We start from the raw sequence: 113,115 nt of genomic DNA, 5'->3' as shown, positions 1-113,115 counted from the left end.
AACATTTAATCATATATAGCTATATTTATAAGTTATTTATTCATGTGTTAGTGTTTTTTAGTCGTGTTCTATGCCGATTCCGTGAGACTCGCGGAGGCGGCACCGCCGGCGGTGCCGGCACCGGTCAGCGCGCGCTGCATTCCGGGCAGCGCGGCCTCGTTGATGGTGGCGACGGCCGTGACCTCGGGATGGGTCACGAGCAGCTGTTCCACGCACGCCTCGCCGGAGGCCGTCTCGTCGCCGCAGCAGACCTCCACGCCGGTCAGCCCCCGGTCCGCCGCCGCCGCCCGGAAACCGGTGAGCGCTCGATGGCTGGGGCCGTAACCCGCGGCCACCAACTCGGCGGAGCGGTTGACCAGGGCCACGTGCCGGTGCCCCAGATCGGCCAGGTGGTGCACGCAGCGGGCGATCAGCCCGGAATAGTCGATGTCGATCCAGCTCATGTCGTGCGGCTCGGCGATCCGCCCGATCGTGACGAACGGCAGACCGGCCTTGGTCAGGCGGGTCACCCGGCCGTCCTCCAAGCGGATCTCCATCAGGACCACACCGTCCACCCGGCGCCCGGTGACGATCCGCCGTTCAGCTCGTTCTGCGCGTCGAGCGCACCGCACGGCCACCGCGCAACGTGACGCTCGCTCCGCGGCAGATGTGCGCAGTCGCTGGTCAGTTAACGGTCACGATGACCTTTCCGAGGGCGCGTCCCTCTCCAACGTGGGCCAACGCCTCGGGTACCTCGTCGAGGGTGAAGGCTCGGTCGATGTGGATGGCGAGGTCGCCCGTGGCGCAGAGGTCGGCCACCGGTTCGAAGTGGGTCGGCCCTTCCTTGACGGCGAGCACGCCCAGCCGGCGGTGTGTGAGTCGGCCGGCCGCGGCGCCGATCGTGAGTATGCGCAGCAGCGCCGAGACCGATCCGCCGACGCACCGGTAACGGCCGCCGGGGGCCAGTGCCCGGCGGTAGGCGAACACCGACCGGTGCGCGACCAAATCGAGGATGAGGTCGTACGGGCCGCTGCGGGTGAAGTCCCGGCTGCGGTAGTCGATCACCTTGTCCGCGCCGACCGACCGCATGAAGTCGAGCTTGCCGGCGTTGTCGACGCCGGTCACCTGGGCGCCGAGTCGCTTGGCGAGCTGAATCGCGAATGAGCCCGATCCTCCGCCGGCACCGTTGATCAGGACCCGTTTCCCGGCTGCGGCGCCTTTGGTCCCCTGCCACGCGATTACGCCCGCCTGTGGGATCGCCGAGGCCTCGGCGAAGGTAAGGGCGGCGGGCTTGCGGGCCAGAACCGACTCGGGAGTGATCGCGTACTCGGCGAAACCGCCCTTGAGCATGAGGTTGTCGCCGTACACCTCGTCACCGGGTCGGAACCGGGTGACGGCCGGGCCCACCGCCTCAACCCATCCGGCAATGTCCGAGCCGAGCGTCCGGCGTGCCGGTGAGCGCAGCCCACCGATGCGCGAATACAGTGGTGAGCCTCGCAGGGTCTCCCAATCGCTCAGGTTGACCGAGGTCGCCGCGATCCTGACGAGCACCTGCCGGGCAGCGGGAGACGGCTTGGGGACTTCCTCGATCCGCAACACATCCGGGGACCCGTACCTGTCGTACACGATCGCTCTCATCCGCGTACCCCTAGCCCTTCGTGGAAATAGTCCAGCCGCAGTTACGTCCAAGGCCAGCAGGCTACGGCTCCTTGGTAGCACAGAGAGACGAGCGACTGACCGACAGAGGCTGCCGGCGACGGCGGGGTAGGTGTCCGAGGGCTCGGGGTGGTGGCGGGTCCAGGATGGGCGTTGAGTTCCGGTGCCGGAATCGTTTCTACTCCAGAACCAGCGCTGTGTTCGGGTACACGAGGGCGGCAAGGTGCTGGCCACCGTCGGCTTTGATCGCGGAGCCTTCGCCTGCGTGCTCAGCCGCGGGCGGGACCCGCGGCTGTTCGTCGTCGGCCAGGCGTGGGGTGGACCGGAGCCGTCGCACCCTAGCGGGAGGATGGTGGCGTTCCCGGCGCCCACACCGGGAGCCGGGAGACCTTGACCCGGACGCTACGCACACTCGGTCGGCGGCAGATCCGGATGTAGTCGCCGCCGTTCAGGTTTCCTGGCGTTTTGCCGCTGCTCCGGTAGAGCGCCTTTTACACGTCGCGCCCCACGACGACGGCGACGGATCGCGTCGATCGCCCGCGAACCAACCACCCGTCGCGCTGGTGGAACTGGGCGTCAACGCTCCAGCTTGGCATCCCGGCAGGTCTGTGGGGCGGACACCGGGTTGCAGCGTACGGCGATGCCACCGGGGAGCTCCGCCACGAAGTCGCTGTCGTACCGGGCAGCCATGCCCACGGTCGGAAAATCGGTCGTCACCAACTGGGCACCGCTGGCCAGGGCGACCTCCACCCGGCTGAACTCCTCGCTCTTCACCGTCCGCAGCGGCTCGTCCGAGCGGGTACGCACCAGATAACCCCGCTGAACGAGGTCCTGGATGACTGCTCCGTTGGCGCCCCGCGGGTCGTTCACCATCGTGACCGCCGCGTCCGGCGACCCGGGCGGCCCCTGGGTGAAGACGGCGCGGCCTTCCAGGCTGGGCCGGCCCTGCGTGTACATGTTGCGGATGCCGCCGGGGCCGCCGTTGTCGAAGAAGAACAGGACCTTCCCGCGCGCCCAGTCCAGTTTCGGCCAGCCGTACCGCAGCACCGACGCTTCCAGGGTCCTACCCGGTCGGCGCAGGTCGTCGGCGGTGATCAGCTGGTCTTCCGGGAAGACGGAGCGGATCTCGTCGTCGACGGCGTCCAGCAGGGTGGGGCTCCACGCCGGGCTCACCGCTCCGCCGAGGGCCTCCCACCGCTTGTCGGTTTGCTTCAGTTCGAGCTGGAGGATGATCGGCACGTGGCTCGGGTTGGCGGCGGACCAGGTCCGCACCTGCTCCAGACAGCTGACCAGGGTGCGGCAGCTGGTTCCGTAGTCCTGGTCGGCGACGTGAAGCACCTTCATGCCGGGCTTCGCCATGGCCGGATCGTCGATCGGGCCGAGCCCCGCCCGCTTCCGCGGGAGCGGGTGCCGGTAGAGCCCGCCCTCGGGGTCGGGCAGCAGGTCCAGTTCCAGGCCACGGACGCTCTGGCGGCCGAGCAGGTCGGGAATGGACGCGTGCGAGTAGAAACCCCACGACGGGTACCCGGGGTCGATCTTGAGCGATTCCTGCAGTTCGACGTCCTGTAGCTCACGGTGGTACGCGTTGTGCGCCCCCATGTATTGGATCTGGTTCATTCGCACGCCACCGGCGCCCCCGGCGCTTGACAGGCCGGCGGCTCGCACGTCCCCGAAGGTCCGAACAGCCAACGGCACGGCAGTGACGGCGATGGTGGTGACGACGGTCGCGGCCAGCGCGGCGACGCTCCTGGTCCTGACTCTCATGCAATCCCCCTCGACGGATTGCGGCAAGGCTAGGAAGCGAGGGTGTCCGGGCCGTAGCTGAGGCTCGCCAACGGCCATCGATACGATGAACCCTGCCAGAACGAGCGGCGCCAGTGATCCGGCCGCGTCACCTGGCACTCATGGCGCGCGCGGCGCCGCCTCGGCCAACACGGCGCCGAGCAGGGGGCGGCGGTGATGAACATGCCAACGGATCGCAGGTCCGGGGGCCTGCAGGCGCAGTCGAGTGCTTCTTCGGCGCTACCGGCGGTATGGCCGCTGGGCAGGAACGAGTCCTCGTGGCCGTTCTTGCTGGCTAGCTGGCGGCAGTAGCTCGGACGCTTGCCTGATTGGCGGTCTGGTCGGAGCATGAGGGAGCCTCGATCCTCCGTAGCGTGACGCTCGTGGAGGCGTCGAATATGACGACTCGGTTTGTGGGATTCGTCAGGGTAAGTCTGGCCGTGACGGTGCGATGATCAGTGGCGTCCTCTGAACCTGCGGTCAGCATTGGTGTGTCGATCCGTGATGGGCTGTCGCGGGTTACGCAGCGATCGTCCATGCACGCCCGGATCTCAGTCGGGCCAGGAAGGTGGCGTAGGTCTTCCAGATGGAAGACCACGCCGGCAGGGGCGTAGATGAGCGGGCAGGCGGCAGGTGGGGCCGGATTACATGCGGTCACCGTGAGCAGTGATGTACTCGCGGCGACCAGGGGGCGATCTTCTGAACCTTGGACGTTGCCACGAACCCGCGGGTTGCGGCTGAGCCGCGGTTCCCGGGTTCGCACCCCCAGTCGGCACGTGCCCGTCCCGTGCCTCATCAGCACACGGGATCAACATGGTGCAGGGGAGTGGGCCTGGCGCAGGGGGAGTCGCTCGTACGGACCCGGCAGTACAGCAGCGATGTACAGCAACCGACGGAACCACACGGGGCCGCCACGACACCGACCGGGCTGTTGTGCAGCCGTGCCAACCGCACCCGACCACCTTGCCGAGGTCTGGGGGTCAAGGGGTCGTCGGTTCGAATCCGGCCGTCCCGACGCAGGTCAGAGGCCATTCGGATTCTTCCGGATGGCCATTTCTGATCTTGTATAGCAGCGAAGTACAGCAACGGCTCATTGGTCGAGGCTTTCGCCGAGCCGCGATGCTCCAGGACAAGGAGGCGCCCAGCCCGGTGCGGGCGGCACTTCGCGTCCAGCATGCCCATGCGCTCGCGACCGTCGGCGAGCACCGCAAGGCTATGCAGCTTCTGGACAGGGCGCACGACGGGGCGGCGGATCGCCGTCCGGGTAAGCCTGAAGGCGAGCACACCTCGTACTCCATGGGTGGCTACATCGAGGTTCACCGAGGCGCCTGCTTGAGGATTGGGGCGCCGGCCGGACGAGGCGATCGCGGTTCTCGATGCGTGCTGCCGTCGATGCCGTCGCTTCACCGCCAGGACTTCAACGCAGCCCTTCTGACCAAAGCCGCAGCCCATGTGGCGGCTGACCAAGCTGAGCAAGCGGCTGCCACGGCTCACACCGCGCTACCGATCGCCCGCCAAGCAGGCTCGCGCCGGATCCTGCACCAACTCGGCCAGATCGGCTCCGCTGTTGACGAGCACCGTCACCTGGCCGACGTTCGTGTGTTCCTCGACGACCTCATGGATGCCGCCTGATGGCGTCAGACCTCGAACTGTGTGCGATGCGGCAGGCCAGCACCCTCGCCGTTCTCGGGCTGGGCACGACGAGCCCGAACCCGCCCGTCGGGTGTGTGATCCTGGATCAGCGTGGAACGGTGGTGGGCGCGGGATCTCTCCGCCGTAAAGGGGAGCCGCACGCTGAAGCACACGCTCTCGACGCAGCGGGCGGTGCGGCTCGCGGCGGTACAACCGTCGTCACGCTTGAACTATGCAACCACGTCGGAGTCACGCCGGCTTGTCGTCATGAGTTGATCGACGCCGGCATCTCTCGGGTGGTCATCGCCGTCATCGACCCAACGTCTCGCGGCGACGGTCCTGCCGCAATGCTCATTGCCGCAGGCATCGAGGTCGAGACAGACGTGTTGCGCGGCGAAGCCTTGACCGTCCTTGAGCCGTGGTTGACGCGACGGTGCGCCGTAGGCCGTTCTTGACGTGGGCGTTTGCATCAGATGCCGGGCATCAAACGGCGGCGGAAGGACGACTCCTGCGCGACCTCCGCGCTAACGCGGACCTTGTCGTTGAGGGCAAGACCGTCGTTGGGGGCATTCCGGGAGGCCACGCTAGCGCGCACTTCGCGCTGCCCGGTGATGCCGACATCGGCACCGGCCTACCCAATTGGCTGTCAGCCGCCTGTGAAGCGGGCGTACGACGCGCGCTCGTCGTCGGTTACGAACACGACGCCGAGATGCGATCGCAGTTGCACGCGATCGACGAGCTCGTTGTCGCTGTGCCGCGAACCGACCCGTCTCGAGCGTTGCAAGTGGTCCACTCCGACCTCATACCGGCCGGTTTTGAACTGGTCGAGCTCGCTGCTGACGCGGACTCGTTGACGATCCGCATGCGCCGCGTGATGTAACGCCGAGCGTGGTGGCGACTCCGAATACCGGTGCCATGGGCGGCTCGCGGAGCCAGTGATCATTTTCACACCATCGTTGGATGCCGACCGCCTCCGGCTCGTGCCCCCTCGATCCGGCAGCATCACGCAGCGTGAGATGGGTCGTCGATCCGGTGAAGCCTGGAACCCGGCCGCCTCGCAGGCGGACGGCGGTGGATGCGGTGTCGGTCACGTTGCCCGTTCGACCTCCCTTCGATGCAGGGCATCCCACGGTGACGATCGCCGGTTTGGCAAATACGACTGGTCCGTCTCGCCACTTAGATCACTTATCGGTGTCAGACGTCCTCAAAAGATCAACGGTTCTACGGGCTGATGATCTCCCTGTCAAGACATTGAACGTCCACTCAGGATCTACGTAAGCTGCGCCGACTTTCTGATGGGGACACGGGGGTTTCGATGGATGAGCCGTTGGGCACGGGTGCGTTCGTTCCACTGACGCATGGAGCGTTCGCTCGTTGGGCGCGGCGGCTGGCGATGTTGTTGGCGTTGGTCCTGGCGGTGTCCATGTCGGACATACCGGCTCGGGTCGAGCAGCCGGCCGTGGCGGCACCAAAGGTGACAGCCCAGCCGACGCCGAAGCCAGCCTGTCCAGGCGACCGCCCAGACGAGGTGTCTGCGGCGGTGGCGGCTCGGTTCTGTGGCGGACGGGTGGAGGTGGCGAACCGGCGCTCGGAGACGACTCAGGTATTCGCCAACCCGGACGGCACGCTCACCGCGGAGCAGGCGCTGGCGCCGGTGCGGGTACGTCAAGGGGACAACACCTGGGTGCCGGTCGACCTCACCCTGCAGCGTCGGGCCGACGGCGTCGTCGTGCCGAAGGCGCACCCGCGTGGCCTGACCTTCGCCGGTGCCACCCCGGGCGCCGGGGAGCACGGGGTCGCCTCGCTCGGCAGCGGTGCCGAGCGTGCCGAGCTCGCGTGGCAGGGCCCACTGCCCGAGCCGGTGCTGAACGGGCGCACGATCACCTATCCGGATGTGCGGCCGGGCGTCGACCTGGTCTTTCACGCCCACGCCACCGGATATGAGCAGCACGTTGTGGTGAAGGACCGTGCCGGTCTGGCGCACGTGCGCACGCTGCAGCTGCCGCTGAGCACCGGGAAGCTCACCGCGGCTCGCGACGGCATGGGTGGCCTCGTCTTCAAGAATTCCCGCGGCGGTCAGGTCGGCCGGGCACAGACGCCGTTGATGTGGGACGCGGAGGTCTCCGCGCTCTCCGGCGAGCACGTCAACCGAGCTCCGGTGGCCCTGAGTACGACGGCTTCCGGTGGACGCACCGTCATGGAGTTGACCCCGGACAAGAACTTCCTCGCCCGGCCCGACCTGACGTTCCCGGTCACGATCGACCCGCCGACGTCGCTGTCGCCGTCGTTCGACGCGTTCGTGCAGAACGACTACGCCAGCGACCAGTCCGGTTCCAGTGACCTGAAGCTGGGTTACTCGAACGACGGTGGCACCTTCTACGCCCGGTCGTACCTGCGGTTCAACACCACCGGCTTCGCCGGCAGTCAGATCGCCAGCGCGAAGTTGCGGCTGTGGAACTACCACTCATGGTCGTGCAGTGCGGCGTCGTGGGAGGCCTGGCGCACTGACTTGGTTGACTCCTCCGTGCGGTGGACCAACCAGCCCGTCGCTCGGGAGAAGGTTGGCACCTCCACGGAGACCCGTGGCTACAACTCGTCCTGCGGCGACGGCTATGTCTACATTGAGGTCGGCGGCGCGCTACAGACTAGCGCGAACCTTGGCTGGACCACCGCAACTGTGATGCTGCGGGCCACCTCGGAGACCTCCACGGCGGGTTGGAAGCGCTTCGATTCCGCCGAGGGCACCCATCCGCCGCTGGTGAGCATCACCTACAACAGCGCCCCGTCCGCGCCGTCCGCCCTGGCGGTCGCTCCCTGTTACACCGCGTGCGGCTCCGGCGCGCAGACCTCGTCGCTGCGTCCGACGCTCTCGGCGAAGCTCGCCGACGCGAACGCCGGTCAGAGCTTGCAGGCCGAGTTCGTGGTGCGTAACAAGGTCACCCAGGCGGTGGTGAGTTCGTCTGGTCTGCGTTCTGGCAGCCCTGCCTGGTCGAACGGTTCGACTGCCTCGTGGCCCGTGCCGGTCGACCTCGCCAGCGGCTCCCAGTACGAGTGGCAGGTCCGCGCCAAGGACCCGTGGAACTACGGCGCATGGACGGCGTGGACGCCGTTGACGGTGGACACCGAGAAGCCGGGTGTGCCGTTCGTGGCCGCGACGATCTACCTCAACGATGGGCAGCCGCACGCTGGCGCTGCCCAGCCCGACACGTTCACCTTCACTCCTGCCAGCGGTAGCGCCGACCTCGCCGCGTTCGTCTACAAGTTCGATTACGACAGCGCGGCGACCACCGTGGCGGCGACCGGTGCGAAGTCGGTGACACTCGCACCCCGTGATGGCCACCGGACGCTGACCGTTCAGGCGAAGGACTCCGCCGGCAACCTGTCCAACCCCAACCTGTACGTCTTCGACGCGGGTAACGCCGCGCTCGCCGAGCCGCTGCCCGGCGCGACCGTCGTCAAGCGCACCAAGCTGCGGATCACCACCCCGGTCAGCGGCTACACCCGCACGTACTTCGAGTACCGGCGCGGGCCCGGCGGGGCGGCCCTGCCGGTGCCGTCGGCGAACCTGACCTCCGCCACCGGCGCGCCGGTCACGGCGACGGCCGCCAGTCCGGCCGCCCTGTCGGCGCTCGGCGGGTACGCGATCTGGAACGCCAGCGACACACTCGGCCTGATCGGCGGCGTCGTCGAGGTCCGGGCACACCTCTACACCGCCACCGGCACCACGCCCGCATACACCATCCCGTGGGTGCGGATTAGTGTCGACTCCAACGGAGACGGCGGCGCCGACGAGGAAGCCGGCCCCGGCTCGGTCAACCTTCTCACCGGTGACTATCTCCTTTCTGAAACTGACGTCGACGAGATGGGCCTGTCTGTCCGCCGCTCGTCCTCGTCGCGTAAGACGGCCGACGGTTACCAGCCGATGGCGCAGCGGCTCACCGCCAACCAGCAACAGGTCTCCGCCGACCTGACCGGCTTCGCGATCCCGGGCACCACTTCGGCAGCGCGCTCCACCACCCGCGGTCAAGGTGAGACCACGCCAGCCGACTCGTTGGAGATCACGCCGGTCACCGCGACCAGCAACGACACCTACGTCGCAGTCGGCGGAGACGATGGCGGCGGGCTGCGGCTCGGCATGACCGCTGGCAAGACGTACCGGATGACCGGCTGGATCAATGTGCCGTCCGCCACCGGGCTGGTTCCCGCGCACGTGGATCGGGGCTTGCGGATCGTCGGCTTCCACCGGGTGGGCACCACGTATAGCGAGGTCGCCTCGCCGATGGCCGGCTACACCGACGGCTGGCAGGAGTTGTCGGTAGATCTGACCGTCCCCGCCGGGGCGAACGAGGCGTTCTTCCGGCTCTACAACGGCATGCAGGGCGGCTCCGGCCGCAAGGTCTACTGGGACAACCTCTCCGTCACCGAGATCATTGCCCCGTTCGGCCCGTCCTGGACGGGCGGCGCCACCGGCGCCGTCGCCGAGGTGGACTACACCACACTCACTCTGCCCGAGCCCTCGCTCGTCCAGGTGCACACCGCAGACGGGGACTGGACCACCTTCGCCCGTAGCTCTGACGGGGTCACCTTCACCACTGAGCCCGGTGCCGAGGACCTGACGTTGAGCAAGGTCGGCAGCACCGCGTACCGGCTGACCGAGGTGAGCGGCACGGTCACCGAGTTCACCCAGCAAGGCGGTACGTGGGCAGCGACGTCGAGTTGGACGGCAGAGACGGGCACCACGGCACGGTATGTATACGACACCGCCGGTAGCCGCCTACTGCTGAAGAAGGTAATCAATCCGGTTGAACCCGGCGTCGGTGATTGCACTACCGCTACCCCAGCACGCGGCTGCGAGGTTCTGGAGTACGAGTACGCCACGACGACCACCTCCGGGCTGAGCCAGAGCGTCTTCGGCGACGTCGTGGACCGCATCACCGCAATGAAGCTGTGGCTGTGGGACAGCGAAGCCAGCGCGATGACGGCCGTCACGGTGGTGCGGTACGCATACGACAACCTGGGCCAACTCCGCGAGGTGTGGGATCCCAGGATCTCCCCGGTCCTGAAGACTGCCTACGAGTACTCGGCCGGCCGTGTCGTCCGGACGACACCCGCAGGCCAACTCCCGTGGAACTTCGACTACGGCAATCCGGACGTCGACTCCGCCGCACTGCGCTGGGACCTCGACGCAGGCTCCGGCACCAGCGCCGTCGACTCCTCCGGCGCAGGTCGTACCGGCACCATGGCCTCCGGGGTGTACTGGACGCAGGGCAGCCACGCGGCGGACAACCCGGGTGACCGGAGCGCCAGCTTCACCGGCGGCGCCGGTCAGCAAATCAGCGCCACTGGTACTGCTCTCTCCAATACCTCCTCCTACACCGTCTCCGCGCGGGTGCGCCTGACCGACAAGTCCGTCAACCGCACCGCCGTCTCCAAGGACGGATCGCGCACCAGCGGTCTCTTCCTTAATTACGTCGCCGCCGACGATCGGTGGGCGTTCTCGCGGGTTAGCGCCGACAGCGACAGCGCCACGCCGATACGGGCCAGCTCGAACACCGCACCGGTACTCGGGAAGTGGACCCATCTGACCGGCGTCTACGACACCGCCAGCGGCCAGATGAAGCTCTACGTGGACGGTGTGCGGCAGACCACCACTGCCGCGGTCGGTGGCTGGAACGCCGCCGGGGGGTACGTGGTTGGCCGCGCCAAGTGGGCTGGCGCCGCCTCGAACATCTGGCACGGCGGTATCGACGACGTCCGCATCTACGGCAAGGCGCTCACCGACGCTCAGGTCGCCGACCTGGCCGGCGACGAGAACGCCGGCCGCCTGCTCAAGGCACGCCGGGCTGCGCTGCAGCAGGGATCTAAGACGGCCACTGACGGAGAGACCGCCACCAGCATCGTGTACCACGTGCCGCTCACCCAAGGCACCGGTGGCCCCTACAACCTGGATGCTGCCAGCGTCGCGACCTGGGGGCAGACGGACGTGCCCACCGACGCGACGGCCGTCTTCGAGTTGCAGGACGACCCGGGTCGCCACAGCGCGACTCCTTCTGCTCCCGGGTCGGGTGGCTACCGCTACGCCAGCTTGTTCTACCTCAACGCAGGGGGCCGTGAGGTAAATGCGGCCACGCCCGGCGGGCACATCGACACACAGGAGTACGACCGATTCGGCAACGTCGTCCGCACGCTGGAGGCGACGGACCGAGAACTAGCCCTCGGCACGCTGCCCAACGCCGCCACCTACCTTGCGGAGCTGGGACTGGCTGCGTCCGACTCGGCCAGCCGGGCGCTGGCCCTTTCGACCGTGAACAAGTACAGCGCAGACGGTCTGGACCACGTCGACACCCTGGGGCCGACCTCGACGATGATGCTGGAAAGGCCGGTCGCGGACCCGGACGGTGCCGGGCCGCTCACCGCCATCTCCGCCAGATCCACGGTGATCGGCCGGGTGCACACGGTGAAGAAGTACGACGAGAACAAGCCCGACGGCGCCACGTACCACCTCTTGACGACCGAGACGGAGAGCGTTCAGGTTGTCGGCTACCCGGACAGTGACACGCGGACGAGTCGCAGCGGGTATGGCGCGGAGTTCGGTGGTGCCTCGGGCTGGACGTTGCAAAAGCCGACGAAGGTCGTAGTGGAGGGTGGCGAAGGCGAGGAACTCGCCTCGTACACCGTTTACGACGCGGCCGGACGTGTCACGCGTACGCGGGGCATCGGCTCCACTGGCTCGGACGCGTATGCGCAGGAAGAGATCTACTACACCGCGGGAGCAAATCCACAGGACAACTTGTGCGGCAACCGGCCTGAGTGGGCAGGTGAACTGTGCGTCAGTCGTCCGGTCGGTGCGGTGACGGGGCACGATCCAGCTCGGATGAGCGCGACGCTGCCCGTGCGGCGGGCCACCCGCTATAACTCCTACCGCAAAGAGGAAGTGGTTACGGAGACCGTTGGCAGCGCGATCCGGACGACCACCACTAGCTACGACGGCGCCAGCCGAGTGGTCGGTGTCGAGGTCACCAGCAACCAGGGCGTGGCGGCCGGGAGGTCGGTCACCAGCTACGACGCGACCAGCGGTGCAATCGCCAGCACCACGACGGATAGCTCCGTCATCTCCCGCGAGTACGACATGCTCGGCCGGTTGGTCCGCTACGCCGACGCCGATGGCGGCGTGACGATCAAGGAGTACGACCGGTCCGGCAACACGGTGAAGACGTCGAATCCGACGGGTCACGTCACGTTCCAGTACGACCGGACGGTGGAACCGAGGGGTTTGCTGACCAGCAGTTCGGACAGCGTCGCCGGCACGATCACCGCTCGCTACGCTCCCGATGGCCAGCTCGTCCAGATGACCTACCCCGGTGGTCTGACTCGGACGGACCGGCTGAACGCGAACCTCACGCCAGTGGAACGTACGTACACCCGCGACTCCGACGGTGAAGTGCTGTTCACCGAGTCGGTGAATGAGAACGTCGCCGGCCAATGGGTTGAGCATGCCTACACCGGTGGCAGCAAGGAACACGGCTACGATCGTGCGGGCCGGTTGGTCCGTACCCGCCACGAAAGCCCCATCACCGGTGGCTGTGTAACCCGGATCTACGCCTACGACGAGCGCAGCAACCGCACCTCCCTCAAGCGTTACGCACCGAATGCCGAAGGAGGGTGTCAGGAGGCAGCGGCGGAGTCGCAGAGTGGGCACAGTTACGACACCGCCGACCGGATGACCGACGCTGGGTACGAGTACGACGCGTTCGGTCGGACGGTACGGATGCCCAGCGGCCTCACTAACAGCTTCCACGTCAACGACCTGGTGCAGCAACAGCAGCTCGGAGATGCACGGCAGACGTGGACGCTGGACCCGGCGCAGCGGTTCCGTGCCTTCACCGCCGAGACGCTTGTCGACAGTGTCTGGGGAGCTGCCACTACCAAGGTCAACCATTACGGTGACGACTCGGACGAGGTCCATTGGGTGGTCGAGAACGCCCAGGGTGATGTCACCCGGAACGTGTCCGGTCCGGACGGCGATCTGGCGGCGACGACCACGGCCACCGGCGATGTACGGCTGCAGTTGGTGGGACTGCATGGTGACGTCATCAGCACCATCGACCCCGCCCTCACCGAGCCCGAGCTGCTGGACTATGAGGAGTTCGGAGTCCCGATAGCGGGGCAGGCCGACCAGCGGTACGGCTGGCTCGGCGGCAAGCAACGCTCCGGCGATGGGCTCGACGACGTCATCCTGATGGGTGTCCGCCTGTACAACCCGCACACCGGCCGCTTCCTGTCCGTCGACCCTGTGCAGGGTGGCTCGGCAAACGACTACGACTACGCCAATCAGGACCCCGTCAACGTCACGGACCTGGATGGACGGTGTCCAATGTGTGTACCCGTCGCCATCCTCGGCGTTCGGGTGGCAGCCCAGTACGCGGCACGACGGGCGGCGCAGCGCGCCGCAGCACGGTCGACAGCCCGGAACAAGCGGATCCGAAAGGTAGCTGGTCGGCCACCGGCCCGGCCCAACGGCTCGTCGGCCCACCGCAACAGCAACAATTACCGAGGTCGTAGCTGGGGTTATCAGATCAACCACACCGATTCGCGGGGTCGCGAGCGGGTCTACAAGTACGGGATCACCAGTGCTTGGCCGCCCATCCTTCGGGCCAGCATCAGCCGGTACCAGTGCGCCAAGAAGTATCGAAACTGCCGCATCCGGAAGATCAAATCGTTCCCCACCCGCTATCACGCCCGCGTATGGGAGTATCGCAGCTGCCTGACCTACGTGATTCGCTACGGCTCGCGCCCGCCGGGCATGTCCCGGTCCTGCCGGTAAGGTCGGCCCCTGTGAACTTCTGGTTGTCCGTTCAGCCCCGCGACGCACCGCGCGATATTGGCGTGGACGTCGCGGGGTACCAGGACCGCGTACACAATCTCGCTGCCTTGATCGAGGTGGCGTTGCAACGGACGGTCGACGGTGGAAAGTGGCTGCGGCGATCCTTCCCGGCCCGCAGCTACCTTCGGCTCGACATCACCGTTCACGGCGGGCCGGGGCCGTCGGTCCAACACGTACGGACACGGGGGCACGGTGGCGCCAAGGAAATCGGCTACCTGGTACAGGTGCCGGTGGCGTGGTTCGACGTGCCCGGGGACGGCTTGCTGGCGATCCGGATGATTCGGGCGCTGCTGGGCGCCTTGACGGCCGTCGGCGCCGAGCAGGGCCTCGGAGCGCCACCGGTGCGCTCCCCGGAATCCGACCCGGGGCGGCCGGAACTTGTGGATCTCTTCGCGCCGCCCGCCGACCGACCCGCAGGCGCCGGGGCGGCCGCCGACCAGGTCCGAGAGATCATCGACGGGATCGAGCCGGACCAGTTGGTGCTCGCTGCGACCGTGCCTGCGACGCGTGCGGTAGGGCGCGACCGGGAAACGGTCGTCCGGGCGCTGGGCAGTGTGGTGCGGGAGACCGAGGTACGAACGGCCGGAGAGGAGGGGGTACGCATATGGGTGATTCAACGGGACGGTTGAACTGGCGAATCGGGTCGGAGAGTCTGGACCTGGCGGCGGCGGGGCCACTACGGGACGCCGTGACGGCGGCCGATCACTGGTTCACGGTGCTCGGCAGCATCGTCAACGCGACGCTCTCACAGGACCTCACGCTCGAGGTGGTGACGGGTGACGATGATGGGGTGTTGACGGACGTTGTGGCACCGGGCACCACACGAATCGTTCTGCCCCGTTCGATGGTCGACACCGAGCAGCTGCGGGTGTCCCTCCTCGACAGCGTCCTGGCCGTCGTGGCCGCAGCAGCCGAGACGGCTGGTCGGACGTCGGAGATCTGGAAGCGCCCGGATGATTACGCGGACGACGATGAAGACAATCTCGCCGTGGAGCTGGACAGCCTCGAACCAGAGGACGTCCTCCTCGCCGGCCGCCTGGACGGCACTGCTGTGGACGAGCTGGCCCGGTTCCACCAGCTCGACGACTACGTGGTCGAGCGGGTCGACGCTTCGGGGGTAGCCGAGGTCACCGACACCGAGGCCGGCTGTGCCAGCGTCTCCTGGCAGATGCGTCTCACCGACTGCTGATCCTCCCGGCCCTCGCCGACGGGTTTGGTCGGCGGGACGCTCCAGTTGGTTGCCGAGCGTCGCGACGGTCGGTGGCGCCGTCGTCACAGCGGATCCTCGGCAATCTTCTACCGGGAATTTGGGTTTCTCCGGAGGGTGGCCGCGGGGTTCGATCCCCGCGGCCACTGAACTCGCCCGGGTTTCAAGCCACCAGGCGGATCACTGGGTGGTCAGCCGCGTAATCCGGCAACCTCGCCCCACGGCGATCGGAACATCACCACCGACGAGGACCGCCCCGCCGGTGCGCTGTCGTGCCCCACCGTGCAACGGGTTCGGGTGGGTCCAGCCGTTCGAGGTGGGGTCAGGTGAAGCAGTCATCTGCGGGTGGCTCCCGCGCTGATCGACCGTGTTCGCACCTACGAATGGCCCCGCCAGCCCGGCGCAGAGCGGCCCGTTCCGGGGCCGATGACCCAACGGCGCCCAACAGTGGTGGGACTGGTCGCGCGAACACCCACCCTGCTCCTGTTCGGCCCCTGCGCAGCTGCAAGGCCCCGGGTCTGGTCGTCCACGACTCGCGGATCTTCCCTGGCCAACAGCATCCAACAGGGCCGTGAGCTGGGCTGCTGGTGTCCTGCGCTCTGCCAACGCCGGCTCCGGCCTGTTTGTTGGGTGTTGGGTGGTGGTGCCTTGTGAGCAGGCGCAACAGGCGCCCGCCCCCGATCGTGTCGTCCCGGACTGTTCGGTGGCTGTGCGCGGATGGACGTCGCGCGCCGCCGTCACGGTGCGGCGCCCGAGAGCTTCGCGAGGGGTGTCTATGTCTGCTCGATCCTGGCCGTCGTCGCCGCTGGCCGCGGCCGGCCGTGCCTTCGCCCTGCTGGTCCAGCCACCCACTCATGTCGGATTCGACGCTCGAGGATTCGACGGCCTGCCGGACGAGATCCTGTCGTTGGATCGGTTGCGGGCGCTGCTGCTGGAGCCGCGTACCAGCGTCGAGGTCCGCGATGGTGTGGCGTGAACTGATTGTCCGCGCTCGTCGGGACGGCCCGGCCTGGGTGGTGGTCGCGGTCGGAGTCGCGCTGCCCGAGAGGCTTACGTCCGGATCTGTGGGAGACGGCGGGTGACATCCCCGCCGTGTACCCGGCAGTGGGTTACGAGCATTTCCGCGTTACGGGGTCACTGCCAGGTGGCTGTCTCCGGGTCGATCCCGTGAGTGCGAGCGCACTCGTCGATGCTCTGCCGAAACCAGGAGGCTAGCCCGACCCGGATTCCGTCGTAGTGGGCGGAGAAGCCGGGGTCGGACTCGAACATTCTTCCCAGACACACCTGCATCTGTCGCGTGAGCGGGAAGAAGTTCGAGAATACTTCGCGGTGGCGTTCGATGAGCGAGTTCGCTTCTGGGGTGCCCGGAATGACACCCTGATCAAGGGCGTTGCCGAGATCGAGCTGCAACGTGGACATCGCCGCGGAGAGCGACTGCCATTGCTCCCGGGTGCGAAAAGCTGCCCGCTCGGCGAACTGCGCCCATTGCACAGTATCCCCCCACACAGTGCGGGCATGTCGGGCTCGATGGGCGCCCCAGTCCGCCCCGAAGACCTCCGACTGCGCTTCATCGCTGAGGAGGATCCCCCGCTCGTGAGCCTCGGTCATCCGTTCCAGGCGCGCGTCGAGCTGCTGCAGTTCCTGGATGCGCTCGGCGAGCTGGGCACGCTGCTCACGCAAGGTAGCGCTGATCTCCGCTGTCGCGTCATCGAGAATCTCACGCACCGCGTCCAGCCCGAGGCCGGCCTCCCGGTATGCGACGATTCGATCCAGCCGTTGCAGGTCCGCGTCGGTGTACTGGCGATAGCCGGCGGTGGTGCGCATGGACGGCGACGCCAAGCCGATCTCGTCCCAATGATGAAGCGTGCGGACGGTCACCCCCGCCAGCTCAGCGGCCTCGCCGACCGTGACACAGTCAGGGATGTCTCGTTCGCGTTCACCCACGGACACCATTGTGACCCTCCTCTTCCGATCCTGGGGCGACGATTCCGACCGAGGCGAGATCACGCGCTTCTTGGCTGTCGGGATCGAACTCCAGCGCCGCGGTGAACACGACCCGCGCACCCTCGGGGGTGATCACCTCGACGTCGCGAGTACGCCACGGCGTATCCCGCGGCCCGGTAACGCTGCCCGGCACGAGATCCGAACACGCCTCGGCGAGGGCATCGACCTCGCTCAGCACGCACAAGAAGCTCACGCCCATCGCCGGCACTCCGGGCGCCTCGGCACCGGCCGCCGCAGGAACGAGCAGCACATCCTGGAACGCCCACCGGCGCAGGTGGACCACCTGCCCCGGGATGCTGAACAGCTCGACAAAGCCGAACCCCCGCACCCAGAAATCCGTCGACGCCGCCAAGTCCGACGTCGGAACCGTCACGAACACCGGCATCGCGTAGATGCCGCGGAACACCTCTGGCGCAACCGCCTTCGGTCCACGCTCGGATACGGGGCCCATCTCGAATGCGTTGAAGAAATCATTCACGCGGGCTACCGTCCCCCCTCACGCAGCGTGAGGGTCAAGCCCAATCCGAGAACAACAAGCTGTGCGTGTCCGGATCTGCCGCCGACAATGCGCGCTGCCGGCTGGCACCCCGGTGGCTGCCCGTAACCAGCCCTCACCGCCCTGGACGTCCTACCTCGCGGAGAAGGTGACTCGGGTCGCGCTGTCGGCCTCTTTCCCCAAGCGCACACCCTGCTGGACGACCGCTCATCGGCCAGTCTTGGCGCCGCCTGCCCTTCCTCGCGTGACGCTGCGTAGCGGACGGATCGCGGCAGATCAGTGCGTTGATTCGGGGGGCGCCAAGTCGGGCAGGCTCGCGACAAGAAGTGTTACGGCTTCCTCCGCTGTATTGGCGTCACCAATGAGCTGGCCATAGCCCGCCGTGAAGATCGAATACGGAGGACCGCCACAGACAATGAAGGGCAGCGGATCAGTAGGCTGGGCCGGCACGGCGGGCCGCGCTGGCGGCGGTCTCCGTGGGCCTCGCCCTCGTGCCGCACCTGACGAACTACCAGCGGGCGGATCTCGGCCGCTCGACCGCCGAGCCTGGCACCCGACCTTGCCGGTCTGTGGCGTGTCCGGGTATGGCGGTGCGGTTGAGTTTGCCCCGCCGCCGGCCCTGGGTTCGCCGGCCGCCTCCGCCAGGGACGTTGCCGACTTTCGGCCGACCCCGGTCACGGCGGCCGCGAAGGCAGCCCGCCGTGACCGGAGAGCTCAATGTCGTCGAGATCTTTGAACGATCAGACCTGTTACACCGATGATCAGTGCCGCGATGGATAGGATCAGAGCTACCCACGGCAGCGCATCTCTGCGTTCACCTGAGATCAGCTCGTACCCGGCCCAGGCAATAGCCCAGGGTGACACAGATACCAGGCACCAGTAACTGTTCTCGGTGATGCTCATCTTCTTGCGCGCTGGTAGCCCGGCAAAGCCCACTGCCATCACTCCTGTTCGTTCCGTCAGCATCGCTCGTTCCCGGCCGGGTCGGTGGTCTTGGTGACCCGCTTGTCGCTGTTGAGGTCGTAGGGGGTGTGCGGCACGGAAGCCACGGGCTGCGACAGGTCCTGGCGGGGGTCGGCCACCATCGTCTGCGACGACGTGGGGTAGGCGAACCGGGTGGTCGCGCCAAGCCTCGTCGACGTTCGTCCTGTCTCCATCGGGGCATCCTCCCACCTGCCGTAGCGAGGCGAGGACCTGAGCTCAGTGGAGGCGGACGCTCGTAATTCGGCAAATCCGTGCACCTCGAACTCATGGGACGAGCGCCGTCGGCCCGTCGTCTAGCTCACGGCGCCAAACCCGCTGCCAGCGTTCCTCGGCTGCCGAGGCACGCCAGCGTGCGGCGGGGCCGTCCGGATAGACGCCACAGGTCGGGCATGCGAGGCCCGGGCGGCGCCTTTCGATGCCGCATGCCAGGCAGTGCCTGTCGACGCTGATTCCGGCATCGTGGCGCTCGAGGACCGCTTGGACGACCGTGGCGAGGGTCCCGTCGGGTGGTGTTCAGGGTCGGGACAGTAGGCGATCCGGGACCAGCCCCACGAGTTTCAAGGCGGCGGCGTCCGTGGAAGTCGCCTGCCAGTCGCCTTCTCTCGACGCCGCAGAGCGGCGTACTCCTGCGCACGCTGCAGGACCACGTCGCGTGTCCGCTGCAGTTCGTCAGCGGCACGCACGAGCGCGTCGAGATCGTCGGCGAGACTGCGTGGGATACGGGCGGCGACGACCAAGTGGTGCCAGGTGGCGCGGAATCCGTACGGGGCACAGTGCAGAGCGCACTCCCGCAATGCGTAAAGCCTGCGCTGCGGCGAGAGCGTGCTGTCGCGGACGCGGCGCGCCTGCGCAGGGAAACTGGTCACGGAGCCATTGATGGCGCTCTCCTTGGGACGGCACGACGACGTTTCGGTGCCCGGACGAACCACAACGCAGGACGAGGCGGCTCTCACCGTGAACACACGCACATCGGCAAAGGCGCGAGCCTGGCTACGTCCCGGAGGCCATGTAGGCGGCGAGGATGTAGTTGGGATGCCGGTCGAGGTTCTTGCGGGCTCGGTCGTAGCGCATGGTGGTACGCGGGTCGGCGTGACGAGCGGCGATCTGCACGTCGCGCAGGCTGACGCCGGCGTCGAGCATGGTGGTCACGAACGTGTGGCGCAGCATGTGGGGGTGCATCCTCGGCATCCGGATCCCCGCGATGTGGGCCAGGTGCTTGAGCCGACGAGTGGCGGCGTGTCGGTCCATTCGCCGACCTTGGGTGTTGCGCAGGAGTGGCCCGCTGGTGCGCTCATCGACGGCCCGGTCGATGGCTCGGGCGACTGCGGGTGGCAGCGGGACGAGCACGACCTTGCCGCCCTTGCCGCGCACCCGTAGGACCCGGTGGCCGTGTTCCTCTCCCAGGTCGGCGATGTGCGACCCGCAGGCTTCGAAGATTCGTAAGCCGAGCAGGCCCAAGAGGGCGACCGGGGCGAAGTCGTTCGGGTTGGCCGACAGCCGGGCGGCGGTGATAAGGGCCTCGAACTGCAGGTGGCCCAGTCCGAGTGTCGGTGACTCGGCCGGCACTGTGGGCCGGCGAACGTAATCGGCTGGCGAGTGCTCCAGGATCGCGTCGATAACGCAGACCCGATAGAACCCAACCACGACCGACAGCCGACGGGACACCGTCGAGGGCTGGTACCGGCGAACGTCTTGCAGCCAGCGCACGTACCGCTCGATATCCACCCGAGCTGCGGAGAGCGGGTCAAGTTCGTGGTCGCTGCACCACCGGAGGAAGACCCGTAGGTCGGACTCGGTATGCACGCGGGTCTGCCCACGGTAGCGGCCCAAGAAGGCGGACACCGCGGCGCGCACGACAAGTTGGTTGGCAGGTACGACACTGGAAGCCGAAGCCGAAGCCGAAGCCGAAGCCGAAGCCGAAGCCGAAGCCGAAGCCGAAGCAGGAGAGGTAGCCATACATCACCGTGCGTCACCACCAACGATGAACGCCAGCCCTCCCGGAGCGGCATTTCCGGGCGTCGCGGGACAGCATGGGTAACACCGAGCGTGACGGCCCGCAGGCGCGCGAATAGCTCACCGAAGAGTTGCGGACTGCCGCGCAGCGGTCGCAGTTGTCGGCGCCGACAGTCGGCCCCAGTGGCCCGCACGGCGGGCGCAGGATCCGCCGACCGAAGCGGGGGTTACGGTGGATAATTAACAATCCGACGATGAGGCTGCAAATGATCAATGTCCAGGAGTTCGCGCGACGGCTGAGTACTCTCGGAGCTGATGCGTTCACCAGCGACGACGTCGTGGACCTGGCGACCGCGGCCGATGTTCGCATCAGCGCAGACGTCGAGATCGACGCCACCCTGGCGCAGCGCTTGCTCGACCAGATCTCGCCCACCCTGCCGGTCACCGGGGCCCAGATCGCGGCGTCGCAATGGCCGCCACCGAAGTCTTCCCGTCCCGCAGCGCCTTCGGTGTCGTTCTCCAGCCCTGGTGCCGTCGACGGACCGGCTGGTCAGCCGACCCGACCCCGCAGTTCTGGGTCTGCGGGTAGCGGTCGGCGACCCGGCTCCCGACGAACTGGCAGGTGAAACTGCAGTCCCAGCTTTTTCAGCAACCGCCAGACTGCTCGCCGCAGCCGTCGACTACGACGCGAGCTGCGAACCCAACTCTCGCCGCCATCATCGGCTGAACTTCGTCCTCCTGTCCGGCTCCGTACGCCCGGGCAGTCGACGCACGATGATCCCGGTAAAGCATGCGGATCGGCGGCAGATGAGGATGCCGAGGGTCGTACCGTTCCGCCATGCCGACCGCCTGTATCGCCGTTGCCAGGACGGAACCCTGGGGACCCGGCTGAGGTGTCGAGCTCAGTTCGGTGGGCGTCGTTCACCTGCCGTCGAGTTGCTCGCGTACCAGAGCCGCGATGCGGGAGAGCGCGACGCCGAGGTGGCGTTGCTGTGCAGCGCTGAGTGGGTCGAACACCAGTTGCCTGACCCGCTCGACGTGAGCTGGGGCACTGTCCTCGACCTTATGCAGTCCGGCGTCAGTCAGGGTCGCGAGGGTGTACCGACCGTTGTTTGGGTCAGGGAACCGGGTGACCCACCCCTGCTGCTCGAAACGGACCATCAGCTTGGACAGCCGTGGTTGCGTGCTGTCGCACTGCGCGGCCAGGTCGCTGAGCCGCATCGTGTGCGTCTCGGTCATGGACAGCCGAGCCATCACGCTGTACTCGAAGTTCGAGATGCCCTCGTCCCGCTGCAACTGGCGGTCCAGCAGCGTGGGCAGCGCGATGACCACGGTGCGCAAGTCCTGCCACAGCTTCTGCTGCTCGTCGTCGAGCCATTGGGGGGTGCCGGTCATACGCGCAGCTTACTTGACTGGGCAACCCTGGCAGCCGGATGCCTTTCGCTGCTCAGAGGCAGGCACTGACCTGGTCGGCCTCTGTGATGCCGCGCACCTTGACTTGCCTAGGCAAGTCAAGCACACTCGTTCACAGTTGCCCAGGCAAGTGTGGCGGCGGCGCGGCGTCCGGAGATTCCCCGATCGCCACGGATCCGACACCCCGAAACCATGAGGAGAGTGCAGTGAAGGCTATTCGCTACCACGAGTTCGGCAGCACCGATGTCCTGCGCCAGGAGGAGGTGGAGCGTCCGGTCCCCGGCGCCGGCCAAGTGCTGGTGAAGGTGGTGGCCACCTCGTTCAACCCCGTCGACGACCACATCCGGCTGGGTGTCCTCGCTGAGATGATCCCCACCCCGCTGCCGATCACCCCCGGCCTCGATGTCGCGGGCACCGTTGCCGAGCTCGGCGACGGAGTCAGCGGACTGCAGGTCGGCGATCCGATCATCGCCATGTTCCCGCTGCATGAGCACGGCGGAGCCGCCGAGTACGCGGTCGTGGCGGCCGACCTGGTGACCGCCGCGCCCCGCAGCATCCCTCTGACCGACGCCGCCGCACTACCCCTGACCGGGCTGGCCGCTCGCCAAGCAGCCGTCGAACTCGCCGGGATCAAGACCGGCCAGACCGTTCTCGTCAACGGGGCAGGCGGCGCGGTGGGAGGCATCGTGGTCCAGCTCGCCGTCGAAGCCGGCGCTAAGGTGACCGCCGTCGACGGCCCCCAGCATGCCGACCGCCTGAACGGCTACGGTGCGGAGAAGGTCGTCGACCCGCTGGACCTCGACGCAGGCCCGGCCCCTGTCGGTGGTCCCTTCGACGTGGTGGTGAACCACGTACGCCTGGCTCCCGAGGACCTCGCGAAGCTGACCCCCTACGTGGCCGACGGCGGCATCGTCGTCAGCTCTGCCGGCCCGGTGCCGGCCGACGACGCACGCTCGGTACGCACGGCCGGCGTGTGGGTCGGCCCCGACGCCTCCCACCTGGCCGACCTCGTCTCCCGCATCGACAGCGGCGTACTCGAGCTGCACATCGCCGACCGCCGGCCGCTGGAGGAACTGCCGACCATCCACCAGGATGCAAGCAACGGCAAGCTGCTCGGCAAAACAGTCATCGTCGTCTGACGCCACGCCGCGTCCACCATCGAAGCCCCTCTTCGGTGGTGGGCGCCGACGTATCCGGAGTAGTCCGGCCGGCTGGTCGGAGCCGCGGTCAACTCGGCGTCGTTTGTAGTCGTCAGGGGCGCGGTGCTCGCAGCCGCCCGGCGACCGACACTCCGTCTTTCCCGTTCGGAAGGCTGCCATCGGTGACTGCGCGGAAATCACGTCGCACTCAGCGCGCAGTCGACCGCGGAAGCGAATGTCGTTCGGCGCGAAGGGGAATGTGGTCTGGCCGGTCGAGGCAGGGATCGCATACGTACTCATCGACATGACCGGACGTTGCGGCACCGGGTATCCGGTCACGGTCCGTAGGGTCCGGACGCGGCAGATCCGGATGTAGGCGGAGGTGCAAGCCGGCCACGGACTTTCGAGCTCGGGGCTCGTGATCGCGTCTGAACGGAGCAGAGGCGTAGGTCGTTTCCCGCGCAACACCGGCAGCGACATATGAATGACCGTCGCGACAGCCGTAGCCATCAGCTCCCACCGAGGTCCCCGATCAGATGCCGCCAAGATGCGTTGACGCGATGGAGAGGGCCTGCCCGCTGGAGCAACATTGCGCCGCCAGCGACAGTGCCGACGACGGCAACAGTCAAGACATGGCTGACGTTGCACGGAACTTCTGTGTGTCGCGACAGGGTCAGCAACCCTCCGACCACAGTAACCACACCTAATGCGATGGCACCCAACCCCCCTGTGAGGTCGGTCCGTTTCAGGATCGCCACCGCTGCCCCGATCCAAACCCGTCGGCGCGTTGCGTTCCGTGGGTTGCGCAGGCCCACCCACGCCTGCCACCGACCCGGGCAAGCCGAGCGGGCCGCCGCCCAACCCGCCGGCGTCCGACCGTGCGTCACGGTGGGTTTGACGTGGCGGGCTGGGCGGCGGCCCGCTCCCCAGGAGGGCGGGTCGACAGACGGGATGGCAGTTCGGGGGGTGTTCTAGTCGAGGAGCAGCGCCAACAACCCGGGTCAATGCAGCGGTGAACGTCGACAGATGGCCAGGAGTTGCGTTCACGAGTAGGCCACTTCCACGGGCGGTTCGGCGAGCGTACGGTTCTACCGTGGCTCAAGACGTTGTTGCCCGCCCCGATGTGGAGCGCCTACCCGTGTCTGGTCGGGATGCGTTGTTTCGGTCGGCCACGGGTTTCGGCGTTTCCGTGGCAATAGTCTCCTTTGTTGCGCTGGTATGGCCCGACGCAGTCGAACTAGCGCTCTCCTCGATACTTATTTCCTCAGTCGGTTGGCTCCACGAGTCGAAGGACCATCGCCACAGAGTGGCTGCCGTGGTGTCCGGCGGGCTGTCGGCCGTCGTCGCGCTAGGCGCGGTCATACTGCTCGGCGGCGGGCCACCGGACTTCTCTCGTGATGTCGCTTGTGCTGCGCTGGGTGTACTGGCTGGCAGCCAGATCTATGCCGCCATTACCCGCCGTTAGTGACAAGGTGCAGGCCGTGCCCACTGCGTGTCCGACAGGGCGGTCGACAAAGGTCAGCAGCGGGTTGCCCTGCCGCCTTCCCTACCCCGTCAGCGGAGAATCATCCTTGTCACCAGCACAATTACGGTCGCCCACGTCGAGATCGACGCGCCGTCCAAACTGATCGTGCACAGCTGCGACGATCGCCTCATGACCAGTCACGATGGCGAGCCCTGTCCCGAGTGCGGACACGCGCCCCAGGTGCACCCGAGGCCGGACGGATGGGACCTCTCTATCTGTGCGACCTGCCTCTACGAGGAGGACGAGGGGCTGCGCGATGTCGAGGCCATGTGTTCGAGGATCTTTCCGGCAATGCGGATGAGTGGCTAACCGGGTGACGACGGGGCGCGGCGGCGGTGGACAACCACGGACGCTGGCGGACCGCTCGGCCAGCTCAAACGAGTCGCCAGCGCAGCTCACAAGCCGGTGGTTGTTTCTTCCGGACGAAGGGGTCAAGCTCCGCCAGGAGCCGGTCGACGGAGCTTGACATCCATAGGAGCATCGGGGTGGCAACATCGCGCAGGGTTGCTGCCGCCAGCTAGAGCAGGGTGAGTGCGGCGTCGTACCCAGGGCTGTTCTCTGGTGGGCGGCACAGCGAGCACCGCCGGTGGCGTTGCCGCAACGCTGAGGACCAGGAACGCCACCGGATCTCGGCGGACAGCGTGTTCAGAGCTTACAAGTGAGGGGTCAAGACTCGGGCGGGCAGCTGGCTTCATGCTGGTCGATGAGGACCACCTTTGCGACGCAGAGGGTAAGCCGGCTCAGCACTTCATCTGCTGTTCGGCCACCGCTGACGGCCTTACGGCGAGCAGCGGGTATCCGACCGGAACCTCATCGCCCTCGCCAACGAAAACAGCCGCAACCGTTCCGGCGGCCGTGGCCGGGATTTCTGTATCGACTTTGTCGGTCGATACCTCCGCTGCCGCGTCACCAACCTGTACCGGCTCGCCCACGTGCTTCATGATCCGAATAACTGTTGCGGTCGTGATTCCCTCGCCCAATTGAGGCATCTCGACCGCCACTGTATCCCTGGGCAGATCTGGCCAAGCCGATGCGTCCACGGCGGCTCGCGCGAGGCGACGCCTGCGAGCATCGATTGCCAGGGCGATCACCGCCGCGAGGCCGACCAGTGGCGCGACGATGTTCCACACCTCGTGCAGCAACCTCATGCCGCAGATTATGGCTGGGGCCTCGCAACCGCTGACAGTTCAGCGAGGGTGCCCCCGCCCCTGCTTGTGGCCTCCGGGGTCGGGCCGCTCGACGAGGACCAGGTCCAGGCCGTCAAACACAATCTGGCAGCATCAGCGCTGGTCTGAGCCCATCGACCCCAGACCCTGCTCGGTGTGCTCTTCCTCGTTCGTCGGGTTCCCGGTACTGGCTATTCCAGGGCATCGAGACCGGCATCTTCGTCGCCGTCGCCGCCCTGCTGCTCTACCTCGCCGTCCGCCGCATCCGCCGCGTCACACGACCGCGAAACCATCGAAGGGAGGCGCCGTGCGCACACTCACCCACATCGCCGCGGCCGCGCTGGCTGCCGGCGCGGCGGCTGCGTGGCGAACGGGACGAGGAGACGTTCCTGCGCGAGGGTGAGCGCATCGGGCCGTACCTGACGTGTCTGCGCGGCCGCCGGTTCGAGCAGGTCGCGGCGCTGCTGCGCGCCCGGCGGCGCTGTCGGACTGACCCTGCTGTCGGTGTCATCGGCGGGTCGGTCCCGGCTGGCCGACGAGAGCCGGCGGTCGGGCCGACCGGATCGGCCCGACCGCCGGCGTCAAGCAGTTTGGTCGGCCCGCTCAGCCGCCCGTCACGCAGAGACCGGTCAGCTGCAGGACGGGCTCGTCAGCCGCCAACCCGGTCCAGTGACGTCCGTCGGACGAGCCGAGGAGCCGGTCGACGCGCTGCGCCCCCGGGCGGGCGACGATCCGCTGCACGCTCACGCGGCGTCCGGTGCCAGCGGCGGCGGCCGCCACGGCGGCCTCAAGGGCGGTCGGGCAGATCGCGGCGGTCGGTGGAAACGGCATCGTCCACAGGTCGGCGGCCGTCCCGGCCGACAGGTCGGCCGAGTACCCGCCGTCGTGCCCGACCCGCCACCGCGGTCGGCTGATCGCCAGGCCGGACCAAAGCAGCCGAGGTCCACCGGAGCGGGGTGGAGCGTCAGCGGCTGGCGGGAAGGTCGCCGCCAGCGCCGAGGGCTCGGGCGGATCCTCGGCGTACCGCAGGGTGGCCGTGGCCGCCGGTTCGCCACCGTCGCCGAGCACCGCCACGGTCACCGTCCAGCCGTTCGGGGTGTCCGCGCCGACCGCGTGGTTGACGAAGCGGGTTCCCTCCTGCCGTAGCCGCAGCGCGTCGATCTGCACGGACACGTCGCTCAGTTCGACCAGGTGGCGGCGGGGCCAGCCCGGCGGGGCCACCCAGTCGGCCACCGAGCACATCTGCTCGATCAACACGCTGACCGGCAGGGCGGGGACACCGTCCACGGTGAACTCGCCGGCCAGACACGGTTGGTCCCCGGCGCGGTGGGTGACCGCGCTGCGGAGCTGGACGAACGGCTCGAACAGTTCGACCTCACCCAGGAAGTGGGCCAGCGAGTGCAGGCGTGGCAGGTCAGGGTGACCGGTGAACCGCCAGAACCCGCGCAACATCGAGGGGACCAGGGCGACCCCGATCCGACCGATGAACATCACCTCGCTGGTCGTACCCGCCCGCATCTCGTCGGTCCAGCGCCGGACGCCGTCGTCCGGCGCGATGGTGGAGACGTACCGGACGGCGTTGTCGTAGTTGGTGATCACCCCCAGCCGTTCCCAGGTCGGCCAGCACAGCGTCTGTGCCGGTAGGCCGTGGGTGCGGTGCGCCCAGAAGCCCAGCCGGGCGAGGGCTTCGTTACCCGCGGCGTAGTCGATCTGTCCGACCATGCCGCCCAGCCGCCCGGCGAGTGACCCGACGTTGCAGAACATCTTCAGCGTCGCGCGCCGGCGGTCGTCGGCGAGCACCTGGTTGACCAGGTTGGCGAAGCCGGTGACCTTGACGTCGACGGTGTCGACGACCTCTTCCGGCCGTTTCTCGGCCAGCCTTTTGGGCAGGTCGATGCCCGCGTTGTGGACGATCACCGTCGGCGCGCCGACGGTGTCGAACAGGGCCTCGACCTGGGCCTCGTCGGCGCAGTCGCACGCCTGGTAGGTGATCCGGAGACCGGCGTCCCGGGCGGCGGTGACATTGTGGTGCACCGCGCGCAGCTCCGCCTGTCGCCGCAGCACCTCGCGCACCTCGCGCAGTCGCGTCGCCGAGGTCGCCGCCGCGACCTCGGCGCGCCGGTATTCCTCGAAGGCGGCGTCGTCGAGGGCGAGCCAGGGCTCCTCGACGGACATGGCACTGCGTCCGGTGACCACCACGTGGCAACCGAACTCCCTGGCCAGATGCTCGGCGAGCGCGAAACCCACGCCCCGCGCGCCGCCGGAGATCAGGACCAGGTCGTCGACGCCGAGGTCGAGCCGGGGTTCGGGTACGTCCTGCCGGCGTGCCTCCAGCACGTAACGCTCGTCGCCGGCGTAGCCGACCTCGAACTGGTCCCACGAGCCGAGTTCGGCGTGCACCACGTCCGCGATGCGGACCGCTTCCGGCCGGTCGAGGTCCACCACCTTGATCGCCAGGTTGGGCAGCTCCCGGACCAGGCCCTTGGCGAGCCCCGCCCAGATGCCGCCCAACGGTTGTTCGATCGGAACGTCGTCGTACCCCATCTTGCCGCCCATGACGGTGACCACGAGGTACCAGCAGCCGTTGGCCAACGGCTGGGCCGCCCAGTCCGGATAGCGGTGCGCGAGCATCCGGACGCTGCGGTCCAGCGCGGAGCGCCAGTCGCCGTCACCGGGGGAGTACCGGGCGCCCGCCACGTTGAGGTCGACGATGCCGCCCCAGGCCGCCGGGGCCGGCTCGACACCGCGAGCGGCCACGTCGACTGCGAGACCTCGCGCCCGTAACCGCGCGGCGACGCCCTCCGCCAGCGCCACGTCGTCTCCGACGACCAGCAGCGGTCCCACGTCGGCTACCCGGGCGGTGACCGGCCGAGCCGCCGGGACCGGTGTCCACACGAACCGTTCGACGGGCCGGACGAACGATTCGGTGGTGAACGAGACCAGGTGCGGCCGGAGGGCGGGAGCACCCGGTGGGGACACCGTGGCAACGGTCACGACCGCTCCTCGAGGTACGCCGGCACTCCGCCGGTCGGGAACAGGGTGATGTACGTGCCCGGCCGGATGTCGTGACGCACCAGGCGGAGCCGGAACCGTTGACTGATCATCGCCACCGCGAGGACGCAGGTCGCCAGTGCCAGAGCCTTGCCGATACACATCCGTCGTCCGCCACCGAACGGGAGGTACGCGTACCGGTGTCGGCTCGTGGTGGCGGTGCGGAACCGGGCGGGGTCGAAGGCGTTCGGGTCGGTCCAGAGCTCGGCGGAGCGATGGGTGCCGTAAACGCTCATCAGGAGCGTGGTGCCGCCCGGCACGAACCGCCCCGCGACCGTGTCGTCGGCTATCGAGTCGCGGGGGAACTGCCACACCGGCGGGTAGAGCCGGAGCGCTTCGTCGACGGCGGCGGCGACGGCGGGCAGCCGGTCCACGTCGTCGATGGTCGGTGGGTTACCGGCCAGCACCCGGTCTACCTCTTCCTCGACCACCCGCCGCTCGCCGGGATGTCTGGCCAACTCGTACAGGGTCCAGATCATCGCCTGCCCGGTGGTGTCCGAGCCGGCCAGGAGCAGCGTCCGCAGACTGTCGGCGACGCCCTGGTCGGACAGGTCGGATCCGAGCAGTCGACCGGCGGGGTCGTCGCCGGTGTCACCGGTGCGTCCCCGTGACGTGACGGCGTCCCGCACGATCGCGTCGATCTTCTGATGGGCCCACCGGCGCTCCCGGTGGTATCGGGTCGGCAGCGCCTTGGGCAGCAGCTCGTTGATCCCGAAGACCGTCTTCGTGTACATCACCTTGGACGCGATCGCGGCGGCCTCGGAGTAGCCCGTCTCCGGCTTCGAGAGATCCCGACCGACCACGGCCGCGCCGATCACCCGGGCCGAGATGCTCATGACGTCGTCCGCGATGTCGACCGGTTCCCCTCGGTGGGCCAGCTCGGCCCAGCGGTCCAGCACGGCGCTGGTCGCGGTGATCGTTTCGACGGCGTCGTTGCGGGTCCGCTGCGGGGTGAACGCCGGCTGGACGACCCGTCGGTGCGTCTTCCACTCGGCGGTGTCGAGGGTGAGCAGGCCACGACCCATGTACGGGGCGAATCCCCGGTACAGCTTGCCCCGTACGTAGTTGTCGGGGTTGGTACGCAGCACCCGCTCGATGGCGTCGGGTTCGGTGACCTGGATGAACGGCACCGGCAGCTTGACGCCCACCATCGGGCCGTACCGCTGCTGGGTGTCGAGCGTGTACCCGAGCGGATCGCGGAAGTAGGGACCCGCGTCGCCGATGAGAGGCAGCCCCTTCGGGCCGTGCGGCACCGGGCACACGTTGCCCCGCTGCCCGCTGACCGGGCACGCCGCCGGCGGGCTGGTCGTATTCTCCGACTGCTGTTCGATGGACATTGACCTGCTCCTGTCCTTGTGCCCTGATCAGGGCCGAGTCGCTGGGGCGGGAAACATCTCGTCGAACGTCTTGCGGTCGACGATCTCGCCGGTGGACTGGTCGAGGTAGCCGACGATCGCGCCGATGATGTCCTTGACCTGGAGTAGCACCTCACCGTCGCGGGACACCGCGATGGCGCGATTGTCGGGGTTCGGGTCTTCGAGATCGAGATCGACCGGAGTCACGTACAACTCCACGTCTTCGCCGCGGGTAGCCAGGCTGGCGTCCGTGTGACCGCCGTACAGGTCGATGCGCCGGACGTACCGGGGGATCGCCACAGGCGTCCAACGGCCGTGCGCACGCTCCAACACGGCCACGCGGACCAGCCCGTCGAGCAGGACGGACGGCACCAGCAGGTCGGGGAACCAGCGGTGGATGCCGGCGGTGTCCAGGGCCAGCCGTCCGCGGCGACCCAGCGGGTGCACCCGGGTGTCCGTCGTGGAGCGGAACACCTCGCGCAGCAGCACCGGCGAGCCCGACGCGTGGTAGGGGTCGATCAACGCCTCGCTGCCGTGTTCGTCCCAGTGTGTCCAGCGAGGCCCGGGCGTCGGTCGGTCGCGTAGCCGCACCACGACGGAGAAGTGCAGCCGGTCGCGTACCAGGACCCGCCCGCCCGGCCCGAGCACGTCGCCGGAGATCCGCACCTGCACCACCGATTCGGTGTCGTCGCTGCTCAACAGTCGCGCGGTCAGCCGCTTCGTCCTGCTTCGGCCGTCCCGGTAGACCCGCAGGAAGGACTCCAACCGGAGATCCTCGAAGACGACCGGCACTCGGTCGGGCACCAGCATCACGGCCACCTCGGCGGCCAGTTCTGGTACGAACGTGCCGGGCAGGGTGGGGAACTCGAACACCTGGTGGTGCTCCAGGTAGCCGTCGCGATCGAGATCGAAGGTGCGTACGGCGGTCAGCGACGTCGCGTCCCGGTGCACGACATCGTCGATGAACGGTAGCCGCCGCTCGGCCCGGGGTGCCGGTCCCGCCAGCGGCACCGCGGGCTGCGGTGGTATGGCGGACCGGGGCGCTGCGGCGGGCACCTGCCGTGTCGTGGGCTCGGGTGGTGCCGCGGCGCAGAAGTCGAGCAGACCGGGGAGCACCGTGGAGAGCGCGCCCGCCTCGCGGTCACCGAACAGGACGGTCGCGGCCGGCGGCCTCGGACACGCGAGTTCGGCCAGGAAGTGCGCCACGCCCTCCTCGGTCGGGGTGGCCGTGAACCAGCCGGTCCGACTGAGGAACTCCTGCATCACGGTGCTGGCGCCCAGGCCGGTGTCGCGCCACAGCGTCCAGCCGATGGTGTGCTCGGTCGAGCCGTCGTCACGGGCGGCGGCTGCCGTGTTGAGGAAGTCGTTGGCGGAGGCGTAGTCGGTCTCGCCCCGGGTACCGCTGAAGCCCACGAACGATCCGAAGTTGCACCACCGGGCCGGTGGCCGCTCCCGCAGGGCATCGGCCAGGTTGAGGTAGGTGCGGACCTTCAGGTCACGCACCGTGCGGAAGTCGGCCAGGCTCTTGGAGCGTAGGTCGGAGGCGCGGTTGATGCCGGCGATGTTGATCAGCAGGTCGATGTCGCCCTGTTCGGCCAGGACCGCACCGACGGTCTCCCGCACCGCGGCGGTGTCGCGCAGGTCGCAGCGCAGGTACTGGACCCGGCCGGGTCCGCAGTGCAAGGCGAGTTCGGTCAGCGTACGGCGCATGTGGGCCGCGTCGCGTAGCCGGTCGAACCGCGCGTTGGCCGCCGCGACCGATACCCGGTCCGGGCCGGTGACCTGTTCCCGGATGTACCGGCTGCGCTGCTGCGGGTCGTCGAAATCCAGCACCGGATCGTCGTCTGCCGGCGGCGCGGAGCTGCCGAGGAGCACGATCCGTGGCGCGTAGCGCCGGGCCAGGGCGAGCAGGATCGGCGCGCCGATTCCTCGCGCACCACCCGCCGCCACCACCAGCGACGAACCATCCAGCGGTGGCGGCGCCGCATCGGGCTCGTCCACCTGCTCCGGACGGGCTCGCGGGGTCGTCCGACGGCCGTCGACGTGGTAGACGCACGGCAACAGCTGCTCGGCGCCGAGTTCTGCCACCGAGGTGGCGAGCGTGGCCGGTACCGGCCCGGCTGCGTGGACGGTGGCGACCACCAGCGCACCGGGACAGTCCAGCGCCAGGCTCTTCGTCAGCCCGGTGAACAGCCCGGTGAACGGCCGCGGCGTGCCGTCGGCGGTGATCCCGTCGAGTACGGTGACCAGATAGCTGCCGCCGTCGACCAGCCGGTCGGCGCTCTCCTGCGCTGCCAGGAACGCCCACTCGTGCAGCCGGAGCAGATCCCCGGACCGGGTCGACCAGCCCGCCACGTGCAGCTCCGGGTCCCGGGTGTCCACGATCACCCGTACGTGCCGGGGTGGCGCCTCCCGTGGTGCCCGCGCCTCGGGCCAGTCCGCCGGTGACAGGTGGCGCACTCCGCCGGACGTGCGTACCTCGACCGTGTCGTCCGAGACGACCAGGACGGTACCGTCGGCCGGCAGCGAAAATTCCGCGGCGGCGGCGGTCGTGTTGGTCAGCACCAGCACACCCGCCGGCAGCAGTTCCGGCACCGGCCGTGTCGCCCGGTAGGGCAGCTCGGCCAGTTCCAGGACGTGCCGGCGCAGCAGCTGTTCGGTCGGTGCGTCGGTCGCGGCCGGACCGGGCCGGCGCAGCCGCAGCGCCCGTACCGAGCCGGCGGCATCGGCGCGTACCGCCACGGTGCCGTACTCGACGCGGCCGGACAGCATCGCGGCGAGCCCGGCGGCGCCGCTCGCCCCGGCCAGTTTCGTGTCGAGCCCGCTCATCGGGTCACCTCCGCTACGGACAACTGGTCCAACTCGGCGAGGATGGGCAGCCCCTCGGCCTCGGCCACCGACCGCCGGGTCAACGCGAACAGGAACGCGCCCTCGGCCAGTTCGCCCTCCGAGGCGAACACGGCCCGCCACGATGCCAGGGTGTTGCCGTTCACCCCGGCGACCAGCGCCAGGTCGAGGTCGCCGAAGCGCAGGTAGTGGGCGGCGACCTCGAACGCGTCCGCCAGCGAGGCACCGCCGCCGTCCACGGTGATGTTGAGGCCGCGCAGATCGAAGTAGTTGCAGAGCCGGGCCGCGATGACGTTGGGCATCTCGCCCGGGAAGGAGTCCTCGGTCGGCGCGGCGATCCGCCCGGTGACGTCCTGCCGGAGCTGCTTGAGCAGCCGGGCCAGCGCCTCCGGATCGCGGGCCTCCGTACCGACGCGGTCCAGCTCGTCGAGGTAGCAGCGCAGCGCGAGCAGGACCGCGTTGCGGGTCGGACCCGCGTGCGCGACCACCACTCCGGTCCGCTCGCGGCGACGCTCGCAGGCCTGGCGTACCTGCCCGTCGAGGCGCTGCATGCACTCGACCAGCATCAGTTGGGTCCGGTCGGTGGCCCTCGCCGCCGGCGGCGGCATCTGGAGCTTCGGGAACGGCGGATGGGGATAGACCGGACCGAAGGTGTGCGGGGCACCGGCACGGCCGACGGAGCAGTCCGCGACCGCTTCGGTGTCGTCCACTCCGGGCAGGTGTCCCGACCAGCCGACCAGCACCAGCGGATCGGTGTGCGGCTCGCCGTAGCCGTAGGCGCCGTTCACGTCCGGGCGGTACTCGCTGACCAGCAGATGGGCGTTGGTGCCGCCGAATCCGAAAGCGGAGACCGCCGCGGTGCGGCACCGGTCCGGCAGGGGCGGCCAGGCGACCGGCTCGCTGGGTACGGCGAGGTTGGAGGTTTCCGCTCCGAACGACTCGGGGGTGCCGGTGAACCGGTACTGGGCGGGTATCACCCCGTGCCGCAGGGCCAGCAGCGCGTGGATGACCGACACCACGCCGGCTGCCCAGCCGGTGTGCCCGATCAGCGACTTGTTCGACGTCACCTGGATCGGCGCGTCGCCCGCGTAGGCGGCCCGCAGGGAGAGGAACTCCGCTTCGTCGCCGGCCGGGGTGCCCGTCGCGTGCGCGATGAGCATGCCCACGTCGCCGGGGCGGACCGTCGAACGGGTCAGCGCGCGGTTCACCGCCAGCTCCTGCCCGCTGCTGGACGGCGCGTAGATCGCCTTACCCTTACCGTCGGCGGAAAGCCCGGAGCCGGCCAGGATGCCGTGGATCTGGTCGCCGTCGGCGAGCGCCCGGGAGAGCCGCTTGAGCGCCACCACTCCGGCACCGTCGGAGAAGAGCACCCCGTCGGCGGCACGGTCGAGCGCGCGTACCGCGCCGGTCTTGGACAGGCCACCGAGCTTGGCGAAGAGCACCGAACCGCTCGGCATGAGCGCGAACGAGCCGCCGCAGAGCGCGATGTCCGCATCCCCCGTCAGTAGGTCGCGGATACCCAGATCGATCGAGTACAGCGAGGACGAGCAGGCGGTGTCCACCATCGTCACCCGAGCGTCGTCCGGCAGGATTCCGGCCACCGCGGCGCGCCCGACCTGGTGCGGCAGGGCCACCGGCCGGTCCGGGGACTGGTGCGGCAACACCCGGTCGAGCAGGGTGCGCAGGTCGTCGCGTACCGCGGGCTCGTCCGCCGCGGTTCCAGCCATCGCGAGAAACTCCCGGCTCGCCAGCGCCTCGAACAGGTGCTGGCTGCCGTCCGGCGTGTACCCGACCCAGACGCCGTACCGGTCGCCGGGGCGCCGTTTGACGCCGTCGAGAGCCTGGTGGACGCAGTGCCGCAGCCACCGGATCGTGAAGTCCGTGGTGTCGTCGTCGACGATCGGCTCGCCGGCCATCGCCGGGTGTGGTCGCAGGTCGGTGATGAACCCCGACCTGCGCTGGTAGGTCTTGTCCGGCGCGGTCGGGTCCGGGTGGTGGAAGCCGTCCATCCACCAGCGCTCCGGAGGCACCTCGACGAACAGTTCGGCACCCTCGTTGAGCAGCGACCAGAACCCGTCGGGGTCGGACGCGCCGGGCACCGCGATCCCCATCCCGACGACGACCACCGGGTCGTACGTGGCGTCGTGACCGGTTGGTACGGGGGTGGCATCGCTCGTCGCCTCGGGTGGTGCGACAGCCGCTTGCTCGGGAAGCGTGACAGCCGCCTCCTCGGACGGTGCGACAGCCGCTTCCTCGGGGGGCGTGACAGCGGTCGACGGGGCGGGGGCCGGAGGGGCCGCGTCGGGTGACAGCGCCCGATGATGCAGGCTCAGCCCGCCGTCGGCCAACACCGTCTGCCCGGTGATCCAGCCGGCCTCGGGCGACGCGAGCAGCAGGACCACGCCGGCCAGATCCTCTGGCGTGGCGAGTCGCCGCATCGGCGTGGCGGCCACCAGATTGTCCCGCAGCGAGGGAAAGCCGGGAAAGCGGCGGCCGACGTCGTTTTCGATCAGGCCGGCCGAGGCGGTGTTCACCCGGATGTCGTCCGCCGCGAACTCGGCGGCCAGATACCGCGTCAGGCTCTCCAGGGCCGCCTTGGACACCCCGACGGACAGATAGTTGGCCGGGGCGTGCGTGGCGCCCATGGACGAGACGTTGACGATGCACGACCCCGGGGTGGCGGCAAGTAGCGGGCGGGCGGTGCGTGAGCACCACAGCGGTCCCTTGACGTTGATGTCGAAAGCGCGGTCCAGGTGCTCGTCGGTGATGTCGTCGATCGTGGCGAAGGTCCCGGTGGCGGCATTGTTCACCAGCACGTCGAGCCGGCCGTACTCGTCGCGCACCTGGTCGAACATCTGCTCAAGTTGCGCCGGTCGGGCCACTGACGCGCGCAGCGGCTTCGCCCGTCCGCCCGCTGCGACCACCTCAGCGGCCAGTTCCTTCGCCGCTGGCCAGGAATGGAAGCAGTTGATCAGGACGGTGGCACCGGTCGCCGCGAAACCTCGGACGATCTCCCGGCCGACGCTGCCGGCCCCGCCGGTGACCAGGACCACCCGTCCGCCCGTCATCGGACCTGCCCGCTCGCGAGGTTCCCGTGCACGAGGTCGACCACGTTGCCGAAGGTGCGGTACTCGCCGATGCGCATCCCCTCGGGGCGCATACCCAGCGCGAACGTCTGGCCGATGCGGTTGAGCAGTTCGGTCTGCTTGACCGAGTCCACACCGAGGTCCGCCTCCAGTTGCGCAGCGTCCTCGAAGACCTCCTCCGGGTATTCGAGAGCCTGGGCGTACATGGCGCGCAGTTGCGCGGCGATCTCGGACCGGGGTAGCGCCGACCGACCGGCCGCTTCCCGTACCTCCGGGGTCGCCGCCGCCGGCGTGGGGGCTGGCGGAGCGGGCGGCGCGGTGGGCGTCGCGGTCGGCGGAGCGGGCGGCGCAGTGGGCGTCGCGGTCGGCGGGACGGGCGTAGCGCGCACGGTGGCGGCCGGCGGGACGGCGACGGTCGACGACGGTACGAGGAAGGCAGCGGCCTCCGCGATGGTCGTCGCGGTCTCGGTCACCGGCGTCAACACCGTGACGTCGGGGTGGAGCGAACGGACCACGTTGGTCAGCGCCCGACCCGCGCCGAGTTCCACCCAGACCCGAGCGCCCGCCCGGTGCAGCCGGCCAACGGTGCCGGCAAAGTCCACGGGCAGCACAAGGTGCGCGGAGAGCATCGCGGCCAGGTCGTCGTCCGCCCGATAGAACCGGCCCAGGATCGGGGAGAAGACCGGGGTGTGCATGGGCGCGGCACGCAGCCCCGTGAGCCGCTCCGCGAGCGCCTGTCGGGCGGTCGTCAACATGGTGTGATGAAACGGGTACGCCGAGAGCAGCGGTGTGGCCGGCACTCCGATCGCGGCGGCGATCGCCTTGACCCGGCGCAGCGCGTCGGCGGACCCGGAGACCACCACCTGTTCCGGCCCGTTGTCGGACGCGATCACCGGGCCGGCGTGGTCGAGTAGCGCGAGCACGGCGTCCATCCGGTCCCGGCCGCAACCGACAGCGACGAGCCCGCCTTCGGCCGTGGCGTGCTCCCGCAGTACGGCGATCCGGTGGCAGAGCACGGACGCGCCCTGCTCGACGCTGAGGGCACCTCCGGCCACCAGCGCGGCGATCTCGCCCATGCTGTGGCCGATCAGCGCGCCGAACGCGCCGCCACGGCGGCGTAGCGCGTCGTGTGTCGCGACGGTGGTGGTGAAGATCGCGAGCTGCATGGTGTCGGGCGAGTCGGCGAACAACTGTTGGGTGCTCGGCGGCTCACCAGCGCGTAGGCCGGCGATCGGATGGTGGCCGAGCATGGCCGCGCTGACCCGATCGACCTGCTCGACGAGCTTTTCCAGTTCCCGGTCGGCACCGATGAAGTCCAGGCAGCCGGGGAAATAGGCACCCTGTCCGGGGAAAACACCGACAGCAATCTCTGGTTGATCGAACATCAGATCTCCTCCGCTATCCCCTCGTGTGGTGTCACCGACGCTGAAGCGCCGCCACCGGCCGGAGGTCTGGCGAGCCGGCCCTGTCCTCCTGTCCTCCGCTCCTCGGCCGTGCCGAGGCCAGCTCCCGACCCCTTGGTCCAAACACAGGAGACGGTCGGCCGGTGGGAAAGACGTTAGGTCGTCGACTGCGATGCACGTTAGGTCGTCGACCGGGATACATCAGGTCCGCGACCTCTCGCCGGCGGCCGTAGCCCACCTACGAAGGAGCCGAGTGCCCACCCTGGACGTGTACTTTCTCGCCCTGCACGAGCCGTACTCGGCGCCGACGCACCTGACTGACCGTCCTCAGCAGGCAGACGTCGGGTTACGAGACATCCCTCAGCTAGTGGGCTGTCCACGAACGTTTCCGGGTTCAGACACGTCGGACGGCTTGTGCCGGCTGGCACCAGCCGGGTGCGGGATCAGTCGACGAGGACGGCCGAGGCGCCCAGGACTGTTGACCTTGCCCAAGGGTGAAGGCCGACACTGTCTGTGGCGAGCGAGCTTGGCGAGGTGTGCGCTTGTCGCTGACCGGACACCAATGAGAGGGGCTTACATGGATGAGGACGGTCTCCTGGCAGAACAGATGGCCTACTACCGGGCCGGTGCGGCCGAATACGACCGGCCCTATACAGAGTACGAAGACCTGCAGAGGTTGTTGGCTGTCGTCGATGACCTTCCGATCGCCGGGGATGTGCTCGAGTTGGCCTGCGGAACAGGTCAGTGGACCTCTCTGCTCGCTGCGCGGGCACATTCGGTGACAGCTGTCGATGCGGCATCCGAAGTGTTAGCCCTGGCTCGGGCGCGCACCGCATCCCCTACCGTGCAGTTCATTGAGGCCGACTTGTTTGAGTGGCAGCCGCCACGACGCTACGACACCGTGTTCTTCGCCTTCTGGCTCTCCCATGTACCGCCGGCACGCTTGCCCGACTTCTGGAACGCCGTCGCCACCGCGCTCGCGCCGGGCGGCAAAGCAGTCTTCATCGACGACGGCCCCGCCGTAGCCGCCAGCGAAGAAGTCCTCGCGAACCAGCCGACCCCGGCGGTGCTGCGCCGGCTCGATGACGGCAGCCAGTACCGCATCGTGAAGGTATTCCATGATGCTCAGACCCTCACGGACGTCCTCACAGCGCTGGGGTGGTCGGTCGGCATCCGGCCCATGGGCGGGAACTTCGTCGGCATCGCAGAACCCCCGACCACCCCAGGCGAAGAGCCCGCAACCGTGCCAGCATCCTGAGCCAGGCGGTGCCGTACCGACACGGCCACCCGCATTCTCCAAAGGTCGTGCGCTGACGAGAGGACACCGCGTCCGGACGGGCCAGTCCTGGCCCGGATGACCGCGCGGGAAAGGACCACGGCCTGCGGCGGGTTCAGTGCACGGGTGACCCGTGCAAACGACACGGTCGAATCATGACAGCACGGGGATCGGCAATGTGTTCCCCGGATGGGCAGGCTGAGGTCATGGAAGACGTCGTCATTGAAGTGAACCAGCTGCGTCGTAGCTATGGGGAGTTCGAGGCGGTCCGGGGGGTGTCTTTGGCCATCGGCCGGGGCGAGCTGTTCGCCCTGCTGGGCACCAACGGCGCCGGCAAGACCACCACGATCGAGGCGCTCGAGGGGTTGCAGCGGCCGACCTCAGGCGAGGTGCGGGTGCTCGGCCTGGACCCGATCGCCGACCGCTCCGCTGTACGTCCGCGGACCGGCGTGATGCTCCAGCACGGCGGTTTCACCGGCGCCCTGACCGTACGCGAGACGATCGAGTCCTGGCGGGCGCTCACCGTTCGTCCGCGCACCACCCGCGACATGCTCGAGACGGTGGAACTGGCCGACCGGGCCGACGTCGCCGTCGAGCAGCTCTCCGGCGGCGAGGGCCGGCGGCTGGAGCTGGCGCTGGCCGTGCTGGGTAGGCCGGAGGTGCTCTTCCTCGACGAGCCGACCACCGGTATGGATCCGGCCTCGCGGCGCCGCACCTGGGATGTCGTCCGCGAGCTGCAGGCGGGCGGGACCACCATCCTGCTCACGACGCACTACCTCGAAGAGGCGGAGGTGCTCGCCGACCGGGTGGCGATCATGCAGGGCGGGCACATCGTGTCTCGCGGGACGCCCGAGGAGGTGGTGCACACGCTGCCGGCGCGGATCACGTTCCGCTCACCGGAGGGGTACGACCTGCCCGATCTGCCGCACGGCACGCTCTCGGTGGACGGCGACCGCGTCGCCTACGAGACCCGCGACCTGCAGGGCGACCTCTCCCGGCTACTGGACTGGGCCAAAACCACCGGAGTGCGGCTGTACGGGCTCTCCGCGCGCCCCGCCACCCTCGAGGACGTATTCCTGGACATCGCCGGCGAGCACGCTGACGCCGGTCAGCGACCGGAACGTGAGGAAGTTCGATGACCACCGTCACGACGGATCGGGCGGCGCGGCCGTCCTGGCAGATGCTCGCCCTGCTGCGCATGGAGCTGCTGGCGCTGCGGCGCAACTGGACCGCAACCGCCCTCTCCGTGGTCACTCCGCTGCTCATCGGGTTGCTGTTGACCAGCGGCTACGGCGGCCAGGCCGTCCCCGGAGTGCGGCGGGTGGTCAGCGTGACCGCGCTGATCATGGTCTTCGTGGTGCACCACCATCTGACCACCGTCTACGCCTCGCGCCGGCAGGAGAACGTGCTCAAGCGGATGCGGGTGGGTCTGCCGTCCGACCGCACCATCCTGCTCGGCACCGCCAGCAGCACGGTGCTCACCTTCCTGGCACAGACCGCCGTCCTGGCGCTCTACGCCATCCTGGCGCTCGACCTGCCGGTGCCGCGACACCCGCTGGTGATCCTGCTTGCCTTGCTGCTGGGCGCCGCGGTGATGGCAGCCTTCGCCGCGGTACTGTCCGCGGTCACCCGCAGCTCCGAGGCCGCGATGCTGACCACCCTGCCATCCATGGTGATCTTCTTGGCCGCCCCGGGTGCACTGCTGCCGCTGGGCGCGCTGCCGGAGCCGATTGAGCGGGTGCTGTGGTTCCTGCCGACCGGCCCGTTCACCGAACTGCTGCGCGTCGGGTGGCTGGCACAGACCGACGGGGGCCGGGCGCTCGGCTTCTGGGACAGTCACCTGCTCGCACTGCCCTCGGCCGGTGTGCTGCTGGTGTGGCTGGTCATCGGCGCCTGGCTGACCCGCCGCTTCTTCCGGTGGGAGCCCCGGCACGTCTGATCCGACGCCGGCCCATCATGCCTGCTCCGCTCGGCGCCCGACATCCAGGTGGTGGCTGGTATCCGACGGGCGCGGCGCGGTGCCCTGCGCGCCGGTCGGTGTGTCGACGGCTCCCACTCTCACGGCCGCTTGTGATCAGTGTGCAACGACGACGGTGCGTACGACGCCATCAGCAGTCTCGGATGCTCGTCGAAAACCCAACCAGATCACACCCGGTAGTACTGCACGACGCAGAACTCGTTGTCCTCCGGGTCGGTCATGACGAGGACTGCGCCCTCTTGGTAGTCATGCCGTTCACCTGTCCACCGCCCGCCCAACATCCCGATCCGCTCGACCGCTTCGTCGACGTCGGTAACGGCGATGTCGAGGTGTAGTCGCGTCTTGCCGACCTTGGGCTCCGGGACCGGCTGGAATGTCAGCACCGGGCTGCCCTCGGCGACAGTGACGCGCCGCCAGCCGGGAAGAGACTCCGTCACGCGTCCTCCAAGCACGACGGACCAGAAGTCAGCCAGTCGCTGCGGATCCCGGCAGTCGACCGTGACTCCGGCAAGTCGGCCCAGTGTCTCCACGACACCGACCATAGCGACGATGTGCAGCCCGCTCCCACGGCCCGATGAGATGGACGTACCCGAGAGTTGAACCCGAACCCGGGTGCGGGCGGTGCCTGGCCGCCCGCACCCGGTTGGTCCGACGTCGTCGACCCGCCTTAGCGGGACACCGGGGTCGCCCGGTCCAGCGCGGGCGGGCGGACCGGGGACGCGTTCTCCAGGTAGCGCCACAGAGCGTCACCGCCGTTGTACAGGCTGCGGTCCTGCTTGCGCGCCTCGAACAGCGCGGTGAACCCGGGTGTGGCGTTCTTGGCGAAGAAGTTGTTCGCCAGGGTCGCAATCCGATACGTCGACTTGAGCCTCAACGGCTTGCCGCCGATCCGCACGCTGCCGGGGTCCACCCGGTCGCCGACCGGCCTGGACAGGTCGTAGCGATACCGGACGTTGCCCGACACCGCCATGTGCCGGTACGTCACGGTGCCGTCCGCCGCCTGCTGCCACTGGCTCTCCAGCAGTTGGTCGAGCTGGGCGCCTGTCACGTCGCCCCGGACGAGCCCCACCCCGATGCCGCTGTCGTAGACGGTGCCCAGCGCGAGCTCGGAGAAGAGCACCCGGCCCGGAGCGTCGGCCGGGTTGGCAGGGTCGGCGGCGTACCGGACGTCCCGGCGCAGGATGCCGGGCATCGCGACCGCCAGGTCGGCCTTGCCGTCCCGGTTCGCGGCCCAGAGGAACGCGTCGGCGGTGGCGTCATACATGGTCGACTCGGCGCTGTCACCCGGGGCCCGGGTCAGGTCCGCGGTCACCTGCGCGACCGGCAGGTTCGCCCGCTTCGCCAGCTCAGTCCGCCAGTAGTCGGCGATCCGCAGGGTCTCGGGGTCCGGAGTCACGTCCTGGGTGTTGGCGTGGTTGACCGAGGTCGTCCGGTCCCGCAGCACCTCGCCGGTACGCGGGTCGAGCTGGAGGTTGATCTCGTTGAACAGCCGGCCGTGGTTGGCCGCCTCCACCACCGGACGCGGGTTGCCGGCCGGGTCGGGGAGCATGCAGTTCACCAGGGCGTGCCAGTGGCCGGTGACGATCGCGTCGACGTCCGCGCTGATCCGGGCGTTGGCGTCGTACATCGGGCCGAACGGGTTGACGCACTCGTCGTACCCGGCACCGGCCTCCTGGGAGAAGCCCTCGTGGATGACCGCCACGATGGCCTTCACGCCCTGCCGGCGCAGCTCGGCGGCGTACTTGTTGACCGTGTCAGCCTCGTCGAGGAAGTCGAACCCCTTCGGGGTGTAGGACATCTGCTCCTCGGACATCAGCTTGGTGGTGGCGTGCACGAAGCCGACCGGCAGCCGACCGCCGTGCCCGTCGCTGACGTACTCGACGTGGTACGGCGGCAGCTTGGGCTTGCCGCTGCGGTCGTCCACGACGCTGCCGGAGTAGTAGTCGTAGTCCGCGCCGTGGAAGCGCCGGCCGGTGGAGTCGGTGAAGCAGATGTCGTTGTCGGGCCGCCACCGGCAGGTGCCGTCGTCCATGTGCCGGAGGAACTCGTAGCCCCGATCCATCTCGTGGTTGCCGACCGTGGAGAATTCCAGCCCGATCGAGTTCAGGTATTCGATGGTCGGCTCGTTCCAGAACCACCCGGTCTCGTTCGGCCAACCGCTGAAGTCGTCCCCGGCCGAGAAGAGGATGGAGTTCCGCTGGCCGGCTTGGCGCTGCTTGAGGTGTGCCGTCAGGTAGGCGCCGCCGCCGACCTGACGGGCCGGCTCGCCGGCCCGGGCTCCGGGCACGGTCGTGGTGTAGTCGCCGAAGTAGCCGTGCAGGTCCGTGATGGACAGGAGTTGCACCGGGACCGGCGTACCCGGCCGGGCGCCGGCCGGCGAGGCCGAGGCAGCCGGCGACGCCGCCCCACCGGCCAGCAGCAAGCCGGCGGCCACCGCGGCGGCCAGGGCGGTTCGGCCACGCCGGAGCAATCGAGCGCTGTCAAGCATGTGTCGGGCTCCCAAGGGTGGTACGGGTTGGTTCGCCCGGACAGCCTCTGCCCAGTTGATCAACATTGTGTGAACTGCCGTGGTGCTCGGCCTGACCACGCACTGACGATGCGCCGCTGAGCCGGCAAGGCCGCTCGCCGTGCGGGGTCACCGGAGTTATTCATCCTGGTAACTTGCTGCGCTATGCGGAGCACCACCCTTCTGATGGCGGCGTGGCTGGCCACCACCGTCGTGGTTGCCCCCGAAGGGGTGCAGGCGGCGAACACCGGCCCGGGTGCCACGTCGGCTGTCATGGAGCACTTCAACGATGCTGAGTTCGGCACCGTGCCAGCCGGCTGGGGTACCGATACGTCCGGCGGGACCGTCGGGGTCGCCGCCGTCCCAGACGCGGTGGACCGCAGCCTCCGGCTGACGAAGACCGCGACTGACGCAGCTTCGTCGACGATTGTGGAGCGGCGGACGACAGCCGGTCTCACCGGCGTCGTCGAGGCGGAGGTACGCGTCCGCGTCGACTCGGCGGTAAGTGCGTTCAACGTGCTCTACGTGGCCAGCCGGACCGGCGTGCCGGTGGCGAGCATCGGCATCCGCGCCGGGCGCTACTACAACGCCGGCCCGAATCAGACGCTCGCGGCCGCGTCGCAGGGCTGGCACGTCGTGCGTGTCGAGCTGCGCACCGACGACCAGACCTTCGACCTGCACGTCGATGGTGCCAAGCTGCTCGACGCCGCGCCGTTCCGCACTCCGGCCGCCGATGTCGGCCGGCTCACGTTCGGCCTCGGTCCCGGCGCCACCAACCTCGGCACGATGTGGGTCGACAACGTGAGCCTGCGAAGGGTGCCCGAGGACACCGCGGCGTACCAGGCCAAGGACCTGTTCGACGACGTGCCGGTCGGTACCGTGGCGCCGGGCTACGTGGTTGCCGGTGGCGGGGGCACCGTCGATGCGCAGCCCGTGCCGAGCGACGCCGACCGCAGCCTGCGCATCACCAAGACCACCAGCACTCAGGAGTTGACCGCCACCCGTGCGTTGAGGACACCACAGAAGGGCGTCGTGATGGTGCAGGCCAACTTGCGGACGGAGTCGACGACCGGTGTCAAGATGGCGCTGTACATCCGCAGTTCCACTGGCAGGATCTCGGCCTCGCTACAGTTCAGCAACTCGGTTCTGCAGTACGTATCCGGCGGGGTCAGCCATGTCCTGCTCTCCGGTGTGCAGCCCGGCGAGTGGTACACGGTCCGCCTCGTGCTCGACGTCCCGGGCCGACAGTTCGTGGCCTACGCAGACGGCCGGCGCTTTCCGGCGGTGAGCACCACGGCAAGACCCACCCACTTCCCGTTCCGCGACCCGGCCGCGGCCGATGTGGCGCAACTCGTCCTCGGCGTCGGCGCCGGCCAGGTCGGCACCCTGTACGCCGACAAGGTTCTCGCGTATCCGGTTCCCGACCAGACGCCGACCGGGCCGGTTGTGGACGTGCGCTCGTTCGGCGCGACCGGGAACGGCACCACCGACGACACCGCAGCGGTCCAGGCGGCGGTGAACGCGACTCCCACTGGTGGTTCGGTCCTGCTCAGCGGCGGTGTGTTCCGCACCGGGACGATCATGTTGAAGTCCGATATGACGTTCTTCGTGGCACCCGATGCCATGCTGCTGGGCACCTGGGATGACGCTGCCTACCCCTCCGTTGCGAGGATCGCCCCGAGCCGCCCTTTCGTCGGCGGCGTGCTCACCAAGGCGCTGCTCTTCTCCCACCGGGCAAACAATCTGACCATCGAGGGCGGCGGAGTCATCCACGGCAACGGCACGAATCCCGCCTGGGCCGGCGGCCAGCCCGGGCCCGCCGAGAACCACCGTCCGGCCGGCATGTTCCTCACCTCCGGCAGCAATGTCACCATCCGTGACATCTACCTGAAGGACGCCGCGTTCTGGGGCATCGTGCCCGCCGAAATCGACGGCCTGACCATCACCGACGTCGCGGTCGACAGCAACATCGACGGAAACCGTGACGGCATCGACGTCGTCGACGGTCACGATGTCCTCATCGAACGGGTGGACGTCTACAGCGATGACGACTCGATCTGCTTCAAGAGTCACTTCTCGACCAGCCAGCGCGTCTCCAGCCGCGGAGTCGTCGGGGCCGTCGTCCGGCTGTCGAGCGTGTCCGCCTCCGGACGGGCGAACGGCGTCAAGCTCGGCACCGCCAGCGACGGCGCCTTCGCCGACATCACGGTCGAGGACGTCCTTGTCAAACGACCGCGCAACGCGGGGATCGTCGTCACCGAGGTTGGCGGCGGGACGGTCACCAATGCCCGGTTCCGGCGTGTCACGATCGACCAGACCCAGCGGGCGATCTTCGTACTGATCGGGCGCCGAACCGGAGCACCCGACCCCCGGTGGATCAGCGGCCTGCGCTTCGAGGACATCACTGCTACCCGCATCGCTGATGCGGCGCCCAACCATCTTGCGACGGGAGCCGTGCTCTCGGGTACCAAGGAGAGCACGGGCGCCACGTACGGGATGTACGACATCCTCCTGAGCAATGTGAAAGTCAACGTCACCGTCGGCGGATCGGTCGCTCCGCAGACTCCGAACGAGTACAACGGCGACTATCCCGAGAGCACCCGCTGGCCCTACCTTGCGGCGTACGGCTTCTCCATTCGACACGCAGACGGGGTGACCCTGCGTAACAGCTCGGCGACGCTTGCGAATCCCGGAGCCCGGCCGATGACAGCCACGGTCGACGTGCTTACGTATGCGACGGGCTGACACGGCAACGGCAGTAGGCGAATCGAGACTCGACTCGCGTTCGTCGGTCTGCGTGTGACGGATGTTGATGTCGATCGGCGGGATCGAGCGGCCTTTTGTCGGCAGCGGCGGGGGGTAGGCGCCCGGCCGCGACCGACACGGCGGGCGACGGCCGGTTTCCGCGCTTCGTCGACGCGGTATCCCGGCGGTGTGGCCTGCCGCCCGAGCAGGCTGCCGCCGTCTCCCGCGCCGTGCTGAAGACGATGGCCGAACGGGTGACCGATTCCGGGAGATGGTGTCGCGGTTGCCGCGCGACGACGACGGTGCTGTCGGCCCCGTCCCGCCGGAACCGTGTACGCGCTCAACCCACGGCGCAGAGCGTGGTCCGCGGCGAGCGACCCGATGTCTCTGGCCGGGAAATTCCTCTACGCAATGAATGCGCGACCGCAAAAATGGCCCCTGATGATCGTTCTAGGTGAAAATCCGCCGCTGCGCCAGGGGGATGATCGGACGACTTTCGTCATCCCTCGTCTGATCACCCGCTAGCCCTTCGGGTCGACTCTAGTCAATGATCTTCCGCGCCAGGCGTTGAGTCCTATGCTCGCTCCATTGTGAATTCCTGGGGGGGATCATGATCAATGTAGCCGGTCGCGGCGTGTCCATCTTGTGTGGAGCGATGTGCACGTCCTGAGATGGAAAATTCAACGCTGATCCATCGCTTCGGCGATGCCACTACCGCCCGGCCCAACCATCCCGCCGTGCTCGGTGACACCGGCCCGCTCGACTACGCCGGCCTGGCCGGCCTGGCCGGCGGCCACGCCGAGCTGCTGGCCGGGGCCGGCGTTCAACCCGGCGACCGGGTCGGACTGTTGACCACACACGGGGCCGGCACCATCGCCGCGATGCTGGGCACCCTCGCCGCAGGCGCCGCCTACGTGCCGCTCGACCCGGGCTTCCCGGAGCAGCGACTGCGCCAGCTCGTCGACGGCGCCGACGTCACCGTGCTGCTCAGCGGGGGCGAGCACACCGAGCTGGCCCGCCGGCTCGCCACCGACCGGCCCGGCACGCGGGTCGTCCCCGCCGTCGACGTGCGGCCGGCGTCACTGCGGCCGGTGTCGGTGGACCCGGACGCCCTCGCGTACGTGCTGTTCACGTCCGGCTCCACCGGCCGGCCCAAGGCGGTCGGGCAGACCCACCGCAACCTGCTGCACGTGGTGGACAACCAGATCGCCACCCTCGACCTGCGTCCGGACGACCGGCTCAGCCTGCTCGCCTCGTTCAGCTTCGACGCGGCCATCCCCGACCTCTACCCGGCGTTGCTCACCGGCGCCGCCGTCGTCCCGGTCGATCTGCGCCGCCACGGGCTGGCGTACGCCGTCGCGCAACTGGCCCGGAACGCCGTCACCGTCTACCACTCCACCCCGACGGTCTTCCGGTACCTGCTGGACACTCCCGGCGTCGACCGGCTCGACCGGGTCCGGGTGGTGCTGCTCGGTGGCGAACAGGCCAGCTACGCCGACGCCGCCCGCGCCCAGGGTCACTTCGCCCCGGGTTGCGTGCTCGTCAACGGCTACGGTGCCACCGAGATGACCTTCGCGGCCCGGTCCGTGTTGCCGCTGGCCGACGTCGACCGTACGGCCACCGGGCCGCTGCCGATCGGCACCGCCCTGCCCGGGTACGCGCTGCGGCTGACACCGGACGGCGAGATCGTGGTGCGCGGCCGGCACCTCGCCCCCGGCTACCTCGACCAGGTCAGCGACCGGTTCGGGCTTGACCCCGACGGGGTGCCCGCGTACCGCACCGGCGATCTCGGCGAGCTGCTGCCCACCGGCGAGCTGCGCTGCCTCGGCCGCCTCGACCGGCAGGTCAAGGTGCGCGGGTTCCGGGTCGAGCTGACCGAGATCGAGTCGGTGCTCGCCGCCGAACCGAGCGTCGCCGAGGTGCGTGCCATCGCCCGCGACGGCGAGCTGCTGGCGTACGTCCGGTCGACCGGGACACCGGTGGACCCGGCCGCGCTGCGGGCCGCCCTGGCCCGGCAACTACCCGAGTACGCACTGCCCCGCGCCGTCGTGCCGGTCGCCGAGTTTCCGCTGACCGTCAGCGGAAAGATCGACGAACGGGCGCTGCCGGCGCCGGCCCGGGCCGTGCTGGCCGAGGATCGACCGGCCAACCCGACCGAGCGGATCGTGCACGACATCTGGTGCACCGTGCTCGGCCGGGACGCTGTCGGCCGCACCGACAGCTTCTTCGACGTCGGCGGGCAGTCCCTGCTGCTCGGCCAGGTGCAGCAGCGACTGACCGAACGGTTCGGGGTCCGGCTGCCGCTGCTGCGGCTCTTCGACCATCCGACGGTCGCCGCCCAGGCTCGACTGGTCGACCCGCCGCCGTCCGCCGACCTGCCGGCCCCGCCCGTCGCGACCGCCTCGGCGTCCACCGCGTCGGCGTCCACCGGCGGTGCGTACTCCTCGTCGGTCGGCGTCCGCGAGTACACCGGCGAGGAGATCGCCGTGGTCGGGCTCGCCGGCCGGTTCCCGGGAGCGGCGGACGTGGCCACCTTCTGGTGGAACCTGTGCGCCGGCGTGGACGCCATCCACGACCACAGCGACGAGGAGTTGGCGGCGCTGGGCGTCGGCCCCGGGCTGCGCGCCGACCCCCGGCACGTGAAGGCCACCGGGCGGCTCGACGGCATCGCCGACTTCGACGCGGAGTTCTTCTCCTTCGGCGACCAAGAGGCCGCCCGTACCGACCCGCAGCACCGGCTGTTCCTGGAGACCGCGTGGGAGGCGCTGGAGGACGCCGGCCACGACCCGACCCGGTTCCCCGGCCTCGTCGGCGTGTACGGCGCCACCTCCGTCAACCGTTACTTCCTCTTTCACCTGATGGACAACCCGGCCGTGATCGGTGACGTCGATCCGGACGACTGGGAGGCCCGCCTGATCGGCCGGCAGCTCACCGACCACCTGCCCGGCCAGGTGGCGTACCGGCTGGGGTTGACCGGGCCGGCGGTGGCCGTGCAGAGCGCCTGCTCCAGCTCGCTGGTCGCGGTCTGCCTGGCCGCGCAGAGCCTGGCCGACTACCAGTGCGACATCGCTCTGGCCGGTGGGGTGAGCGTCACCTGGCCCCGGCACCGGCACACCCCCGGTGGCCTGGCCTCACCGGACGGTCGCTGCCGGGCCTTCGACGAGGCCGCCCAGGGCGCCGGCTTCGGCTCCGGCGTCGGGGTGGTGGCGCTGCGTCGGCTCGCCGACGCGCAGGCCGACGGGGACCGGGTCCTCGCGATCCTGCCCGGCTGGGCGGTCACCAACGACGGTGCCGACCGGGCCGGCTACGCCGTGCCCGGGCCGGCCGGGCAGGCCGCCGCGGTGACCGGCGCGCTCGCCGCCGCCGAGGTCGCCCCGGGCGAGGTCCGTTTCATCGAGGCACACGGCAGCGGTACGCCGCTCGGGGACGCCATCGAGGTGGCCGCGCTGCACGAGGTGTACGCGGGCGCCGCCCCCGCCGAGACCTGCGCGCTCGGCTCGGTGAAGACCACCATCGGTCACCTCGACGCCGCGGCCGGCATCGCCGGGCTGATCAAGGCGGTGCTGGCCGTACAGCACGGGGTCATCCCGCCGAACCTGCACTTCACCCGTCCGCACCCGGAGATCGATCTGGCCGCCGGTCCGTTCTACGTACCGACGAAGGCGCGGGACTGGCCCGACGTGCCGCGCCGGGTGGCCGGGGTCAGCTCGTTCGGGCTGGGCGGCACCAACGCGCACGTCGTGGTGGAGCAACCACCCGCGGTCGAGCCGGTCGACACCGGGTCGGCCAGCGCGCACCTGCTACCGGTGTCGGCGCGTACCCCCGCGGCTCTACGGGCGGCCCTGACCCGGCTGCGGCGGCACCTGGCGGGCACCGCGCCCACGCTGGCCGAGGTCGCCGCGACGTTGGCGCTGGGCCGACGGGAGTTCGGCTGCCGGGCCGCGGTGGTCGCCACCACTCCGGCCGACGCGGTCGCCGCGCTCGACGCGTTACTGGCGACGGACACCCGAGTGGCCGGTCCGGCCGGCCCGCTGCGCGACCTGGCCGCCGGTTGGGTGACCGGCCGGTCCCTGGACTGGACGGCCCTGTACCCGGCCGACGGCGTCCGACGAACCTCGCTGCCCACCTACCCCTTCCAGCGGCAGCGGTACTGGATCGAACCTCCTCAGAAAGGTGTTCGGTGAACTGGTTCCTCTCCGCCGGCAGCCGCGATCCGGCACCGGTGCAATTGTTCTGCCTGCCCTATGCCGGCGCCGGAGCCGGCGCGTTCCGCAACTTTCCGGGCCGATTCGGTCCGGACGTCGAGGTGCTGCCGGTGCAGCTCCCCGGCCGGGAAAACCGGATCAGCGAGGACCCCCGGTTCCGGGTGGTCGACGTGGCGAGCGCCATCGCCGGGCGGGCCACCGGGCCCTACGCCATCTACGGCCACTCGATGGGCGGCCGGCTCGGCTTCGAGGTGGTCCGCGAGCTGCGCCGCGCCGGGCGTCCACTGCCGCTGCGGCTCTACGTCGGCGGCGCCCGCGCACCGCACGTCACCGCGCCCACCATCTTCGACGGGCTGTCCCAGGTGGACGACGACGAGCTGCTGCGCCGGCTGGGGGCCGGCGGCGGCCTGCCCGCCGGCGTGCTGGAGCACCCCGAGCTGGTCGACCTGCTGCTGCCGCTGCTGCGCGCCGACTTCGAGCGGGTGGACACCTACCGGTACCGGCCCGAGGAGCCGCTGCCGGTGCCGATCATCGCGTTCAGCGGCCGGCGCGACCCGGCGGTGACCCGGGAGCAGAGCGCGGCCTGGCGGGAGCACACCGCCGCCGGCTTCAGCCTGCACGAGCTGGACGGCGGGCACTTCTTCCTGCACGACGCGTTGCCCGAGCTGGCCGACGCGATCCGCGCCGACCTGACCGCGGCGCTCACCGCCGAACCGCCGGCCGTCGCGCCGAGGGCGGCCGCCGCCGCGCACCGGGTCCCGCTGGGCGACACCGGCTGGTCGGTGTGGCGCGACGCCGTCCTGCGCAGCACCGGCTTTCCGGCCGACGGGCTGACCCTGCTGTCCGCGCCGCACGCCGCCGCGGCGGCCGACGAGCTGCTGACCACCGGCGCCGGCGCCGACGTTTTCGACAAGGAGTTCGCCGAGGCGCTGTCCACCGCCACCCGGCGGATCACCGAGCTGGCCGCCGACCCGCTGCTACGCGAGGCGGTCACCTGGCAGAACCGGGGGGTGCTGCCCACCCTGGACGGGCTGGTCCGTGGTGGCCCCGACGCTCCCCGCAACACCCGTAGACGCGAGCGCGAACGGGCCGTCGTCAGGTACTGGCAGCGCTACTGCGGCAAGAACGAGACCGTCGGCTTCTTCGGCCCGAACTGCTGGGTCACCCTCGACCCGGAGCTGCCGGTCGCCGCCGAGGTCCGGCCGGGCGCGGCGCTGACCCGTGACCGCTGGGTGTGGTTCGAGTCCTGGGCACTGACCGTGTACGCGCAGCGGATCGCCGAGGACCTGGCCGTCCGCCGCTGGTGGGCACCCCAGCTCGCCCCGCACCTGAGCCTCGCCGGCCGGGAGGTGCGCCGGCCGGGTCGACCCCCGGTGCCCCTGTCGCCGGTCGAGGCGGCACTGCTCGGTGCCGCCGACGGCCACCGCCCCGCCCACGAGCTGGTCACGGACCCGGCCGTCGGTCTGCGTCGGCCGGAGGACGGGTACGCGCTGCTCGACCGGCTGGTGCAGCGGGACCTGGCCACCTGGGACGCCGCGCTGCCGGTGAGCCCGGCCGCCGAGGAGGTGCTGCGGCAGCGGATCACGCAGGTCGGCGACGCCCCCGCGCGAGCCGTCGCCCAGGCCGGCTTCGATCGGCTGTGCGCCGCCCGGGACGCGGTCGCCGCCGCCGCCGGCGATCCGGACCGGCTGCACGCCGCGCTGAACGCGCTCGACGAGACGTTCACCGACCTGACCGGGCAGCCGGCGCAGCGCCGGGCCGGGCAGATGTACGCCGGTCGGACGCTCTGCTACGAGGACACCAGCCGGGATCTGGACGTGGTCTTCGGCGCACCGCTGCTGGACGGGATCGCCGCCCCGCTCGCCGTGCTGCTGCGGGCCGCCCGCTGGCTGGCCGGCGCCTTGGAGGAGGCGTACGCGGTGGTGTTCCGGGAGCTGTACGACGAGCTGCGCGCCGAGGCCGGCGACGCTCCGGTGGCCCTGTCCGACCTGTGGTTCCTGGTCCAGGGCATGTTCTGGGGCAGCGGGCCGCGCCCGGTCGACGCGGTGGCGGGCGACTTCGCGGCCCGCTGGGCGGGGCTGTTCGGGCTGGCCGACCTGCTGCCGGGCAGCACCGACGTGCGGCTGGACGTGGCGGACCTGGTCGCCCGGGTCGACGAGGTCTTCCCCGTTCTCCGGCCAAACTGGTCGAACTCCCGGCTGCACAGCCCCGACCTGCAGATCTGCGCGGCCGACGCCGACGCGCTGGCCCGCGGCGACTACACCGTGGTGCTCGGCGAACTGCACGCCGCCTGGCCGTCGTTCGACTGTGCGGTGCTCACGGCCGCACATCCGGACGTGGAGCGGCTGCGCGACGCGCTGGCGGCCGACCTCGGCCCGAACCGGATCCGGCTGCTCTATCCCACCGACTGGCCGCGCCGCACCAGCCGGGTCGCCGAGTCGCTGATCGGCCCCACCGACCGGCAGGTGGCCTTCGCGTCCGCGCCCAACGCCGACCCGGACCGGGTGCTGCCCACGGTGGCGCTGACCGTGCGGGACGAGGATGGCCGACTGACGGTCGTGGCCCCCGACGGGCAGCGCTGGCTCCTGACCGAGGTCTGCGCCGGGCTGCTCAGCCTGCACGCCGTGGACGGGTTCAAGCTGGTCGCGGCCGCCCCGTACACCCCGAGGATCACGCTGGACCGGCTCGTGGTGGCCCGGCAGACCTGGCGGACCACCGTCGGCGCGTGCGACTTCGGCGCGGCGAAGGGTGAGCGGGCCCGCTTCCTGGCCGTACGGGACTGGCGACGCCGGTTGGGCCTGCCCGAGCAGGTGTACGTCAAGCTCGGCACCGAGACCAAGCCCTGCTTCGTCGACCTGAGCAGCCCCGCCTTCGTTGACATGTTCTGCGTGATGGTCCGGGCGGCCCGGCGTGACGGCGGCGACGACACGACGGTGGTGGTCAGCGAGATGCTGCCCACCGAACAGGACGCCTGGGTGCCCGACGGGGCCGGTCGGCGCTACTTCAGTGAACTGCGACTGCACATCGTGGACGCCGACGAGCCGGAACCGGTCCGATGAGTCACGTGCTGCCACTGGGCGGGACGGGCTGGTCGGTGTGGCGGGACGTGATGCTGCGACAGCTGGGTGACCGACGCGCAGGGCCGCGGCCACGTCAGTGAGCTGCGCCCGCAGATGACCGATCCGAACAGCTATCCCGGGGGGAACGGGTGACCGACCTACTGTTCAGCAACGCCGTACGGGGCGAGACCCTGCCCTGGCCGGACGCGACGATCGCCGAGCTGGTGGTCGCGCAGGCCGCCCGTACGCCGGGCGCGACGGCGGTGCGCCAGTGGGACAGCCGGCTCAGCTATGCCGAGCTGCTGTCCCAGGCCGCCGGGGTGGCTGCCGCGCTGCGCGCCCGCGGCGTCGGCCGGCAGAGTCGGGTGGGAGTGTGCGGCAGCCGCCGGCCCGAGCTGGTGGCGACCGTGCTGGGGGTGTTGCTGGCCGGCGGTTGCTACGTGCCGCTGGAGCCGGGCGGCCCGCGTCGGCGGCTTCGCGGGATCGCCGCCGACGCGGGCATCTCCCTGGTGGTCGGCGACGCCGCCGAGACCGAGTTCGGTGACGCCCCCGGCGTCGAGGCGGTCGGGTTGCCCGGCCCGGCCCCCCTCGCGCCCTGCCCGGCCCGGCCCGGCGACCCGGCGTACGTGCTGTTCACCTCGGGCTCCACGGGTCGGCCCAAGGGTGTGCTCACCAGTCACCGCAACGTGGTGGAGTTCGTGACGGGCGTGGCCGCGTTGAGCGGTGCCGACGCCGGCGTACGCAGCCTCGGCCTGGCGTCGCTCGGCTTCGACGCGGCCACCATCGACCTGTTCGTGCCGCTGCTGCTCGGCGGGACGGTGCAGCTCCTCGGCGCATCGGATCGCGCCGACCCGGTCCGGCTGACCCGGTTCGTCATCGAGCACGAGGTCAACTGGGGTTTCATCACGCCCACCGTGCTGGCGATGTTGGACCCGGCCGAGCTGACCGGCTGGCGTACGGTGCTCTGCGGCGGCGAGGCGGTACCGGCCGCGCTGGCCGCCCGCTGGGCGCCCGGCCGCCGCCTTCTCAACGCGTACGGCCCCACCGAGACGACGGTGCTGGCGGTCAGCGGCCCGTTGAGCGCCACCGAGGCCGACCCGGTACCGATCGGCCGGCCGATGCCCAACCACCGGGCGTACGTGGTGGACGCGGTGCTGGACCCGGTGCCGCCGGGCGAGACCGGTGAGCTGCTGATCGGCGGGCCCGGGCTGGCCGACGGCTACCTGGGCCGGCCGGCGCTGACCGCCGAGCGGTTCGTTCCGGACCCGTTCTCCGGGCTGCCCGGCGAGCGGTTGTACCGCACCGGCGACCTGGTGCGGCAGGACCCGGACGGGCGGATCGTCTACCTGGGCCGGGCCGACCGGCAGGTGAAGATCCGCGGGCAGCGCATCGAGCTGGGCGAGGTCGAGGCGGTGCTCGCCGACCTGCCCGGGGTGACCGGGGTGGCCGTCGAGGCGGTGCCCGGTCCGGCCGGCACCGAGCTGGTCGCGTTCCTCACTCCGGCGGATGCCCCCGACGACGCGCGGCTGCGCGCGTACGCCGGCAGTCGGTTGACCACGGCGATGCTGCCGGCCCGGGTGCTGCGCAGCGCGGCCCTGCCGATCAGCCCGATCAGCGGCAAGCTGGACCGCCTCGCGCTGCGCGCCCTGGCCGCGGCCCGCACCGCCTCATCCGCCGACACCGTCGCTCCGGAGGTGCCCGGTGGCCCCCTCGCGGCGGCCGTGGCCGGCATCTGGACCCGGCTGCTCGGCGCGGCACCCGGGCCGGCGACCGACTTCCTCGCCGCCGGTGGCAACTCCATCGCGGCGATGCGCCTGGTCGCCGCGCTGCGCGCCGAGCTGGGCCGGCAGCTCGACACCCGTGCGGTGTTCACCGAGCGCACCTTCGGCCGGCTCGCCGAGCGGGTGGCCGCCGCACCCGTCGGCGACGACCGGCTGAGCACCGGCAACCCGCCCACTCTCTCCCCACCGCAACGCCGGCTCTGGTTCGTCGACCAGCTCGCGCCGTCCAGCGCGCCGTACAACATCGCGGTGGCGCACCGGCTGCTCGGCCCGCTGGACATCGCGGCCCTCGGCGCGGCACTGCGGACCGTCGCCGAGCGGCACGACGTGCTGCGCTGGCGCATCCCGCAGACCGCCGGGGTGCCCTACGCGGTCTGCGCCGAGCCGACCGACGTGGCGGTGCCGGTGGTCGACCTGACCGGCAGCGCCGAGCCGAAGGCGGAGCTGGCCCAGATGCTCGCGGCCGGTGCCGCGCATCCGTTCGACCTGGCCACCGGGCCACCCTGGCAGGTGACCGTCTACCGGCTCGGCCCGGCCGAGCACGTGCTGGCCGTCACCTGGCACCACGCCGTCTTCGACGGCTGGTCGGAGCGGATCTGCTACGACGACCTCGCCGCCGGGTACGCCCAGGCGGTGGCCGGCACGGCGCCCACACTGCCGGCGCTGCCGGCCCGGTACGCCGACTACGCGGTGTGGCGTGCCGAGCGCGACCGGCTGCGGGGCGGGCCCGACCTGGCCTGGTGGACGGGGCACCTGGACGGCGTGCCGACCGTGCTGGAACTGCCCCGGGACCGGCCGCGGCCGGCGGTGCAGACGTACGCCGGGGCGGAGGCGGCGGTCCGGCTGCCCGCCGACACCGACCGCGCGGTCCGCGAGCTGGCCGAGCGTCGCGGCACCACGGTCGCCGCGGTGCTGCTGGCGGCCTTCGGTGAGCTGATCGCGCGGCTCACCGGTGGCGACGACCACGTGCTCGGGGCGATCGTCGCCGACCGGCGGTTGGCCGCCTTCGACGACGTCATCGGCTTCTTCATCGACACGGTGCCGGTGCGGGTCCGCACCGGCGGGGTGAGCTTCGCCGAGCTGGTCGACCGCTGTGCCGGGGAGTTGCACGAGGTCACCGCCCACCCGGGGGCCCCACTGGAACGCATCGTCGAGGCGCTCGGCGTCGGCCGGGACACCGCCCGCGCACCGCTGGTGCAGGTGCTGTTCAACGTGCTCAACTTCGCGCCGCCCGCGCTGACGTTGACCGGGTTGGCCGCCGAGCCGGTGCCGGTGCCCAAGCCGGGCTCGCCGTTCGACATCACCGTCTACGTGGTGCAGCACGGCGGTCGTACGGGCGTCGAGGTGGTCTACAACCCGGACCTGTTCGACGCCGGGCGCGTCGACGACCTGCTCGCCGACCTGGCCGAGCTGGTGGGCGCGCTGGCCGCGGCGGCGGACACGCCGGCCCGCGAGGTCGCCACCGCGCTGCCCCGACCCACCGTGCGGGTGCCGCAGCTCGGCGCGATGACGGTCGCCGGCGGTGACCCGGTCGGCCCCCCACCCGCGCTGATGCCTGTCGGCCCGGACGGGCTCACCGAGACCGAGGAGCTGATCGCCGGGATCTGGCGGGAGGTGCTGGAGCACGACCGGGTCGGGGTGACCGACAACTTCTTCGACATCGGCGGGCACTCGCTGGCGCTCGCCGCCGTGCACGCCCGGCTGACCGCCGCGACCGGCCGGTCCATCCGAATGCTCGACCTGTTCCGCCACCCCACCGTCCGAGCGCTCGCCGCCAGCCTCGACGGTGCCGCCGACCGGCCGGAGCTGGCCCGGGCCGCCCTGCGGGCCGCCGCACGCCGCGGCCGTACCCGTCGTAACCCACCTCGCCGCCCCGGCGGCTCCGCGTGACGAAGGACAGCCTGATGAGCAACCCGACCGCAGCCGACCAGTCCGACGACGTCACCGAGTCACCTGAGCACGGCATCGAACCGATCGCGATCGTCGGCCTGGCCGCGCGCCTGCCCGGTGCCGCCGACGTCCACGAGTTCTGGCGCAACCTGGTCGACGGCGTGGAGTCCACCACCGAGCTGACCCGGGAGGAGCAGCTCGCCCGGGGCGCGACGCCCACGGAGGTCGACGACCCGGGCTGGGTCAACCGCGCCCCGCTGGTCGACGGCTACGACGAGTTCGACGCCACGCTGTTCGGGATGACCGCCCGGGAGGCGGAGCTGACCGACCCGCAGCACCGCCTGTTCCTGGAGTCCTGCCACACCGCGCTGGAGGACGCCGGCTACGACCCGGCCCGCTACGACGGCGCGATCGGCGTGTACGCGGGCACCGGCGGCAACACCTACCTGCACCGCTACGTGTTGCGTAACCAGCGGGTCGGCGGCAACCCACACGGCACGGTCTCCATCGCCACCGGCAACTCGCCGAACTACGTGGCCACCAACGTGTCGTACCGGCTGGACCTGCGCGGGCCGAGCCTGACCGTACACACCGCCTGCTCCACCTCGCTCGTCGCGTTCCACCTGGCCTGCGAGTCACTGCGCAACGGTGAGTGCGACATGGCGCTGGCCGGCGGTGTCAACATCGAGCTGCCGCACGTCGGCTACCTCGGCATGGAGGGCTTCACCTCGCCCGATGGCCGGTGCCGCCCGTTCGACGCCGCCGCCAACGGCACCGTGTGGGGCAGTGGCGTCGGGGTGACGCTGCTCAAGCGGCTCTCCGACGCGATCGCCGACGGTGACCACATCCGTGCCGTGGTCCGGGGCAACGCCATCAACAACGACGGCGCCGGCAAGGTGGGCTTCACGGCGCCCAGCGTCGACGGGCAGGTGGCCGCGATCGCCCAGGCCGTCGACATGGCCGACATCGACCCGCGCACCATCAGCTACGTCGAGGCGCACGGCACCGGCACCGCGATGGGCGACCCGATCGAGGTCGCCGCGCTCTCCGCCGTCTACGGCCGGGACACCGACGAGCGGGGCTGGTGCGGCATCGGGTCGGTGAAGTCCAACATCGGCCACCTCAGCCAACCCTCGGGCATCGTCAGCGTGATCAAGACGGTGCTCGCCATGGAGCACGGGCTGATCCCACCGACGATCAACTACGAGACGCCGAACCCGGCGGTCGAGTTCGCCGACACCCCGTTCTACGTGGCGAACACCCTCGCCAAGTGGGACACCGACGGCGGGCCGCGCCGGGCCGGGGTCAGCTCGTTCGGCATCGGCGGCACCAACGCGCACGTCGTGCTCGAGGAGGCGCCGGCGGCGTACCGCACCGACCGCCGGGTGCGCCCGGCGCATCTGCTCCAGGTCAGCGCGGCCACCCCGGGCGCCCTGGACGCCGCGGTGCAGCGCCTCGCCGCCCACCTGGACGGTGCCGCGGACGCCGGGCCCGCGTACCTCGCCGACGTCGCGCACACCCTGCGTGCCGGCCGCCGCCCGCACCCGCACCGCCGCGCGGTGGTCGCGTCGGATCTCCCCGGCGCCGTCACGGCCCTGCGCGCCCCGAAACGCGGAGCGCAACCATCGACCGGGGGCCCAGCCCCGAAAGTCGCTCTCCTGTTCTCCGGTCAGGGTTCCCAGTACGCCGGGATGGGCGCGCAGCTCCACGCCGAGCAGCCCCGCTTCGCCGCCGTCGTCGACGAGTGCGCCGAACTTCTCCTGCCCGACCTGGGCATCGACCTGCGTGACCTGATCCTCGGTCGGGATCCGATGGCGGGGGAGAGGCTTACCGAGACCCGCTACACCCAGCCGGCGCTGTTCACCGTCGAGTACGCCCTGGCCGCGCTCTGGCAGGCCACCGGCGTACGCCCGGCCGCGATGATCGGCCACTCGATCGGTGAGTACGTCGCGGCCACCGTTGCCGGGGTGCTGAGCCTGCCGGACGCGCTGCGGGTGGTCGCCGCCCGGGGCCGGCTGATGCAGTCGCTGCCCACCGGGTCGATGCTCGCCGTCTCGCTGGACGAGTCGGCGGTCGCCGACGTGCTGCCCGACGGGCTCTCGGTGGCCACGGTCAACGGGCCGGGGACCTGCGTGGTGGCCGGCGAGACCGCCGCCGTCGAGGCGTTCGCGGCGACGCTGACGGCAAAGTCCAAGATGCTGCGCACCTCGCACGCGTTCCACTCGCCGATGATGGAGCCGATCCTCGCCGAGTTCACCGCGCTGATGGGCACGGTGTCGCTGCGCCCGCCGACCGCGCCGTTCCTCTCCAACGTGACCGGCACCTGGATCACCGCCGAGCAGGCCACCGACCCGGCGTACTGGGCGGCGCACCTGCGCCAGCCGGTCCGCTTCGGCGACTGTGTGGCCACCCTGCTGGCGGCGGGCACCTGGCAGTTGGTCGAGTGCGGTCCCGGCCGGCAACTGGCCAGCCTGGCCCGGATGCAGGTCGCCAAGGCAGCGCCGGAGCAGCATCCGCTCATCCCGCTGGGCAGCCTGCCCGCCGCCGGGGAGACCACCGGCGACCTGGCCGCTCTGCTCGGCACCGCCGGCGCGCTCTGGTGCGCCGGGCTGCCCGTACGGTTCGACGTGGACTCGGCGGCGCGGCGGGTGCCGCTGCCCAGCTACCCGTTCGAGCGCCGCCGCTACTGGATCGACCCGGACCCGGAGCAGCAGGTCGCCGCCGCTCCGGTGGAGACCGGGCCGCGTCCGCTGCCCGAGTGGTTCGCGGTGCCGGTCTGGCGGCAGGCCGCGCCGCTGCCGCCGACCGGGTCGCTGGGCCGCTGCCTGGTGCTGACCGCGGGCGCGCGCGGCGACGCCCTGGTCGCCGGCCTGCGGGCCGCCGGCGCCGACCCGATCCTGGTACGCCCCGGCGACGCCTTCACCGCCGACGGCGGCTACCGGCTGCGCCCCGGGGTGCGCTCGGATCACGAGGCGCTGGTCGCCGCGCTCACCGCCGACGGTGGACTGCCGACCCGGCTGGTGCACGCCTTCACGCTGGACGGTGCGCCGACCGGCACCGACATCGCGGCCACCTGGGCGGCCCAGGAGCTGGGCTTCTTCAGCGCCCTGCACCTGGTGCAGGCGCTGGCCGGCGCCGGCCTGACCGGCGAGGACGGCGACGTCGTCCTGGATCTGGTCACCGCCGGCACCGGCGATGTGCGCGGCGACGACCTGCGCCGCCCGGAGCACGCCACCCTCGCCGGGCTGGCCCGGGTGCTCCCGGCCGAACTACCCGGGTTGGCCGTCCGGCTGGTCGACGCGGACCCGGCCGACGACGACGTCACCGCGCTGGTCGCCGAGCTGCGCCGTCCTCGGGAGCCTGAGGTCGCCCTCCGTGGGGGCCGGCGTTGGGTGGCCGACGTCGAGCAGGTGACGCTCGACGCCGAGGGGGAGCCGGGCGCGCTGCGCGACGGCGGCCGGTACCTGATCACCGGTGGGCTCGGCGGCATCGGCATCACCCTGGCCGAGGACTTCGCCACCCGCGCCCGCGCCAAGCTGGTGCTGCTGGCCCGCTCCGGGCTTCCGGAGCGGGAGCGGTGGGACGACCACCTCGCCGTGCACGGCGACGACCGGGCCGGTCGGGCCATCGCGGCGATCCGCCGGATGGAAGCCGCCGGAGCCGAGGTGCTGGTGCTCGCCGCCGACGTCACCGACCCCGCCGACCTGCGCCGGGTCCGCGACGCCGCGCAGGCCGCGTACGGCGGCATCGACGGCATCGTGCACGCGGCCGGTCTGCCTGGCGGTGGAATGGTCGAGGTCAAGGAGCGGGCCGAGGCCGAGCGGGTGCTCGCTCCGAAGCTCGCCGGCACGCTCGCCCTGGCCCAGGTCTTTGGCGACCTGCCGCTGGACTTCGTGGTGCTCTGCTCGTCCATCACCGCGGTGGTCGGCGGCTTCGGGCAGGTCGACTACTGCGCCGCGAACGCGTTCCTGGACGCGCACGCCCGCTCGGGTGCCGGCTGGCGGGCTCCGGTGCTGTCGCAGAACTGGGGCGGCTGGGCGGAGGTGGGCATGGCGGTGGAGACCGCCGCGCCGGCCGGGTTCCGGGCTGCCGGCCGCGACACAGTGACCAGCACCGTCGACCACCCGGTGCTCACCACGAAGGTCAGCGGGCCGATGGAGACCGTGTTGCACGGCCTGGTCTCCGCCAGCACCCACTGGCTGCTCGACGAGCACCGGATCGCCGGCGTACCGGTCGTACCGGGCACCGCCCACCTGGAGTCGGTGCGGGCCGCGGTGGCCGCCGCGATGCCCGCGCCCGACGGGGAAGCGGCAGTGGAGCTGCGCGACGTGGTCTTCCTGGAGCCGTTCGCGGTGCCCGACGGCACCATCGCCCAGTACCGGGTGGAGCTGACGCCGGCCGACGACGGCGGCACCGACTTCGCCGTCCGGAGCCTGGCCAGCGGTCTCCTGCGCACCCACGTACGGGGTGCAGCCGGCTGGACCGACGAGCCCACCCCGCCGGCCCGCCGCGTCGAACCGACCGGTCGACGGGTGGACGACGACGCGTCCTTCGGCCGGGGTCGCACCAGCATGCTCACCTTCGGGCCGCGCTGGGCAGCCTTGAGCGAGCACCATCTGGCCGACGTCACCGAGCTGGCGGTGATCGAGGCCCCTGCCGCTGCGCTCGGTGACCTGCCCGCCTGGGGCCTGCACCCCGCGCTGCTGGACGTGGCGACCGCGTTCGGCCGGGGTCAGGGCAGCGGCGCCTACCTGCCGCTGTCCTACGGGCGGATCGTGGTGCGCGGGCCGCTGCCGGCCCGGTTCACCAGCGAGCTGCGACACCGGCCCGGTCACACCGACGAGGTGGTCGCCGCCGACCTGTCACTGCGCGACCCGGACGGCCGGGAACTTGTCGCGATCAGCGACTTCGTGCTGCGCCGGGTCGACCAGGGGGCGGTCACCGGTGGCCTGACCGAGACGTCCACGGTCGATGCCCCGTCGTTGGTCTCGACCGAGGACATCCGGCCGGTGGACGGTGCGGAGGCGTTCCGCCGCAGCCTCACCGCCGGTCTCGGCGCCCAGGTCGTCATCGCCACCCGGACGGTGGCCGACATCCGGCATCGGGCCGGTCGGGTCACCGCCGGCGACCTCGCTGGCGACGACACGGTCACCGGCTCGACCCGGTCCGGCCTCGGGGACGGCGGCGCCGCGCCGGGCACCGAGCTGGAGAAGATCATCGCCCGGGTGTGGGAGGACGGGCTCGGGGTGGCCGAGGTCGGCGTCGACGACGACTTCTTCGCCCTGGGCGGTAATTCCCTGGTCGCGGTGCAGCTCATCGCGGCGATGCGCAAGGCGACCGGCGTGCGGCTGCCGATGCGCAGCCTCTTCGAGACCCCCACGGTGGCCGGGCTCGCCGCCCGGATCGAGGAGCTGCGTGCCGCCGACACCGACGATCCGGCCGCCCCGGCGCCGACCTCCGCCATCCCGCGACTGCCCCGCGCGTAACGAGAATCAGGAGTAGACAGCAATGAGCGACACGATCGCCACGCTGCCCGTGGTCGTCGAAGCCGACGGCCGGGCGCTGACCGAGCTGATCACCGATCGCCGCGCCGAGCTGCGGACCACCCTGGCCGACCAGGGTGGGCTGCTGTTCCGCGGCTTCGACGTGGGCGGGGTGGACGGCTTCGACCAGGTGGTCCGGGCGTTGTCCGGGGAACCACTGACCTACACCGAGCGGTCCTCGCCCCGGCACGCCATCAAGGGCCGGGTGTACACCTCGACCGACTACCCACCGGACGAGGAGATCTTTCTGCACAACGAGAACTCGTACCAGGCGCGGTGGCCGTTGACCCTGTTCTTCTACTGCATCACCGCGCCGCAGACGCTGGGCGCCACCCCGTTGGCCGACATCCGTCAGGTCTACCGGGAGATCGACCCGGCGGTACGCGAGGAGTTCGTACGCCGGCGCTGGATGCTGATCCGGAACTTCCACGAAGATTTCGGCACCACCTGGCAGCACGTGTTCGGCACCGACGATCGTGGCGAGGTGCAGGCGTACGCGGCGGCCAACCGGATCACGCTGGAGTGGGTGGGCCGGGACGGGCTGCGTACCCGTGCGGTGCGTGACGCCGTGCACCTCCGCCCCGGCTCGGACGTTCCCCGCTGGTTCAACCACGCCACCTTCTTCCACGTGAGCAGCCTGGCGAAGGACCTCCAGGAGGGCCTGCTGGACATGTTCGGCGCCGACGGGCTGCCGTCGAACACCTACTACGGCGACGGTGGCGAGATCCCCGCCGACGTCCTGGACCACCTGCGGGCCGCCTACCGGGCCGCGAGCGTCCGCTTCGACTACCACCGCGACGACGTGCTGGTGGTCGACAACATGACCGCCGCGCACGGCCGGGAACCGTTCACCGGCCCCCGCAGGATCGCCGTCGCGATGGCCGAACCGCACACCCCTGACACCAACGGAGAGCAGTGATGGCCGAGCCCCGATTCCTGGTCGTGCGCAACGACGAGGAGCAGTACTCGATCTGGTCGGCCGAGCGGGACCTCCCGGCGGGATGGCACGACACCGGCTTCGCCGGCACCCGCGAGGAGTGCCTGGCGCACATCGACACCGTCTGGACCGACATGCGTCCCCGCTCGGTACGCGAGGGGGCCCAGTGAGCGCGAGGAGTGCAGCGGAGCGGAGCCCCGCAGTCGCGAACGAAAGGCGGCAACGATGAGCAAGGAGTGGACCTTCCCGGCGTCCTTCGCCCAGGAGCGGGTGTGGACGGCCAACCAGCTCGACCCCGGGTCGCCGGTCTACAACGTCTCCGCGCCGTGGCGGTTCCCGGTCGGCGTCACCGCCGCACAGGCCACCGAGGTGTTCGGCCAGGTCGTCGCCCGGCACGAGTCACTCCGTACGCACCTGCGGATCGTCGACGGCGCGCTGGTGCAGGTGGTCCGGGCCGTCGAGCCGTTGGAACTGCCGGAGTTGGACCTGACCGGTCTGCCCGCCGACGAGCGGGAGACCCGCCACGACGAGACCCTCGCCGAGCTGGCGCGTAGCCCGATCCCGCTGGACACCCCGCCGCCGTGGCGGGCCCGGCTGGTCCGGTTCGCCGCCGACCGGGTCGGGTTGCAGTTCGTGGTGCACCACGCGGTCTTCGACAGCCACTCGGCGGTGCTCTTCTACGCCGAGCTGACCGCGTTCACCCGGGCCGCGCTGACCGGCGCACCCGCCGACGTGCCCGAGCTGCCCATCCAGTACGCCGACTTCGCCGTCTGGCAGCGCGACCAGCTCACCGACACCGAGTTGGAGCGGCAGCTCGCCTTCTGGCGCGGTCACCTGGCCGGTGCGCCGGCGGTGACCGGCCTGCCGCTTGACCGGCCGCGCCCAGCCCAGCTCGGCTTCGTCGGTGACGAGGTGCGCTTCGACCTCCCCGACGGGCTGCTGGACCAGGTCGGGAGGCTCGCCGCCGGCACGTCGACCACCCCGTACATGGTGCTGCTGGCCGCCTTCGCGGCGCTGCTCTCCCGGATCTCCGGTGACCCCGAGGTGGTGGTGGGCGTCTCCACCGCCGGCCGCGACACCGCCGAGCTGACGCCGCTGATCGGTATGTTCGTCAACCCGGTGGCGCTGCGGTGCGACCTCACCGGCGACCCGAGCGTCACCGAGGTGCTCGGCCGCGTCCGGACCGGCCTGGTGGACGCGATGGAGCACGGGCAGACCCCGTTCCAGCGGATCGTCGAGGCGGTCGCCCCGCAGCGCGACCCGTCGGTGCAGCCGGTGTTCCAGACCGCGCTGAACCTGATCCCGGACTCCGGCCTGGACCCGGTGCCGCTGGGCACCACCAAGGACGACCTGGCCTTCGACATCACCGGCGGCACCAGCCGGCTGGTCTACCGCACCGACCTGTTCGACCGGGCCACCGCGGAGGCGGTCGTCGCCCGCTACCTGCGGCTGCTCACCGCCGCCGTGGCCGACCCGGGTACGCGGCTGTCGGCGCTGCCGCTGCTCGACGACGCCGAACGTGACCTGCTGCGCGCCTGGACCGACACCGGGCACGCGGTCGCCCCGATCACCCTGGTGGCCGAGGTGGAGCGGCAGGTCGTCGCCACCCCCGCCGCGATCGCGCTGGTCTGCGACGGGGAGGAGCTGAGCTACGCCGAGCTGAGCGCTCGGGCCAACCAACTGGCCCGGCTGCTGGTCGAGCGCGGTGCCGGCCCGGAGACCCGGGTCGCGCTGCTGCTGCCCCGCTCGGTGGAGTTGCTGGTGGCCATCCTCGCGGTGCTGAAGGCCGGTGCCGCGTACCTGCCGGTGGACACCGGCTATCCGGCGAAACGGATCAGCTACCTACTGACCGACGCCGAGCCGACGCTCGTGCTGGCCACCGCGGAGACGGCCGCGCTGGCCCCCGCCGACGCACTGGTGCTGACCGACACGACCGCCGCCGACCTGGACTCCGCCGACCTCACCGACGACGACCGCCGTACGCCGTTGCGTGCGGAGCACCCGGCGTACCTGCTCTACACCTCCGGCTCCACCGGGCGGCCCAAGGGCGTGCTGGTCGAGCACCGCGCGGTCACCGCGTACCTGGCCTGGGCCCGGGACACCTACCCGGGGCTGGCCGGTGTCGCGCTGCTGCACTCACCGGTCTCGTTCGACCTGACCGTGACCGGGCTGCTCGGCCCTCTCACCGCCGGGGGCACGGTCCGGTTCGCCGGCATCGACACCCCGGCGGCGCGGGCCGGTGGTCGGCCGACCTTCCTGAAGGTCACCCCCAGCCACCTGCCGCTGCTCGACGACGCCCTGTCGCCCACCACCGATCTGGTGATCGGCGGGGAGGCGCTGACCGGCGAACAACTGGCTGGCTGGCGGGCCAACCACCCCCGGGTGGCGGTGATCAACGAGTACGGCCCGACCGAGGCGACCGTCGGCTGTGTCGCGGCCCGGATCGCCCCCGAGCAGCCGGTCTCCGCCGGGCCGGTGCCGATCGGCCGGTCCACCTGGGACACCCGGGTCCACCTGCTCGACGCCGCGCTGAACCCGGTGCCGCCGGGTGTGGTCGGTGAGCTGTTCATCGCCGGGGCGCAACTGGCCCGGGGCTACCTGGGCCGGCCGGCGCTGACGGCCGAGCGCTTCCTGCCCTGCCCGTACGGGCCGCCGGGGGAGCGGATGTACCGCACCGGGGACCTCGCCCGATGGCGGGCCGACGGGGCACTGGAATACCTGGGCCGCCGGGACAACCAGGTCAAGATCCGGGGGATGCGGGTCGAGCTGGGCGAGATCGAGTCGGTGCTGCGCGCCCGCGCGGACGTGGCCGAGGCCGCGGTGGTGGTCCGCGCCGACAACGGCGAGCCGACCCTGGTCGGCTACCTGGTCGGCCGGGTCGACGAGGCGACGCTCGCCGCAGACCTGGCCCAGGAGTTGCCCGCGCACCTGGTGCCGAGCGCGTTCGTCCGGTTGGACGCGCTGCCGCTGACGCCGAACGGCAAGCTGGACACCGCCGCGCTGCCGGCACCGGCCGCCGCCACCGCCGACGGCTTCCTGGCCCCGCGTACCGACGCCGAGGTGCTGGTCGCCGAGGTCTACGCCCAGATCCTGCAACTGGAGAAGGTCGGCGCGCTCGACGACTTCTTCGCCCTCGGCGGCAACTCGCTGCGCGGCATGCGGGCGATGGCCCGGATCCGCGCCGAGGTGGACGTGGAGCTGCCGATGCGGGCGCTGTTCAGCAGCCCGGTGGTGGCCGACCTGGCCGCCCAGATCGAGCAGCGGATCGCCGCCGAGCTCGACGAACTCTCCGAAACCGAGGTCGCCGCGCTGCTCGCGGCGGAGAAAGACATCCCCTGATGACCGACGTGAAGGACTCGGCCCGCGACGCCGCCCGGCAGGCGCTGATCGCCCAGCGGTTGCGCCGCCGGTCAGGCAGCCCGCCCGCCGCGCGGATCACTCCCCGCCCGCCGGACGCCGAGGTGCCGCTGTCGTACGCGCAGGAGCGGGTCTGGTTCATGGACCAGCTCGCTCCCGGCGAGGCGGCGTACCACATCGCGGTGCCCGTGCGAGTCCGTGGCCCGCTGGACGTCGCGGCGCTGCGCCGCGCGCTGGCTGACCTGACCCACCGGCACGAGTCGCTGCGCACCCGGTTCCCGGCCGACTCGGACGGCCGGCCCACCGTGGTGCTCGACGAGGTCGTCGAGGTGCCGCTGACCGTGGTGGACGCCGCCGACGACACCGCCGCCCAGGCACTTGTCGACCAGGCGGCCGTCGAGCCGTTCGACCTGGCCAACGGGCCGCTGCTGCGGGCTCTGCTGATCCGGCTGGCCGCCTGCGACGATAATCCGACCTCCGCGCCGCAAGACGGCACTCCGGACCGGATGAACGTCGACGAGCACGTGCTCTTCCTCGGCCAGCATCACATCGTCGGTGACGGCTGGTCCGTGGACGTGCTGCTGCGTGACCTGATCGCCCGCTACCGCGACCGGGAGCTGCCCGCCCTGCCGGTGCAGTACGGAGACTTCGCGGTCTGGGAGGCACGGGAGCTGGCCGGGCCGGGCGCGCTGCGGCACGTGGACTGGTGGAAGGAGCGCCTCGCCGGGATCACCCCGCTGGAGCTGCCGCTGGACCTGCCGCGGCCGGCAACCCAGACGTACCGGGGTGACTTCGTCGAGTTCACTCTGGACGCCGCCGCCACCGAGGGGCTGGCCGCGCTGACCCGTGCCTACGGCGGCACGATGTTCATGACGCTGCTCGCCGCGTACCAGGTGTTCCTGGCCCGGCACGCCGGGCAGGACGACTTCGCGGTGGGCGCGTCGGTGGCCGGCCGGTCCGCTCCGGAGCTGGAGAACCTGGTCGGCATGTTCATCAACATGCTGCCGATGCGTGCCGAGTTGGCCGGCGACCCGACCTTCACCGAGCTGCTGGATCGGACCCGCCGCGCGGTGCTGGACGGGCTGGAGCACGGCGAGGTGCCGTTCGCCCGGGTCGTGCACGAGCTGGGTCTGCCGCGTGACGTCAGCCGCTCACCGGTGTTCCAGGCGATGTTCGTGCTCCAGAACTACGAGATGGGCCGGTTCGAAGGGGTGGCCGAGGACGCCGACGTCGGCTTCGAGTGGCATCCGATGGAGCTGCGCGCCACCCGCTTCGACTTCGAGCTGCACGCCGTCGAGACCGGCAACGGGCTCTGGGGCAAGTTGGTCTTCAACACCGACCTGTTCACCCGGGCGACCATCGAGCGGATGGCGCACCGGCTCACCACGCTGCTGCGCGCCGTGGTCGCCACCCCGGATCTGCCGGTCTCCGCGCTCGATCTGCTCGCACCCGCCGAGCGGGAGCTGGTGGCCGGGTGGAACGACACCGCCCACGATTTCCCCCGGCAGCAGACGCTGCACGCCCCGATCGAGGAGCGGGCCGCTCGTACTCCGGACGCGGTGGCGCTGCGGTTCGCCGGCCGTTCGGTGACGTACGCCGAACTGAACGCGGCGGCGAACCGGGTGGCGCACCGGCTGCGCGCCTGCGGGGTGGGCCCGGAGACCCTGGTCGGTGTCTGCGCGGAACGCTCGGTGGAGCTGGTCGCGGGCCTGCTCGGCGTGCTCAAGGCCGGCGGCGCCTACCTGCCGTTGGACCCGGAGTATCCGGCGGACCGGCTGGCCTTCATGGTCACCGACGCCGCCGCGCCGGTGGTGCTGGTGCAGGCACACCTGCGCGACGTGCTGCCGACGACCGACGCCACCGTGCTCGCCCTGGACGACGAGGCGGTCTGGGCCGACCAGCCGACGAGTGACCCGACGCCGACGGCCGGCCCGGCGCACCTCGCGTACGTCATCTACACCTCCGGCTCGACCGGCCGGCCCAAGGGTGTGCCGAACACCCACCGGGGCATCGTCAACCGACTGGACTGGATGCAGCGCACCTACCGGCTCGGCGCCGACGACGCGGTGTTGCAGAAGACCCCGGCCAGCTTCGACGTGTCGGTGTGGGAGTTCTTCTGGCCGCTGCGCGAGGGCGCGCGGCTGGTGCTGGCCGAGCCGGGCGGTCACAAGGACGCCGGCTACCTGCGCGACCTGCTGGTGTCCGAGCGGGTCACCACCGCCCACTTCGTCCCGTCCATGCTCACCGTCTTCCTCGCCGAGGACGGCGTCGAGGCGGCCACGGCGCTGCGCCGGGTGATCTGCAGCGGTGAGGAGTTGCCGCTCGCCGCCGCCCGGGACTTCACCGCCCGGCTGCCCGGCTGTGGCCTGCACAACCTGTACGGGCCGACGGAAGCGGCGATCGACGTCAGCTCCTGGGCGTGTGACCCGGCGCTGCTGGTCGAGGTGGTCAGCGTGCCGATCGGTGCGCCCATCAGCAACGTGCGGCTGCGGGTGCTGGACGCCCGGGGCAACCCGTGCCCGGTGGGAGTCGCGGGTGAGTTGCACATCGGGGGGGTGGGGCTGGCCCGCGGCTACCACCGTCGGGCGGCGCTGACCGCGGAGCGGTTCGTGCCCGACCCGTTCTCCGGCGAGCCGGGTGCCCGGCTGTACCGTACCGGCGACCTGGCCCGCTGGCAGGTCGCGCCCGGTGACCGGCCCGGCGGTGTGCTCGAGTTCCTCGGCCGGATCGATCACCAGGTCAAGCTGCGCGGCCTGCGCATCGAGTTGGGCGAGATCGAGAGCGCGCTGCGCGCCCAGCCCGGGGTGACCGAGGCGGTGGTGCTGGTCCGCGAGGACACCCCCGGCGACAAGCGGCTCACCGGGTACCTGGTCGGCGCGGCCGAGCACGACGCGGTCAAGGTGGCGCTCAAGGAGACTCTTCCGGAGTACATGGTGCCGGCGGCGTTCGTCACCCTGGACGCCCTGCCGTTGACCCCGAACGGCAAGCTGGACCGCAAGGCGCTGCCCGCGCCGGTCGTCACCCGCGCCGCGTCGGTGGCGCTCGTGGAGCCGCGCGACGACACCGAACGGCTGCTCGCTGGGATCTGGTCCGAGGTGCTCGGTGTGGCCACCCTCGGCATCGACGACGACTTCTTCGACCTGGGTGGGCACTCGATGCTCGCGACCCAGGTGGTGGCCCGCATCCGCAAGGCCGAGCATGGTGGGCGGCCGGTCGGCGTGATGGACCTGTTCCAGCAGCGGACCGTCCGCGACCTGGCCACGTTCATGTCCGGTGGCGGTGGCGACGGGCCCCGTCGGCTGCTCTACGAGCTGACCAAGCCGATCTCGCCGGCCCAAAGAGTGATCACGTACGTCTGCGTGCCGTACGGCGGTGGCAGCGCGATCGTCTACCAGCCCCTCGCGGACGCGCTGCCGGCCGGGCACGCGCTCTGGTCGCTGGCCATCCCCGGGCACGACGTGGGGCTCACCGAGGACGCGCTGCCCTTCGACGAGCTGACCACCCGGGTCGCCGAGGAGATCATCGAGCGCATCGAGGGCCCGCTCGCCCTGTACGGGCACTGCGGCGTGGGCAGCGCGATCGTCGCCGAAGTGGCCCGCAAGGTGGAGGCCGCCGGGCGGGAGCTGACCGCGCTCCACATCGGTGCGATGTTCCCGTTCGCCCGGCCCAAGGGCCTGTTCGCGGCAGTGCGCACCAAACTGGAGAAGCTGCGCAGCAACAAGCACTACGCGAGCTGGCTCAAGTCGATGGGTGTGGACACCGACGAGCTGGAGCCGGAGCAGGCGGACCGGATCATCAGCAACATGCGGGCCGACTCCCGGGCTTCCGAGGAATACTTCACCGCCCTGCTCGACCGGGGCGCGGTGAAGCTGCGCGCCCCGATCATCTCGGTGGTCGGCTCGGAGGACCCGGTCACCGACTACCACATCGAGCGGTACGCCGAGTGGCAGTTCCTCAGCGACCGCCTCGGGCTGGTGGTGCTCGACCAGGCCGGGCACTTCTTCCTCAAGTACCGCGCGCAGGAACTGGCCGAGATCGTCACCCAGGTGCACCCGGCGCTGATCGCCGGCGACGTCGGCGAGCTGACCCCGCAGGCACGGGGCGAGGACGCCGGCTGGGCGGTGGCCGACACCCGGGGCGTCGCCGCCGTCGTCGTCCCGGACAAGCCGGTGGTCCGGCCCAGCATGGCCCGCTTCGTGTCGGTCACCGTCGGGCAGCTCGTCTCCACCACCGGTTCGGCGCTGACCGCGTTCGCCCTGCCGATCTGGCTGTTCACCCGCACCGGCTCGGTGACCGACCTGGGTCTGCTCTGGGCGTTGGCGCTGATCTGCGGCGTGCTGGTGCTGCCCATCGCCGGGGCGATCACCGACCGGATCAGCCGCCGCAGAATCATGATGATCGCCAGTTGCAGTGCCGGTTCGGTCCAGCTCGTGCTGGCCGCGTTGCTCTGGACCGACAACCTGGCGCTCTGGCACATCTACGGCCTGGTGGCGCTCAGTCAGGTGGCCGGCTCGTTCCAACGGATCGCGTTCCAGTCGGCGGTGCCGCAGTTGGTGCCCAAGCGCTACCTGGGCCACGCGATGGGCATCACCCAGCTCTCCAACGGGTTCGCCATGCTGCTGATGCCGGTCTTCGCAGCCGGCCTGCTGGCCGCGATCGACCTCAAGGGCATCCTGCTGCTCGACGTGGCCAGCTATCTGATCGCGGTGGTGACCCTGTCCGTGGTCCGCTTCCCCGACCTGCTCGGATGGCGACCCCGGGAGCGACTGCTGGTGGCGATCGCCAACGGCCTGCGCTACTCGTGGCGGCACCGTGGCTTCCGGTTGATGCTGGGCTACTTCGCGCTGGGCAACATCTTCCTGGCGCCCGCGCTGGTGCTCACCACCCCGTTGGTGCTCTCCTTCGGCAACGCGACGCAGGTGGCCCAGGTGGCCCTCGCCGAGGCTCTCGGCGCGGTCGCCGGCGGTGTACTCATGTCGCTCTGGGGTGGTCCCCGCAACCGACGCATGATCGGCGTGCTGATCGGCAACCTCGGCACGGCGGTCGGCTGCGTCCTGGTCGGCCTGGACGCGTCCGTGGCGATGATCTGCGTCGGTGCGTTCTGGCTGGCCATGTCGATGACCACGGCACAGTCCATCTACGCCACGATCGTCCAGGTCAAGGTGCCGCAGCGCTATCACGGCCGGGTGTTCAGCCTCAACCAGACCATCTCCTGGTCGACGCTGCCCATCGGGTTCGCGCTGATCGCCCCGGCGGCCACCCGCCTGTTCGAGCCGCTGCTCGCCCCGGACGGGGCTCTGGCCGGGTCGGTGGGCGCGGTGATCGGCACCGGTCCGGGTCGGGGCATCGGCTTCGCGTACGTCTGCTTCGGCGCGACGCTGATCCTGATCACCCTGGGCGGGTTCGCGATCCGGCTGCTCCGCCGCTTCGACCTTGAGGTCGCGGATTCGCTGCCCGACGACCTGATCGGTGCGCAGGAGCGGGAGCGTCGGCTGGCGGCCCGGGCCGCGCAGCGCGAGGAGGAACGGGTGCCGGTCGGCGTGTGACGAGGAAGGCGGCTTGAACGGCGTCGGCGAACACCTGCCGGGTGATGGCGCGGGGGGGCGATGGCTTCGGGGCAGTTGCCCGCGGCATGGTCGACATTGGACGCCGCCAGCGGCACCCTCTCGTACCGCCCGTCCGATCAGCTGCGGGGAGAACACGTCGTGGCGTCGTTGGCGGCGGTGCAAGAAACCGGACAGGGGGCCGTTGGGTCGCCCCTTGTCACGGGCGCTGTGGCACTATGGGGTTCCCCCCGCCACCGCACCGCAGGTGACTCGTGTCAGACCGGTTCGCGTTGCTGATCGGCGTACCGCACTGCGACGACGCTGAGACGTTCGCCCCCATCCCCGAAGACGTGGTGCGGGCCGACATCACCCGAATGCGCGACGCGCTGATGGAATCCGGCTATCAGGTCACGGTGCTTGGCGTAGCGCCGGACGGCCCCTCGGGGGAGGACGAGCAGCGGATACCCGGCGAGGTGACGCGTACCCGCTGCCTCACCGCGATCGACACCGTCTGTCAGCAGGTACCAGCCGGGGGAACCCTGCTGCTGTACTTCAGTGGCCACGGCGTTCGCTTCGGTGATCGCGACTATCTGGTGCCGGAGGACTACCGCGCCACCGGCAACAGCCGGGCCGACGAGGCTGCGCTGATCTCGCTTGACCTGTCTGACCAGGTCGGACGTTGCCAGGCCGGCATCGCCGTCGCCTTCATCGATGCCTGCCGCGACAATCCGGACCAATCTTTCGACATCTCCCAGATGCAGGGCCTACCCCAGCTACCGAACGGTGCCTTCGCGCTGGTCGCCGGCTGTGCCCGCGGAGAGATCTGCCGGTATGACGCTCGCGGCAGTCTGTTCACCCGGGCCTTGGCTGACGCTCTCGGGGTCCGTCATTCTGCCTGTACCGTGTCCGAGGTTGTCACCACGACCAAGCGTGCGCTCGCCGGCAGCGGGCAGACCCCCTCGGCCCGGGCCACCAGCGAGCTGACCGGAACGCCGTTCAGCGAGCCAGTCTGCGACGGCCTGCGGATCTTCGAAGAGTGGCAGGTCGGCGCGACGGACACCGAGCTGTGGGGCCTCGTGGAGGAGACCGCCTCGGCCAAGCGGGACCCGGTCGCCGCCGTGGTGCGCGACCTCGTCGAGGGTTATGCGAACACCATCACCGAGCTGCGCACCGAACGGCCACACGCTGCCCGGCCGCGCGACCCGTGGACCGACGAGGCCTACCCGCAGCGGGTCCTGTCCATCCTGCACGCGCTGCTTCGACCGCAGAACGACGACACCCAACTGACGCTGCCCCCGGCCGAGGTGGCCGTGCTCGTCATCGCCCCGTATCTGCGGGAAGCGGTCCTCGCGCTCGGCATGTTCGACCTGCACCGGTTGACACCGCGCAACGTCAGACCGACGTTTCAGGCCGGGCTGCGGTTCGATCTCGAAGTCGTCTACAGCGCCTATGAGCAGCTCTGCCGTCGGGTGATCCAGCTTGAGGAGGGCAGCGTCGAGCAGGACGCCATCGTGACCTGGATGGCCCACCGCTGGCTGCTCGGCCGGGAGGACCTGTGGTGCGCCGCCACCGTACGGGAGTGGACCACGACCGCGGCGGGGGCGCTGCTCGGCGCCCTCGGCGAGACACCCAGCCGCGGCGAGGTCGCCGAGTACGCCGACCTGCTGCTCAGCGTCGCGCACGCGGTGGGCGGCATCGAGGCGGTCGAGCTGATCGACACCGCCCCGGAGCAGCGCAACTCCCGGGTGCTCGCCCGACTGGTCAGGCTCGCCGGTGTACTGGCCGCCGACCCGCGCCGGGTGCCGCAGGTGGTGCCCGACCACATCGGGGTCCGTGATCCGGTAGCCCTGAACGACCTGCGCGAGGTGCTGGCCACCGCCAGGTGGCGCCGCGTGGCGACCTCGATGGAGCTGGCCGCCGTGTGCCCGCACCCGGCGATCCACGTCGTGTTGGGCGATCTCGCCGCCCAGGCCGAGGAGATGAGGCGACTGATCGTCGGCACCGCCAGTCGCGACGAGCAGCCGATGCTGGCCGGGCTGCCCCCGGCGTTCACGGCGGACGCGGTGCACGCGTTGAGAGTCACCGGCCAGGGGCCGCTCTACCAGCTCCCGCTGCTGCGATTCAGTCTCGCCGCAGACAAGGTGCAGGGCATGCTGATGGGCTCCCAGCTCTATGGCGACCGCTCGGTGGCGATCCGGGAGCTCTACCAGAACGCCCTCGATGCGTGCCGGTACCGCGAGATGCGATTCCGGGCCCACTACCACGACGCACAGCAGGACCTTGACGGTTGGACGCCGCGGGTCGTCTTCCGGCAGGGCGTCGAGGCCACCGGCCGGCCGTATCTCGAGTGCCAGGACAACGGCGTCGGCATGACCGAGTACGTCATCACGCGGGTGTTCGCCGAGGCCGGGACCCGCTTCGTGCAGACCGAGCCGTTCCGACGGGAGCAGGCACGTTGGCAGCAGCTCGACCCGGCGCTGCGGTTGCACGCGAACAGCCAGTTCGGCATCGGCGTGTTCAGCTACTTCATGCTGGCGTCGGAGATCTCGATCACCACCGTCCCGACCTACGAGACGGGATTGACCGGACGTGAGGCGCTCCAGATCACCATCGCCGGGAATGGCAACCTGTTCCGGGTACGTCGTACACCCGACGTGCCCAGTGGCATCCGCAACGGCGGCACGATCGTCCGGCTGCACCTGTCCGTCGACGACGGGGTGTCCTGTGCGGAGGCCCTGCGCGAGCACCTCCACCTGCCCGAGTACCGGGTCGACGTCGAGGTCAGCGGCGAGGTGGTCGACACCTGGCATCCCGGCGAGCTGCGGATGAGCGGGCCGATCGGCTCCTACGTTCGGGCCGCCGCGCACGTCTGGTGGATAGCCGACGAAGGGCGGTACCTCACCGACGGCATCCAGGTGCTTCCCCCTCGATCGGGATCGACGATGGCGGGCCGGTCGACCACAGACCATCCGTTCGGTTTCGTCCTGAACATGACCGGCCGACACCGTCCCCGGATCAGCGTCGACCGGCGTGAGATGTTGGAGTGGGACGCAGAATGGGTGTCCGCGCAGCTACGGTCGGCGCTACCGACACTGCGGACCTGGTCCGGGCTGAGCATGCAGTGGTTGTGGCGCTTGGCGGCCGCCGACCGGGAGCTCGCCGACTGGGTGTTCGACGAGCTCGGTGACCTGGAGCTGCCGGTACGGCCGGTACGGTCGAGCGTCCGGGTGAACCTCGGCCTGGTCGGTTGCCTACCCGAGGACGCCGACCTCCAGCCCGATCGGGACCGCTGGCCGCACCTGCCCGGTGCTGGCCTTCCCCGGTGGATCCACGCCTGGCGGGCCAAGCTGTGGCGGGACGCGCAAGGGCCGAGCGACGGCACCGGCGAGCCGGCGTACCTGCCACCGGACCGGTTGGACGGTTACCCCGTGATCCGCCCGAACCACCTGGACATCCTGCCCCGGCCGGTGATGGACGCCTACACCTTCCGCCGTCGGCGAGACACCCGTGGGCTGTCCAGCGAGGAGTTTCTCCGGATGCTGCGACCGTACGTGATCGCCGGCCTCGACCTGCGTCCGCTGCGCCTGCTGCGTACCGCGCCGGAACACGCGGCGCTGCTGGCGATGCTCCCGCCGGAGTTGAAGGCGGACGAGAACGTCGCGGTGCCGTTCGGGTTACGCGTCGTCGGCGCGGCGTGGCTCTCCGGCCGGTCGGTGGGGGAGGCGTGGCGTGCGTTGATCACGTTTACCGGCTCGGAGCCGATGCCGTCCACGCCCGTCGAGTCGGAGATCGAACCCATCGACGGTTATGTCCCGGACAACATCGACCGGCGGCTGGTGCACCGGGACTTCCGCGACGAGTACTACGACACCCGGTGGCTCAGCGGGATGTCCGTACGGCACCTGCTCGCCGCCGGTGAGGTACTCGGGATCGCCACCCCCGACCTCGTCGCCCGGGTCGGCCGGCTGCGGGCGCTCGGCATCTGGAGCGCGATCCGTCCCGGCTGGAACGGCACCGTACGGCTGGACGAGGACGACCCGGTGCAGGCCTGGCTCCTCGCCCTGGAACGACCACCCAACGCCATGGACCTGTTGATCCTGGCCAGCCGGTCCGGCGAGTCGGTGAGCCAGGTGGCGGACCGGGTTAGCGCTGCCTCGGCCGAGAGCGAACTGTCCGTCCTGATGCCCGAGTTGTCCGGGCTGGCGGACATCACACCCGGCCCCGACGACTGGGCGTTGTTGTCCGCGAGCGAGGTGTGGGACACCGGGGCTCCCCTGGTCCACCGGCTCGGCCGGATCGTCAGCGCGGTCGCGGCCGTCGCGCCCCTCGACGGTGCGGCCGAACGACTCGAGGCCGCGCTCGCCCGGCTGGCGCCGTTCTGGGAACTGCGCGGCGAGGTGACACCGCCGATGCTGGTGGCGATCGCCGGGGCCGCGCGGATCACCCTCGGCGAGGTACGCGACCATCTGCTCCGCTACTTCGCGCCCCATCTCGACCTGGACGCGATCGCGGCCGAACTGCCGAGCGCGCTGCGAAGGCGTACCGTTCGATTCGAGCGGGCCTGGATGCTGTTGACGGACACCGAGACCCGGCCCCGCTGGCAGGCGCCGGCGCCGCTGCACGTCGTCTGGCACGCTCACGTCAGCGGAAAGTCCATCGACGAGGTGCTGTCCGAACTGGCTCCGTACCAGGAACTGGGTGCGATCCTGCCGGCGTGGGTGCCGGACGGCGACCGGATCGTGCCGGACGGGTACGACGTGCTGATGCTCACCGACGACCTGCCGCCCGACGAGGGCCGGGGCTTCTCCAGCCAGAAACCGCCCCGACATCCGCTCGCCGACAACACGGTCACCCCGCTGCACCTACTGCGACTTGCCTCGCGTTATGGGTGGGAGCCGGGCGTCGCGTACGACCGGCTGACCCGGTTCCAGTCCCTCGGCGTCGTCGTCGACTTCGGCCGCGACGACTGCCCGGAGGGGATCGTGGGTTGGCAGGACCTGATCGTCCTCACCGAGGAACTCGACGGCTGGGCCCCACCGCTGCACGGCGATGTCACCGCCGAACAGATGGCGCTCGCCGCGGCCGCCGTGGGCGAACCGGTGGACGTCACCCGCGCCCGCCTGTGCCGATACGCCGCCCTGTTCGGACTACGGGTGCCGGACCCGCCGGAGGAGTCGAACGATGCCAGGTGACCACAGGTCGATCAAGTTCCGGGAACTTGAATTCGAGTTCTCCGGTACGCCCCAGGTGGCATCCGGCGACTTGGAGGAGCTCGTCGTCACCCTGGTCTGCCCGGCCTGCCAGGGCGAGATGACCAAGGAGATCTGGCACGGGCCGGTGTACGGCGGCAAGGGCTGGCTGCGCCGACGGCCGCCGGCCCCGCCGGACGGGCCGCAGGTCTTCATCTGTGCCTGCGGCTACCCGCACGCCGGTCGTCCGCCGGAGTCACCGGACACCGGCTGCGGCGCGTTCTGGGCGGCGACGCTGCGATGAACATCGAGGACAAGCGCTGGGAACAGCTCGCCGAGCAGCAGAAGTTCGGCCAACTCGATGGTGCCCGCCGGCAGGCGGAAGGCTGGCGCACCGGCCTGACCGGGCTGACCGCGCTGCTCGCCGCGGCCACCATCATCAAGGGGCCGGACAACGTGGTGGACCTGACACCCGATGCCCGGCTCATCGTCGTCAGCTCCCTCGGGCTGGGCTTCGCCGCGCTGGTCGCCGGCTCGCTGGTCGCCGTACGGGCGGCGAACGGATCGCCGGTGGGCGACACCTGGCTGACCGGCAAGGCGCTCAGGACCTGGACCCGCAACGAGGTCGGCGCCATCCGTAGGGCCATTCGGCTCGCCGCCGCCCTGCTGCTGGTCGGCCTGGCGGCGATCGCCTTCTCGGTGGGCACGACCTGGTTGGCCGGCCCGGCCAACAAGCCGAGGTTCAAGGTGGTCACCACGGACACCCAGGTCTGCGGCGAACTGTTGGCCCTGGACCGGACCTCGGTGACACTGGACGTCGATCGGACAAGCCGCCAACAGCGGGTCGTCGTCCGCTTGGACGGTGTCCTCAGTCTGACGCCGCAGCGCTGCTAGGCCGATGACCCGATCGCCGTACGAGGGGCGTCGTCAGCTCCACAGGTCGGTGTTTTTCGCCTCCATCTCGGAGTACTGCTCGGCGGCGTCGGTGAGCGCCCCGGCCAGGTCCCGCAGCACCTCACGCAGGCTTTCCGCCGCGTGCTCCCAGCGGGCTCGCTGCTCCTGAAACGCGACCTGGTCCGGGCCCGACCAGTCGATCCGGTCCAGCTCCGTACGCAGCACCGCCAACTTGCCGTCGATCCGACCCGCGACGCTCGCCAACTGGGCACGCGTGTTCTCCATCGCGCCCAGGTCGTAGCTCAGGTTCGTCACGACTCGGCCTCCGGCGGCGGATTCAACGCGTCCACGACGCGCCGCAGCGCGGTCAGCTCACCCTCGTCGCTGTCCTGTTGGCCGGCGGCGCTCCGGTCGAGCATCTCGGCCATCACGTGGAGTTCCTCAAGCAGGCGCTCGACGTCGTGCCGCCAGCGCCGCACCAGGTCCTGATACTTGCTGGCACCGGCGCCGCTCCAGGTTTCGGCGAGTTCGTCGACCGCGCCACCGACCCGCCTCAGTTCGCTGCCGAGGTCGTCGTGGGTGGCCCGGACGCGGTCGGCGGCGACCCGCAACGTCGCATGATCAGCGTGGTACGGCGTCGCCATGGCATCCCTTACCGGCTCGGATAGCCAACGTTACCGGGTCCGGCACCGTACCGGGAATCACGGCTCGTTCCACGCCGTCTGGATCAGCTGTATCCCAGCGGCCCGGGTCACCAACAGTCCCCGACCGGGCGGTTGCGGACTCGCCCGTACGGTGCCCAGCAGCGCCCCCTCCTCCCGTTGCCCGGACAGCAGCAGGCCTGGCGTGTCGAGTTCGCGCAGGCGCATCAGGACCGGTTCGTAGAGCGCCCGCGCGGCGCCACCGGCGCGACGGGCCACGATCAGGTGCAGTCCGACATCCCTGGCCTGGGACAGCAGGTCCAGCAGCTCGCCGATCGGATTGGATCCGCTGCCGGCGACCAGGTCGTAGTCGTCGACCAGGAGGTACAGGTCGGGGCCGCGCCACCAACTGCGGTTACGTAGTTCGTCAGGGGTGACGTTCGGTCCGGGAAGGCGGTTCGCCATCGCCGATCGCAGGCTGCCGACCATTTCTGTCATGGTCTTGGCGCCGGTCCCGTACCCAAGGAGGTGCTCGCCCTCGACGGCGCCGAGCAGGCCGCGTCGGTAGTCCACAAGTATCAATCGGGCCTGGTCCGGGCTGTACCGCTGCACGATGCTCCGGGCGACGTGCCGCAACAGGTTGGTCTTGCCGGACTCCGCGTCACCGAACACCATGAAGTGCGGGTTGGTGTCGAAGTCCAGATAGATCGGCGCCAGGCGGTCGCCATCGACGCCGATGGCCAGCCCGCGCGACGGCTCGGCCATCGTGGCCAACGTGTCCGCGGAAAGCAGGCGCGGCAGCAGTCGTACCGGGGGTGCCGGGGGGCCGGACCACGCCTTCGCGATCATGTCCACCAGGTCGGCTCTCGCCCGCACGGACTCGTCGAAGGGCCCGGCGTCCAGTTGTGGCACCGCGGCCAAGAAATGCAACTTCTGCGGGGTCAGGCCACGACCGGGCGACCGCTCCGGCACCGACGCCGCGGCCCTGCGATCAATCTCCGATTCGGTGGGATCCCCCAGCCGCAACTCCAGCTTGGTGCCGAGCGCGTCTCGCAGGCCGGGCCGGAGGTCAGGCCAGCGGGCAGCGGTCAGGACCAGGTGGATGCCGAATCCGAGCCCTCGCCCCGCCAGCCGGGTGATCTTCTGCTCCAGCTCCTCGAACTCCGCTCGGAGCGTGCTCCAGCCGTCGACGACGAGGAACACGTCGCCGAACGGATCGTCGGTGAACTCCCCATCCGCGCGACGGCGCCGGTACGAGGCCATCGAGTCGATGCCCAGGCTGGAGAACCGCCGCTCGCGTTCCTCCATGAAAGTGCCCACCTCGGCGACGACGCGCTGCACCTTGTCCACGTCCCGTCGGTCGGCGACCCCGGACATGTGGGGGAGACCCGCAAGCGAACCCAGGCCGCCGCCGCCGAAGTTCAGGCAGTAGAACTGCGCCTCGGTCGGGGTGTGGGTGAGGGCGAGCGCACAGATCAGCGAACGGGCCAGGGTGGTCTTGCCGGACTGCGGACCACCGACGATCGCGAGGTGGCCGCCCGCACCGGCGAGATCGACGAACAACACGTCGCGGCGCTGCTCGAACGGCCGGTCCACGATGCCAACCGGCGCGACCAGCATGCCCCGCTGGGACCAGCCGGCCGGGTGCAGGCCCAGGGTGTGGTCCACCTCCAGCGGTGGCAGCAGCTCGGCCAGCGTGGGCGGGTCGGCCAGCGGTGGCAGCCACACCTGGTGCGCCGGCACACCCCGGCCACGTAGCCGGTCGACGACAAGGTCGAGCACCGAGGGTTGGCCTTCCTCGACGACGTCCGGCGACTCGTCGGCCAGCGGAAGCCTCGGCACCGGCACCGGCACCCGTGCGGCCGAGAACGGTACGACCATCGACTCGGCCGCCCGAGCGCCGGTCACCCGCCGGGCCGCGCGGTACGCCCCCGACACGTACGCGGCCCGGAACCGGAGCATGGTCGAGGTGCCCTGCCGTAGATAGCCGTGGCCGGGGGCGCGGGGCAGCTCGTAGGCGTCCGGGACCCCGAGCACGATCCGGCTTTCCACGGCGGAGAAGGTGCGCAGCCCGATCCGGTACGACAGGTGCGTGTCCAGCCCGCGCAGCCGGCCCTCCTCCAGCCGCTGGGAGGCGAGCAGCAGGTGCACGCCGAGAGACCGGCCCACCCGGCCGATCATCACGAACAGATCGATGAAATCGGGCCGGGCGCTCAGCAACTCGCTGAACTCGTCACAGACGACAAGCAGGCTGGGCAGCGGGGCGAGTGGCTCCCCGGACCGCCGGGCCCGTTCGTACTCGTGCCGAGAGGCGTAGTTGCCGGCCGAGCGCAGCAGTTCCTGCCGGCGCATCAACTCGCCGGAGAGCGCATCCTGGGTACGCCCCACCAACGGCAGCTCGTCGGCGAGGTTGGTGATCACCGCGCTGGTGTGCGGCAGGGCATCCAACAGGCTGAAGGTCGCGCCGCCCTTGAAGTCGATGAGCGCGAAGTTGAGCTCCTCGGGCGAGTGCGTCGCGGCGAGCGCGATCACCAGCGTACGCAGGAGTTCGCTCTTTCCGGAGCCGGTGGCCCCGATCACCAGCCCGTGCGGTCCCATCCCGTCCTGCGCCGACTCCTTGATGTCCAGCTCGACCGGCAGTCCGTCGGGGCCGACCCCGATCGGCACCCGCAGCCGTTGGCGGGCGGGCCGGGGGGCCCAGCTCCGCGCCGGGTCGAGGGAACCTGGATCATCGAGGCCGAGCAGTTGGAGCAGACTCGTTTCGCCCGTCAACGGGTCGGCCGCGCCAGGCCGACGCAGGCGGTAACGCGACAACTGGCGGGCCACCGCCTCCGCCTGCGGCAGGCTCAGCCGGTCGGGCCGCCCCAGCACGGTGGTGTTCTTGCCTCGGTCGAGCCTGATCTCCTCGCCCGCCACCCGCAGGCACAGCAGCCACCGCCCAGCGTCTCGCGGCACCGTACCGGAGAGGTCGAGCACCGTGGTGCCGAGCAGACCTGCTCCGGTCAGCGCCTCGGCCCCGTCGATCTCGCCCCCGTCCTGGATGATGAGCAGGTGTGGTGCGCTGGTGAGTGGCTTGCTGTCGACGTTGAACCGGGGCCGGGTGGACAGTTCGTCGGCGAGCGCCGATTCCAACTCGGCCAGACCGGAGAACACCAGCCGAGCCGGGCCGGCACCGTCGCGCCGCGTTTCGTCGTACGTGTGCGGTAACCATTTGACCCAGTCCCACTCCGCGAGCCGGTCCGGCACGGTCACCACCGCGACCCGCAGGTCGTTCGGGGCGTGCAGGACCGCCGCGGCGCAGAGCAGGCTACGCGCCAGGGCCAGGGTGCCGGGCCGGTCGCCGCGGAGCACCACGCGGCCGAACGCACGCAGCGACAGCGCCGTCGGCAGGTCCGCTATGGTGCTGTGGGTCCGGATGAACTGCCGGAGTGCCACCGTGCACAACGGATCGAGATCCTCGATCGGCTTGGTCTCCGGCGGCACCAGGGTGACCGCGAGCGCCTGTGGTCCGGTGGCGAGTCGGATCTCGCCGAAATCGTCGTCGGTCGCCCGCCGTTCCCACATTCGACGGCTGCCGACGAACGACCAGAGCACCTCGGGGTCCGGATGCCGCCGACGCATCGCCGCCCGCTGCTGCTCCGCGGCCCGCCGCGCCTTCCTGCGCACCTGGTCGAGGTAGCGCAGGTAGCCCCGTCGCTCGACCTCCAACTCCGCCTCAGGGTCCCGACCTGGCGGGGTCATCTGCATGCCGAACACCAAGCCGAGGCAGGCGACGCCCAGGATCCCACCGGCAAGGTAGGTGAGCGGCCCGGTGTTGCCGCTGGCGAAAAGCAAGCCCATCGCCACCACGCCAGCGAGCATGGGCAGAATCAGGAGAATCTGGTTGGCGCGGGCAACCCTCTCGGCCGGCAGTTCCGGTGGGGATTCGAGGACGATCTCGCCCCGGGGTAGCGCGGGCGCCGGTGAGCGGGGTGGACGGACGACGACTACCGTACTCACCCGGGCTCCTCCCGAAACGCCGCCGGTCGCCTGCCACGTACCGCCGCTCGTGTCCGCCAGCCACGTGAGGGCGTTCCGGCGTTAGATTAGCGGTGCCGTGGTAAGCGCAATCATAGGTAACCGGAGGCGCGGCCCGGGTGACGGCGCGGACGGAGGGCCATAATGGTGGCAGACAGTTCGGTGGACAGCCTGTGCCGACTGACCCTGGTCGCGCCCCTGCGTCGGGTGGACCTTTCGGTGCCGGCCGACCTACCTGTCGCCGAGTTCGCGTCGCTGCTGTTGCGTTACGCCGGCGAGGACGACGGTGCGCTCGACCACGATGGGTGGGTGCTGTCTCGCCTCGGTGGTGGTCTGTTGGACACCAGCGCCACCCCGCGGGCCCTCGGCCTGCACAACGGCGACCACATCTTCCTCAGCCGCGCCTCGGACGCCGTACCCGAGCCGGCGTTCGACGACCTCACTGACGCCGTCGCCGTCGCGAGCGCCCGGACCGTGCCGCCGTGGCGGTCGGCCACGACCCGGTGGTTCGCGCTCACGACGGTGGTGCTCGCCGCACTCGGCGGCGTCGGCCTGGTGGTGGCCATCGAACCGCGCACCATCGCATACACCGTAGCCGCGGTGATGGCCATCCTGCTCGCCTCCGCCGGCACCGTGGCGGCGCGGGCGTTCGGCGACGGCGCGGTCGGTGCGGCCGTGGCCGCCGCCGCGCTGCCGTACGCCTTCGCCTGCGGTCTGCTGATCCTGGCCGAGCCGAACACGCCGGTTACGGATGCCGTCGGCGCCCCACAGTTACTCACCGGCGCCGCGACGCTGCTTCTCACCGCCATCCTCGGGCTGGCCGGCACGACAGCCTGCCGGCCACTGTTCGTCGGCGCGATCGCCGCGGCGCTGGCCCTGACCGCCGGCGCGCTGCTGGTGCTGGTGGGGCTCGCCCCGCTGCAAGCCGCCGCCATCATGGTCAGCGTCGGCTCGATCGCCACCCTGGCCCTTCCCCTGGTCGCGCTGCGGCTGGGCCGGTTACCCATACCGGGTGTTGTGTTCATTTCGGAAGACATCCGAACCGACCCGGCGGCGGTGGACTTCGCGGCGGTTACGGACCGCGTCGTCGCCTCGGCCGGCATCCTCGCCGGGCTGCTTGGCGGCACGGCGGTGAGCGTCAGCGTCGGCGCGGTGTTCCTCGCCGGGGACGGTTCGATCGCTGCCCTGGCGCTCGGTGCCTGCGTCGGGCTGAGCCTGCTGTTGCGGGCGCGCACCTTCGACCGGCTGGTCCAACGCCTGGTGCTATTGGTGGGCGGCACCGTCACGCTCGTCGGTACCGGTGCGGTCGCCGCCGTCGCCGGCGGTCCGGGCATCCGGGTAGCGTTGCTGGCCGTGCTGCTCGTCGTGGTCGCCGGCGGCGCGATACAGGCGGGCACGGCCGGCGCCGGTCGGCGGGTCGGCACGCCGGTCTCGAGTCGCGTACTCGACCTGCTCGACTCCCTCCTGCTGGTTGCGCTGGTGCCCCTGGCTGCCGGGGTCTGCGGTCTGTTCCAGTCCGTCGTCGACATCGGCCTGGGTTAGGCGGCCACCGGTGCCCACCCGCCGTGCGCAGTTGCGCGCCTACCAGTTCGCGGTCCGCCGAGTGACAAGTGCGCTGCTCTATGCCGAGCCGAACGCGGACCAGACCCTGTCCCGCAGGGTGGTGGCGGTCTTCGCGGGTGTGATGGTCTGCGTGCTGATGCTGGCCGGGTGGGCGGTCATCACCGTGATCGGTCTCGCCGGACCGGACTGGCGCGACCCGGACGCGCTGATCGTCGACCGGGACACCGGCAGCCGGTACATCTACCACGAGGGACTGCTGCACCCGGTGCTCAACTACGCCTCGGCTCGGCTGCTGCTGGGCAAGGCGAGCGAGGACGTCCGGTGGGTACGGCACAAATCGCTGGCCAACGAGCGCTACGGCCCGCCGCTCGGTATCAAGGACGCGCCGGACGACGTGCCGAAGCCCGAGTCCCTGATCCGACTCCCGTGGACGATCTGCCGGGCCAGTGATCCAGCTGGTGCGGTGGTGAGCTGGATGGTTCTCGGTAACGATCCGTCCTGGGTCAACGAGCCGATGACCGACGGGGTGCTGGTCGCCGTCGGGGAGCAGCTCTATCTGATCTGGCAGGGGACTCGGCTGAAGGTGGTGGGCGAAAGCAGTGCCATCCGCGCCGCGCTCAGCTGGGCCTCGGTTACCGCGCTGCCCGTACCCGAAGTGTTCGTCAAGGCCCTGCCCGAGGGACCTGACCTGGTCGCGCCGGCGATCCCCGGCATCGGTGAGACCGGCCCCACCATCGCCGGTCGGCAGACGCGGGTGGGCCAACTCTTCGAGGTCAAGGGCGTTCTGGACGAGGCGCAGTACTACGTGCTGCTCCGCGATGGGCTCGCGCCCATCGGAGGCACGGTGTTGGGTCTCCTGCAAGCGACAGGTCTGCCCGGTGTGTACGAGCCCGACGTCCGCATCAGGCCGACCGAGGTTGCCGCCGCCGAGTTGAGCAGGGTGCGGGCCTCCTCCGCCAACCTGCGGCCGCCCGGAATGCCCGACCAACCGCCTACCTTGGCCAGGCCCGATCCCCGCAACACCGTCCTCTGCGCCCGGTTGGGCGAGGGGGCGGGCGGGCAGCCGACGTGGAGCACGTACCTGTCGAACGCCACCCCGACCAGGCCGGAGTTGCGCGGCAGCCGGGCCCCGCAGGGCACGACCACGGTGGACTGGGTGCAGCTGTCCGGCGGGACGGGCGCGCTCCTGCGTATGGACGACGACAAGGTCTTCCTGGTGAACACCCAGGGACAACGCTTCCCGGTCGCGGACCGCGCCGCGCAGGTCGCATTGGGCCTGGGTGACGTCACGCCCCAGCTCATACCGGCGGGGTTGGCCGACGCGCTGCCCGTCGGGCCGACACTGAACGTGCTCGACCCCGATCCACCCGTCTAGGGCTGCGTCGAGGCACCCAACCGAGTCCGGGCCGCCGCAGGCCCGGCCAGGGACCAAGACGCTGAGGTCCTGGCGGCCGTGGCCGCCGGCGTCCCGGTCGGACCGTCCGGACCCGATCAGTGATCCGGTATCGTGACAGCTACCCTCCGCGCGACTCGGCGGCCGTACGGCAGGAGCGAAGGGAGTCCGTCGGATGACTGATCGCTCTGGAAGCGCTCGCGTCGATCTTGGTGCCCTGCGGCGCTTCGTGGACCGAATGGACAGTCATCTGCGAGATCTCAGCGGCCAGTTGACGGCACTGACCGCACTGCAGCACCGTCAACTACCGTTGGGCGACACGGCGATCGCCAGGGATCAGGCGGTGCGGCACCAGCGGGTGTGCGAGGCGTATCAGCAGGAGCTGACGCAGCTCATGGAGGCTTACCAGAACGCCATCGAACTGACCGAGGTGCTGCTGCGCCGCTACGGCGCCACCGACCAGGCCACCCGCGAGGTCATCGAATCGTCGTACGGCCGGTTGGAAGCCGCCAGTCGAATGCTCGGAGACTGACCGTTGACCGATCACCCTGAGGATCACTCGGAGCAGATCCGCGCGGCGGTCGCCAGCGGAGACCCGCTCGAGGTCGAGGCGGTGGCGGCCGTCTGGACGACGCTGACCGAGGTCACCGCGCAACTCGCCCTTGATCTCGGCCAGGAGATGGAGGATCTCGCGGTCGACTGGACGGGCTCGGACAGCGAGCGCTACCGGATGAGCATCTCCAAGATCGAGAAGTCCTGCCGGGCCATCTCCGAGGGCGCTCATAGCGCTCGCGAGGCGCTGGACATGATGGCGAAGCGCCTGCGCGAGGTCAAAGAGGCGATCGAGCAGAACCACCACGAGCCGGATCCCACCCCCTCCGATCCGCAGTCCCAGCCACCCTCGGTGCTCGGCGGGCAGCACAGTTACGTGCCGGACGACAGGACAAGGAAGGCGGCCCGACGGCAAGCCGAGCGTCTGCTGGCCGATCTGGACGACTGGCTGCAGGTGCGGGGCGCGAGCATCCAGGTCCCCGGCGGCCACCTCGACACCTCCGACTCCCTCTGGTATCCCGAGGGCCCAACCAGTGGTCGGGTGCCCGACCAGCGTGACAGTGGTTGGCCGGGCCGGCCCGAGCACGGCCACGGCGCCCCCCGCGTCGACCGACCGGCACCACGTTCACCCGGCTTGATCAGCAATGACGAGCCCGACGACGAGGCCTCGGACGCCTACTAGTAGCCACCGGTACAGCACCGCCGGGACGTGTCGATCGCGGCGTGGACCGTGACCGCGATTTGGCGACCGTGCCGAAGGCGATGCCCAGCTTTCTGGTCTTGGGTCCGAGTCCTTCGGTGCGGGCATCGCGCCTCGGGAGATCTTGACGTCCCGCTGACGCGGATCCGAGATCGCTGTGCCGCCGTTGGCAAAGCTGACCGTCTCCTCGATCGCGGCGCCTTGTCCGCTGTCCCGGCGCAGGTCGAAGCTGGTGGGACGGGGGCGGCACGCCGCCCGGAGAGGAGCGGGATCGATCGTGCGTAAGGTGCTCATCGCCAATCGGGGAGAGATCGCCGTGCGGGTCGTGCGGGCCTGCCGGGACGCCGGGCTGGTCAGTGTGGCGGTCTACGCGAATCCGGATCGGGACGCGCCGCATGTTCGGCTCGCCGACGAGGCGTACGCGCTCGGAGGCGAGACCCCTGCCGACAGCTACCTGGACGCGGGCGCTCTGCTCGCCGCCGCCCAGCGGGCCGGAGCCGACGCCGTCCATCCCGGTTATGGGTTCCTCTCCGAGAACGCGGCGTTCGCGCAGGCCGTCCTTGACGCCGGTCTGACGTGGATCGGCCCGCCACCGGCCGCGATCCGCGATCTCGGTGACAAGGTCGCAGCCCGGCACATTGCACGCCGCGCCGGGGCGCCGCTGGTGGCCGGCACCGCCGAGCCGGTGCGAGGTCCGGACGAGGTGGTGGGTTTCGCCCGGGAGTACGGCCTGCCGATCGCCATCAAGGCGGCGCACGGCGGCGGGGGCCGCGGCCTGAAGGTGGCGCGCACGATCGAGGAAATCCCGGAGTTGTACGCCTCGGCGGTGCGCGAGGCCACCGCGGCCTTCGGCCGGGGGGAGTGCTTCGTGGAGCGCTACCTGGACCGGCCGCGCCACGTGGAGACACAGTGCCTGGCCGATGCGTACGGCACGGTGGTGGTCGTCTCCACGCGTGACTGCTCGCTGCAACGCCGGCACCAGAAGCTGGTCGAGGAGGCGCCGGCGCCCTTTCTGAGCGATGAGCAGAACGCCCAGTTGTACGACGCGTCCAAGGCGATCCTGCGGGAGGCCGGGTATGTCGGGGCCGGCACCGTCGAGTTCCTCGTCGGCGCCGACGGCACGGTGTCCTTCCTCGAGGTGAACACCCGGCTGCAGGTGGAGCATCCGGTCAGCGAGGAGGTGACCGGCATCGACCTGGTTCGCGAGATGTTCCGGATCGCCGACGGTGAGGCGCTCGGCTTTGGCGACCCGGAGCCGAGGGGCCACAGTTTCGAGTTCCGGATCAACGCTGAGGATCCGGGCCGGGGATTCCTGCCGGCACCGGGGACGGTGACCACCTTCGCGCCACCGGGCGGGCCGGGTGTGCGGCTCGACAGCGGTGTGGTGCCGGGCACCGTGGTCGGCCCGACCTGGGACTCGTTGCTCGCCAAGCTCATCGTCACCGGCGCGGACCGCGGGCAGGCGCTGCGACGGGCACGGCGGGCGTTGTACGAGTTCGAGGTGGGTGGCCTTCCGACGGTGATTCCGTTCCACCGCCGGGTGGTGGCCGATACGGCGTTCACCGGGGAGCCGTTCCGGGTCCACACCCGGTGGATCGAGACCGAGTTCGTCAACGACATCGCACCTCACGAGCCGGTCGCCGTGGGTGGGCCGGAGCAATCGCGCGAGACGGTGGTGCTGGAGGTGGCCGGCCGGCGGGTCGAGGTGAGCGTCCCGTGGTCGCTGAGCGCACCTTCTCCCGCGGCGGTCGCTGCACCACGTCGGGGGAAGCGGACCCACGGCCCGGTGAAGGCGGCCGGCTGGGATCTGGTGTCGCCGATGCAGGGCACGGTCATCAAGGTCGCGGTCACCGACGGCCAACAGGTCGCGGCCGGTGACCTGGTCGTGGTGATCGAGGCGATGAAGATGGAGCAGCCGTTGCACGCCCACCGCGCCGGCCGGGTCAGCGGCCTTGCCGCCGAGGTCGGAACGGCCATCGCCGGGGGCGGCGTGGTCTGCGGGATCGTCGACTGACATGGCTGGTGGCCCGATCCGCGTCGCCGGCTTCTCCGTCCTGCTGACTGGCCTTGGCCGGACCGCGCCGGCAGCCGTTCGCGGCGCTGGCGACCACCGTGGGGAGGATTCATGACCATCACTGTCGAGTCCGGTGACCTGGACCCGGTCGAGCTGGCCGCGGTCGTCGCCGTGCTGCTGGCCCGTGCCGCCGCGGTCGCGTCGTCGCCGGACGCCAAGCGAGGACCCAACCGGCGGTCCGCGGTCTGGGGACGGCCCCACCGGTATCCCGACGTCGTGGTGGCGCACAGCTGGCGGACGCTGCCGATGGTCGAGCGCGAGGTCATGCCAGCCGCGTGAACAGATCACCGGCGGCGGCACCGGGGGCCGCGTCGACCAACTCCCGGGTGTACGGGTCGACCGGCTCACCGAGCACATCGGCGACCGGGCCGGTCTCCACCACCCGCCCGGCCCGCATCACCGCGACCCGGTCGGCGATCTCGCGGACCACGCCCAGGTCATGGGAGATGATCAGGTAGCTGAGGCCCAGTTCGGTGCGCAGCTGGTGCAGCAGTTCGAGGATCCGGTTGCGGTTCGACGCGTCCAGCGCGGACACCGGTTCGTCGAGCACCACCAGGTCCGGCTCAAGGGCGAGGGCCCTGGCGATGGCGACCCGTTGGCACTGCCCGCCGGACAGCTCACCCGGTCGCCGGTCGAGCACGGTCGTCGGTAGCCGTACTCGGTCCAACAGGTCTGCGGCCCGGGCGGCGCGGTCGGCACGGTTGCCCACCCGGTAGGCCCGCAGCGGTGCGGTGACGGCGTCGGCGATCGTGAGCCGGGGGTCCAGAGAGGCATAGGGGCTCTGATAGACCATCTGCATGCGGCGGCGCAGCTGGCGCAGGTCGCGTCCCCGCGCCGCGGTGATATCGGCGCCGTCGAAGCGAACTTTTCCGGCGGAGACGGCGGTCAGGCGCAACAGCAGCCGCGCCGTGGTGGTCTTGCCGGAGCCGGATTCGCCGACCAGGGCGACGGTCTCGCCGCGGTCCAGCCGGATGCTGACGTGGTCGACGGCGGTCCCACTGCCAAACCGTTTTACCAGGCCGTCACCGCTGATCAGTGGGGTGACGCCGGGTGTCGCGGGTGGTGGGTTGGTCCGAGGGGCTGGCCGGGCCAGTGCGTCAACGAGGTCCCGGGTGGCCCGGTCGCGGGGCGCGCCGAGCACCGAGCCGACGCTACCCGTCTCGCGGACCATGCCGTCGGCCATCACGACGACCCGGTCGGCTCGGTCGGCGGCGACGGCCAAGTCGTGGGTCACCAGCAGTAGGGCCGTCCCGCTGTCGCGGGTCAGGGTGGCGATGTGGTCGAGGATTCGCCGCTGCACGGTGACGTCGAGGGCGCTGGTCGGCTCGTCGGCGATCAGCAGGGCGGGTCCGGCGGCCAGGGCGATCGCGATGAGAACGCGCTGGCACATGCCGCCGGAGAGTTCGTGCGGGAACCGGTCGAGCAGGGTGTGCGCGTTCGGCAGCCCGGCCTGGTCCAGCAGGTCGGCGGCTCGGGCGCGGGCGGTGCGTCGGTCGGGCGCGAGCCGGTGGATGGCGAGCACCTCGGCGACCTGCCAGCCGATGGTGCGTACCGGGTTGAGCGACACCATCGGGTCCTGCGGGACCAGGCCGATGTGCCGACCACGCCGTTGGCGCAGCACCGGTTCCGGGGCTCGGGCGAGGTCAGCGGCGGCTGGGTCGCCCGGGCCGGTGAACAGGATCCGGCCACCCGTGAGGCGCGCCGACGCCGGCAACAAGCCGATCACCGCCCGAGCTGTGGTGGTCTTGCCGGATCCGGAGCCGCCGACGAGGGCGACGGTCTCACCGGCGGCGACGTGGAAGGAGGCATCCCGTACGGCAGGTACGACCCGCCGCCCGCTCGTGTAGTCGACCGCGAGGTTCTCGACCTTCAGCAGCGGTGATGTGTCGGGCATGCTCATCGACTCTCCTGCGCCGTGCCGGCGGCCTGTGCGATGCGGTTGGCGGCCAGGACGGTGGCGGTGATGACCAGCCCCGGCAGGGTGGTCAGCCACCAGGCGGTGCCCAGGTAGTCGCGGCCTTCGGCGATCAGTGATCCCCATTCGGGTTCGGGGGGCGGGGCGCCGTAGCCGAGGAAGGACAGGGCGGACACCTGCAGGACGACGGCACCGAAGTCGACGGCGGCGTAGAGCAGGACGGTGCCTGCCACGTTGGGCAGCACGTGCTGGAGGATCACGAGCGGCCACCGGGTGCCGCCGGCGCGGGCGGCCTCCACGTACGGCATCCGCACGATCCGGGCCGCCTCCGCGCGGACGACCCGCGCGAACATCGCGATACTGGTCAGTCCGACGGCGAGGGCGACCTTGACGGTGCCGAAGCCGAGCGCGGTGATGAGTGCCAGCGACAGCAGCAGCCCAGGTATGGCGAGCAGCACGTCGACCCCGCGCATGAGCAGTTCCTCGGCGCGTCCGCCCAGACAGCCGGCGAGCAGTCCGAGCACTGTTCCCGCCACCAGGCCCACGGCCACGGCGATCAGCGCGGCCTGCAGGGTGAGTGCGCTGCCGTGCACGACCCGGGCGAACAGGTCGCGGCCCAGCAGATCGGTGCCGAACAGGTGGGTCGCCGACGGTGGGAGCAGCCGGCTGGCGGGCGCCGCGGCCAGCGGGTCGCGGCTGGTCAGGAGCCGCGGTGCGGTGGCCGCGAGCACGACGACCAGGATCATGACGCCGGACGCGACGAGTGCCGGTCGGGCGGTCCGGCGGCCGACCCGGTCGAGCAGGCGGCCGGGAAGGGGCAGTCGGGTGTCAACCATGGACCACCTCCCGGGCCCCGGTGGCGGTGCGTAGCCGCGGATCGAGCACCGGCATCAGCAGCTCGGTGGCCAGGCTGACCAGCACGAAGCAGGCCGCGCCGAGGATCACCGCGCCCTGCACCACGGGGATGTCCTGGACGGCGACTGCCGTCGCGGTCAGCCGCCCGATGCCGTGGCGGGAGAACACCGTCTCGACCACCACCGCGCCGGCAAGGATGTTGCCGGCCAGCACGCCGGTCACGGCCAGCGGGGTGAGCGCGGCGTTGCGGGCGGCGTGCCGCAGCAGCAGCCGGGCCCGTCCGGCGCCCTTGGCGGCCGCGGTGTCCAGGTAGGGCTGGGCCAGGGCGTCGCCCAGGCCGCGGGCGAAGGTCTGGCCGACGAGTGCGGCGACCGGCAGAGCCAGCGTGATCGCTGGCAGTACGGCCGCGGCAGAGCCGTCGCCGAACGCCGGCAGCAGCGCCCACCGGAACGAGAAGACCTGCAGCAGTACCAGGCCGACCCAGAAGGTGGGCACCGAGATGCCGGCGCCGGGCAGCGAGAGCAGCAGCCTCCGTAGCCCACGGCGGCGGACGTATGCGGCGAGCAGGGCGACGGCGGCGCCCAGCGGCACGCCGAGGCCGAGTGCTCCGGCGGCCAGTTGCAGGGTCGGTGGCAGCGCGTCCAGCAGCATCCGCGCGACCGGTTCCCCGGTCTGCACCGACGTGCCCAGGTCCCCGCGTACCGTGCCCGTGAGTCGGTCCAGGTACTGCTCGGGCAGCGGGCGGTCCAGGCCGTGTTCGGCCCGGAGCGCGTCGAGCTGCCCCGCGGCCACTGTGGTGGCGTCACCACCGCCGGCGGCCATCACGGCCACCGGGTCGCCGGGCAGCACGTAGAGCAGCACGAAGGAGAGGGTGTAGGCGGCCCAGAGCACAAGCACGGCGTGCAGCATCCGGCGGCCGGCGGTCAGGACAGCCATGCGTCGTAGTACTGCAAGCCGGAGGAGGAGGTGAACGCGATGTCGTGCACCTTGCCGGTGAGGGCGAAGACGGTGGTCATTTCGAACACCGGGATCTGGTACGCCTGATCGAGCACCCGCCGCTGTGCGGTGGCGACGAGCTCGGCACGCCGCTTCGCGTCGCCGGCGGCGGCCTGCGCGTCCAGGTCTCGCTGCAGGTCCGGGTCGTTGATCCGGGACAGGTTGAGCAGCTTGTCGGAGAAGGCGGTACGCAGGATGTCCGGGTCGGCGCGTGTCCCGCTGCCCCAGGCGAGGTCGTAGTCGCCGCTGCCGCGCGCCTGCTGGTAGTCGGCGATGGAGAGGATCCGCAGGTCGAGTTCGATGCCGACGTCGCGCAGTTGTTGCTGGATGAGCTCGACAGCGGCCTTGTTGGGTCCGAAGTTGGTGGCCAGGATGGCTTCGAGGGTGAGCCGCTGGCCGTCGTGCGACCGGATGCCGTCCGGTCCGGGCCGCCAGCCGGCGCCGTCGAGTAACCGGCGTGCGGTCTGCGGGTCGTGCCGCAGCAGAGGGCTGTTGTCGGTGAAATTCGCGGTGCTGCTGGACAGCGCGCTGGTGGCCGGGCGGTAGCTGGGGCTCAGGACGGTGTCGACGACCTCGGTGCGGTTGACGGCGGCCTGCACCGCCTGACGTACGGCCAGGTTGGCGGCGATCGGGCGGGCCGTATTGACGCTGAAGGCGACGGGGACGCCCGGATTGGCCCGGCTGAGCAGACTGACGCGTCCGCCACGCAGGGCAGGCTCGTCCTGGGGTGCGACACCGGCGATGCCGTCGACCTGCCCGGAGGTGAGGCTGCCGGTCCGTACACCGGATTCGGGCATCACCAGGAAGGTCACTTTCTCCAGGCGGGCGTCGCCCTGGTGCAGGCTCAGTGGAGAGGGCCAGGCGTAGCCGGTCCGGCGGGTGAGGGTGGTGCTGCGGTTGGTCTCGTAGCCTCCGAGCTGGAACGGTCCGGAGCCGACCAGCCCGCCGGTGCAGCGCTGCTCCGCGCCCTTGCCGAGGCTGGTGGGCGCGAGCAGGCCCAGCGTTGGTGTGGAGGTGGCCTGGAGGAACTGGGCGTTGGGGCCGCCGAAGGTGACCACGGCGGTGTGCGGTCCGGTCACCCTTGTGGCCTTGTAGCCCTGGACGAACCCACTGCCGAGGATGGACTTGGCGCCCAGCGCGGCGACGTCGTCCAGGTTGCGTTTGACCGCTTCGGCGTCGACCGGGGTGCCGTCGGCGAAGGTGGCGTCCTCGCGCAGGTGGAAGGTGAACTCGGAGGCGTCCTTGGTGACGCTCCAGGACGTCGCCAGCCAGGGCACGATCTCACCGGTGGCCGGGTTTTGGTCGGTGAGCGAGTCGACCAGGCCGCGGGCGACGTAGAGGCCCTCGCTGGTCGCCGCCTGGTGCGGGTCGAGGCAGGTCGGGTCGGCGGGCAGGGCGAACTTCAGCTCACCGCCGGATCGTGGCGTCCCGCCGCTGGACCGGCTCTCGGCTGCGGTGCCGCAGGCGACGAGCAGGACTGGGAGCATGGCGGCGACCGTGGTGAGCCCGCGTGGTATTGGCATGGGGATACTCCGTGATGGTGAGGGGGGTGGTGGGCGGCGGGGAAGCTCAGCCGGCCCGAGACAGCCGGGACGGCATCGACCGGCCGAGCCGGAAGCCGACGCCGCGTACCGTGACGATCACGTCGCGGTCCCCGAGTTTGGTGCGCAGGGCGCTCACGTGCGTGTCGATGGTCCGGCTGGTGGTCAGGCTCGGTGTGTAGGTGTCGGCGGGGAAGCCCCAGACCTCGGTGGCGAGGCGGGTCCGGGAGTGGACGACGTCCGGTTCGCCGGCGAGGTGGTGCAGCAGGTCGAACTCCTTGCGGGTGAGCTGGACGGGGTTCCCGTGCACGCGGACCTCGCGGACGCGCGGGTCGATGTGCAGGTCGCCGCGGATGATCACGGCTCCGGATCTGGTGCGCCCCGCTCCGGCCCGGACGCGGCGCATGATGGCCTCGATCCGGGCGAGGAGTTCGCGGACGCCGTACGGCTTGGTCACGCAGTCGTCGCAGCCGGCCTGCAGGCTCAGGACCCGTTCGACGGCCATGTGCTGCTCGGTGAACGCGATCAGCGGGACGTCGCTGGTGGCGCGCACCCGCCGGCATGCTTCCACGCCGTCCATGTCACGCAGGCACAGGTCTATCAGCATGAGGTCGGAACGGTCGAGCGTGCCGATTGCCTCAGCTCCGGTGCCGCATTCTGTGACGTCGAAGCCGTGCCTTTTCAACTGTGCGCTGAGATCTGCGCGCCGGGAATTGTCGGAATCGACCACCAGGGCCCTCATTCGCACTGCTCCCTCGTTGCTACGCCGTGATCTCCGGCGGATCTGCCCGTGTCGTCATGCATGCATACATAACCTATAGGTTTGATAGGTTTTGCACCATGCAGAGCCGCCTCGTCGCCGCCGGTGCTTAGGCTAGGGTCTTGGGTTTGCCCAACGGAAGTGAGTGACGTCACGTCCGGCGATCACGCCGAGGTCGGGGCCGAGCGCCGTCGATGAATTGACAATTCTCTGTAGTTCTTCTGTATCTTCACGAGCTCCCCGGCCGAGTGGCAGCGCTGCGGCGACCGTCCGGCCGACGTCCCGCTGGGGTTGCTGAGGGGGGATTTGACAACCGCTTGACCCAGCTCTGCGGTGAAACTGTGAATGCATGGGTTGAATTCAGGGCGGCGAACGATTGACGATTGTCGGCGTCCACTCCGATGGTGACGTCCATCAATTCGAATGGTGCGCCGCGGCCATCAGTCGGGAGGAAAACCATGGATGCTTCGGTGATCGTCGTCGGCGCCGGCCCGGCCGGTCTCGCACTGGCCGGAGAACTTCGGCTGGCTGGTGCGGACGTCGTCGTGCTGGACCGGCTCACCGCCCGCTCCGGCGAATCCCGGGGCCTCGGATTCACCGTCCGCACGCTGGAGACCTTCGACCAGAGAGGACTGCTGCCCCGCTTCCCTCAGCTGCCGACCACCACCCGTGGTCACTTCGGCGGCATCCCGCTCGACCTGGCCGTCCTCGGCGGGCAGGCCAGCGCCGTGCAGGGCGTACCGCAGTCGGTGACCGAGAAGGTCCTTGAGGAGTGGGTACGCGACCTGGGTGGCGACATCCGTTTCGGACACGAGATGCTCGACCTCGAGCAGGACGAGGACGCGGTACAGGTTCGGGTCCGCACGGCCGGCGGGGAGCAGCACCTGCGTGCCCGCTATCTGATCGGCGCCGACGGCGGCCGCAGCCGGGTGCGTGAGCGCGCCGGCATCGCGTTCCCCGGCACCGAACCCACCACCGAGCTGCTGCTCGCCGACATCCGTGGCGCCGACATCACACCGCGGATGACCGGAGAGGTGCTCGCCACCGGCATGGTGATGGCAGCACCCCTCGGCGACGGCATCGATCGGGTGATCATCTGCGAGCGGGGTGCGGAACCCCGCCGCCGCACCGCTCCACCCTTGTTCAGCGAGGTCGCCGAAGCCTGGAAACGGCTCACCGGCACCGACATCTCGCACGCCGAGGCGATCTGGGTCAGCGCCTTCACCGACACGGCGCGCCTGGCCGAACAGTACCGACGCGGCCGGGTGCTGCTCACCGGAGACGCCGCCCACGTGCACCTGCCCGCCGGCGGGCAGGGCATGAACACCTCCATCCAGGACGCCGTCAACCTGGGCTGGAAACTGGCCGCGGTCCTGCGCGGCACCGCCCCCGAAAGTCTGCTGGACACGTACCACACCGAACGCCACGAGGTCGGTCGGCAGTTGCTGGCCAACACCCAGGCGCAGGCCCGCCTCATCCTCGGCGGAGACGAGGCGCAGCCGTTTCGCGACGTCCTGACCGAACTGATGGCGCACGAACCGGTGCGGCGGCACCTGGCGGCCAAGGTGAGCGGCCTCGACATCCGCTACGACGTCGGCGGCGGCACCCATCCGCTGCTCGGTGCCCGGCTGCCCCGCCTCAGCGTGCTGGCCCGCGACCGCCCGGCCGACACCGCCGCGCTGCTCCGTCCCGGCCGCGGCGTGCTGCTCGACCTCAACGACAACCCGTGGCTGCGCCGGCGGGCCGCCGGCTGGCGCGACCGCGTCGACATCGTCACGACGAGTCCGCGCGACCCGCAGTCCCTTGCGGCGCTCGCCGGCGCCACCGCGGTCCTGGTGCGGCCCGACGGCTACGTCGCCTGGGCCGCCCCGGGCACCCGATACGACCTGCCCACTGCGCTGAACCGGTGGTTCGGACCGGCCCGCGCCCGCTCCGAGGAGAAATGATGACGCACAGTTCCCTGATCGTCGCCCGCATGCAGCCGGGCTCCGCCGACGCGGTGTCGGAGCTGTTCTCCCAATTCGACGACACCGACGTGCCGCACCGGATGGGCACCCGCCGCCGGGAGCTGTTCGCCTACCGTGGCCTCTACTTCCACCTGCAGGACTTCGACCAGCCCGACGGCGCCGAACGCATCCACGAAGCCCGTACCGACGAGCGTTTCGTTCGGATCAGCGCCGATCTCAAGCCCTACATCGAGGCCTACGACCCGGCCACCTGGCGCTCCCCGGCCGACGCCCTGGCACAGCGCTTCTACCACTGGGAAGCCCGATGACCGCCCCCCGCCGCGTGGTCATCACCGGAATCGGGGTCACCGCGCCGGGCACGCCGGGTGCCAAGAACTTCTGGCAGCTCATCTCCGACGGCCGTACCGCGACCCGGCGCATCTCGTTCTTCGACCCCGCGCCGTTCCGCTCACACGTCGCCGCCGAGGTCGACTTCAACCCGGAGAGCGCCGGCCTGCGCCCGCAGGAGATCCGCCGGATGGACCGGGCGGCGCAGTTCGCCGTGGTCACCGCCCGGGAAGCGGTGCAGGACAGCGGTCTGGAACTCCACACCCTCGACCCGGCCCGCCTCGGCGTCACCATTGGCAGCGCGGTCGGTGCCACGATGAGCCTGGACCAGGAGTACCGCGCGGTCAGCGACGGCGGCCGGCTGACCACGGTCGACCACCGGTACGCGGTCCCGCACCTCTACGACTATCTGGTGCCCAGCTCCTTCGCCACCGAGGTGGCGTGGGCCACCGGCGCCGAAGGCCCCAGCACCGTGATCTCCACCGGCTGCACGTCCGGTCTCGACGCGATCGGCTACGCCTCCGACGTCATCCGGGACGGGCTCGCCGACACCATGATCGCCGGTGCCACCGACGCACCGATCTCGCCGATCACCGTCGCCTGCTTCGACGCCATCAAGGCGACCACCGACCGCAACGACGACCCGGAAACCGCCTCCCGTCCCTTCGACGCGACCCGCAACGGCTTCGTACTCGGCGAGGGGGCCGCCGTGTTCGTTCTCGAGGAACTGGACGCCGCCCGCCGCCGCGGGGCGCACGTCTACGCCGAGGTGGCTGGTTACGCCACCCGGTCCAACGCCTTCCACATGACCGGGCTGCGCCCCGACGGCCGGGAGATGGCCGAGGCGATCCGCACGGCCCTCGCCGAGGCGCGGCTCAACCCCTCCGACGTCGACTACGTCAACGCGCACGGCTCCGGCACCAAACAAAACGACCGGCACGAGACCGCCGCCGTCAAGGACAGCCTCGGCGACCATGCCTACCGCGTCCCGATGAGCTCGATCAAATCGATGGTCGGCCACTCCCTGGGAGCGATCGGCTCCATCGAGGTCGCCGCCTGCGCACTGGCCATGGAGCACCACGTCGTGCCGCCCACCGCCAACCTGCACCACCCAGACCCCGACTGCGACCTCGACTACGTACCACTGACGGCCCGCAACCACCGTACCGACGCCGTGCTCTCGGTCGGCAGCGGCTTCGGCGGCTTCCAGAGCGCCGTGGTGCTGGCCCGGCCCGACAGGAGCCCACGATGACCACCCGCACCGTCGTGACCGGACTCGGCATCGCCAGCCCCACCGGCGTCGGCGTCGACCCATACTGGCAGGCCACCCTGCGCGGGCGCACCGCCATCGTCCCGATCACCAGGTTCGACGCGACCGGGTACCCCGCCACGCTGGCCGGCGAGATCACCGGGTTCGCCCCCGAGCAGGAGCTGCCCGACCGGCTGTTGCCGCAAACCGACCGGATGACACGACTGGCCCTGGTCAGCGCCGACCGGGCACTGGCCGACGCGGCGCTGACCCCCGCCGACCTCGGGCCCTACGACGTCGGCGTGATCACCGCGAGTCACTCCGGTGGGTTCGAATTCGGTGAGAGGGAGCTGCGGGCGCTGTGGAGCCAGGGCGGGCAGTTCGTCTCCGCCTACCAGTCGTTCGCCTGGTTCTACGCCGTCAACAGCGGCCAGATCTCCATCCGCAACGAGCTGCGCGGCCCCAGCGCCGTCGTCGTCAGCGACCAGGCCGGAGGGCTCGACGCACTGGCCCACGCCCGCCGGCAGGTCCGCAAGGGAACACCCGTGGTCGTCGCCGGCGCGGTCGACGCGTCCCTGTGTTCGTGGGGCTGGGTCGCCCAGTTGGCCGGAGGGCGGCTCAGCAACAGCCGCGACCCGCAACACGCCTACCTGCCGTTCGACCCGCGCGCGGCCGGGCACGTACCCGGTGAGGGCGGTGCCCTGTTGATCGTCGAGGACGCCGACCACGCACGGCGACGGCAGGCCCCGCACGTCTACGGCGAGATCGCCGGGCACGCCGCGACCACCGACCCGGCCCCGGGCACCGGCCGCCCCTCCGGCCTGGTCCGTGCCGTCACCCTCGCACTGGCCGAGGCCGGCGCAGACCCCACCGACATCGACGTGGTCTTCGCCGACGCGGCCGCGGTTCCCGAGCTCGACCAGGTCGAAGCCGCCGCGATCAGCACCGTGTTCGGCCCGCGCGGAGTGCCGGTGACCGCCCCCAAGACGATGACCGGCCGGCTGTACTCGGGCGCTGCCCCGCTGGACGTGGCCGCTGCCCTGCTCAGCATCCGCGACGGTGTCATCCCGCCGACGGTGAACAGCGACCCGGCCCCGGAGTACGAGCTCGACCTGGTCACCGGAGCGCCACGACCCGCCCGGGTGCGTACCGCCCTGGTGCTCGCCCGCGGCCACGGCGGCTTCAACTCCGCCCTGGTGGTCCGCGCGCCACAGCCCGTGCTCGTCAGCACCTCCCACCCCTCCTGACCGGAAAGGCCACACCATGCCCGGATCCACTCCCTTCACCCTCGACGACCTCCGTCGCATCCTGCGAGACGGCGCCGGCACCAGCGAGAACGTCAACCTCGCCGGCGACATCCTGGACACCGCCTTCGCCGACCTGGGCTACGACTCGCTGGCACTGCTGGAGACCGGCAGCCGCATCGCGCGCGAGTTCGCCGTTGGCCTCGGCGACGAACTGCTCGTCGGCGACACCAGTCCCCGCGAAGTCATCGACGCGGTCAACACCCAGCTTGCCGCCGGGAGCCGGACATGAGCGCCGGCCGGACGGCGCTGGTCACCGGCGGCACCAGCGGGATCGGCCTGGCCGTGGTCCGCCTGCTGGCCACCCAGGGAGACCGGGTGTTCCTCGGCGCGCGAACCGCCGCCGCGGTCACCGACACCGTCAAGCAGTTGACCGGCGAGGGTCTCGACGTCGACGGCGCCGCCGTGGACGTGCGCGACGGCGCGCAGGTCCACGCCTTCGTGCAGAGCGCCGTCAACCGGTACGGCCCGATCGACATCCTGGTCAACAACGCCGGCCGCAGTGGCGGCGGGGTCACCGCCGATCTCGACGACGAACTCTGGGCCGACGTGCTGGAGACGAACCTGACAAGCGTCTTCCGGGTCACCCGGGAGGTGCTCAACACCGGCGGCCTGCGAGGCAAGGAGCGTGGCCGCATCATCAACATCGCTTCCACCGCCGGCAAGCAGGGCGTCGTGCTCGGCGCACCGTACTCGGCGTCCAAACATGGTGTCGTCGGCTTCACCAAGGCGCTCGGCAACGAGCTGGCACCCACCGGCATCACCGTCAACGCCGTCTGCCCCGGCTACGTCGAGACGCCCATGGCCCAGCGGGTCCGGCAGGGCTACGCGGCGGCGTACGAGACCAGCGAGGAAGCGATTCTCGAAAGGTTCCAGGCCAAGATCCCCCTCGGCCGGTACTCGACCCCCGAAGAGGTCGCCGGTCTGGTCGGCTACCTCGCCTCCGACCCCGCCGCCTCGATCACCGCCCAGGCACTGAACGTCTGCGGCGGCCTCGGCAACTTCTGACCCTCCCGAAAGGACCCGTCATGGCCGACCGCCAGGTCGAACACGAGATCGTCGTCGAGGCGTCCGCCCACGACGTCTACCGCCTGCTCGCGGAGGTGGAGAACTGGCCCCAACTGTTCCCGCCCTCGATCCACGTCGACTACCTGGAACGCGACGGCACCCAGGAACGCATCCGTATCTGGGCCACCGCCAACGGCGAGGCGAAGAACTGGACGTCACGCCGCGTGCTCGACGAGGCCGGCCTGCGCATCCAGTTCTGGCAGGAGGTGCCCGCCCCACCGGTACGCGAGATGACCGGGACCTGGATCATCGAGCCCCTCGCCGAACGCCGCACCAGGGTCCGCCTGCTGCACGAATACTCCGCGATCGACGACGACCCGGAGAAGCTCGCCTGGATCGACCGGGCCGTCGACGACAACAGCCGCGCCGAACTGCCCGGGCTGCGCGACAGCCTGGAACTGACTGCGGCCGGCGAGCTCACCCTGTCGTTCACCGACAGCGTCGAGATCGAAGGCTCCGCCAAGGACGTCTTCGACTTCCTCAACGAGGCCCAGCACTGGGCCGACCGGCTGCCGCACGTGTCCGCCGTGGAGTTCAGCGAGTCCATTCCCGGCCTGCAGACCCTGCGGTTGACGACGCTGACCAAGGACGGTTCCTCGCACGTCACCGAGTCGGTCCGGGTGGCATTCCCGCACCACCGCATCGTCTACAAGCAGACCACCCTGCCGGCCCTGCTCACCCTGCACACCGGCTACTGGCAGCTGGACGAGGACACCAACGGCCGTACCACGGCGACCGCGGAACACACCGTGGCGATCAACCCGGACCGCATCACCGGCATCCTCGGCGCCGATGCCGGCCTGCCGGAGGCCCGGCGGTTCCTGCGCGAGGCCCTCGGTGGCAACAGCCTGACCACCCTGCGCCACGCCAAGGAGTACGCGGAAGCCCGGCGATGACCACCACCGGCGATCCGGGACGCCGCGACGTGGTGGTCGCCGGAGCAGGTCCGGTCGGCCTGTTCCTCGCCGGCGCCCTCGCCCGGCACGGCGTCACGGTCACCGTGCTCGAACAGCGGACCGCGCCGCACACCGAGTCACGCGCCTCCACCCTGCACGCGCACACCATGGAACTGCTGGCCGGGCGTGAGGTGCTTCCCCTGCTCGGCGACCTGCCCGAGGGCGGGCCTGGTCACTTCGGTGGCATCCGGCTCGATCTCGCCGCGGGGGAGGCGGGGCACCCGTACGCCGGGCAGTGGAAGTGCCCGCAGACCCACCTGGAGTCGGTCCTCGCCACCTGGGCGGTCGCGGCGGGCGTCGACATCCGGCGCGGCGCGGTCGTCACCGGGCTGCGGGAACACGATGAGGGCGTCGAGATCGACTACTTCGACACGCGCACCGGCCCGGCCCGGATCGCCGCCGGTCACCTGGCCGGCTGCGACGGCGAACGCAGCACCGTACGCCAGCTTGGCGGGTTCAGTCTGACCGGGCCGACCACCGGAACCGGACGGGAGCTGCTCCGCGCCGACGTGGACGGCATCGACGTGCCGGGCCGGCGCTTCGAACGCACGCCGCGCGGCATGGCCACGGCCGTGCGGTGGCCGGACGGCGCGACCCGGATCATGGTGCACCGCTTCGGTGCCGCATCCCGGTGGCGCACCGGGCCGGTGCTGTACACCGAACTGGCCGAGACCTGGGCTGAGGTCACCGGCGAGGACATCGGGCACGGCACGCCCCGCTGGGTGAACGCCTTCGACGACGTCGGCCGGCAGGCCGCCGAGTACGTCCGCGGCCGGGTGGTGCTGGCCGGCGACGCCGCCCACCAGCAGCTCCCGGCCGGCGGTCAGGCGCTGAATCTCGGCCTGCACGACGCCGCCGAGCTCGGCCCGCGGCTCGCCGCTCGAGCCAGGGGTGATGCCGGCGACAGCGTGCTCGCCGGCTACGACCGAATCCGGCGTGCAGCCGGCGCCCGCACGCTCACCCACATCCGCGTCCAGGCCGACCTGCTGCTCGGCGACCCGGGCGTGGAGGGCCTGCGCTCGGTGTTCACCGAACTGATCCAGCTCGACGCGGCCCGCGACCATCTGGCCCGTGCTGTCGGCGGCCTCGACCTCACGGCGCTCTCCGACGACTCCGAGAAGAAAGGTGTTCCAGCATGAGCCGACTCACCGGCAAGACCGCACTCGTCACCGGATCCAGCCGTGGCATCGGCCGGGCGACCGCGATCCGGCTGGGCCGCGAGGGGGCACTGGTGGCCGTCCACTACGCCGCCAACACCGGTGCCGCAGAGGAGACCGTGGCGCTGATCGAGAAGGACGGTGGCCAGGCCTTCGCCGTGCAGGCCGAACTCGGCGTCCCGGGCGACGTGCACACCCTGTTCCTGGGCCTGGAGCAGCAGCTCAAGGACCGCACCGGGGAGACGACACTCGACATCCTGGTGAACAACGCGGGGGAGACCACCGCAACCGGCATCCCGTTCGAGGAGGTCACCGGCGCGGTCTTCGACAGGTTCTTCGCCGTCAACGCCCGGGCCCCGTTCTTCCTCGTCCAGCGGGCGTTGGCGCACCTGCCGGCCGGCGGCCGCATCATCAACATCTCCTCGGGGCTCACCCGGGTCGCCAACCCCGACCAGATCCCATACGCGATGACCAAGGGGGCCATTGAGCAGCTCACCCTGCACCTGGCGCGGCTGCTCGCGTCGCGCGGCATCACCGTCAACACGGTCGCACCCGGCATCACCGACAACGGCGGGCCGGTGTTCGACATCCCGGAGGCCGTGGAGCAGATGGCGAGCCTGTCCGCCTTCAACCGGGTCGGTCAGACCGGCGACGTCGCCGATGTGATCACCTTCCTGGCCACCGACGAGGCGCGCTGGATCACCGGCGCCTTCCTCGACGCCACCGGCGGGACGTTGCTGGGATGAGCATCCGGCAGAGCACGGCGCAACTCGCCGACCTCAAGGAGACGGTCCGGCTCGGCCCGGACCCCGCCGCCACCGAACGCCAGCACGCTCGCGGCAAGCTGACCGCCCGGGAACGCATCGACCTGCTGCTCGACAAGGACAGCTTCACCGAGGTGGAGGCTCTGCGCCGGCACCGCGCCACCGAGTTCGGCCTGCACCACCGCCGCCCGTACACCGACGGTGTGGTGACCGGCTGGGGCACGGTCGAGGGCCGCACCGTGTTCGTCTACGCCCACGACTTCCGGATCTTCGGCGGGGCGCTGGGGGAAGCCCACGCCCAGAAGATCCACAAGGTGATGGATCTGGCGATCTCTGCCGGGGCTCCGCTGGTGTCGCTCAACGACGGCGCCGGCGCTCGTATCCAGGAGGGGGTGACCGCTCTCGCCGGTTACGGCGGCATCTTCCAGCGCAACACCCGTGCGTCCGGCGTCATCCCGCAGATCAGCGTGATGCTGGGTCCGTGCGCGGGCGGCGCGGCGTACAGCCCGGCCCTGACCGATTTCGTGTTCATGGTCCGCGACACCGCGCAGATGTTCCTCACCGGGCCGGACGTGGTGCGGGCGGTCACCGGCGAGCAGATCAGCCAGAACGACCTCGGCGGCGCCGACGTGCACGCCGGCATCTCCGGGGTGGCCCATTTCGTCCACGACGACGAGGAGAGCTGCCTGGCCGACGTGCGGTACCTACTCTCGCTCCTGCCGGCCAACAACCGCGAACTGCCACCCACCGTCGTCAGCGGTGATCCCGCACAGCGGCCCAGCGACGCGCTGCTCGACCTGGTGCCGGCCGACGGCAGCCGGGCGTACGACATGCGCGCCGTGCTCGCCGAGATCGTCGACGACGGCGAACTGCTGGAGGTGCACGAGACGTACGCCCGGAATCTGGTCTGTGCCCTCGCCCGCCTCGACGGGCAGGTGGTCGGCATCGTGGCCAACCAGCCCGCCGTGCTGGCCGGTGTCCTGGACATACCGGCCAGCGAGAAGGGCAGCCGCTTCGTGCAGTTCTGCGACGCCTTCAACATTCCCCTGATCACGCTTGTCGACGTGCCCGGCTTCCTGCCCGGAGTGGTGCAGGAGCACAACGGCATCATCCGCCACGGCGCGAAGCTGCTGTACGCCTACTGTGCCGCCACCGTCCCGCGGATCTCACTGATCCTGCGCAAGGCCTACGGCGGGGCGTACATCGTGATGGACTCCCGGTCGATCGGCGCGGACCTCGCACTGGCCTGGCCGACCAACGAGATCGCCGTGATGGGGCCGGAGGGCGCCGCCAATGTGATCTTCCGCCGGGAGATCGCCGCGGCGCCCGACCCGGAGGCGGCGCGCGCCGAGAAGATCGCCGAGTACCGCGCGGAACTGGTCCACCCGTATCACGCGGCCGAGCGAGGGCTGATCGACGACGTGGTGGACCCGCGGCAAACCCGGCCGGTGCTGTGCCGCGCGCTGGCCATGCTCGCCAGCAAACACGGCGACATCCCGCACCGCAAGCACGGTAACCCTCCGTTCTGAAAGGACGCACCGTGGATGTCGGACTGCTCTTCGACCTGCGCAACCCCCAGCGATGGCAGCGGCCCCGCGACCGCCACTACGGCCGCATTCTCGACTTTTGCGCTGAGGCTGACCAGCGGGGTGTCGGTGGCCTCTGGTTCACCGAGCATCACCTGTTCGCCGACGGCTATCTTCCGCAGCCACTGACCTTCGCGGCGGCGGCCGCCGCCCGGACCCGGCGGGCCCGCATCGGCACCGCGGTGGTGGTGGCCCCGCTGCACCATCCTGTCGAGATCGCCGAGCAGGCGGCCGTGGTGGACCTGATCAGTGGAGGGCGCCTGGAACTCGGGCTCGGTGCCGGCTACCGCCGTCCCGAGTACCAGCTGTACGACGTCGACTTCGGCCGCCGCATCTCCCGCGCCGGCGAGCACATCGAGCGGGTGCGGGAGCTGTGGCGCGAGCGTGGCATCACCCCGGCGCCGGTGCAGGATCTTCCTCCGCTGTGGGGTGGCTTCTACGGGCCGCGTGGTGCCCGCCTGGCGGGCCGGCTCGGCATCGGCCTGCTGCACCTGTCGCGCGAGTCGTTTCTGGAGTACCAGCGGGGCCTGGCCGAGGGTGGCCACGATCCCTCGGTCGCAAGGGTCGCGGATCTGCTGCCCATCCTGTTGGCCCGGGACCCGGAGCGGGCGTGGGCCCGGCTCGGCCCGCACCTGGTGCACCAGGTCAACTCCTACCGGCAGGGCGCGCTGGAGGGCACCGGCCAGACCTCTCCGCCGCTGACGCTCGACGACCTCCGCGACCCGCACGCCCGCGACACCCGCGGCCTGCTGCGGATCCTCACCGCGGAGGAGGCGGCAGTGGAGATCAAGGAGCTGACCGCCGGGCTGCCGGTCCGCCACCTGATCTTCTGGGCGGACATCGCCGGCATGCCCGACGATCTGGTCGCCGACAACATCGCCCTGGTCACCGGCCGTCTTCCGGCGCTGCTGGCCGCGGCGTCATGACGGCGCTCACCTCGCGCCGCTCGTCAGCCCTGTTGCTCGTCCTGTCCGCCACCATGATCCTCGACGCGGTCGAGGTGTCGGTGGTGCTGGTCGCGGTGCCGCACGTCGCGGCCGACCTGGACCTGCCCCTCGCCTCGGCGCAGTGGCTGGTCAGCGGGTTCGCCGCCGGGTTCGCCGTACTGCTGCCGTTCGGACCGTGGCTGGCCCGCCGTTTCGGCCGCCGCCGCACCTATCTGACGGCGATGGCCGGCTTCGCCGTGGCGTCCCTTGCCGGCGGCCTCGCCGACAGCGGCGCGGTGCTGATCGGCATCCGCGTGGTCAAGGGCATGTGCGCGGCCCTGACCGCGCCCGCCGGGCTGGCCATCATCGCGACCGCCTACCCCGACGGGGCCGCGCGGCGGCGCGCTGTCGGCGTGTACTCGCTGTTCGGAGCGGCCGGGTTCACCACCGGCCTGCTGCTGTCCGGTGTGCTGGCCGAATCCGGATGGCGGTGGACCTTCGTCTTCCCGGCACCGGTGGCCATCGCGTTGATGCTGCTCAGTAGCCGTCTGCTGCCACCGGACTCGACGGAGTCGGCACACTCGGACGTCCGTCCAGCCGGACTGCGGATCACCGGCGCGCTGCTCGGGGCGGCGGTGACGGCATCGGCTCTCAACGGGGGCTACCAGACCCTGCTGCTGCTGCTCACCTTCGACCTGCAAGGCCGGTTCGGGTGGACCGGCTGGCAGAACGCCTTCGCTCTGCTGCCGGCGTGCCTGCCGCTCGCACTCGCCGCACCGTGGGGCGCTGCCCTGGTAGCCCGGTTCGGCGGGGACCGCCTGATCGCCCTGGGAGCTGCCGCCGCGCTGCTGGGCTACCTGAGCCTGCTGTGGCACCCCCACCCCGCCCGGTACGTCACCGGCGTACTGCCGGCGCTGTCCCTGGTTGGTCTCGGGTTGGTGCTGTCGTTCGCCGCGCTCAACATGCGTGCGACGACGGCGGCGCCACCCGGCCGAGGGCCTGCGGCGATCGCGTTCTACCAGGCGGCGGTCCAGACCGGAACCGTGGCGCTGCTGCCCGTCGCCGCGACCGTCACCGCTGCCGGCGAACGGCGTGCCGCCTGGCTGATCCTCTCCCTGGCGGCGGCGGTTGGCCTGCTGGCCGCCGTCGGCGTCTCGTCCCCGCACAGGAAGGCAGTTCCTTGACCGACATCTCGCCGCTACGACTCGCGGTGATCATCGCCAGCGTCCGGGACACTCGGCTCGGCCCGGCCGTCAGCGAGTGGGTGCTGGCCCAGACGGCCGCCCGGCCCGAGCTCGACGTCAATCTCATCGACCTGCTCGACCATCCGCTGCCGCTGGTGCTGCCGGCACCCGGGCGGTCCCCGGAACCCGAGGTGGCCGCGATCCGTGACCGGCTGAGCAGACAGCTGGCCGAGGCCGACGCCTTCGTCATCGTCACGCCGGAGTACAACCACAGCTTCCCGGCATCGCTGAAGAACGTCCTCGACTGGTTCCTCAGCGAGTGGGCCGGCAAGCCGGTCGGCTTCGTCTCCTACGGCGGCCACGCGGGAGGGCTGCGCGCGGTCGAGCAGCTACGGCTGGTCTTCGCCGAGCTGCACACCGTCACCGTGCGGGAGACGGTCAGCTTCCACCACGCATGGCAACAGTTCCCCGTCGGCGCGACGGTGACCGACGCGGGTGCCGCGGCGGCGGCGAAGACACTGTTCGACCAGCTCGTCTGGTGGGCCCGCCCGCTGCGTGCCGCCCGCGCGGAGCACCCGTATGGCTGACCCGGACTCCCCGGAGCCGGACGTCGCGGCGGTCTTCGTGACCCGCTGGCACACCCCGGCGGCGACCGCCGCGGTGCTCCAGGAGGTGACCGCGGCCTGGGCCGCGGCCCCGTGGCCGCCGGGTCTGCTGTCCCTGGACGCCTATGCCGGGGTCACCGCCGAGACCGCACTGCTGTACGTGCGCGCCGCCGACCCGGACGCCTACGCCCGGCACGTCAGCACTCTGCCCGGCGTGGCCCGGCGCACCGCCGTCGAGTACCGGCCGCACAGGGCCATCGTGCTCGACGGCGCTCCGACCGCCGGATGCGCGGTCGTCGCCGATTTCGACGTCGACGACCCGCCCCGGCAGGAGCAGATCGTCACGTCCGTGGTGCGGGCGCTGGAGCAGACACCCCCGGAGCACCACCGCGGCATGCTCAGTGCCCGTTTCCACCTCAGCGTGGACGGCACCCGGGTGCTCAACCTGGCGCGGTGGACCGACGACGCGGCCCACGAGGCATTCCTCGCGGGCGCCACCCGGCGGGCAACACTGCGGGCCACCGCCGCGACCCCCGGAGTGCGGCCGATCGGTTTCCAGCGCTACCACCTGTTCCGCAGCCTCGGCCCGACCCGAATCAAGGAGAACCAGCCATGACCATTCTGGTGACCGGAGCCGGCGGACGCATCGGCGCCACAGTTCTGCGGCAGCTGTACGAACAGGGCCGGCCGGTCCGGGCGGCCGGCCGGACGAAGCCGGCGGACCTGCCCGGCGGTGTGGAGTGGGCCGACCTTGATCTGGCTGCGCCCACGTCGGCGGCACGGGCGGTGGCCGGAGTCGAGCAAATCTTCCTCTACGCCCGACCCGAGGGCGCTGAGCAGCTTCTGAAAGCGGCCGCCGACGCCGGCCTGCGGCACATCGTGCTGCTGTCGTCGCTGGCCATCGACCACGACGCCGAGCAGCCCGGCCCGATCGCGCTCCAGCACCTGCTGGTCGAGCGGGCCATCGAGGCCGCCGGGATCGGCGCGACGGTGCTGCGTCCCGGGGCCTTCGCCAGCAACGCGCTGCAGTGGGCCGCGCAGATCCGGGCCGAGGGGCGGGTGGCGTTACCGTACCCGCGCACCTACAGCGAGCCGGTGCACCCGGATGATCTCGCGGAGGTCGCGGTGCGTGCGTTCGACGACGGCCGGGCCGGTGCGGTGCACCGGATCACCGGCCCGCAGTCGCTGTCGGCACGCGAACAGGTCCGGGCCATCGGGGAGGCCACCAATAGGCCGATCGAGGTACGCGAGATCGACCCGCAGAGGTACGCCCAGCAGTTGTCGGCGCACGTACCGGCGACCTTCGTCCGTTCCCTGCTCGACTACCAGCGCGAACGCGACGGGCAGCCCGGGCCGGTGTACGACGTGGCCGCGTTGCTGGGTCGCCCGGCCCGGCCGTTCGCCACGTGGGCGGCCGAGAACGCCGCATCGTTCAGCTGAGACTCCACCGGCTCGGGCGCGACCTCGTCGGGAGCCGCGCCCGAGCCGCTCGTCACCAGATGACGGGCAGGTGCCGCACGCCACGCATGACACGGTTGCGCTGCCAGCTCACGTCGTCGGCCGGGACCGCCAGCCGCAACCCCGGCAGCCGGCGTACCAGGGTGTCCAGCATGACCTGCAGCTCCAGGCGGGCCAGCGCGGCCGCCGGGCAGTGGTGCGGTCCGTGGCCGAAGGCTACGTGCGGATTCGTGGCACGGCCCAGATCGATGGTCTCGGGGTCGGTGAAGACGGCAGGGTCACGGTTGGCGGCGTCATTCTGGGCAACAACAGCGTCGCCGGCCCGGATCACCTTGCCGTGTAGTTCGACGTCGACGACGGCGATCCGGGAGAACGGGGCCACCGCGGCTGCCAGGGGTGTGAACCGCAGCAACTCCTCGACCGCGCTGGGCACCAGGGTGGGTTCGGCCACCAGTTGCTGCCAGAGCTCTGGCCGCGAGAGCAGGGTGTAGAGGAAGTTGCCGGTCTGGTTCGCGGTGGTCTCGTGACCGGCGGTGAGCAGGTCGACCGCGAAGATGGCGAGTTCCGCGTCGGTGAGCCGGTCCTCGCCCTCGCGCGCGTTGACCAGCTGGCTGAGCAGGTCGTCACCGGGATCGCGTTGCCGCCGGGCGATCAGATCGCGCAGGTAACCGTCCAGGCTGGCGCGGGCGGCCTCGATGGCTCGTGGGTCGTCGGCGGTGAGCGCCATCATCTCGTTCGTCCAGCCCCGGAAACGGTCCCGGTCCTCCGGCGGGACGCCGAACACCTCGCAGATCACCGTGATGCCCATCGGCCAGGCCAGCATGACGGCCAGATCCGCTGGCGGCCCGGCGTCGACCAGACGGTTGACGAGAAGGTCCACAATGCCCTGTACCCGTGGCCGGGTGGCATCGACCTGATGTTTGGTGAAGGCCTTCGCCGCGAGCCGGCGTAGCCGGGTGTGCTCGGGAGGGTCCATGCTCAGCAGCGATTCCGGGTGCTGGATCAGCGGGCTCGAGCGAGGCACGTCCTTGCCGACACCGGCCGCCCGGCTCAGGCGGGGATCGGCGAGCACGGCACGGACATCCTCGTAGCGGGTCACCAGCCAGGCGTCGCCGCCGTGCGGCATGGTGACGCGGGCCAGCGGTTCCCGGTCGCGTAGCTCGGCGTACAGGGGATCGAGGTCTAGCCGTTCGGAGGTGAGGTCCGCGGAGTGGTAGGGGCAGCCGGGTGCGGCCCGATCGGGCTCAACGGTGGTCATGCGGGTCTCCGTCGCTACGAGGGCGGGCATTGCCTTCCGACCGTAGGACCGAGCTGGGAAACGTTGTGCCAGGCGACTTTCGGCTTATCCATAATTGAGTGTCAGATCCGGGAAAAGCAGGGTGCGACGCTGGTGCGGCACGGGCGGGGCCGGCCGTGGCACGAGACAGAAGCCGACGCCGCGGACGGTGTGGATGCGGTCGCTGTCGCCGAGCTTTCCGCGCAGCGAACTGATGTGCGTGTCGACGGTGCGACTGGCACGCGAACTCAACGAGCGCGGGTCGTCCCAGATCTCCGCCATCAGGCGCTGGCGGGTAACCACTGTCTCGGCGTGCCGGACGAGGAAGACCAGCAGGTCGAATTCCTTGCGGGTCAGTTCCACCGCTCGGCCGCCGACGGTGACCTCCCGGGCGGCCACGTTGACGCGCAGGTCACCGGCTTCCAGGACGGATGTGTCGGCCCGGCCCGGCCCGGCCCGCAGTCCGGCACGCCGGTTGATGGCCTCGACGCGGGCGATGAGTTCGCGCAGCTCGATCGGGCTGTCCAGGCAGGAGTCGGCACCCGCCTCCAGCCCCAGCACGCGGTCCAGCTCGGTGCCGGCGTCGGTGAAGGCGATCACCGGGGTGTCGCAGCGCTCGCGCAGCCGGCGGCAGACCTCCAGACCGTCGATGTCCGGCAGCTGCAGGTCGACCAGGATGAAATCCGCTCCACGGAGAGCCCTCAGCGCTGCTGCCCCGGTGTCGACGGTGGTCACCGAGTGTCCCTGCCGTTGCAACGCCGGGACGAGATGCCCGTGGGCGATACGAGGTTTTCCCACCACGAGGACCTGCATTGTCCCCATCCTCTCCTGTCGTCTTCGCGGCGGCCGCGTGCCGGACCTCGTCGACCGGCACACGCCGCTGCGCGATCAGCCGCGCCTGCCGTACGCCATCAGGAAGGTGCGTACGGCGGTCCGGGCGACGCGTTCGAGCTCCTGGTCGTCGACGGCCTTCGTGCCGAGATGCGAGCGGGCCTCCATCGGGCCGGTCAGCAGAGCCAGAAACTGCTCGGCCGCCTCGCTGGGGTCGGGCGTGTCGAGGTGGCCGGCCAGTGACAGCCGGGCCAGCCGGTCGGCGAGGGCCTCCCGCAGGCGGCTCGCGCCGTGCCCCCACACGACCTCGAGCAGGTCGGGAAACTGGTTGATCTCGGCGTAGAGAAGTCGGCGCAGTGCCCACGACCGCTGGTCGCAACATCGATGCAGCAGTTGGCGGGCGGCGTCGTGCAGGGCGCTCTCCGGGTCTGCCGCGGCGCCGGTGCCCAGGGACGTCTCGACGACTGCCAGGTTGCCGGCCATCATGTCGCCGGCGACGGTCGCCAGCGCCTCACGGAACAGGGACTCCTTGTCGCCGAGGTGGTTGTAGACGGTGTGCTTGGCCACGCCGGCGACCTCGGCGATCTCCTCCATGCAGGCCCTCGCGAAACCGCGGTTGGCGAACACGGTGAACGCCGCCGCGAGGATCGACTCGCGTTTGTCAATGCGTCCGCGGGGCGCTGGACGGCTGGTGGGGACGATCGTCGATTCCACGATGAGACCTTACCTCTCTGTGCATTTAACCGCACTATCCGTATCAACTAGTTAACGAAGTGCATTGCGCCACCCTATCCTGCTCCCTAGACTGCACCCGTCAGTGCAATTCGTTGCTCGACCTAGTGGAGATCGTGATGAGTCAAGGAGAGGTGCAACGCCTCGATCCCGCCCTTCGCCGTCTGATCGGCGTGGTGCTGCTGGGCGGGATCATGGGCATTCTGGACGGCTCGATGATCGCCGTGGCCGCCGATCGGCTGGCCCACGA

The 113,115-nt window shown here is 70.7% G+C and carries 74 protein-coding genes and 1 pseudogene (1 of these 75 cut by a window edge); 47 read left to right on the top strand and 28 right to left on the bottom strand.

Annotated elements, in window-relative coordinates; all coding sequences use genetic code 11:
- Positions 1 to 68 precede the first annotated feature (68 nt).
- The 3 genes from AB0C01_RS07040 to AB0C01_RS07030 all read right to left on the bottom strand — a co-directional run bounded on the left by AB0C01_RS07040 (position 69) and on the right by AB0C01_RS07030 (position 3,399).
- The gene (locus AB0C01_RS07040) at positions 69 to 611 is read right to left on the bottom strand and encodes a hypothetical protein (protein ID WP_357570699.1); all 543 of its coding nucleotides are present in this window, start codon (positions 609 to 611) and stop codon (positions 69 to 71) included.
- A gap of 52 nt (positions 612 to 663) precedes the next feature.
- Positions 664 to 1,617 (bottom strand): NAD(P)-dependent alcohol dehydrogenase, encoded by a 954-nt coding sequence (locus AB0C01_RS07035; protein ID WP_357256192.1) that lies wholly within the window; start codon positions 1,615 to 1,617, stop codon positions 664 to 666.
- A gap of 594 nt (positions 1,618 to 2,211) precedes the next feature.
- Positions 2,212 to 3,399: a phosphatidylinositol-specific phospholipase C1-like protein gene (locus tag AB0C01_RS07030; protein WP_357256191.1), complete on the bottom strand. Its 1,188-nt coding sequence runs from the start codon at positions 3,397 to 3,399 to the stop codon at positions 2,212 to 2,214.
- Between the two features lie 1,137 nt (positions 3,400 to 4,536).
- Between AB0C01_RS07030 and AB0C01_RS07025 the strand changes: the two genes are divergently transcribed.
- The 7 genes from AB0C01_RS07025 (at position 4,537) to AB0C01_RS06995 (ending at position 16,116) form a co-directional block, all read left to right on the top strand.
- Positions 4,537 to 5,049, top strand: coding sequence for a hypothetical protein (locus AB0C01_RS07025; RefSeq protein WP_357570512.1), 513 nt, complete (start codon positions 4,537 to 4,539; stop codon positions 5,047 to 5,049).
- The gene (locus AB0C01_RS07020) at positions 5,049 to 5,504 is read left to right on the top strand and encodes a hypothetical protein (protein WP_357570511.1); all 456 of its coding nucleotides are present in this window, start codon (positions 5,049 to 5,051) and stop codon (positions 5,502 to 5,504) included. The genes AB0C01_RS07025 and AB0C01_RS07020 overlap by 1 nt, the downstream gene beginning before the upstream one ends.
- The gene (locus AB0C01_RS07015; protein ID WP_357570510.1) at positions 5,468 to 5,929 is read left to right on the top strand and encodes a hypothetical protein; all 462 of its coding nucleotides are present in this window, start codon (positions 5,468 to 5,470) and stop codon (positions 5,927 to 5,929) included. The genes AB0C01_RS07020 and AB0C01_RS07015 overlap by 37 nt, the downstream gene beginning before the upstream one ends.
- Positions 5,930 to 6,589: 660 nt before the next feature.
- Positions 6,590 to 13,873: a LamG-like jellyroll fold domain-containing protein gene (locus AB0C01_RS07010; protein WP_357570509.1), complete on the top strand. Its 7,284-nt coding sequence runs from the start codon at positions 6,590 to 6,592 to the stop codon at positions 13,871 to 13,873.
- An 11-nt stretch (positions 13,874 to 13,884) separates the two neighbouring features.
- Positions 13,885 to 14,562, top strand: coding sequence for a hypothetical protein (locus AB0C01_RS07005; protein WP_357570508.1), 678 nt, complete (start codon positions 13,885 to 13,887; stop codon positions 14,560 to 14,562).
- Positions 14,538 to 15,122, top strand: a complete 585-nt coding sequence (locus tag AB0C01_RS07000) for a hypothetical protein (RefSeq protein ID WP_357256179.1) — start codon at positions 14,538 to 14,540, stop codon at positions 15,120 to 15,122. The genes AB0C01_RS07005 and AB0C01_RS07000 overlap by 25 nt, the downstream gene beginning before the upstream one ends.
- A 793-nt stretch (positions 15,123 to 15,915) precedes the next feature.
- Positions 15,916 to 16,116 carry a hypothetical protein gene (locus AB0C01_RS06995; RefSeq protein ID WP_357570507.1) on the top strand — a complete coding sequence of 67 codons (201 nt, stop codon included), beginning with the start codon at positions 15,916 to 15,918 and terminating at the stop codon, positions 16,114 to 16,116.
- A 158-nt stretch (positions 16,117 to 16,274) separates the two neighbouring features.
- On the opposite strand, the gene AB0C01_RS06990 is transcribed toward AB0C01_RS06995, so the two are convergent.
- The 6 genes from AB0C01_RS06990 to AB0C01_RS06965 form a co-directional block, all read right to left on the bottom strand.
- Complete coding sequence (locus tag AB0C01_RS06990; RefSeq protein ID WP_357570506.1) at positions 16,275 to 17,084, bottom strand: MerR family transcriptional regulator; 810 nt, start codon at positions 17,082 to 17,084, stop codon at positions 16,275 to 16,277.
- Complete coding sequence (locus AB0C01_RS06985; RefSeq protein WP_357570505.1) at positions 17,077 to 17,622, bottom strand: hypothetical protein; 546 nt, start codon at positions 17,620 to 17,622, stop codon at positions 17,077 to 17,079. The genes AB0C01_RS06990 and AB0C01_RS06985 overlap by 8 nt, the downstream gene beginning before the upstream one ends.
- A gap of 732 nt (positions 17,623 to 18,354) precedes the next feature.
- On the bottom strand, positions 18,355 to 18,606 hold the full coding sequence (locus tag AB0C01_RS06980) for a hypothetical protein (protein ID WP_357256171.1): 252 nt from the start codon (positions 18,604 to 18,606) through the stop codon (positions 18,355 to 18,357).
- Positions 18,600 to 18,797 carry a hypothetical protein gene (locus tag AB0C01_RS06975; RefSeq protein ID WP_357570504.1) on the bottom strand — a complete coding sequence of 66 codons (198 nt, stop codon included), beginning with the start codon at positions 18,795 to 18,797 and terminating at the stop codon, positions 18,600 to 18,602. Before AB0C01_RS06975 ends, AB0C01_RS06980 begins: the two co-directional genes overlap by 7 nt.
- Positions 18,798 to 19,614: 817 nt before the next feature.
- Positions 19,615 to 20,427 (bottom strand): tyrosine-type recombinase/integrase, encoded by an 813-nt coding sequence (locus AB0C01_RS06970; protein ID WP_357256169.1) that lies wholly within the window; start codon positions 20,425 to 20,427, stop codon positions 19,615 to 19,617.
- 1,071 nt (positions 20,428 to 21,498) lie between these two features.
- On the bottom strand, positions 21,499 to 21,972 hold the full coding sequence (locus AB0C01_RS06965) for a MarR family transcriptional regulator (RefSeq protein ID WP_357240610.1): 474 nt from the start codon (positions 21,970 to 21,972) through the stop codon (positions 21,499 to 21,501).
- A gap of 224 nt (positions 21,973 to 22,196) precedes the next feature.
- Here AB0C01_RS06965 and AB0C01_RS06960 point away from each other — a divergent pair, with 224 nt between their 5' ends.
- Positions 22,197 to 23,129 (top strand): NADP-dependent oxidoreductase, encoded by a 933-nt coding sequence (locus AB0C01_RS06960; RefSeq protein ID WP_357240607.1) that lies wholly within the window; start codon positions 22,197 to 22,199, stop codon positions 23,127 to 23,129.
- Positions 23,130 to 24,222: 1,093 nt separating this feature from the next.
- Positions 24,223 to 24,594 (top strand): hypothetical protein, encoded by a 372-nt coding sequence (locus AB0C01_RS06955; protein WP_357570503.1) that lies wholly within the window; start codon positions 24,223 to 24,225, stop codon positions 24,592 to 24,594.
- A gap of 800 nt (positions 24,595 to 25,394) precedes the next feature.
- Here the strand turns inward: AB0C01_RS06955 and AB0C01_RS06950 are convergent.
- Positions 25,395 to 25,802, bottom strand: a complete 408-nt coding sequence (locus tag AB0C01_RS06950; protein ID WP_357570502.1) for a lipoyl domain-containing protein — start codon at positions 25,800 to 25,802, stop codon at positions 25,395 to 25,397.
- 371 nt (positions 25,803 to 26,173) lie between these two features.
- Between AB0C01_RS06950 and AB0C01_RS06945 the strand changes: the two are divergent.
- Positions 26,174 to 26,296: pseudogene (locus AB0C01_RS06945) on the top strand (PadR family transcriptional regulator); the annotation flags it as partial.
- A gap of 127 nt (positions 26,297 to 26,423) precedes the next feature.
- Here AB0C01_RS06945 and AB0C01_RS06940 read toward each other — a convergent pair.
- Genes AB0C01_RS06940 through AB0C01_RS06920 form a run of 5 tightly spaced genes read right to left on the bottom strand, consistent with a single transcriptional unit; the run spans position 26,424 to position 37,544 of the window.
- Positions 26,424 to 28,814 (bottom strand): SDR family NAD(P)-dependent oxidoreductase, encoded by a 2,391-nt coding sequence (locus tag AB0C01_RS06940; RefSeq protein ID WP_357240595.1) that lies wholly within the window; start codon positions 28,812 to 28,814, stop codon positions 26,424 to 26,426.
- Positions 28,811 to 30,208, bottom strand: coding sequence for a cytochrome P450 (locus tag AB0C01_RS06935; protein ID WP_357570501.1), 1,398 nt, complete (start codon positions 30,206 to 30,208; stop codon positions 28,811 to 28,813). The genes AB0C01_RS06940 and AB0C01_RS06935 overlap by 4 nt, the downstream gene beginning before the upstream one ends.
- Before the next feature lie 27 nt (positions 30,209 to 30,235).
- Positions 30,236 to 33,055, bottom strand: a complete 2,820-nt coding sequence (locus AB0C01_RS06930) for an SDR family NAD(P)-dependent oxidoreductase (RefSeq protein ID WP_357570500.1) — start codon at positions 33,053 to 33,055, stop codon at positions 30,236 to 30,238.
- The gene (locus AB0C01_RS06925; RefSeq protein WP_357570499.1) at positions 33,052 to 36,141 is read right to left on the bottom strand and encodes an SDR family oxidoreductase; all 3,090 of its coding nucleotides are present in this window, start codon (positions 36,139 to 36,141) and stop codon (positions 33,052 to 33,054) included. The genes AB0C01_RS06930 and AB0C01_RS06925 overlap by 4 nt, the downstream gene beginning before the upstream one ends.
- Entirely contained in the window at positions 36,138 to 37,544 is a 1,407-nt protein-coding gene (locus AB0C01_RS06920; protein ID WP_357570498.1) for an acyltransferase domain-containing protein, read from the bottom strand. Before AB0C01_RS06920 ends, AB0C01_RS06925 begins: the two co-directional genes overlap by 4 nt.
- Before the next feature lie 595 nt (positions 37,545 to 38,139).
- Between AB0C01_RS06920 and AB0C01_RS06915 the strand changes: the two genes are divergently transcribed.
- From AB0C01_RS06915 to AB0C01_RS06905, 3 genes are all read left to right on the top strand, one after another.
- Complete coding sequence (locus tag AB0C01_RS06915) at positions 38,140 to 38,820, top strand: class I SAM-dependent methyltransferase (protein WP_357570497.1); 681 nt, start codon at positions 38,140 to 38,142, stop codon at positions 38,818 to 38,820.
- Positions 38,821 to 39,044: 224 nt separating this feature from the next.
- Positions 39,045 to 39,977 carry an ABC transporter ATP-binding protein gene (locus AB0C01_RS06910; protein ID WP_357240577.1) on the top strand — a complete coding sequence of 311 codons (933 nt, stop codon included), beginning with the start codon at positions 39,045 to 39,047 and terminating at the stop codon, positions 39,975 to 39,977.
- Positions 39,974 to 40,777 carry an ABC transporter permease gene (locus AB0C01_RS06905; protein ID WP_357570496.1) on the top strand — a complete coding sequence of 268 codons (804 nt, stop codon included), beginning with the start codon at positions 39,974 to 39,976 and terminating at the stop codon, positions 40,775 to 40,777. The genes AB0C01_RS06910 and AB0C01_RS06905 overlap by 4 nt, the downstream gene beginning before the upstream one ends.
- 206 nt (positions 40,778 to 40,983) lie before the next feature.
- Here the strand turns inward: AB0C01_RS06905 and AB0C01_RS06900 are convergent, their stop codons facing one another.
- Positions 40,984 to 41,358 (bottom strand): VOC family protein, encoded by a 375-nt coding sequence (locus AB0C01_RS06900; RefSeq protein WP_357570495.1) that lies wholly within the window; start codon positions 41,356 to 41,358, stop codon positions 40,984 to 40,986.
- A 125-nt stretch (positions 41,359 to 41,483) separates the two neighbouring features.
- Positions 41,484 to 43,304, bottom strand: coding sequence for a bifunctional metallophosphatase/5'-nucleotidase (locus AB0C01_RS06895; protein WP_357570494.1), 1,821 nt, complete (start codon positions 43,302 to 43,304; stop codon positions 41,484 to 41,486).
- A 534-nt stretch (positions 43,305 to 43,838) separates the two neighbouring features.
- Between AB0C01_RS06895 and AB0C01_RS06890 the strand changes: the two genes are divergently transcribed.
- From AB0C01_RS06890 to AB0C01_RS06835, 12 genes are all read left to right on the top strand, one after another.
- On the top strand, positions 43,839 to 46,067 hold the full coding sequence (locus AB0C01_RS06890; RefSeq protein WP_357570493.1) for a glycosyl hydrolase family 28 protein: 2,229 nt from the start codon (positions 43,839 to 43,841) through the stop codon (positions 46,065 to 46,067).
- A gap of 671 nt (positions 46,068 to 46,738) precedes the next feature.
- Positions 46,739 to 50,251, top strand: coding sequence for an AMP-binding protein (locus tag AB0C01_RS06885; protein ID WP_357570492.1), 3,513 nt, complete (start codon positions 46,739 to 46,741; stop codon positions 50,249 to 50,251).
- Positions 50,248 to 53,331 carry a thioesterase domain-containing protein gene (locus AB0C01_RS06880; protein ID WP_357570491.1) on the top strand — a complete coding sequence of 1,028 codons (3,084 nt, stop codon included), beginning with the start codon at positions 50,248 to 50,250 and terminating at the stop codon, positions 53,329 to 53,331. The genes AB0C01_RS06885 and AB0C01_RS06880 overlap by 4 nt, the downstream gene beginning before the upstream one ends.
- Before the next feature lie 149 nt (positions 53,332 to 53,480).
- Positions 53,481 to 57,002 carry an amino acid adenylation domain-containing protein gene (locus AB0C01_RS06875; RefSeq protein ID WP_357570490.1) on the top strand — a complete coding sequence of 1,174 codons (3,522 nt, stop codon included), beginning with the start codon at positions 53,481 to 53,483 and terminating at the stop codon, positions 57,000 to 57,002.
- Between the two features lie 14 nt (positions 57,003 to 57,016).
- Complete coding sequence (locus AB0C01_RS06870; protein ID WP_357570489.1) at positions 57,017 to 62,488, top strand: SDR family NAD(P)-dependent oxidoreductase; 5,472 nt, start codon at positions 57,017 to 57,019, stop codon at positions 62,486 to 62,488.
- A gap of 22 nt (positions 62,489 to 62,510) precedes the next feature.
- Positions 62,511 to 63,464: a TauD/TfdA family dioxygenase gene (locus AB0C01_RS06865; protein ID WP_357240548.1), complete on the top strand. Its 954-nt coding sequence runs from the start codon at positions 62,511 to 62,513 to the stop codon at positions 63,462 to 63,464.
- On the top strand, positions 63,464 to 63,652 hold the full coding sequence (locus tag AB0C01_RS06860) for an MbtH family NRPS accessory protein (protein WP_357240545.1): 189 nt from the start codon (positions 63,464 to 63,466) through the stop codon (positions 63,650 to 63,652). Before AB0C01_RS06865 ends, AB0C01_RS06860 begins: the two co-directional genes overlap by 1 nt.
- Before the next feature lie 55 nt (positions 63,653 to 63,707).
- Positions 63,708 to 66,821: an amino acid adenylation domain-containing protein gene (locus tag AB0C01_RS06855; RefSeq protein WP_357570488.1), complete on the top strand. Its 3,114-nt coding sequence runs from the start codon at positions 63,708 to 63,710 to the stop codon at positions 66,819 to 66,821.
- Positions 66,821 to 72,385, top strand: coding sequence for an amino acid adenylation domain-containing protein (locus AB0C01_RS06850; protein WP_357570487.1), 5,565 nt, complete (start codon positions 66,821 to 66,823; stop codon positions 72,383 to 72,385). Before AB0C01_RS06855 ends, AB0C01_RS06850 begins: the two co-directional genes overlap by 1 nt.
- Before the next feature lie 272 nt (positions 72,386 to 72,657).
- Complete coding sequence (locus AB0C01_RS06845) at positions 72,658 to 77,577, top strand: caspase family protein (protein ID WP_357570486.1); 4,920 nt, start codon at positions 72,658 to 72,660, stop codon at positions 77,575 to 77,577.
- Positions 77,567 to 77,878 carry a hypothetical protein gene (locus AB0C01_RS06840; RefSeq protein WP_357240533.1) on the top strand — a complete coding sequence of 104 codons (312 nt, stop codon included), beginning with the start codon at positions 77,567 to 77,569 and terminating at the stop codon, positions 77,876 to 77,878. Before AB0C01_RS06845 ends, AB0C01_RS06840 begins: the two co-directional genes overlap by 11 nt.
- Complete coding sequence (locus AB0C01_RS06835; RefSeq protein WP_357570485.1) at positions 77,875 to 78,468, top strand: hypothetical protein; 594 nt, start codon at positions 77,875 to 77,877, stop codon at positions 78,466 to 78,468. The genes AB0C01_RS06840 and AB0C01_RS06835 overlap by 4 nt, the downstream gene beginning before the upstream one ends.
- 33 nt (positions 78,469 to 78,501) lie before the next feature.
- Here the strand turns inward: AB0C01_RS06835 and AB0C01_RS06830 are convergent, their stop codons facing one another.
- Genes AB0C01_RS06830 through eccCa form a run of 3 tightly spaced genes read right to left on the bottom strand, consistent with a single transcriptional unit; the run spans position 78,502 to position 83,108 of the window.
- Positions 78,502 to 78,783: a WXG100 family type VII secretion target gene (locus AB0C01_RS06830; protein WP_357570484.1), complete on the bottom strand. Its 282-nt coding sequence runs from the start codon at positions 78,781 to 78,783 to the stop codon at positions 78,502 to 78,504.
- Entirely contained in the window at positions 78,780 to 79,112 is a 333-nt protein-coding gene (locus AB0C01_RS06825; protein WP_357240524.1) for a WXG100 family type VII secretion target, read from the bottom strand. Before AB0C01_RS06825 ends, AB0C01_RS06830 begins: the two co-directional genes overlap by 4 nt.
- A 57-nt stretch (positions 79,113 to 79,169) precedes the next feature.
- Positions 79,170 to 83,108, bottom strand: a complete 3,939-nt coding sequence (eccCa, locus tag AB0C01_RS06820; RefSeq protein WP_357570483.1) for a type VII secretion protein EccCa — start codon at positions 83,106 to 83,108, stop codon at positions 79,170 to 79,172.
- Positions 83,109 to 83,270: 162 nt separating this feature from the next.
- Between eccCa and eccD the strand changes: the two genes are divergently transcribed.
- The 6 genes from eccD (at position 83,271) to AB0C01_RS06790 (ending at position 89,687) form a co-directional block, all read left to right on the top strand.
- The gene (gene eccD, locus AB0C01_RS06815) at positions 83,271 to 84,668 is read left to right on the top strand and encodes a type VII secretion integral membrane protein EccD (protein ID WP_357570482.1); all 1,398 of its coding nucleotides are present in this window, start codon (positions 83,271 to 83,273) and stop codon (positions 84,666 to 84,668) included.
- Between the two features lie 10 nt (positions 84,669 to 84,678).
- Positions 84,679 to 86,064, top strand: coding sequence for a type VII secretion protein EccB (eccB, locus tag AB0C01_RS06810; RefSeq protein WP_357570481.1), 1,386 nt, complete (start codon positions 84,679 to 84,681; stop codon positions 86,062 to 86,064).
- 193 nt (positions 86,065 to 86,257) lie between these two features.
- Complete coding sequence (locus AB0C01_RS06805; RefSeq protein ID WP_357570480.1) at positions 86,258 to 86,614, top strand: hypothetical protein; 357 nt, start codon at positions 86,258 to 86,260, stop codon at positions 86,612 to 86,614.
- 3 nt (positions 86,615 to 86,617) lie between these two features.
- On the top strand, positions 86,618 to 87,316 hold the full coding sequence (locus AB0C01_RS06800) for a hypothetical protein (protein ID WP_357570479.1): 699 nt from the start codon (positions 86,618 to 86,620) through the stop codon (positions 87,314 to 87,316).
- A gap of 295 nt (positions 87,317 to 87,611) precedes the next feature.
- A complete protein-coding gene (locus tag AB0C01_RS06795; RefSeq protein WP_357570478.1) occupies positions 87,612 to 89,348 on the top strand; it encodes a biotin carboxylase N-terminal domain-containing protein in 1,737 nt (578 codons plus the stop codon).
- 111 nt (positions 89,349 to 89,459) lie between these two features.
- Entirely contained in the window at positions 89,460 to 89,687 is a 228-nt protein-coding gene (locus tag AB0C01_RS06790; RefSeq protein ID WP_357570477.1) for an acyl-CoA carboxylase epsilon subunit, read from the top strand.
- Here the strand turns inward: AB0C01_RS06790 and AB0C01_RS06785 are convergent.
- The 5 genes from AB0C01_RS06785 to AB0C01_RS06765 are packed head-to-tail and all read right to left on the bottom strand — an operon-like array spanning position 89,671 to position 95,457.
- Positions 89,671 to 91,308, bottom strand: coding sequence for an ABC transporter ATP-binding protein (locus tag AB0C01_RS06785; protein WP_357570476.1), 1,638 nt, complete (start codon positions 91,306 to 91,308; stop codon positions 89,671 to 89,673). The genes AB0C01_RS06790 and AB0C01_RS06785 overlap by 17 nt on opposite strands.
- The gene (locus AB0C01_RS06780) at positions 91,305 to 92,159 is read right to left on the bottom strand and encodes an ABC transporter permease (RefSeq protein ID WP_357570475.1); all 855 of its coding nucleotides are present in this window, start codon (positions 92,157 to 92,159) and stop codon (positions 91,305 to 91,307) included. Before AB0C01_RS06780 ends, AB0C01_RS06785 begins: the two co-directional genes overlap by 4 nt.
- Positions 92,152 to 93,114 (bottom strand): ABC transporter permease, encoded by a 963-nt coding sequence (locus AB0C01_RS06775; RefSeq protein ID WP_357570474.1) that lies wholly within the window; start codon positions 93,112 to 93,114, stop codon positions 92,152 to 92,154. The genes AB0C01_RS06780 and AB0C01_RS06775 overlap by 8 nt, the downstream gene beginning before the upstream one ends.
- A complete protein-coding gene (locus AB0C01_RS06770) occupies positions 93,102 to 94,697 on the bottom strand; it encodes an ABC transporter substrate-binding protein (protein ID WP_357570473.1) in 1,596 nt (531 codons plus the stop codon). The genes AB0C01_RS06775 and AB0C01_RS06770 overlap by 13 nt, the downstream gene beginning before the upstream one ends.
- A 46-nt stretch (positions 94,698 to 94,743) precedes the next feature.
- Entirely contained in the window at positions 94,744 to 95,457 is a 714-nt protein-coding gene (locus tag AB0C01_RS06765; RefSeq protein WP_357240488.1) for a response regulator transcription factor, read from the bottom strand.
- 476 nt (positions 95,458 to 95,933) lie between these two features.
- Between AB0C01_RS06765 and AB0C01_RS06760 the strand changes: the two genes are divergently transcribed.
- From AB0C01_RS06760 to AB0C01_RS06690, 15 genes are read left to right on the top strand one after another with little or no spacing between them, the layout of a single operon-like run.
- Positions 95,934 to 97,421 (top strand): FAD-dependent monooxygenase, encoded by a 1,488-nt coding sequence (locus tag AB0C01_RS06760; RefSeq protein ID WP_357240485.1) that lies wholly within the window; start codon positions 95,934 to 95,936, stop codon positions 97,419 to 97,421.
- Entirely contained in the window at positions 97,421 to 97,750 is a 330-nt protein-coding gene (locus AB0C01_RS06755; protein ID WP_357240482.1) for a TcmI family type II polyketide cyclase, read from the top strand. The genes AB0C01_RS06760 and AB0C01_RS06755 overlap by 1 nt, the downstream gene beginning before the upstream one ends.
- Positions 97,747 to 99,021 (top strand): beta-ketoacyl-[acyl-carrier-protein] synthase family protein, encoded by a 1,275-nt coding sequence (locus tag AB0C01_RS06750; RefSeq protein ID WP_357240479.1) that lies wholly within the window; start codon positions 97,747 to 97,749, stop codon positions 99,019 to 99,021. The genes AB0C01_RS06755 and AB0C01_RS06750 overlap by 4 nt, the downstream gene beginning before the upstream one ends.
- A complete protein-coding gene (locus AB0C01_RS06745; RefSeq protein ID WP_357570472.1) occupies positions 99,018 to 100,265 on the top strand; it encodes a ketosynthase chain-length factor in 1,248 nt (415 codons plus the stop codon). The genes AB0C01_RS06750 and AB0C01_RS06745 overlap by 4 nt, the downstream gene beginning before the upstream one ends.
- 16 nt (positions 100,266 to 100,281) lie before the next feature.
- Positions 100,282 to 100,554, top strand: coding sequence for an acyl carrier protein (locus tag AB0C01_RS06740; RefSeq protein ID WP_357570471.1), 273 nt, complete (start codon positions 100,282 to 100,284; stop codon positions 100,552 to 100,554).
- On the top strand, positions 100,551 to 101,330 hold the full coding sequence (gene fabG, locus AB0C01_RS06735; RefSeq protein WP_357570470.1) for a 3-oxoacyl-ACP reductase FabG: 780 nt from the start codon (positions 100,551 to 100,553) through the stop codon (positions 101,328 to 101,330). Before AB0C01_RS06740 ends, fabG begins: the two co-directional genes overlap by 4 nt.
- Positions 101,331 to 101,350: 20 nt before the next feature.
- A complete protein-coding gene (locus tag AB0C01_RS06730; protein WP_357570469.1) occupies positions 101,351 to 102,286 on the top strand; it encodes an aromatase/cyclase in 936 nt (311 codons plus the stop codon).
- Positions 102,283 to 103,485, top strand: a complete 1,203-nt coding sequence (locus AB0C01_RS06725; RefSeq protein WP_357570468.1) for an FAD-dependent monooxygenase — start codon at positions 102,283 to 102,285, stop codon at positions 103,483 to 103,485. Before AB0C01_RS06730 ends, AB0C01_RS06725 begins: the two co-directional genes overlap by 4 nt.
- The gene (locus AB0C01_RS06720) at positions 103,482 to 104,249 is read left to right on the top strand and encodes an SDR family oxidoreductase (protein ID WP_357570467.1); all 768 of its coding nucleotides are present in this window, start codon (positions 103,482 to 103,484) and stop codon (positions 104,247 to 104,249) included. Before AB0C01_RS06725 ends, AB0C01_RS06720 begins: the two co-directional genes overlap by 4 nt.
- Positions 104,246 to 105,796, top strand: a complete 1,551-nt coding sequence (locus AB0C01_RS06715; RefSeq protein WP_357570466.1) for an acyl-CoA carboxylase subunit beta — start codon at positions 104,246 to 104,248, stop codon at positions 105,794 to 105,796. Before AB0C01_RS06720 ends, AB0C01_RS06715 begins: the two co-directional genes overlap by 4 nt.
- Positions 105,797 to 105,807: 11 nt before the next feature.
- On the top strand, positions 105,808 to 106,779 hold the full coding sequence (locus AB0C01_RS06710) for an LLM class flavin-dependent oxidoreductase (RefSeq protein WP_357570465.1): 972 nt from the start codon (positions 105,808 to 105,810) through the stop codon (positions 106,777 to 106,779).
- The gene (locus tag AB0C01_RS06705) at positions 106,776 to 107,963 is read left to right on the top strand and encodes an MFS transporter (protein WP_357570464.1); all 1,188 of its coding nucleotides are present in this window, start codon (positions 106,776 to 106,778) and stop codon (positions 107,961 to 107,963) included. Before AB0C01_RS06710 ends, AB0C01_RS06705 begins: the two co-directional genes overlap by 4 nt.
- Positions 107,960 to 108,550, top strand: a complete 591-nt coding sequence (locus AB0C01_RS06700) for an NAD(P)H-dependent oxidoreductase (protein ID WP_357064840.1) — start codon at positions 107,960 to 107,962, stop codon at positions 108,548 to 108,550. The genes AB0C01_RS06705 and AB0C01_RS06700 overlap by 4 nt, the downstream gene beginning before the upstream one ends.
- Positions 108,543 to 109,184: a hypothetical protein gene (locus AB0C01_RS06695; protein ID WP_357570463.1), complete on the top strand. Its 642-nt coding sequence runs from the start codon at positions 108,543 to 108,545 to the stop codon at positions 109,182 to 109,184. The genes AB0C01_RS06700 and AB0C01_RS06695 overlap by 8 nt, the downstream gene beginning before the upstream one ends.
- A complete protein-coding gene (locus AB0C01_RS06690; RefSeq protein ID WP_357570462.1) occupies positions 109,181 to 110,008 on the top strand; it encodes an NAD(P)H-binding protein in 828 nt (275 codons plus the stop codon). The genes AB0C01_RS06695 and AB0C01_RS06690 overlap by 4 nt, the downstream gene beginning before the upstream one ends.
- 52 nt (positions 110,009 to 110,060) lie before the next feature.
- Here the strand turns inward: AB0C01_RS06690 and AB0C01_RS06685 are convergent, their stop codons facing one another.
- The 3 genes from AB0C01_RS06685 to AB0C01_RS06675 all read right to left on the bottom strand — a co-directional run bounded on the left by AB0C01_RS06685 (position 110,061) and on the right by AB0C01_RS06675 (position 112,847).
- Complete coding sequence (locus AB0C01_RS06685; protein ID WP_357570461.1) at positions 110,061 to 111,284, bottom strand: cytochrome P450; 1,224 nt, start codon at positions 111,282 to 111,284, stop codon at positions 110,061 to 110,063.
- 84 nt (positions 111,285 to 111,368) lie between these two features.
- Entirely contained in the window at positions 111,369 to 112,115 is a 747-nt protein-coding gene (locus AB0C01_RS06680) for a response regulator transcription factor (RefSeq protein ID WP_357240446.1), read from the bottom strand.
- Positions 112,116 to 112,190: 75 nt separating this feature from the next.
- On the bottom strand, positions 112,191 to 112,847 hold the full coding sequence (locus AB0C01_RS06675) for a TetR/AcrR family transcriptional regulator (RefSeq protein ID WP_357240443.1): 657 nt from the start codon (positions 112,845 to 112,847) through the stop codon (positions 112,191 to 112,193).
- Positions 112,848 to 112,984: 137 nt separating this feature from the next.
- On the opposite strand from AB0C01_RS06675, the gene AB0C01_RS06670 reads away from it, so the two are divergent.
- Positions 112,985 to 113,115, top strand: partial view of a DHA2 family efflux MFS transporter permease subunit gene (locus tag AB0C01_RS06670; protein WP_357240440.1) — the start only. 1,327 nt of this gene lie beyond the right edge of the window; only the first 131 of its 1,458 coding nucleotides appear in the window; its start codon is at positions 112,985 to 112,987; its stop codon lies off the right edge, out of view.

The organism is Micromonospora sp. NPDC048905 (genome assembly GCF_040649655.1).
Classification (GTDB): Bacteria; Actinomycetota; Actinomycetes; order Mycobacteriales; family Micromonosporaceae; genus Micromonospora.
Note: the sequence above shows the minus strand (reverse complement) of the source record. Positions and strands in the feature narration are given on the sequence as shown.

Excerpts from the sequence above, each read along its gene's own strand:
- AB0C01_RS07035 (WP_357256192.1), bottom strand. The coding sequence starts at position 1,617 with ATGAGAGCGATCGTGTACGACAGGTACGGGTCCCCGGATGTGTTGCGG.
- AB0C01_RS07030 (WP_357256191.1), bottom strand. The coding sequence starts at position 3,399 with ATGAGAGTCAGGACCAGGAGCGTCGCCGCGCTGGCCGCGACCGTCGTC.
- AB0C01_RS07025 (WP_357570512.1), top strand. The coding sequence starts at position 4,537 with ATGCTCCAGGACAAGGAGGCGCCCAGCCCGGTGCGGGCGGCACTTCGC.
- AB0C01_RS07020 (WP_357570511.1), top strand. The coding sequence starts at position 5,049 with ATGGCGTCAGACCTCGAACTGTGTGCGATGCGGCAGGCCAGCACCCTC.
- AB0C01_RS07000 (WP_357256179.1), top strand. The coding sequence starts at position 14,538 with ATGGGTGATTCAACGGGACGGTTGAACTGGCGAATCGGGTCGGAGAGT.
- AB0C01_RS06995 (WP_357570507.1), top strand. The coding sequence starts at position 15,916 with ATGTCTGCTCGATCCTGGCCGTCGTCGCCGCTGGCCGCGGCCGGCCGT.
- AB0C01_RS06980 (WP_357256171.1), bottom strand. The coding sequence starts at position 18,606 with ATGCTGACGGAACGAACAGGAGTGATGGCAGTGGGCTTTGCCGGGCTA.
- AB0C01_RS06975 (WP_357570504.1), bottom strand. The coding sequence starts at position 18,797 with ATGGAGACAGGACGAACGTCGACGAGGCTTGGCGCGACCACCCGGTTC.
- AB0C01_RS06965 (WP_357240610.1), bottom strand. The coding sequence starts at position 21,972 with ATGACCGGCACCCCCCAATGGCTCGACGACGAGCAGCAGAAGCTGTGG.
- AB0C01_RS06950 (WP_357570502.1), bottom strand. The coding sequence starts at position 25,802 with ATGAGGTTGCTGCACGAGGTGTGGAACATCGTCGCGCCACTGGTCGGC.
- AB0C01_RS06935 (WP_357570501.1), bottom strand. The coding sequence starts at position 30,208 with ATGTCCATCGAACAGCAGTCGGAGAATACGACCAGCCCGCCGGCGGCG.
- AB0C01_RS06930 (WP_357570500.1), bottom strand. The coding sequence starts at position 33,055 with ATGAGCGGGCTCGACACGAAACTGGCCGGGGCGAGCGGCGCCGCCGGG.
- AB0C01_RS06925 (WP_357570499.1), bottom strand. The coding sequence starts at position 36,141 with ATGACGGGCGGACGGGTGGTCCTGGTCACCGGCGGGGCCGGCAGCGTC.
- AB0C01_RS06920 (WP_357570498.1), bottom strand. The coding sequence starts at position 37,544 with ATGTTCGATCAACCAGAGATTGCTGTCGGTGTTTTCCCCGGACAGGGT.
- AB0C01_RS06915 (WP_357570497.1), top strand. The coding sequence starts at position 38,140 with ATGGATGAGGACGGTCTCCTGGCAGAACAGATGGCCTACTACCGGGCC.
- AB0C01_RS06910 (WP_357240577.1), top strand. The coding sequence starts at position 39,045 with ATGGAAGACGTCGTCATTGAAGTGAACCAGCTGCGTCGTAGCTATGGG.
- AB0C01_RS06905 (WP_357570496.1), top strand. The coding sequence starts at position 39,974 with ATGACCACCGTCACGACGGATCGGGCGGCGCGGCCGTCCTGGCAGATG.
- AB0C01_RS06900 (WP_357570495.1), bottom strand. The coding sequence starts at position 41,358 with ATGGTCGGTGTCGTGGAGACACTGGGCCGACTTGCCGGAGTCACGGTC.
- AB0C01_RS06895 (WP_357570494.1), bottom strand. The coding sequence starts at position 43,304 with ATGCTTGACAGCGCTCGATTGCTCCGGCGTGGCCGAACCGCCCTGGCC.
- AB0C01_RS06885 (WP_357570492.1), top strand. The coding sequence starts at position 46,739 with ATGGAAAATTCAACGCTGATCCATCGCTTCGGCGATGCCACTACCGCC.
- AB0C01_RS06870 (WP_357570489.1), top strand. The coding sequence starts at position 57,017 with ATGAGCAACCCGACCGCAGCCGACCAGTCCGACGACGTCACCGAGTCA.
- AB0C01_RS06865 (WP_357240548.1), top strand. The coding sequence starts at position 62,511 with ATGAGCGACACGATCGCCACGCTGCCCGTGGTCGTCGAAGCCGACGGC.
- AB0C01_RS06860 (WP_357240545.1), top strand. The coding sequence starts at position 63,464 with ATGGCCGAGCCCCGATTCCTGGTCGTGCGCAACGACGAGGAGCAGTAC.
- AB0C01_RS06855 (WP_357570488.1), top strand. The coding sequence starts at position 63,708 with ATGAGCAAGGAGTGGACCTTCCCGGCGTCCTTCGCCCAGGAGCGGGTG.
- AB0C01_RS06850 (WP_357570487.1), top strand. The coding sequence starts at position 66,821 with ATGACCGACGTGAAGGACTCGGCCCGCGACGCCGCCCGGCAGGCGCTG.
- AB0C01_RS06840 (WP_357240533.1), top strand. The coding sequence starts at position 77,567 with ATGCCAGGTGACCACAGGTCGATCAAGTTCCGGGAACTTGAATTCGAG.
- AB0C01_RS06835 (WP_357570485.1), top strand. The coding sequence starts at position 77,875 with ATGAACATCGAGGACAAGCGCTGGGAACAGCTCGCCGAGCAGCAGAAG.
- AB0C01_RS06825 (WP_357240524.1), bottom strand. The coding sequence starts at position 79,112 with ATGGCGACGCCGTACCACGCTGATCATGCGACGTTGCGGGTCGCCGCC.
- eccD (WP_357570482.1), top strand. The coding sequence starts at position 83,271 with ATGGTGGCAGACAGTTCGGTGGACAGCCTGTGCCGACTGACCCTGGTC.
- AB0C01_RS06805 (WP_357570480.1), top strand. The coding sequence starts at position 86,258 with ATGACTGATCGCTCTGGAAGCGCTCGCGTCGATCTTGGTGCCCTGCGG.
- AB0C01_RS06790 (WP_357570477.1), top strand. The coding sequence starts at position 89,460 with ATGACCATCACTGTCGAGTCCGGTGACCTGGACCCGGTCGAGCTGGCC.
- AB0C01_RS06785 (WP_357570476.1), bottom strand. The coding sequence starts at position 91,308 with ATGAGCATGCCCGACACATCACCGCTGCTGAAGGTCGAGAACCTCGCG.
- AB0C01_RS06780 (WP_357570475.1), bottom strand. The coding sequence starts at position 92,159 with ATGGTTGACACCCGACTGCCCCTTCCCGGCCGCCTGCTCGACCGGGTC.
- AB0C01_RS06775 (WP_357570474.1), bottom strand. The coding sequence starts at position 93,114 with ATGGCTGTCCTGACCGCCGGCCGCCGGATGCTGCACGCCGTGCTTGTG.
- AB0C01_RS06770 (WP_357570473.1), bottom strand. The coding sequence starts at position 94,697 with ATGCCAATACCACGCGGGCTCACCACGGTCGCCGCCATGCTCCCAGTC.
- AB0C01_RS06765 (WP_357240488.1), bottom strand. The coding sequence starts at position 95,457 with ATGAGGGCCCTGGTGGTCGATTCCGACAATTCCCGGCGCGCAGATCTC.
- AB0C01_RS06760 (WP_357240485.1), top strand. The coding sequence starts at position 95,934 with ATGGATGCTTCGGTGATCGTCGTCGGCGCCGGCCCGGCCGGTCTCGCA.
- AB0C01_RS06755 (WP_357240482.1), top strand. The coding sequence starts at position 97,421 with ATGACGCACAGTTCCCTGATCGTCGCCCGCATGCAGCCGGGCTCCGCC.
- AB0C01_RS06750 (WP_357240479.1), top strand. The coding sequence starts at position 97,747 with ATGACCGCCCCCCGCCGCGTGGTCATCACCGGAATCGGGGTCACCGCG.
- AB0C01_RS06745 (WP_357570472.1), top strand. The coding sequence starts at position 99,018 with ATGACCACCCGCACCGTCGTGACCGGACTCGGCATCGCCAGCCCCACC.
- AB0C01_RS06740 (WP_357570471.1), top strand. The coding sequence starts at position 100,282 with ATGCCCGGATCCACTCCCTTCACCCTCGACGACCTCCGTCGCATCCTG.
- fabG (WP_357570470.1), top strand. The coding sequence starts at position 100,551 with ATGAGCGCCGGCCGGACGGCGCTGGTCACCGGCGGCACCAGCGGGATC.
- AB0C01_RS06730 (WP_357570469.1), top strand. The coding sequence starts at position 101,351 with ATGGCCGACCGCCAGGTCGAACACGAGATCGTCGTCGAGGCGTCCGCC.
- AB0C01_RS06725 (WP_357570468.1), top strand. The coding sequence starts at position 102,283 with ATGACCACCACCGGCGATCCGGGACGCCGCGACGTGGTGGTCGCCGGA.
- AB0C01_RS06720 (WP_357570467.1), top strand. The coding sequence starts at position 103,482 with ATGAGCCGACTCACCGGCAAGACCGCACTCGTCACCGGATCCAGCCGT.
- AB0C01_RS06715 (WP_357570466.1), top strand. The coding sequence starts at position 104,246 with ATGAGCATCCGGCAGAGCACGGCGCAACTCGCCGACCTCAAGGAGACG.
- AB0C01_RS06705 (WP_357570464.1), top strand. The coding sequence starts at position 106,776 with ATGACGGCGCTCACCTCGCGCCGCTCGTCAGCCCTGTTGCTCGTCCTG.
- AB0C01_RS06695 (WP_357570463.1), top strand. The coding sequence starts at position 108,543 with ATGGCTGACCCGGACTCCCCGGAGCCGGACGTCGCGGCGGTCTTCGTG.
- AB0C01_RS06690 (WP_357570462.1), top strand. The coding sequence starts at position 109,181 with ATGACCATTCTGGTGACCGGAGCCGGCGGACGCATCGGCGCCACAGTT.
- AB0C01_RS06685 (WP_357570461.1), bottom strand. The coding sequence starts at position 111,284 with ATGACCACCGTTGAGCCCGATCGGGCCGCACCCGGCTGCCCCTACCAC.
- AB0C01_RS06680 (WP_357240446.1), bottom strand. The coding sequence starts at position 112,115 with ATGCAGGTCCTCGTGGTGGGAAAACCTCGTATCGCCCACGGGCATCTC.